Here is a 115,343-nt window from a genome sequence, read left to right on the forward strand (position 1 = left end):
ATTTATGTTTTAATTTTTTTGTTTTAAAAGCATATATACACATCGGTTTTATTTCATTACGAACTCTGAAAAAAATCACAATTCTAAGTATGTCTATAAACTTCTGAGAAGTAGATTGTAATTTTATTCTTCTATATTCGTTGGGATAAAAAATATAATCTGGTTTTAGACTACAATTTATACAACTATCTGTATTTTTTGACTTCCTAACTTCTTTGTTTTTATGATTATTTTTGCTACTTTTGTTGTGTTCGGTTAATCAATAAAAATGATAAAATCAATTATGTACGTAGGGTTAGGCAGTGCCATAGGAGGTATGCTTCGCTTTTTGTGCTATGGACTGATGAGCATACGAATAGTCAAAATGTTTCCTTTTAACACTCTTTTTGTCAACGTATTAGGTAGCTTTTTGATTGGGGCACTGTTTGTATTATTTCAGAAGAAAAACTTTTCTGCGGAATGGTTGTCTTTCTTTATTACAGGAGTATTGGGCGGATTTACTACCTTTTCGGCATTTTCCTTAGAAACCTTCCAACTTATCGAACAGAACCAAATTGGAAAAGCCTTTCTTTACGCTTTGTTGAGTGTGTTTTTAGGCTTGTTGGCTTGTTGGGGAGGGTATGTGGTGACATCTTTATTAAGCAAATGAAATTTTAAATAAAATATTTTAAACAATGATAAGAAAATACATTTCATCATTGGCGCTTTTAGGGCTGATGGTGACTTCGTGCCAAGAAGTAAAACAGCCTACAACAGAGCAAGAAACACAGCAAAAACCACTCACCACGTACGTTGACCCTTTCATCGGTACGGGCGGACACGGACATACCTACCCTGGAGCTACCGTTCCGTTCGGAATGTTGCAAGTGAGTCCTGTGAATGGCATCAGCGGTTGGGATTGGTGTTCGGGCTATCATCACAGTGACACTTTACTAATCGGTTTTGGGCATTTATCGCTCAGCGGAACAGGTATCGGTGATTTGAACGATATTTTGCTGATGCCTGTCAATAAAGAATACGATTTGTCGCAGTTTTCCACTGGAAAAAAAGACCAATATCCGAAGGCTGCTTTGGACTTCCGCAATCAAGTCACGTACAAGTCACGTTACTCGCACCAAAACGAAAAAGCAGAACCTGGCTACTATCAAGTTTTCCTTGAAGACCCCAAAGTAAATGCAGAACTTACAGCAGACCAATACGTTGCTTACCACAAATATACCTATCAAAAAGGCGATACACAATCCGTTATTTTGAATTTAGGATTTGCCATCAATTGGGATAGCCCTACGGAAATGTTTATCCAACAATCCAATCGAAAGTTGGACGGACAAAACGTCGGAAACATCATCACAGGACATCGATTCAGTACGGGATGGGCGAAAAATCAAAAAGTGTTCTTCGCTATTGCATTTTCTAAACCTATTAAAGATTTACAACTTCAAAATAGTGGAAAACAAATCTCATCAGGGCAATTCTTCTTTGATAATTCCACAGGGGAGGAATTGGTGGTGCGCGTGGCGGTTTCTTCTGTAAGTGAAGAGAATGCGTTGGCGAATTTGGATTTGTATGACAAACGCACCTTTGCCGAAGTACGCCAAAAAGCTCACGACACTTGGGAAAAACATCTTTCTTCTATCGAAATTGAAACGCCTGTCGATTCGCTTAAAACGATTTTCTATACGGCTTTGTATCACACGCAGGTAGCTCCCGTGACGTTTTCTGACAAGAACGGACAATTCCGTCAGCAAAACGATGAAATTTATTCCACCAAGGATTTTACAGCCTATTCTACTTTGTCATTGTGGGACACATTCCGTGCTGAAAATCCGCTAATTACTTTGCTTCAACCTAAAAAATCTTCGGATATTATTAGCTCAATGTTAGCGTATTCCGACGTTATCAATAAACTTCCCGTTTGGACGCTCTACGGCAACGAAACCGATTGTATGACCGGCTATCATTCTATCCCTGTGATTGTTGAGGCTTATCTCAAAGGCGTTCGTTCGTTCGATGCCGAAAAAGCCTTCGAAATGATGAAAAAAACGATGATGGGAGACGAACGCGGACTAAAATTCTACAAGCAATATGGCTACATTCCGTACGACAAATGGGACGAATCGGTAACCATTACGTTGGAATATGCTTACGATGATTGGTGTGTAGCACAAATGGCAAAAGCCTTAGGGAAAACCGATGATTACGAGTTCTTTATGAAACGAAGCGAAGCATACAAAAATTTGTTTGACCCCACAACAGGCTTTATGCGAGGCAAATCGGCAAGTGGCAAATGGCGTGAGCCCTTCGACCCGAAACACTCCAACCACCGCGAAGCTACCGATTACACCGAAGGAAATGCTTGGCAACATTCGTGGTTTGTTCCACAAAATCCGCAAGGACTTATTGATGCTTTCGGCGGAAAAGAGAAATTCACAACGCATTTGGAAAAACTCTTTACCGAAAGTTCTGAAATTACGGGCGATAACGTTTCGGCGGACATTACGGGACTCATTGGGCAGTACGCTCACGGCAACGAACCGAGCCATCATATTGCGTATCTGTTCAACAAAGCGGGAGAGCCACATCGCACACAATATTGGGTAAATGAAATTTTGAAAACGCAATACAACACCACGCCGAACGGATATTCAGGAAATGAAGACTGCGGACAAATGTCGGCTTGGTATGTGTGGAGTTCCATTGGTTTGTATCCGATGAATCCTGTTTCGGGTGAGTATGAAATTGGGCGTCCGTTGTTCCCGAAAGCGAAAATCAATCTGCCTAACGGAAAAACTTTTACCATCATTGCTGAAAATGTGTCTGCGGAAAATATGTACATTCAGTCGGCAACACTTAACGGCAAACCACTCGACCGCACTTTTATCACTGATGAAGAACTTAAAAATGGCGGAGAGTTGAAATTTGTAATGGGGTCGGCACCGATAAACAATTAATTGACAATGTAAGGAGGCTGTCCGAAAAGAGTTGTTTTGAGCAAAATATTAAAAATAAAATGCTTTTATTCAATAGATTAAGTTTTATGAAGTTGCTAAAAATTTGACTTTTCGGACAGTCTCTTTCTTATATCTTTCAGGTTATTATATTGAGTTCAATCTCGACTTTTTATTTTGTTTAAAACTTGTACTCTACGTCTGCTAAGCTCCTTTTTCACATAGTTTTGGTAATGTCTAAATGCAGTTTTTAGCATGAAATAGCTTCTGAAAATAAATGTTAAATAAATTTAACAACCTTATTAATAGGTAATTAAAGTTTAAATTCTCTTTTCCTTTTAGGTAAATACGAGATAGTTTTTTATTGGCTACTCTTAAACATTTTGTTAGTTCTGCCCTATCTTTATACAGTATTACAAACAAGGTTTTAGGTTTTTATGCTTTTACCACAAAAATCATAATCCCTTGTTTGTTTTCAAAAATTTACCTTTATCAATTGAATGTAGCTAACTTCTTCCGCGTTCTTCTGCATTTCCTCCCTCTCTTTTTTGTACTGAAATTTTGCTATTTCCAAATTTATAGGTAAGAGAAAGACGTAGGTAACGCGTATCGTAGTATTGACGATAGCTTTCTGTAATGCCTTGTTGTTTAATTTTTCGGGTATAAGTCATTATATTGGTTTTGAAGATGTCGTTTGTGTTGAGAGCAATAGTTAATTTTTTATCGAAAGCTAAATATTTGATACCTAAATCTAAACTTGAAACCTCCGAACTTTTTGATGTGTCATTATCCCACGGAAACTGATATTCATACGATACACTTGCTTGTAAAGTTTTGTTTTCATTCAGCATAAAAGTATTTCCCAAATATTGATAACCTCCCCAACTTTTCATTGGGTCGGGAAATGCAGCAACATAAGGTTTTGCATTTTCGTAAGTTACAATCATATATGCCGAAAATTCCCACCACCAAAACAAACTTTTATTGACATTTACCGAAGCACTCCACTCATTACTATTAGCAAAATTTTCCCATTGCATTTTAGTTTCCTCCAAAGCAGGATTGTGATACGTAATTTGAGTTCGATTATCCTGTATGTTGGAATATGTTAGCTGGAATGTTAACCAATGTTTATAGGAATAGTTCAGCGTTGCTCCTAATAAATAGGTAGGTTGCAAAAATGGGTTGCCCACTACATACGATTTCGGATTCATATATAATCTTCCTGGGTTAAGTGAAAAGAATTGCGGACGATGAATGCGACGGTTTACATTTGCCGAAATGTTGTGGTTCTCATCAATTTTATATTGAACATATAATGTCGGGAAAAGCTTAAAGAAATTTCGTTTGTGTGTTTCATTATTTGCTAAAACGGAAACTCCTTTGGTCTGTGTATTTTCACCTCGAACACCTGCTTTTACGCTCCATTTCTTTCCGAAAGATTTCGCCCAATCGGCATACAGGGCTTGGGTATCTTCTGTATAAAGAAAGTGATCTTTGTGAGCAAGAGTTTGTATTTGATTTTCATCACGAAAATCGGATTCGGCTATATTATCAGTCTGTGTTCGGGAGATTTTCGCTCCGAAAGAAAGATTTCCCCACGAAACGGGTAGCTCCGCATCAGTTTTAAAGGAATAATTGTCTATTTTTTGTATAGAAAGCGAATTTACATACGACTTTGGTTTTGTGTTCAACTGATAATTATGGAAAATAGTGTTTAAGTTGTCATTTCTATCTTTTTTATAATGGAAATAATCGGCATCAAAGGTGAGTTTTGCTCCTTTATCTCCGATTTTTTGTAAGAAATTCACATTGATAGACAAATTTTGAGTGTTTTCAGGTTCAATTTGATAGGTAATATATTCTTTCATCAGTTTTGGATTGTTGTACATATACGCACGATTTGCTGTCAAACCATTATTGATATTATCCGAAAAACTTCCCATAAATTGTACACCAAGCGTACTTTTTTTGGTTACATCGTAGTTCAAATTCACAAGGGGTACCCACGTTTTGCTTTTCCCTTCTATATCCAACCGATTGACCCAATATTCCTGTGGATACCAAAAATGAATGTCGTTTTCGTATTTCGATTTTCCGTCTGTATAGCCCAAATCAGCCAAAGCGGAGAACTTATTTTTTCGATAGGAAAAGTTTATGCCGTTGCGTAATTTCCCAACAATTCCCTGCTGATAGGAAGTTCGAAGTGTAGTGTTCCAATGATCTTCCTTGGCTTTTTTAAGTACGATGTTGATTAGCCCCGCATTGCCTTCGGCGTCGTATTTGGAAGGCGGTGTGGTGATAACTTCAATTTTTTGGATATTGTCGGATGCTATGGATTTCAGGTAGTTAGTGAGTTCTTCGCCCGAAAGTTGTATTATTTTATCGTTGACCATTACGCGTAAACCATTTTTGCCAACAATAGAAATATCCTCGTTACGCACCTGAACTCCGGGGGTAGATTTTAGGGCATCAAGGGCATCTCCACCACTTGCTTGAACAGAATTTTCTACGTTGAAAACAATTCTGTCTACTTTCTGTTCTACAAGTTTTTTACGACCTTCAACAGTTACGGCTTCCATCTGAATAGACTCATCAATTTGTATAACTCCTAAATCAGTATTTTTGGAAAGTGATACGTTTTTGCTGAAAAGTTCAGTTCCGAATTGTTCCAAAATGAGGGTGTAATCACCTTTCGGGATTTTTACAGAAAATTTTCCAAAGGAATTAGTAAGTGTTCCGTGTACGGGTTTTTCTTCTTTCTTTAAGATGACATTCAGAAATTCAGCGGGTTTTTGCTGTTGATTTTTCACTTCTCCCGAAAGGGTGATTTCTTGAGAGTAAAGAACAGTAGCAAAAAGTAAACATAAAAAGGATAACGTGGTTTTCATATGATATTGATTATTGGTTTCTACCCTTAAAGACGCAGAAAAACGGAAAATGTTACAAAAAATCAGAAATTTTATTCAAAAAAAATGTACATTTGCCCAATAACGCATTCTCAAAATCCGTGAAAGAGTTGTTGTTACATATCAAAAAAGTTAAACTCCTTTTTTGGGGAATGTTCATTTTGTTTTCGCTTACGCCCTGTACTGCGAAAGGAATTCTTTTTGATAGTGCTGAAATATCATTTTTTAAACCGCTTCATAAAAATAGAACGACTACCTCCTCATTTCAATGTCAAAATCTCGTCTCTGCGAATAAAAAACTTCGTACGGAATGTGTTCTAAATGTTTTTGATAATCAGGAGAATGATTTGCTTTGTTCTACTGAGATATTTGCTTTTGATGCGAAAATAAAAAAGGAGTATTTTAACCAAAATTCTGCAAATGCTCCTCCTAAATACATTCTTTTCAGGTGTTTAAGAATTCATTTAAGCTAACTTTTGTGAGATGATGTAAAAGTATGATACCTTAAAAAAAGAAGTGTTTTTGTCAGGCTGAGCGTAGTCGAAGCCCTGTAATGATGAGGTGAAGTCGAAGCTCTGTAATTATGAGGCTTCGACTACGCTCAGCCTGACAATCAGAACTACATCATACTTTTTATAACACGACCGTTTTTTGCAATAAAATTTTAATATTAAAAAGAGTTTAAATGAAAAATAATACATATCAGGAGCAATTCTCCTCTTGGGCAGGGTTGTTCGCTTTGTCTTTACGTTTGGTTATCGGTTGGACGTACTTTTCTGCCTTTTGGCGACGCGTGGTTTTAGAAGATAAACTATCTCCAGAAGTGGCAGGTTATGTAGGTGAGAAGTTTAATCATTTTTTACCTAATGCGTTGGGAATAAAACCTTTAATTGAATACTTAGTCTCTAATCCCGATAAGTTAGAATTTGCTATGATAGCCTTTACCATAGTGGAAGCGATTGTGGGCTTGTTCATTATGTTAGGGCTATTCACACGCTTGATGAGCGTTGGAGTTTTTTCTTTAGCAATGGGAATTTTGTTAGGGTCAGGATGGTTGGGAACCACTTGTTTAGACGAATGGCAAATCGGCGTTTTGGGCTTGGCAGGAGGTTTTACCATTTTCTTAACCGGTGGAGGATTCTATTCACTTGATGACTTCTTTATACGAAAAAAATACGACTTTACCTCCAAAAAATGGTTTAACTACTTGGGTTCAGGTGTCTTGCCAACCGAAAAACTGAAGCCTTTTGTGTTGGTATTTTCGCTATTTATCTTCGCTATTACGTTATTCACAAATCAGTATTTTCACGGGGGAGTATTTGGAAAATTACATAATAAATCGGTGAAACCCAAGGTGGAAATCTCAAATGTGATGTTAGCTGATGATCAACTCACTTTTGAAGTATTTCGAGTAGAAGGAGCCGATGTGTATGGTTCTTTTTTAATTGAAGTACAAATTTTAAATGAAAAAGGAGAAGTTTCTAAAAGCTGGAGTATGAATTATTTGTCAAAATTCCCGAAGGATAAGATTAATAATCATTATGTAGCAAAAGTGAAGCCTGGCAAGCATAGTTTGATATTGCCTTTGGGAGCAAAAGCAGATTTGTCAGTTCCGTTAGAAGGATTGCCTAAATCAGAAGTTAAAACGCTGAAACTTATTGATATTAGTGGAGCTGAATGGACTGCTGAAATACATTGATAGCAATGAAATTAACTGTAAGTGATTGACTTTACTTCTGATAATAGAGACAAGCATGTTAAGTGATTCGTGTTTGTCTCTTGTTTTTTTCAAAAGAAATGGTATATTTGCCCTAATCAAAAATATTGACTAACAATGGAAAAAGCGAGATCCAATTTTTTTGACACGCAAGTGCTAGGGCATCCGGCAGGGTTGTTTGTGTTATTTTTCACCGAGATGTGGGAACGTTTTTCGTTCTACGGAATGCGAGTGTTGCTCATTAACTTCCTAACAATGGCAATGATAGGCTATAATCCTGGGTGGCAATGGACAACCGAAAACGCAGGAGCTTTGTTCGGCACGTATGTGATGTTGCTGTATTTGACTCCTATTGTGGGAGGGATCATCGCTGACCGATTTACTGGCTATCGATGGGCTATTGTCATTGGAGCAGTCATTATGACATTAGGACATGCTGCGATGGCGGTGGAAACCGAATTTTGGCTATATGTCGGACTGGGGTTATTGGTCGTTGGAACAGGTTTTTTTAAACCGAATATGACGTCCATTATCTCACACATGTATAAGGATTTACCAGAAAAAAAAGATGGAGCGTATACCATTTTCTATATGGGTGTGAACGCAGGGGCTTTTTTCGGGATGATGCTTTGTGGCTATATTGCTGAAAAAGTGGGCTGGAGTTGGGGATTTGGTTTAGCAGGTGTTTTTATGCTGTTGGGAACCTTGCAGTTTTGGTTGGCTCGTCCGCTATTTGGAACCGTAGGTGATGTGCCTTCGAAAGCTCGAAAGGAAATTTCTGAAAAACAGCATGTTAATAAAGAAATCAATGACCTCGAAAAGCGTAATCCATTTACGATGCTTGATAAAGTTTTGATAGCCATTGCAGCAATTATTGGGTTAGGGTATGCTATTAACGATCCACTATCAAGAATTGGTGGGATCGACTTATTTAAGTTTTTAGAAACTCAAAACATCAAAGGGCAATACATTGCTGTAGTCTTCGGGCTTTTTGTGTTTCTTTTTGTAGTCATCTCTCGTATTTCTCGTTACACGAAAATCGTTCGAAACAGAATGATTACTGTAATTATCTTTGCGTTTTTTACTGTATTTTTTTGGTTGTCGTTTGAGCAAGGAGCTTCATCTTTAATTATTTTTGCTCGTGATAACGTACAGCGTGAGCTGTTGGGTAGTCAGGCAGTTATTTTCAACGTGGTTAATGCGTTACTCACGGTTATTCCGTTGTTGTTAATCACGTATGTGTTGTATCTGTTAGGTAAGAAAACGTTTTCAAAGATATTTGCATCGAATATTGTACTTTTAGTATGCTTCGGTTTGGTGTGGGTAGTTGTTGGTTGGATGCTTAAACGCGATTTTAATACTGTTGCTTATAGCGTGAGTTACGATGCATTTCAGGTGTACGATAGCGATGGTAAGGATTTGAAAATCAATGCAGAAGGTGATTTTATCCTGAAGCATGTCCCTTTAGCGATCGATGATACTAAATTAGCATCGGAGGTGCATATTACTACCAAAACACAGAAAATGTTCAAAATCACCGAAGTTGATGTATCTGGAAAAGCTATCACAAAGTATGTGCCGTTCACGGATAAAAACATCCCAAAAGGGAAATATGAAATTGTAGAAAAAGCAATTCCAACCATTGCAGTTCCACGAGTAAACCCTGAAACGGGAGCCATAGTTATGGATAAAAAAGGGGAAAAACTATATGATTTTTACGCTACTGAAAATAATACATATTCATTGGTAAGTAGAGAAACCATTATTGGTGAGACCGATGCTCGTTTTGAAATGGGGCAGGATATTTTTATGCTACCGCGAAATAATGATTTCTCATCGTTTGGGTATGTAGATGCTGAAAAAATGGCATGGGCAAAAGAACGTGCTGCAAGTCTTCATGCTAACAGTGGAGTGGTCAAGGCTGTGGTTCGCGAGGAAAAATCCAACTGGGTGGAAATCACTACCTCATGGTTTTCTATTCTTAATTCCTTTTTTATAATTGCGTTGGCAAACCTTTTCTCTCGTTGGTGGGATAGCCGTTACAATCCACCTGCGGCTGTGAAATACGGACTTGGACTAATCATCATGGCAATTGGTTTTGGATTGTTAGCCCTTGGAGCTCATGGCGTTACAGAGGGAGTTAAAGTAAGTATGGTTTGGTTGGTATTGGCGTACTTGTTCCATACTATGGGAGAGTTATGTATGTCACCTGTAGGTCTATCCTATGTGTCGAAATTGGTTCCAGCTCGGATGATTGCCTTTATGTTTGGAGTATGGTACTTGGCAATTGCCATAGGCAATAAGGTTGCAGCCATCCTTGGGGGGCAAATTGAGAATATAACGAACCAGTATAGCTTGTCGACTTTCTTTCTTATATTTACCATAGTTCCTGTAGTTGCAGGATTGTTAATAATATCTCTTAACCCATTGATCAAGAAATTGATGCACGGAGTTAAGTAGGTAATAGGCTTACAGCTTACAGCTTATAGCTTACAGCTTATAGCTTATAGCTTATGGTTTGCCATATCAAACTTTAAATTAATTTTTCAATATAAAAAAAGCATGAGAGTAGCAGTTGTAGGCGTTACGGGCATGGTCGGTAACGTGATGTTAGAGGTTTTGGAAGAGCGTAATTTTCCAGTAACAGAATTGATTCCTGTGGCATCAGAGAAATCTGTAGGTAAGAAAATTACCTTTCGAGGTAAAGAATATGCAGTAGTTGGTATGCAACAAGCCGTTTCGTTGAAACCAGACATTGCGTTGTTTTCGGCAGGAGGAGGCACTTCTTTGGAGTGGGCTCCGAAGTTTGCACAGGTTGGTACTACAGTTATCGACAATTCCTCAGCTTGGCGTATGGACGCTACCAAAAAATTAGTTATCCCTGAAATAAATGCGGACGTGCTTACTAAAGAAGATAAAATCATAGCAAATCCCAATTGTTCTACCATTCAGATGTTAGTAGCTTTAGCACCTTTACAGCAAAAGTACGGCATCAAGCGTGTGGTGGTTTCCACCTATCAGTCTATCACAGGAACAGGAGTCAAGGCTGTAAAGCAACTTGAAAATGAATACAATGGAGTAGAAGGGGAGAAAGCATACCACTATCAGATTCACCGGAATGCTATTCCTCAATGTGATGTTTTTGAGGACAATGGCTACACCAAAGAAGAAATGAAATTGGTACGCGAAACGAAAAAGATTATGCGCGATGATTCCATTGCCGTAACGGCCACAGCCGTACGCATCCCAGTGGTTGGAGGGCATAGTGAGTCCTTAAATATTGAATTGCGTGACGATTTCAACCTCGAAGAAGTCAAACAATTACTATCAACATCGGAAGGGATTCAAGTCTTAGATGATACCACTACGAACAGTTACCCTATGCCTCTTTACGCACAAGGTAAGGATGCCGTATTTGTGGGACGCATTCGTCGTGACGAATCACAGAAAAACACTTTGAATATGTGGGTTGTTGCCGATAACCTCCGCAAAGGAGCCGCTACCAACACCATTCAGATTGCTGAAGCCCTCATTCAAAAAGGACTTGTGTAGTATTAATTACAAATTACGAATTACAAAGAAAATTACGAGTTTCAAATTACGAATTACAAAGAAAATTACGAATTTCAAATTTCAAATTACGAAATTATCCAGCCCCGTAATTCGTAATTATTCCCGTAATTCGTAATTTGTAATTTATAATTTATAATTTATAATTTATAATTTTTCATTACCATCGTAATTCGTAATTAATAATTAATCATTCGTAATTTATTTTTCTTACCTTTGCAGAAAACAGAAGTTATGAATACGATCACATTAATTAAAGAGAAATCTTAGTTTTCAAGAGTATCAGCTTTTAACGCAAATATTAGATGAAATGGGAATTGAAATAGAGCGTAAGATAGACTCTTTTGCATTGGATAAACAAGATTTAGAAAATATAGCAAAATCTAATGAAGAGGCTAAACAAGGTCTATTAATTTCAAGTGAAGAAGTTAGAAACAGAGCCTTGAAATTATGTACAAAATAGTTTGGACACCTACCGCAGAAACAGCTTATTTCTCAAATTTAGAATATTGGATAGATAGAAACAAGTCCAATACCTATTCTTTGAAAATAGTTGAGCAAGTGAATTCTATTGAACAATCATTTCTGAAACCCCTTATTTTTTAGCACATTACATAGGCGACCTCAATTTATACAGACGTATTTTTTTCAAAGGAAAATTCTCTTTGTACTATGAGATTTCAGAAGAACAAAAGATAGTTACAATTACGAATTACAAATTTCAAATTACAAATTTCAAATTACGAAATTATCCAGTCCCGTAATTGAAACAATTACGAATTTCAAATTACCAATTACGGAATTATCCACTCCCGTAATTGAAACAATTACGAATTTCAAATTACGAATTACAAAGAAAATTACGAGTTTCAAATTACGAATTACAAAGAAAATTACGAATTTCAAATTTCAAATTACGAAATTATCCAGCCCCGTAATTCGTAATTATTCCCGTAATTCGTAATTTGTAATTTATAATTTATAATTTATAATTTATAATTTTTCATTCCCCATCGTAATTCGTAATTAATCATTCGTAATTTATTTTTCTTACCTTTGCAGAAAACAGAAGTGATGAATACACATACCATACAATTCAAAAAAGCACTCTCTTTTGAACAGTATCAAATGGCAGTGAGAGTTTTAGAAGCCATTGGCTTAGAGGTTTATGATGAAACAAGACTTACTGAAAAACAAAAAGAAAATATTTTGCGAGGAATAAAACAAGCAGAAAAAGGAGAAACCAAATCTTATTTAGAAGTAAGAGAAAAAGCAAGAAAAATATGCGGAGTATAAAGTGGTCTTATGTCGCAGAGCAGGAATATGTAGATGTTTTACAGTTTTGGATAAGCCATAATTCATCAAATACATATTCTCAAAAGATCATGAAAGCTGTAGAGGAAGCCGAAGATATGCTTATGAAAAATCCTTTTATAGCAGAAGAAAAAGAAGATCATAAAGATGGGAATGTGTTAAGGTATAGAAAATTAATTATTCTTCAAAACTTCTCTTTAATCTATATTGTCCGAGATATGATTGAAATTGTATCCTTTTGGGATAATCGACAAAATCCAAAACAATTAAAAAGCATTCTTTAACGCACACGTGGTGAAACAATTACGAATTACAAAGAAAATTACGAATTTCAAATTTCGAAGGTGATGTAAAAAGTATGATGCCCTTAAAAAAAGAAGTGTTTTTGTCAGGCTGAGCGTAGTCGAAGCCTTATCATTACAGGGCTTCGACTACGCTCAGCCTGACAATCAAAACCAGCATCATACTTTTTATAACACAACCCAAATTTCAAATTACGAAATTATCCAGCCCCGTAATTCGTAATTCGTAATTTATAGTTAACTTTAAATCTTTAAATCTTTGAATCTTTGAATCTTTGAATCTTTGAATCTTTGAATCTTTGAATCTTTGAATCTTTGAATCTTTGAATCTTTAAACCTTGAACTCTTGAACCTTTTAACAATTCCAAATCTCTCGCATTGTATTTGTTAATTTTATCCTAAAAAAATGACCGTTCGTGATATGTTTTTGACCGTTCACGCTAATATTGTTATAATTAAGTTAAAAATATCCGAAAAGAGTTTTTTTTGCATATCTTTGCCCCAAATAATAGTTACGTATTAAGAGTTGATAGTTACGAATTGTTATTGTATTAGGTAATTAAATACGAGTAGTGGGTGGTTAGCGATTAAGAAATTTTTTTTAAAACTTTTTTGCGTATAAAGAAAATTTATTTACCTTTGTCCCGTGCAATGAAAGTAGTGGCGTAGCTATTGCGAGTAGTTCAGAACAGTTAAGTAAAATCAAATGGCAGTAGTGCCATAATTTATTATAGTAAACAAATTAATTATTAACTTTAATTTTTTTTTAAGACGATGAAAAAAAGAATTATTATTCCAGCGATTCTTTCAGCGGTGTTAGCTACAGGTTTAACATCGTGCGTGAAAGATAACGAATCAGACTCAGTGAGAGATCTGCGTAACGCAAAGGCGAATGAACTAAACGCTAATGCGGAAAATACAAAAGCGAAAACAGCTCAACAAGTAGCGGTAACGGCTGCTTACGGAGTGGAGGTTAAAATTAGAGAGGCAGTATTAGCCAAGGAGCTTGTTTCTGTTAAGGAAGCAGAGCTTGACCTTGCTATCAAACAGTTGCAACATGCTGTTAACGAGGCTAAGAGTGACAATGACATAGCTAAATTGAAGCTCGATGCTGAAAAAGCAAGACTTGAGTCAGAGCGTGCTTTAGCGAAAGCAAAAGCTGCTGATGATGAGTTGAAAGCTGAACAAGCTAACGCATTGAAAGCATTAGCTGAAGCAGAAGCTAACTTGTTAGACGCTCAAAACGAGTTGTTTAGAAAGAAATTGGAAAAATACACTTCTATTGAGAGTGAGATGAACAAAGCTGCGAAAGAGGTTGTGAAACTTACAGGTAAGATCATCAAAAAAGAAACCGAGATTGCAGGTTTGACACAAAGTGCTACAACACTTGAGGCTGTGAAAGCAAGAGATATCAAAGAGCAACAAGATATTATCGCTAAAAACAAAGCACTTCTTGCAGCATTGGATGGGCTTAAAAATGGTTCAACTGAGGAGTATGCTGCTAAAGTAAAAGAGTATGAAGCAAAAGAGCATGGAGCTGAGTTGGCTTACAATACAGCCTCTTCAACCAACGAATTAGAAGATCTTGAGAAAGCAGCTAAAAAAGTATCTGAGGAAGCAGAAAAGCTTGAGATAGGCAAATTGCTTAGTGATTTCCAAGAAAAAGTAGAAAAAGGAGAGACTTTGTACACTCAGTTTCCTCTTGCTGTGAATGTTACAGAAGTTTTAGAAGTGCAAGATTTAGAAGCTTTGACAGCGTCAGATGTTACTTCTGAATATACTGCTTTGTCTAAAGTAGAGGTGAAAGCAGATAAAGTTAATACTACCTCTATTTTGGCAGATTTGCAAAAAAATATTGAATATCTACCACAGTTAGCTCTTCAATATGACAACGCTATCGCTTTGTATAACGAGCAAGATGAGAATAAACCAGGTACCATAGCTAACTTTGCTAAAAAATTAGCTGACGCAAAAGAGAGCCTTAACCAAGCAATAGAAAACAACTTGGGTGAATCTGTGATAAATACACGCAGACAAGCAGTAGCTAATGCAGCTCACGCTTATGAAGAAGCGATAAGAGATAATAAACAAAAAGCTAAGTTAAGAGCAGAGGTTACAGGAGTTGTTAAGGAATTTACTCGAGTTAAATCTTTCTTTGTAGGTTCATCTACAAATGAAGATAGAAAAGCATTTGATGGGGTTATTACAAAATACAATGACGCAGTTCAAAAAGCAGCAGATCGTTATTTTGTTGAGCAAAGATTGAAAGACCAAAAGGACAATTTCACTAAGATTAAAGGTGTGTTCCAATCTATACTTACAGGGTACGAGACATTTGATAAGCAATACAAAACAGCTTACGAGGAAATTGAAAAAGCAGAGGTTGCTATAGCTAAATACGAAAAAATTGATACTATTCAAGATAAATTGAATCTAGCAAAAGAAGAGTTAGCTGAGTTAAAAAGAGACAAAGCTCACCAAGAGGTATTGTTAGCGGCTTACAAAAAGCAATTGGAAGCTATCAAATTATCTGAGTAATCTCTCAGGCTTTTAAGCACAAAACAAATTAATAACAAGGAAAGGTTGCCTAAGCCCTTTGGGCAACCTTTTTCTAAAATAATTGTTATATGAAAATAAAAAAATTATTATTAATCGCCTTCACCGTTCCTACGCTTTGGATAACAGCGAACGCTCAGGAGGAACAAGCTTCAAAAAGCAATAAGTTCACCTTTGCCGCTACCTTGGGCTACAACAACTATGAAAGCGCTGACGCACCCAATGGATTGGGAAAATCGTTCTCTCCAGTGCAACACGCTACAAGTTGGACAAACAAGGGGTCAATGGTAGGTTTCGAAGCAGGTTGGTTTTTAAATGATGATTGGCGTTTTGTGGGTTCTTTTGGTTTGAGCTATTCGGCATATCCTGGCTACTATGAAGTTCCTGGAGTTACGGGTGATGAGAAGACAGGTGAAAGCTATGAAGTATTTGTTCCTGCGTATGGAACCATCCCTGTACAACATAACTTGTCGTATGCGATGAGCATTGGAGGTGATCGTTACTTCAACATTGAAGGTACAAAACTTTCATGGTTTGCAGGAGGTCGTATGGGATTGGCATACACTCAAAACTCTAAGCGTTACAACGAAGTTGAAAAAATAGAGTTTGGTTCGTCTGTAGCAAGAACATGGAACTACCGCATTGCAGCCGTTGCAGGTGCTGACTATTACTTCAGTGATCGCTTCTTTGTTGGAGCACAAATCGAAGGAATTTCTTACACCTACGCAGTGTCATCAATCAAACCACAACCTGGGTTAGCCAACCGCTCAGCGGATCATTACAACCTGAGTTTCTTTGGTGCACCAACCATTAAAATTGGTTTCGTGTTATTCTAATAAATAACAAAATCTATAAAAATAAAAAGCTGTCTGAAAAGACGGCTTTTTTTGGTTGTGTTATAAAAAGTATGATGGTAGTTTTGATTGTCAGGCTGAGCGTAGTCGAAGCCTCGTAATTACAGGGCTTCGACTACGCTCAGCCTGACAGAAATATCCACTTTATTAAAGGTATCATACTTTTTACAACACTTTCCTTTTTTTTATAATTACGAATTTCAAAGAAAATTACGAATTACGAATTTCCAATTACGAAATTATCCAACTCCGTAATTCGTAATTTATAATTAATCATTAATTCTCGTAATTCGTAATTTATAATTGGTAATTATTCATTAATTCCCGTAATTCGTAATTTATAATTTATAATTAATCATTAATTCTCGTAATTCGTAATTTTCTTTGTAATTTGAAATTCGTAATTTAAAATTATTCTCGTAATTTGTAATTTAAAATTATTCCCGAAATGTTATAACTTTGCGAAATAAAGTTTTTTTAGGGTTTGTGTGTTTAAAAGGTGTTGAATTGTAAAAATAAATATGTTTAAATATGTTTATTTTTACAAAAGTAAAATAAATAAGTGTAAAAATGAAAAAGTCAAGGCTTATTCCTACGCCGAGAATTATAGAGCGGTTGCAGTACGAAAACCCTTGGTGGTCGAGCCAAAGGATTCCCGATTTGTACAAAAATATGTCGAAAAGGTTGTATTTCGATTTGTTTTATCCCTTTGTAACAGAGCAGGATATTCGCCGTGCGGTAGTGCTTATGGGCCCCCGTAGGGTAGGAAAAACCGTGATGATGTACCACGCCATAGACCAACTGATTGAAGAGGGGATAAATCCGCAAAAGATATTTTTTGTTGGAATAGACAATCCTATTTACTTACATTTGGGATTACAAGACATTTTGGAGTTATGCAAAGAGGCTTTAAAAATAGAGTATCTGAGAGGTTGCTATGTGTTTTTCGATGAAATTCAATACCTAAAAGATTGGGAACGCCATCTTAAAGTGTTGGTTGACACTTATCCCGAAACTAAATTTGTCGTTTCTGGTTCGGCGGCAGCAGCACTCCGTTGGCACAGCACAGAGAGTGGAGCAGGAAGATTTACCGATTTTATGTTGCCTCCGCTCACATTTCAAGAGTTTATTCACTTAAAAAATAAGGAAGTGTTGTAAAAAGTATGATATCTTTAATAAAGTGGATATTTCTGTCAGGCTGAGCGTAGTCGAAGCCCTGTAATTACGAGGCTTCGACTACGCTCAGCCTGACAATCAGAACTACCATCATACTTTTTATAACACTACCAAAAATAAAAATCATCTTATCCGAGAAGATGTTATTCAATACGGCGGACAATCAATACCGTATCATCTGCCTTTGGATATAAATGAACTGAATGAAGAATTCCAACAGTATCTCAATTTTGGTGGTTATCCTGAAGTGGTTCTCTCTGAAAAGATTCAGAAAGATATGGGACGGTATGTGAAAAACGATATTGTGGATAAGGTGTTGTTGAGAGACTTGCCGAGTTTGTACGGCATCAAGGATGTTCAGGAGCTGAACCGATTTTTTACCTACATTGCGTACAACACGGGCAACGAATTTTCTTTCGAAAAAATGTCCAAAGAAAGTGGCATACAGAAAGAAACACTCAAAAGATATTTGGAATACCTCGAAGCGGCTTTTCTTATCAAGGTACTTAATAAGGTGGATATCAATGCCAAGAGATTGAAACGGATAACGAGTTTTAAGATTTATCTGACCAATCCGTCGCTTCGTACGGCTCTATTTTCCCCCATAAAAGCCGTGGATGACGAAATGGGAAATATGGTAGAGACTGCTGTTTTGTCACAGTGGATGCACAGAGAAAATTTAGCCCTGACTTATGCTCGTTGGAAAGACGGCAGAAAAGAAGGCGAGGTAGATTTGGTATTGGTAGATGATGTGCGATTCAAACCCATTTGGGGAGTGGAAATCAAATGGAGCAACCGCTATTTCGAGAAACCACAAGAGTTACAAAGTCTAATTCAATTTTGTAAGTCCAACGGGTTTAAAAGTGCTTTGGTTACTTCAATCGACAAAACTGGAACCAAGGAAATAGAAGATTTGTACTTTACTTTTGTACCCGCTTCGGTTTATGTGTACAACATTGGAAACGTTACCCTGAAAATGAAAACAGATTAATTTCAAATTACGATATTTAATTACGAATTTCAAAGAAAATTACGAATTACGAATTTCCAATTACGAAATTATCCAACTCCGTAATTCGTAATTTATAATTTATAATTTATAATTTATAATTTATAATTTATAATTAATCATTAATTCCCGTAATTCGTAATTTATAATTAATTCCCGTAATTCGTAATTATTTTTGTAATTTATTTTTAATCGTAATTTTATGCGAATAGAGAAGTCTTTTCATATCACTGGAAATATAAAACAGCAGATTGTCCATTGGGCAAATAACCAAGGAGAAACCACGATTTGGTTGGATTCCAATGCGTATGCTGATGTTTATCATAAATTCGATGCTGTTTTGGCATTTGCTCCTAATGCAATTCTGAGGCTTGATACTCCTTTGGGAGCTTTTGAAGCTCTACGATCATTCGTGGATAAGACCCGTGATTGGATTTTTGGTTATCTGTCCTATGATCTGAAGAATGATGTAGCATCTTTGAAATCTAATAATTTCGATGGATTACAATTTCCTGAGCTTTACTTTTTTCAACCTCAAAAGTTACTTTTCTTTAGAGAAAATATGGTTATGTTTAGCTATTTGAGCTCGGTTTCATCTGAAATAGAAGCTGATTGGAAAGCCATGCTTACGGCGGAGATGTTTCCTTTTTCAGAGATCTCAGAACCAAATGCGATTACTGCCCGATTGTCCAAAGCGGATTATATGGACAGCGTAAGGAAAATGCAGGAGCATATTGCCCGAGGTGATATCTATGAAGCGAATTTCTGCCAGGAATTTTATGTAGAAGATGTTCAAATAGACCCTATTTCCACCTATTTTCGATTAAATTCTATATCAACGCCTCCCTTTGCGTGTTATTTAAGGTTTGATGATTGTTTTGTAATGTCGGCATCACCAGAACGATATTTACAGCGAACGGGAGAAACGGTCATTTCACAGCCTATCAAGGGTACAGCAAGGCGATCGTCAGATGCTGAAACGGATCGGAAATTGCGTGATGAGTTGGAACAAAATCCAAAAGAACGCTCTGAAAATGTGATGATTGTAGACTTGGTTCGCAATGATTTATCTATGTACGCACAAAAAGGAAGTGTGGAGGTTAGAGAGCTTTGTAAGCCCTACACCTTTAAGCAAGTACATCAACTCATATCCACCATAGCAACGAAGATAAAAGACGGTACACATGCCGTTGATGTGCTGAAGAGTACTTTCCCGATGGGAAGTATGACAGGAGCTCCTAAACTGTCGGCAATGCAAATTATTGAAAAATTAGAGGCTTCAAAACGAGGTATTTACAGTGGAGCAATTGGTTATTTCACCCCTACTGCCGATTTTGATTTTAATGTGGTCATTCGCAGTATTTTTTATAATCAGAAAAAAAAGTATGTGTCTTTTTCTGTGGGGAGTGCTATCACAGCTGTTTCTGACCCTGAAAAAGAATATGAAGAATGCCTTGTTAAGGCTAATGCCATGAAAAAGGTGTTGGAAGAAAGGTGATTTTTTGCATATAAATGCGTATCTTTGCAACAGGAAATCAAACATGCAGTTATTTTATCATACACATAAAGAAGCGGGAACGGATGAAGCAGGTCGAGGGTGTTTGGCGGGGCCTGTGACGGCTGCTGCGGTAATCTTGCCCGAAAATTTTAAGAATGAACTGCTCACGGATTCCAAGCAACTCACGGAAAAACAACGCTTGATTTTGCGAGCTATCATTGAACAACAGGCTGTAGCTTTTGCTGTGGCACATGTTTTTCCCGTTGAAATTGACGAATTGAATATTTTGAGGGCTTCCATTTTGGCAATGCATAGGGCTTTAGAACAGTTATCACAAACTCCTGATTTTATTGCTGTTGATGGGAATAAATTTGTGAAATACGGTACTATTCCTCATGCTTGTATTGTCAAAGGTGATGCCAAAATACAGACCATTGCGGCGGCCTCTGTGTTAGCGAAAACCTATCGAGATGCATATATGGAGCGGATTGCAGATGAATATCCCATGTATCAATGGAAAAAAAATAAAGGTTATCCCACAGTAGAACATCGCAGAGCAATACAAGAGTACGGGATTACTCCCTACCACCGAAAATCGTTTCAGCTATTGCCGGTTCAAATGAAATTGGAGTTTTGACAACGAATAATTAATAATTACGAATTGTGAATTACGAATTACGAATTGTAAATTACGAATTACGAATTGTGAATTACGAATTACGAACTGTGAATTACGAATTACGAATTTCTAATTACGAAATTATCCAATCCCGTAATTCGTAATTTATAATTTATAATTAATCATTAAATAAAATATCCTTTAAATCTCACTTCCATGAAACATAAATATTTTATACTATGGATACTTGTCTTTTGGCAATTATCGTTTTACGCACAAGAAAAGAAATACATGGTCAGAACAATTGCTTTTTACAATGTAGAAAATTTATTTGATACTATCAATGATCCAAGGACTTTTGATGACGATCGAACTCCACAGGGTGCTGACCGCTGGACATCAAAAGTTTACAACGACCATGTGCAGAAGATAGCTAAGGTAATTGCAGACATAGGTAGCGACGTGTCCAAACAAGCACCAGATATTGTTGGGCTTTGTGAAATTGAAAATGAGGATGTTATCGTTGATTTAATCAATACCGATTACCTGAAAAAGTACAATTATGGTATTGTGCATTACGACTCCCCAGATAGTAGAGGCGTTGATGTAGCGTTGATTTATAAAAAAGGGGTGTTTCGTCCCATTTCAACATCCAAACATGTTTTGAAAATTTTCGAACCCAATGGAAAGCGTCGTTACACGCGCGACCAATTATTGGTCAGCGGTATGTTTGATGGTGAAATGATGCATTTTATTGTCAATCACTGGCCTTCGCGTAGTGGAGGTGAGGCAGCAAGTCGTCCAAAACGAGAGGCAGCTGCTGCATTGAATAAAAAAATCATAGATTCGTTACTCGCAAAAGATCCGAAAGCTAAAATTTTTAGTATGGGGGATTTTAATGACGATCCTACTAATGCGAGTTTTAAAAAGATTTTAAAAACCGAAGGTAAAAAGAATAAAGTTAAGGCAGGAGGGTTATACAATCCTATGGAAGAGATGCTCAAAAAAGGTATCGGATCACTTGCTTACCAAGATGCATGGAATTTATTTGACCAGATATATTTTACACAAGAATTATTAGAAGAAGATAAATCAACTTATCGCTACTGGAAAGCGGGAGTTTTTAATAAACCTTATTTGGCCAATCCTAAAGGTAAGTTTAAAGGCTATCCGTTCCGAAGTATGTCCAATGGGAATTATACTTGGGGATATTCAGACCACTTTCCCGTCTATCTTTACTTGATAAAAGAAATGAAATTATGATTGTCCGTAACCGCTAATTCATGTGAAGTGAAGAAAAAAATACAATAATCACGTAAGAGTATCGCTTTTTATATGTTTCCGCATGGGTTGTTTTTAATGCTTTATGTAGCTTTTTCTTATTTTTAGAGAAACGTACAGATTGTAATTGCTTTTATTGTGCAAAACGGATAATCATAAATGAAGTAGAAAGAAACAATAAAAATAAAACGTATGAAAAAATGTCTTTTTTATCTTGCTATTGGAATCGGGTTGGCGTCCTGTTCTGAAAAGAAACAAAAGCCAGTTACAACGAATGTTAAATCGAGCGTTGAAAATATTACACAACAAAACCAAGAAGCCTTGGATGAGGCCTTGCTTACTTCCTTTATAAATGACGTAGGTTTTGATTTTCTTAATAAATGTTACTACGAAAGAAATCTGAATACCTATATTCGAGATGAACATGAGAATCTAAAGGAATTTATGGATCCTGCTATCGGTTTGCGCCGTTATCATTTGCCGGGGGCGATGGTTTATTTGTCAGGGAAAGATGAAAATTATGGATTTATGGATTTCGATGATTTTGAGTTTGAACCGACCAGTCAAGGAGAATCTACACTTTCCGTAATGGATGTTAATCAAGACCCTTGTGAACTTGATTTCAACCAAGGAAGAACAGCTTATCTCCATTTGGTGAAAGAGCTGCCCGAATACTTCAGTCAACAAACAAATGAGGTTGAAAAAGTGGTGCTTCCCTATAAAGATGCTAAGATTATCGTTATGTATGTGATGGACAAATACGAACGACCTAAGGCGTTGTTTTTTATCGACACTCCTAAAGGCATGAAATTAGGTTTTGTTGACGATGCCGTTTGTGGAAATAGGTAGATTCTCAGAGTAAAAATAAGTGTGAAACTTGGCCAAAGTCACCTGTGTATGGGTGGTTTTGGTCAAGTTTTTTTATTAGAGAAAAAAAATAAATCTGTGAAATGTAACAATTCGTTTGTTTTTGCATCTTTGTAAAAAAGGAATTATGAATTAACCATTAAATAATTAATAATTAACAACTAACATATATGAAAATGAACCGATTAACATTTTTGATTTTCTTTCTTTTTACGACAGTTGTTTTTGCTCAGACTGGTACAGTTTCAGGACGAATTGTAGATGCTGAAAGTAAAGAAGTATTGCCATACACAGAAGTTTCGCTTTTCTCCTCCGATAATAAAAACCGAAATTTTGGAGTTATTTCTGATGAAAACGGAAAATTTTTATTAAAAAACATTCCTTTCGGAGAATATACATTGAAAATCAGTTTTGTTGGATATGAAGATGTTACTAAACCTTTGTCAATCAATGCTTCAAAAACAAATTTGGGTGATGTTTTATTGCATCTTTCCGTTCAACAAATTGAAGAAGTGGTGGTAGAAGGTCGAAAAGCAGCTTTCTCGTATCAAGTAGATCGTAAAACTATCAATGCCTCGGCTTTTCCAGAGGCGAATACAGCAATAGATTTGCTTACCAATGTGCCTTCATTGAACGTAAGTGTAGATGGTAGGATTACGTATCGTGAGGGAGGAACTTTTACTGTATATATTAATGGAATCATCGCCAAAGACGGGCAGGAACGCCTACGAACGCTCGACGCCTCACAGATTGAGAAAATAGATATTATTACCAATCCATCTGCTAAATACAGTGCTTCGGGAACGGCAGGAATCATACGTGTTGTGCTGAAAAAGAATAAATTGGAAGGGTATGCTATCAATCTTTCAGCTGAATTTAATACATTGGAAAGAAAAAGCTTTTCTTATTCCATTGATAAAAAGGGCAAAAAAGGAGGTTGGCATGTTTCGGGAAATATTGCCGATCACCATTGGGGAGATTCTCGTTCACAAGGAATAAGCAATGTGTATGCTCCCGATGGGAAGCGTTTTGAAACTTTATTCAATAGTGAATACAAAGCCAATATGAATAATTCTTTCATTGATTTTGGATTTAATTATGACATCACCGATCGCGATTTTATCGATGTTTCAATAGACTATGTTCCTTTTAGAAAGAAAGAAAAAAAGATAGATAAAACACAAATTTCTGAAAATACATTTGATAAAGAGGGTAATTTACTTTCGTCAAAGGATTTTCTTATGGATGTTGATAATCAATTTTTATATCAAAATTGGGGTGCTAATTTAGAATATTCGCATTTTTTTAATAAGGATAAATCCCATTTTTTGAAGTTAAATTCAGGATATAGCTTTTTTATTGGAAGTAGTGATGATTTTACTAAAGGTCATGTCATTAGCCCAAAGGAAAATACGGTTTTTGGAAATAAAAGTTCAGAAAAAAATGAAATTTTCACTAAAAGTATTTTGGAATACGAGCTACCACTAACCGACGCTACAAGTATTGAAGCTGGGGTTGATATCGAAACCGATCATATTCCAGAAATTACTACTGAAAGCGGGTTTTTTAAAGGAGATCGTATAGTAGAAACTTCGAAAGATGTTTCTGAAAACCAAGTTATTAACTACAAGGAGAATATCTATGCAGGGTATTTTAGCTTTAAGAGTTCGTTCGGCAAATTTGAATATAAATTAGGTCTACGTTCGGAACATACAGCTCGAGATATAATATATTCTTTTGATAATCAGCAAGGGGTAAGGAAAAATGATCGTTTTAAAAAGAATTTTACGGATTGGTTTCCATCAGTGCATTTGCTGTATAGTTTTTCTCAGAACAGTCAAATTAGTGGAAATTACAGTCGTAGAATCAGTCGTCCAGAGTATTGGGTATTGGTACCAGCTTTTGTTTGGAATGATAGATATTCGTTCTTAACAGGGAATAGTCGTCTGTTGCCCAGTTACACGGATTCCTATGAATTAGCGTATAAAAATTCATGGGGGAAGGATTTCGTTTCCATAGAAATGTTTGCTCGTAATCAACACGATATAATGAGCCCCTACAGTCGAGTGTATCGAGATAATATGCTGCTCATCACACGAGAGAACGTAGGCTCTTCGTGGGCTACAGGAATAGAGCTTATGGCAGGAGTTGATGTTTTTAAATGGTGGAATGTCAACGCTTCGTTTACCGCCTATCATTACCGCCAAGATCTTGAAGTAGACGCAAACTCGTACCCTATTGAGCAATGGCGATTCAATGCTAAACTCAACCATACGCTGCGGTTACCGCGTAATTTTTTACTCCGTGTGAATATGGGATATCAGTCGCCAACAAAAGACTTGCAAAACAATGTAGAAGCAATATTCCTGACCAATGCCTCCTTTACAAAAACGTGGAAGGACAACCGATGGAGTTTGAGTTTGTTTGGAAGTAATGTCTTTGATTCGTATCGATATACCAAAACTAATGTTGGTGAGAATTTTTCAAAACAAACTAAAATGACATATCGCCCATATGTAGGTTTTTCTCTGAAATATCAGTTTAATAATCAAAAATAGATAATTCCTGTATGCTATTTGTATTCTTCTGTGAAGTATAGAAGATTCCGATAAACAACGAACAGTGAGTAGTCATTCTTGTCCTTTGGAATGATTGCTCACTGTTCTTTTTGATAGTCTTTTAATGTTGTATGTAGTAATTGAAATCGATTGTTAATCTGCGACTTCAACTAAGATAGGGCAGTGGTCACTATGTTTTGCTTCGGGTAGTATGGTAGCCCGCAGCAAACGATTTTCAAGAGGTTGAGCAACTAAATTATAATCAATACGCCACCCTTTGTTATTGTTACGAGCGTTGGCTCGGTACGACCACCACGAATAATTGTGTGGCTCGTTATTAAAATATCGGAAACTATCAATGAACCCACTTTTCATAAATCCATCCAACCATTCCCGCTCTACAGGTAAAAATCCAGATACATTGGCATTTCGGATAGGGTCGTGAATATCAATCGCTTGATGGCAGATATTATAATCTCCGCAGATAATCAAATTAGGGAAAGACACTTTTAGATTGTCTATATATTTCTGAAAATCGGCCATAAAAGTGAGTTTGAAGTCCAAACGATCAATGTTCGTCCCCGAAGGTAAATATAAGCTCATCACCGAAAGACTGCCATAATCAGCACGGAGGATACGCCCTTCTTTGTCCATGTAATCCAAACCACTTCCAATCTCTACATGAGTAGGTTTCGTCTTAGAAAGAATAGCTACGCCACTATATCCCTTTTTTTCGGCACTATGCCAATATTGGTATTTATAACCCAAAGCCTCAAAGGCTTCTTTTTCAATTTGAGACTCTAAAGCTTTGATTTCTTGTAAGCAAAGTACGTCGGGATTTGCACTCTGTAGCCATTCGATAAGACCTTTAGTCATTGCGGCACGTACGCCGTTTACATTGTAAGATATGATTTTCATTTTTTGTTAATTGTCAATTGTTAGTTGTTAATCACTACTCTTTTGGTAAAGCATAAAAAACAAGGACTTGTTAATATCAGTATTAGCAAGTCCTCGTTTTTCTGTAAATCTCCAAAAATATTAATAGAAACTACTTAGATTTTCTTTGATTTCAGCTGCGTTTTTAAGTGCGTTGTACACCTCTTGTGATGCACGACTCACTTTTAGTGTCTCTAAACTTTTGCGTTGTGATTTTAAATCACTTGGAGCTTGAGCAGGAGAGATTGCAGTAACTTCTACTACGTACACAGCATTCTCACCCTCAATAGGTTTGGAGGTTTGTCCTTGTTTCAAAGCAAACACTGTCCCTACTACTTTTGGTTCACGACCTTCACCGATGATAGTTGGATTATTCATTGACAGACCTGTAGCAGTTCTTACTTCAGCATTATTTGCAGAAGCAATTGCATCTAAGGAAGCTCCTTTTGCTTTTTCAGCTAATATTTGAGCTTTTTTCTCACGTATAAGAATTGGTTTTACAAATGGAGCCGCATCTTGTACAGAAGAAACGCCTTTCTCTCCTTTTTTTGTCAATTGAGCTACGATGTAGCTTCCTCCCGCAGTGAATTTACGGATGTCACCCACTTTAGTGTCTTCTTGGAAAAGCCACTGTACAATTTGTCGGTTGTTGCCTAATCCAATGATGTATTCGTCATTTTGTTTTAGGTTGTCAGCACGAAGCACTGTTAAGTCTGATTTTTTAGCTACTTCACCAAAGTTTTTAACATCTGCTAAAGCGTCCATTTCAAACTTAGAAACCTTTGTGAACAAATCGTTTAGTGTTGTTTCTGACGGTTCAATATTTCTTGTGATGGTTGCTATTTGTACGGCATTTGCTTTTTCAGTAACTCGTACAACGTGGAATCCGAAATCTGTTTCAACTACTCCAATGTGTCCAACCTTATTTGTAAATACGAAATCTTCAAAAGGCTTAACCATGCGTCCGCGGGTAAAGAAACCTAAATCACCACCACTGTAATTTGCTCCTGGTTCTTCTGAGTTTTCTCTTGCCAACTCAGCAAAATCAGCTCCTTCCTTCCGAGCCTTTGCTAAAATTTCGTTAGCTTTTGCAAGAGCCTCTTCTTTGGTGCGTGTTGTACTCTCATTTGCTGCACGACTTCCTGCGTAAGCTATCAATATATGACTTGCCTTTACAGCACCGTTGGTTTCTTTGGCAACCATGCGTGATAGTTTCAGCACTCCGTTATCATCGTAAGGTCCAAAAGTTTTTCCTACTGGTAGAGCAAATAAGGTGTCAGCATATACAGTTGGTAATTCTGACTTAGTTACGTATAGCGAGTCATAAGGAGAATCAGAATTTTTCTCAATAAACTCACGGATGTTTTTTACGTTGGCAAATCCTCCAATGGTGTCATTTGAGTTTGTGGTGCTGTTGTATACCACTTGTGGCTCCAATAAACGTAATAAGGATGCTTTGTCAGCTTCAATATCCTCAGCAGAAGCTTTTTCGTTCACTACAATGTACTGGATGTTTCTGAAAGCCTCTTGCTCGAATTGTTTTTTGTTTTTGCTGATGTATGCTTTTATGTCGCTGTCACTCACCGATACAGTGCTGTCAGGGATTGAACTGTACTGCAAGGCTACGAATTTTATGTCGGCTTTGTCTTGTTCTTGGTGATAAGCGATTTCGGCTTCAGCGTTTGTAACTCCTAATCCAGCACGGATTAAGTTAAAGTACATTTGTTGCTTCGCAGTTTCAACAAGTGCATTTTCTTGCATTTTCCATTCTTGGTAAGCTTGCGGGTTACTTGCTTTCAGTGTGGCTAAATAGCTGATAAATTTTGAAGGATCAAATACACCAAGATCATTCGTAAATTCAGGGCTTTGAGCCAAAGGACTCTTAGCTAACACTGACAAAATTTGATCTTTTTCAATGCTTAATCCCAATTTTTCAAATTGTTGTTTTAAAAGGATGCTACGAACGTTTTGTTCCCATACGTATTTTGCAGCTTCAAGGCTACTTGCTTGTCCACCTGCTCCTTGAACAGCGTTTTCCACCTGAAAGCGGAAAGCATCAATGGAAACATCTTCTCCGTTTACAGTTCCAATTTCAGTAGTTTGCCAATTACCGAATCGTCCTGAACCAATGAAGTCAGAGATTACGAAAGCGAAAAGAGCTAACCCTATAATCGCAATAAGAAATACGGTACGGTTTCTAATTTTTTCAAGAATTGCCATTTTTGTTATGTCTAATTTAGTATTAATAATCAATCGGCGAAGTTAATACTTTCTGTGGAATTATAAAAATATCTTACTAAGTTTTTTTTCAAAGCGGATTTAATTCTCAAATGCATCTTTTGTTAAACAAAATTATTACATTATTTTTTGTGTTCTTTAAAGCTCCGTGTAGATACTCTATCGTTTTGAAATGAGGTGTTAGAACTATTTCGTTAGACCTTTGAGTATATGTTCTGTGTTCGTGTGTTTGCTATTAATTTTGAGTGTATTTTTTATTTTTTTAATTATTTTATAACAGGTCTGTTTTTAGAGATGTGCTACAGGTTAATCCATTGATTTTTTTATTCTTATAACAAAAAGGGCAGTCCTAAAAACTTGGACTACCCTTTATTTGTACTAAGAGAACCGAATTATTAACCTTTAATAAAGGTAAAAGTAAAATATCCGTCTTTATCTTTAGTTGTTAAATGACTTGCTTCAGATTCTAAGTCTGCTTTGTTTTGGTAATAACTGTCTATACGAAGTTTTACAAATTTTTCATCATGAGTTCTTATCACAAGAATCTTTCCAGGCGTAGCTTTAATTAAATGTGTAGGATGGCCTGTGTATGTTGCCATATGAAAGTTGCTCCTGTGTTCTGTTTTTTAGAGAAATTTATCGAGGATAGTTAGATTTATTATACGAAACAAAAAGTCGTATTTTTTTATATCTGCTTGTGTGCGAAATGTTTGTTAAATGCTAAATTAAAAAGTATATTTTAGAGATATTAATCTTTGTTTTTCTCATTTATTGAGTTAATAATCAAGGTTAAGTTTCTTTTGATTTTTAGTGAATAATACTGTTATATTCATTTTTTTTCTTCCTTTTTTTGCGTATTTTTGCCCCTAAATTCATTCAATATACAATATGTTAAAGCAAAATTTACAACTGAAACTTTCGCAAAAATTATCACCTCAACAAATTCAATTGATGAAGTTGGTGCAATTGCCTACGTTGGCTTTTGAACAACGCATCAAACAAGAATTGGAAGAAAACCCTGCTTTGGAGTCGGGGCGTGAAGAAAGTGAATATGACGAATTTGCAGATGAATTTGATAACTCTTCAGACGAATATAACGATAGTGAAGTGATTGATATGGAGGATATTAATATTGATGAATACCTCAGTGATGATGAAATTCCCGAATATCGATTGCATACCAATAACTACAGCGATGATGATGATGAAAAAGAAATTCCTTTTAGTGCCGAAGTGTCTTTTCATCAATCACTTTTAAATCAATTGAATACGTTTACTCTTTCCGACGAAGACTATTTCATTGCTGAATTTTTGGTAGGGAGTATTGACGATAGTGGGTATATCCGTCGCTCTATCCAGGATTTAACTGATGACTTGGCTTTTACACAAAATATTTATACAGAAGAAGATAAGGTAAAACAAATCCGTGAACAGATTATCTTTCAGTTAGATCCTGCGGGTGTGGGTGCATTTGACTTACAAGAGTGTCTTTTGATACAACTTCGCCGTAAAAAAACGACTTCATCTGTCGATTTGGCTATAGAAATTATCGAAAAGGCATTTGAGCTATTCACTAAAAAGCATTATGCTAAACTGCAACAAAAGTTTTCTATCTCAGAAGATGAACTCAAAGAAGCCATACAAGAAATTGAACGTTTAAACCCTAAACCAGGAAGTTCTTATTCGGGGAGTAATGTTCAAGTAGAGCAGATTATTCCTGATTTTACCATCCGAGTGAATGATAATGATTTGGAACTCAGTCTTAATGGGCGAAATGCTCCTGAATTGCATGTTTCGCGAGAGTATTCCGAAATGCTTGATACCTACAAAAAAGCCAAAGAAAAGACCTCTTCGCAGAAGGAAGCAGTTTTCTTTATTAAACAGAAGTTAGATTCTGCTAAATGGTTTATTGATGCCATCAAACAGCGTCAGCAAACACTTCTAGTTACCATGGACGCTATCATGCAACACCAACGCGAGTATTTTCTTACAGGAGATGAACTGAAAATAAAACCGTTGATTTTAAAGGATATAGCTGATAAAATAGGAATGGACATCTCTACCGTTTCAAGAGTAGCGAGTAGTAAGTATGTAACCACACCTTATGGTACCAGATTGATTAAAGACTTTTTTTCCGAATCAATGAAAAATGATCAAGGAGAAGACGTTTCTACACATGAAATTAAGCAAATACTACAGCGCATCATCGCTAAAGAGGATAAAAGCAAACCTTATCCTGATGACGATTTGGCACAATTGCTTAAAGAAGAGGGATATCCAATCGCAAGGCGAACAATTGCTAAATACCGTGAACAGCTCGATATCCCGGTTGCAAGACTTCGAAGGGAGTTGTAAAAGCTATTGTTGTAGGATCTTTTTCACGTTACCAGTTGTTATAAACGATTTCAGGTTCAAAAGGTACAGCAATTTTAGACAGTATTCTTATAGCTGTTTACTTCTCTCGTACTCCATTTGCAAATCATTACTTTAGCCATAAAATAAATAAAAAAGACCGACTGGGTTTCCCAATCGGTCTCTTTTATTAGGACTACTAATAAAAAATTAGATTATTTTGTAGCTTTTACTTTAACAACCAATTCGATATCGTCGTTAATGAATTTGTCTTTAAGGTTGTCGAAAATTGATTTTGAAGCGTAATTTACACCGAAATCAGTACGGTTAATTGTAAAAGATTGAGAGTCAATAACTACTTCTGAGTCTGTTACAGAAACTGTTGCAGGGAAAGTTACTTCTTTTGTAATTTCTTTCACTGTAAGATCTCCTGTTACGTTTGTTCCGTCAAATGATTTGAAAACAAATTTAGCAGTAGGGAATTTTTTTACGTTAAAGAAGTGATCTTCAGCATCTTCTTTACCGGTTCCTTTTAAGTGGCCTTCTAAGTCTTCTTTTCCATCTCCAGCAGCTAAGTCTAAAACAACGATAGAGTTCATGTCTAAAACAAACTCTCCTGATACGATTGATTTATTTTCAACGTTTACTGTACCTTCTGAAACGTTCACAGTTCCATTGTGTTTTCCTGCAGGTTTTGATCCAACCCATTCAATTACAGAGCTTGGAGCTACTGTATAAGCCACAGAGCCAACTGGTTTTTCTGTTGAAACAACTTCTGTTTGTTCTGTTTGAGTTTCGCTTTTCTTTGCGTCACTTTTACAGCTTACGGCGATCAATGAAGCAATTACTCCTAATCCTAATACGATTTTTTTCATGTTAAATGTTTGTGTTTAAATTTTAAATTTGTAAATTGGGGCAAAGCTATCAATTATCTCTTTACATGTTGTCTAAAAAAAATGTTAATTAACATATTTTAATATTTTAAAAGTAAATGTAGTGATTTTGTTGTTGTATTTCCCACTGAATTTTAACGTTTTGATATACTTATAATTTTGTCTTTTTCTTTTGTGTTATAAAAAAAATCCTTACTTTTGCCTATGAATTAAGTAAAAAATAAAAGTTATGAGTACAGAATTAAACAACAGTACTATCTCTAAGCAAGAAAATAAGAAAGTACTTGCAGGGGTTTTGGCCTTGGTATTAGGCTCAATAGGAGTTCATAAATTCTTTTTAGGATATACGAAAGAAGGAATTATACAGATTGTATTGACAGTCGTTACTTGTGGGATAGCTTCTTTAGTGCCTCTTATAGAAGGCATCATTTACTTAACTAAGTCTGATGAGGAGTTCTATAAGATTTATCAACAAGGGCGTAAACCTTGGTTTTAAAAAATTAAAAGTTAGCAAACGAAAAAGGCTGTCTCACGACGGCCTTTTTCAATAATTAATTAAAATCTAATATAGCATGAAAAAACTTTTTATGACACGATTTTAGACAAAAAACCACCTTTTTCAGCAGATTTATCGTCTTCAGCTTCCTTACTTACCTCTTTTGAAATAACGCTTTCAATTTCTTCCTTATAGGTTTTTAGTAAGTTTGCTACAAATTCGTAATATGAAACTCCCATATCTTCCAAATACCCCATAAAATATTTCTCGCTAACCTCCAAACCATTAACTTGCTCAATTTTTAGCAAACGTCTGTATAGCGGTTCAATGGACTCTTCAATAATGCTCTTGGGCAATGCTTTGCGATAGGATACAAATCCAATAATTTTATCTTCAGCGTCTTTTTTGATTTCAAAGTTCGTAATCACCCAATAGTATTTCCCACTTTTTGACATGTTTTTGATGATGGCGTGGAAATTTTCACGAGTTTTTAAGTTGTCCCAAAGGATTTTAAATACAACTTTCGGCATGTCTGGGTGACGAATGATGCTATGTGGTTGCGACATCAATTCGTAAGCTTCATAGCCAGAAACATCAATGAAATCATCATTGGCGTACTCAATATTTCCAAATTTATCGGTTCGGCTCATCAAAGTTTTTGATTTATCCCACTGTACCTCTTCATTAATAGGCGTAGGGCGGACAACGCAATTTTTCTTAGCTCCGCCTTCAGTTTCTTTAAGAGAGTTTGTGTTTGTTTTTGTTTCGTCGCTGTTGTTTTTCATCTTTCCGACCTTAATTTTTAAAAGCACATCTGTTGTGAGATTTTCTATTCCTTTTTTTTGACTAAGTTGCCACATTATCCTGTCATAGAAAAACATTGTCATTCTATGTCTATTACATTGCAAATCAGTAATCAAGCCTAAATGAGTTTGATAGAAAAAAACTTTGATGTGGGCAAGTTATAATAAAATGTAAATATTTACAAATTCATTAAATGTTAATTAACTTTTTTTAACTTTTGTGTTTTTGTAATGTTCTGATTTTTAGTTTTTTACTTTTTCAACCAATTCTAATTCTGAAATAGCTACAGTGGTGGTAAACATGCCGTAATTCACAATAGCTTTTCCCTTCTCAATTTTATCGATGACACCAACGCTACGACTATCTTTGATGCGTACTCGGTCATTGATTTTTAACATGCGTTGCATTCGTTCTTTGGCGGCTTCCTCCTGAGTGATTTTTGCCTTTTTTTCAGCTTTTTTCTGAATTCTGATAGCTTTAATTTCTTTATTAACTTCAGTCTCTATGGTCTTTTTTTGCTCTTTTTTTTGTGTTTTTTCAACTTTGGAGAGTTGCTTTCGTTTAGCGTTTTCACCCTCAATAATTCGCAATATGTCAGATACTAATGAACGTCGCTTGCCGTCATAAAAATAACGCTCTGCTACTTCGTCAATTTTATTTCCTAAGTAAATCATTCGTTGATTATGATCGTAAAGCTCTTGATAATTTACCAGTTTAGACTTTATGCGTTCGTTTAACTCCTCCAAGCGTTTGGCTTCTTCACGTGCTTTAGCTTCTTCATCTTTCAGATTTTCAGTGGTTTTTTCCATTTTGCTTCTTTCTTTTTGAAGCTTCGCAATGGTAGCGTCAAAACGAACTTTTCCTTTTTCAATTTTCTTTTTAGCACGGTTTATCAGTCCAAAAGGAATTCCATTTTTTTGAGCGACTTCAAAGGTGAATGAACTTCCCGCTTCTCCTACGATAAGTTTGTAAATAGGTTCTAAGGTTTTATCATTGAACAACATATTAGCGTTGGTAGCATGAGGCAATTCATTGGCTAATATTTTTAAATTAGCATAGTGGGTGGTGATTACTCCAAATGCTTTCCGGTGGTAGAACTCTTCCAAAAAGGTTTCGGCTAACGCGCCTCCAAGCTCGGGATCACTACCAGTTCCAAATTCATCAATTAGGAATAGCGTACGTTCATTGCATTTTCGTAAAAAATAGTTCATATTCTTCAAGCGGTAGCTGTATGTACTCAAATGGTTTTCAATAGATTGGTTGTCGCCTATGTCTGTTAAAATCCGTTCGAATAAACACATTCGACTGCGATGATGTACAGGAACGAGCATACCACTTTGTAGCATCAGTTGTAGTAATCCAATGGTTTTTAATGTGATACTTTTTCCTCCTGCATTAGGGCCTGAAATCACGATGATGCGTGAATCATCTGTGAGTTCAATATTTTGTGGATAGGTTGGTTTACCTTTTTTTTGATTGTTCAAAAACAAGAGTGGGTGATAGGCTTCCTGCAAAAATAGCACCCTTTCTTCTGTGATTTCAGGAAGTAGCCCATTCATGATTAACGCATATTTTGCTTTCGCATAAATGATGTCAATGGCTGTGATGTAGCGTTGGTAATCTTTGAAAAGAACTACATATTGACTCAAATAGGTTGTGAGTTGCTTCAAAATACGTTGAATTTCTTCTTTTTCATCGTATATTAAATTGGTCAATTCTCGTGAGTACATTTCTGTTTGTCTCGGCTCGATATATACGATGCTTCCCGTTTTGGAACTACCCAGCACTGTTCCGAGAACTTTTCTGCGATACATTGCTTTGACAGCAAGTACCCGACGATTATCCACCACGGTCTCTCGGATGTCATCCAAATAGTCCGAAGCATTGTACTCAGCTAAGGTTCGATTAAAACTTTCATTGATTTTTCCTTTTAAAATGCTGATTTCCTTACGTATATTCCCCAAGGTTTGGGAAGCGTCGTTTTTGATTTCGCCAAATTTGTCAACGATTTTATCAATAGCTTCGGTAATATCGGTAGTGTAATGGATGCTTTCTGCTGTTTCGTGTAAAATGGAATATAGTTCTTTAAATTTACGAAAAAACTGAATATGCGTATTCACGGTTTGCGATATCAAATAGAGTTTTCGTATAGCAGAGAGTTCGAGCGTTGTGTTTTCTACTTGTAATAGCCGTATTTCTGAACTAATTTTCTCACAACTATGTCCTGGGATAGTATTGTTATTTTGAAATGAAGCTAAATATTCATTAGTTTGTTGCAATGCAAAGAGTAAAGTTTCCTTATCCTCAAAGGGTTGCAAACGCAAGGCATATTTTTTCCCTAATTCGGTGTGACATATTTCAGAAATATGTGTGAGAACAGTTCCGAATTCTAAATCTTCAAGTGTTTTATTGTGAATCATTTAAGGTACAAATATATATGTTTTTGTGAGGCGTATCGTGTACGTCTTTTCTATATGTTGAGGTTGTTCGAAAGTTTTGTTTTTAACTGCATCTGTTTGAAATTCAGCTTACTTTTAGGTTTCTTATCTGCTATAAATTAGGTATTCACACATATTAAAAGCTATTTTTTTGGATACTTCTCTTGCAAGTGATACTTCTGAATTCTTATTCGGAAAAATTCAAGTTTCAAAATTAATTGTTATTTTTGTTCTTCATTTTGACGTGCAAAAATATTAAAAAAATGGAAGTAAACATTCATTCTTCATGGAAACCTTATTTAATTAGCGAATTTCAACAAGATTATTTTCAGAAATTAGTGAGCTTCATTAAACATGAATATACACAAGGGGTATGTTATCCGAGAGGGCAACAGATATTCGCAGCTTTTGATTATTGCCCGTTTGAAAATGTGAAAGTGGTTATTATAGGTCAGGATCCTTATCATGGTGTAAATCAAGCTAATGGGCTGTGTTTTTCAGTACAAGACGGTGTCGATCATCCTCCATCGTTGATAAATATTTTTAAGGAATTGCAACGGGATTTGGGAGTACCTTATCCTTCAAGTGGTAATTTGGAACGTTGGGCAAAGCAAGGAGTACTGTTGCTCAATGCTACGTTGACAGTTCGAGCTAACCAAGCAGGAAGCCATCAAAACCAAGGATGGGAAACTTTTACAGATGCTGTAATACGTTTGGTCTCTGAACAAAAACAACAGGTGGTGTTTATGCTTTGGGGTGGTTACGCTAAAAAGAAAGCTAGTTTAATAGATGCTTCCAAACATTATATTTTGACTTCTGGGCATCCGTCGCCATTGAGTGCGAATCGAGGGTATTGGTTTGGTAATAAGCACTTTAGTAGGGCAAATCAGTACTTAGTATCTGTTGGAAAAGGAGAGATACAATGGTAAAAAGAGAGGCTGCCTTTCGGGACAGCCTCAGATGTAAGTTATGCTATATTAGATAAATGCTTATTTTGAATATTTATTGACTTGCTCTTTTGCTTTTATTGCTTTGAGATTCAATTTGTTAATTTCTTGTTCTTTTTTCAGAATTCGATTTTTGTATTTCAATTCGTCTGATGAAGAAAGATTTCCTTTTGCTTTTTTACTTTCAAATTTATTCTGCTCTTGAGCCAATTCGTTTTGCTTCATTTTAACTTGAGCTTCAATTTTTAGAACTTGCTGTTGAGCTTTAGCTAAATTTTTTTGTTTTTTCTCAGCTTCTTTTTTGGCACGTTCCTCTGCTTTTTTAGCTTTTTCCTGAGCTTTTTTGGCCTTTTCTTCAGCCCGTTTTACTTTTTCTTCAGCTTTTTTAGCTTGGACTTGAGCTTTTTCCTCTGCTCTTCTTGCTTTTTCTTCTGCTATGAGCACCTCCTTTTGGGCTTTTTGAGCTCTTTGTTCTGCTTTTAAGGCTTCTTTTTCAGTCTTTAGTTCAATGTTTGAGGGGACGGTTTGTGTCGATGTCCCTGTAGTTACTGTAGTTTGAGCGAATGATATTTGTATCAAAAAAAGCCCAACTACTAAAGCGTAAAGTTTTTTCATATTCTAATGTAATTTGTTTTTTTCGATACAAAAGTATGTATTTATATCTGTTAAATAAAATTAATTACAAAATTTTAAGAGTTTCATTAAGAATTAATTAATCGTAGGTTTCAAGTTTTACTTGTTTTAAGGAGCTAACATATAGTTGTTTACCGTATAAAATAGCTCTTGTTGGAATTTGTAGATTTAACAATTTAAAGTGCGTTGTTTTTTCAATTTTTCAATTTTTTTTGTGAATGGACAAGTGAAAAATTCGAAGCATAAACAAATCAAGTGGATGTATTGTAATTATTTGCTTTTTTCCGATAGATTAGACCTCTCGGGTGAATTATGTTAAGCCCGAATCTGCAGAAAAATTTGTACAAAGTTACTTAGGGTTTGCTCTGAATAAGAAAGATAGTTTTTAAACTCATAAATGATTAGCAGTGAGGAAAAATAAGTTTCTTTGGGAGATTATTTTGTATTTATTTCATTTTTTTTGTATTTTTGTGCTATTATTAACCTAATTTTGTAGTTATGAAATACATAAAAAGAACTCTATTTCTTTTGGGGTTGTCCTTTTTTATAGGTTGTTCCTCAAAAACAGAGAAAAAACTACCTCGTATTGCTATTGCAGGTATTGCCATTGAGTCAAGTACGTTTTCACCCGCTGTTTCCGATGAAGACGCTTTTCCGTTGCGTATAGGTGATAGCATTTTCTCGTATTACAATTTTTTTGTTCCCGATTCGTCCGTTGTGCAACGGGCTGAGTGGGTGCCTACTTTGCGTTCACATGCTATGCCTGGAGGTATTGTAAAACGTGAGGTTTATGAAAAAATGGTAAACAAGACACTTGAAATGCTCAAAGAATCCTTGCCTATTGATGGTCTTTTCTTCGATATTCATGGAGCGATGAGCGTTCAAGGATTGGAAGATCCTGAGGGAGATTTAATAGTTCGAATTCGTGAGGTAATTGGTGATAAAGTTCTGGTGTCTTCTTGTATGGATTTACATGGAAGTGTTTCACCTCGTTTGGCACAGCATGTAGATATGATGACTTGTTATCGACTTGCGCCGCATGAAGATGCGATGATTTCTAAAAAACGGGCTTTGGTGAATTTGATTGACCGATTGGAGAGTGGCAAAGGCAAACCAGCCTACAAAGCATGGATTCCTGTGCCAATTTTGCTTCCAGGTGAAAAAACAAGCACACGCATTGAACCTGCCAAAAGTCTTTACGGACAAATTCCGAGTCTCATTGACGGAGATAAGGTCATTGATGCTTCTATTTGGATGTCATATCCATGGGCAGACGAGCCTCGCAATCACGGGGTTGTTTTGACTTATGGTGATGATAAAGAAGCTGTAGGCAAAGCGGCAGAAACCTTGGCGAAACATTTTTGGGATGTACGCGATAAATTTGAGTTTGTAGCACCAACAGCCTATTTGCCCGAGTGTCTTTCACAAGCCTTAGCGAGTACAGAAAAACCGTTCATTATCAGTGATATGGGAGATAACCCGACGGCAGGAGGAGCAGGTGATGTTACATGGACACTTACCGAGCTTTTCAAACGTCCTGAATTTAAATCTGAAAAAGGAAAAAGTGTTATTTACGCCTCTATTCCTGATGCTGAATTTGTAAGACAAGCACAAGCTATTGGAGTAGGAGGTAAAATTGATGCTTTGGCAGGAGCCCGTGTTGACGATCGTTACGCTCCGCCAGTGCGTGTGTCAGGAACCATTACAGCTATTGAAAAAGACGATAAAAACAATACGATTGTAGTAGTTAAAAGTGGAGCTATTTCTGTGATTATCACCGAAAAACGAAAAGCGTATCACTATGAGCGTTACTTTACTGAAATTGGGTTAAACCCTCGAGAAACGGATATTTTAGTGGTAAAAATCGGATATTTGGTACCTGAACTTTACAATATGCGTAAAGGCTGGGTAATGGCTTTAACGCCAGGTGGTGTTGATCAGGATTTATTGCGTTTGCCTTACAAAGGTATCCAACGTCCGATGTATCCATTAGATGCAGATATGCCTACGCCTAATTTAAAGGCTCGTTTTGTGCCGTTGGCAGATGAGCCACCAGTTACGAAACTATGATTTTTTATCACATATAGGAGGCTATTTGGGGAATTTTCCATAGCCTCTTTTTTGTGTGATTGATTGCTATTACTTAAGTCAGACTTCTCAGAAGTATAAAGAAACCTCATCAAAGTTTTCCACTCAGAGCGGTTGAATTTGATGAGGTTTTACAGCATAATTTTGAAAGAGAAAGTCGCTAAAACGATATATTTTCAGATCTTTTGTTTATTTTATAAGTTCCGAAATAGGAATTTTTTGAAAGATTAAATCACCAACTCCTTCGTAAAGTATTCCGATGTATTTGTTATCGATCAGAGACATGCAAGAATATCCGAAATTACCATTGGCATAGAGTTTTATTTGAGGGAGTTTATTCCACGTATTGCCGTCGTCATCACTCGCTTTGATGGTGATGTTAATTCTATTTTTTGCATCGGCAGGGTTCGAGAAAAACAAATATTGTTTACCGTTATTAGCCGAGTAGGAAATGATACTTGCCATACAATTGGGCTCGGTTAGTGCTTTACGTGATGTGCTGTGTTCTGTCCACGTTTTTCCAAAATCGCGAGTAACAGCCACTGAACGTCCGTGAAAGGCATCGGAAAGCGTGTAATTCTGCCGATTTCGGTCGTCACGCATATTAAGCATTATACTTCCGTCAGAAAGCTGAACTACTTGTGCTTCGGTGGTGTGTGATTTTGCTCCCGTGCCACAATGCCACGTTTTTCCGTGGTCGTCGCTGTAAATCAGGGTAGAGTGCGGTACTTGATTTTCGTCTTTGTATTGTGCAGCGAACATTATTTTTCCATCAGCAAGGGTAATTCCGTTACCAGGGCCATTGAAGAAAAGATACCATTTGGGGTCTTTGGTCTGCGGAGTGATGCTGATAGGTTCGCTCCACGTGATACCGTCATCGTCGCTTTTAACGAGCATCAACTGACCGGTTTCGTGTGGCGTCATACCCGGTTTGGAAGCCCACCACGCCATTTTGTCTTTGTCGTGTCCGTGAAGCCAAAGAGCTGCTACCCAAATAGTTCCTGTGTTTTTATCCACCAATACGGCAGGGTCGCCAATTCCGTTGAGTTGGTTGGAGAGTCCGCCCCATTCGCCCAAATCCATAATTTCTTTCATCGGTTCCCACGTTTGTCCGCCATCGGTACTTCGGCTCATTCCCACGTTTACGTCCTCTTGCAGGTCTTTGCAATTGTTGTAACGGTTGTCATACACGGCGATAAGCGTGCCTTTGTTGGTGGTTGCCAACCCTGGAATGCGATAACACTCAACGCCGTCTTGTTTCTTATCGCGAAGCGTTATCCCAAAGCGTTGTGAAGCACTTTTCGGATTTACATATACGTATCGTGACCCGTTTGATAAAAATTCAATTTGAAAAACTTTAATTTTGTTCAGAAGATTCGGCTTTTCGGTGGTTCTTGTTGTTACCCAAACATAAGTGTTTTCAGTTTTTGGTGAGTAATTACCTTTCAGAAGTATTGTCGATTGAATGTTTTTAGTAGAAGCAAATTGTTGTGCTTCTTTAAAGTTTTCATTATCACTTAAATAGATGGCCATTTCACTTAAATCCAAAGATTTTAATTCGGATTTGAGTAAAACTTTTACCTCTGTGATAGCATTCAAATTTTTAGTAGCTAACTTGAAAGAAGCTAATAAATTCTCCTTGCCTGTGACCAAAGGCATTTCGGGTTGTGTAAATTCGCCTCCGCCGATTACGTTTTTTTGGCTTCCACAAGCCGACAAAAGAACAAAAGCGAATAAAAGATAAAAAATTCGATTCATTATGATGCGTTTTATTTATTGATTTTCAATTTTTTCAAAAGTTTTCCAACATTGGAACATAGCTCTCGGCACGTGAAAGCAACCTTTCCATTTTCCGCCTTTAAGAGGGAGCAAAGGTTTTCCTTCACGATTCAGGTAACCGAACCATTCACCGTGCTCAGGGTCAGAGAAATGCGACCAAGCATAGTTGTGTACTTTTTCGTACCACGTCCAAATCTCCGAATTTTTCGTGTGTAAATACGCCTTTGAAAGTGCTACCAAAGTTTCCAAATGTACCCACCAAAGTTTTTGGTCCCATTCCAATTGTTGTGGCGGATTTCCTTTGGAATCCATAAAATACAGAATGCCTCCGTGTTTTTCGTCCCAACTGTAATTGAGGATGTTAAGAATGGTTTGTGTCGCTTTTTCGATAAGCGATTGGTCACCACGACGTACGGCAATATCAATCATAAACCACATTGCTTCGATGCCGTGACCGGGGTTTAGCAATCGACCGTTAAAGCTATCTTCTTTGCTCCCGTCAGGGCGAACATTCTCAAAAATAATACCTGTTTCAGCATCTAAAAACACGTTCATTACTTCATTGATGCTGAAATCTATCGTTTTGTTGATTTCTTCTTCCGAAAGAACGCTTTCCAATTCCAAAACCAAGTTAGAAAGAATCATCGGGAGTGAAAATCCTTTGAGCGGACGCACGTCGGTTGTTTTTTCGTATTTGCCCTTGGGATTGTTTTGTTTTTTTAATATGTTGTGATATGTGCTGATAGCCAGTTTTTTATAAGTTTCATCACCCGAGGCTTTTGCATACTGACTGAAAGCCATTGCTGCAAAACAATCCGAAAAAATGTTGTAAGGTTGAACCAGTGGTTTGCCATCGCGAGTGAGTGCAAAATAGAAATTCCCGTCGCTGTCCATTGCGTGATTTTTCAGAAATTCAACGCCTAATTTTGAGATTTCAAGCCATTTTGGATTTTTCTCTACCTGATTGTAAAGCATCGCAAAAGTCCACGCTTGTCGTCCTTGCAACCAGATGAATTTATCGGTGTCAAAAACGTTTCCTTCACGGTCAAGGCAAGTGAAATATCCGCCAAATTCGTGGTCTAACGAATGTTTTTCCCAGAAGGGAATGACATCTTCTAATAATGTTTTTTTATAAAGTTCGCTGTGTTTCATAAAGATATTTTATGTTATTTTTTCTCTACTTGTTTGTTGTTTATGTAAAAAAGGCGTACCTTAGCAGGGTTTTGTTACTTGACCCGAGAAGTACTTTTCAATTTCCGCAAATGTAGGATTTTTTTTTGAATAAAAGAACATGTTGTGGACGTAAATAATTAAAACAAATGATAGAACTTCAGAAAATAGAACCTTCAGAAAACGTCTCTTTAGTAGATAGAATTGAACAACAAATTATTTTGTATATCAAAGAAAATGATCTTCGTCCTGGAGATTCGCTTCCAAAGGAGATGGAATTGGCTGAACAGTTGGGGGTAAGTCGTACGGCAGTGAGAGAAGCTATGTTACGACTGCGAACCTTAGGACTTATTGAGTCAAAAAGACATAAAGGGATGGTTCTCAAAGAACCCAATTTGATTGAAAATTTGGAGAAAATGCTCGATCCACACATGCTGGATAAAGCTACATTGCATAATTTGTTTGAATTTCGTTTGATGTTTGAAATCGGAATGACTGATTTTGTGTTTGCACGTAAAACTCAAGAGCAAATTCAAACATTGGAACAAATTGTCAATAAAACCAGAGATGTGCAATGTGATAGTAATAGCTTTTCATTGGAAGATGAGGTCTTGTTTCATAAATCACTTTACAAAATAGCTGATAATGAGATGCTTTTGCGATTTCAGAAAATTATCCTTCCAGTATTTGAATATGTTCATCACCTCCAAAGAGAAGAGATGAATGGAGCGTTAGCGAATGGTACTCTGGAAGACGAAATTTCCATAGTAACTCACAGAGATTTGGTGGAGGAATTAAAAAATGGGACTCCGCAATCATTTCGCGAAGCTATGCGACAACATTTGCAACCGCATTTCAGTCGAATTTTGCGAAGTAAATGTTAGTAGTGTTGGGTAGGCAGTTCCAGTGCAATCTGATTTGTTTTGGTAAGTTGTTGTTTTTCAAAAACAACGATGAATCAGGTTGTGGATTGCTAATTATTTTCTATCTTTGTGGCTTGAAAAATATGCATTTATGGAAAAAGTGATAGATGAATCGAAGCAGGGGCAAAGTCTTGTTTTAGAGGTAAATAGAAATAACAGCAAAAAGGTATATATCGAAAGTTATGGCTGTCAGATGAATTTTTCTGATAGTGAGATTGTGGCTTCTATTCTTTCTCAAGAGGGCTACAATACTACGCAAACTTTAGAGGAGGCCGATTTGGTGTTGCTTAATACTTGTTCGATTCGTGAGAAAGCTGAACAAACCATTCGAAAACGGCTGGAGCAATTTAACTCTGTAAAACGCAGTCGTCCGGCTATGAAAGTGGGGGTGTTGGGCTGTATGGCAGAACGTTTGAAACATGCCTTTTTGGAGGAGGAAAAGATAGTAGATATGGTAGTTGGCCCTGATGCCTATAAAGATTTGCCTAACTTATTACAAGAGGTAGACGGAGGACGAGAGGCCGTAAATGTGATTCTTTCCAAGGAAGAAACGTATGCCGATGTTTCTCCTATACGTCTCAATAGCAATGGAGTAACTGCTTTCGTTTCAATTATGCGTGGATGTGATAATATGTGTACATTCTGCATCGTACCTTTTACGCGAGGGCGTGAACGAAGTCGCGATCCATTTTCTATACTTGAAGAAATCAATAGTTTGCAAGTAGCAGGTTTTAAGGAAGTTACTCTATTGGGGCAGAATGTAGATAGCTACCTTTGGTATGGTGGCGGACTTAAGAAGGATTTTGATAAAGCTACTGAAATGGAAAAGGCAACGGCGGTCAATTTTGCCAAATTATTGGATATGGTTGCCACGGCACATCCAAAAATGCGTATTCGTTTTTCAACATCCAATCCTCAAGATATGACTTTGGATGTGATAGATACGATGGCAAAACATCATAATATCTGCAAGTATATTCATTTGCCTGTACAAAGCGGAAGCGATCGCATACTCCAAGCAATGAATAGACTACATACTCGAGCTGAGTATTTTACGTTGATTGACAACATTCGTGAGCGTATGCCTGAATGTGCCATTTCTCAAGATATGATTGCAGGATTTCCAACGGAAACCGAAGAGGATCACCAAGATACGCTTTCTCTCATGGAATATGTGAAATATGATTTTGGATTTATGTTTGCCTATTCAGAACGACCAGGAACATTAGCTGCTCGCAAAATCGCTGATGATGTTCCCGAAGAAACAAAGAAACGTCGTTTAGCAGAAATTATAGACCTACAACAGAAACACAGTCTGTATCGCACACAACAAAAAATCGGACAGATTTGCGAGGTGCTCATAGAGGGGAATTCCAAAAAATCAGATGCTCAGTGGATGGGGCGTAACACTCAAAATACAGTGGTGGTTTTCCCGAAAGAACATTACAAAGTGGGTGATTTTGTGAATGTTAAGATAGAAAGTTGTACTTCAACTACGCTCATAGGAAAAGCGATAGGATATAGCGAAATAATGAAATAGAAGAAATCTGAGTGATGATGCAGATGGAATTTTCTGAGTTGAAAAACAAAAAAATATTAGTAACCGGTGGAGCAGGCTTCATCGGTTCTAATCTTTCTGAAAAGCTCTTGGAATTAGGAGCTATGGTGACCGTTTTGGATAATTTTGCCACAGGACATAGACACAATATAGAGGCTTTCCTATCCAATGAGAATTTTACCTTGATAGAGGGAGACATCCGCGATTTGGAAACTTGTAGAAAAGCTTGTGAAGGACAGGATTTTGTCTTGCATCAGGCGGCTTTAGGTTCTGTACCGCGTTCTATCAATGACCCAATTACCAGTAATGATGTGAATGTAGGTGGTTTCCTTAATATGCTGGTAGCTGCGAGAGATGCGGGAGTAAAACGCTTGGTTTATGCCGCGAGTTCCTCTACTTATGGTGATTCTAAATCGCTACCTAAGGTGGAGGATGTCATCGGAAAGCCCCTTTCTCCGTATGCGATTACCAAATATGTAAATGAACTATATGCCGATGTTTTTAAAAGAACTTATGATTTTGATACTATTGGATTGAGATATTTTAATGCCTTCGGAAGAAGACAAGACCCGAACGGTGCATATGCCGCAGTGATTCCTAAATTTGTGATTCAGCTGATGAATCACCAATCGCCTACCATTAATGGCGATGGAACTTACTCTCGTGATTTTACTTATATTGATAATGTGATTCAAATGAATCTTTTGGCGATGATTTCAGAGAATGAAAATGCAGTTAATCAAGTATATAACACCGCAGTAGGCGACCGAACGACTATCAAAGATATGGCAGAATTATTGCGAAAATTCCTTGCTGAGTACGACCCAAAAATTGCCGAAGTGGAAATTCTAAACGGTCCTAATCGATTGGGCGATGTACCTCATTCTTTGGCTTCCATAGAAAAAGCACAGAAGAATTTGGGCTATCAACCTACGCATACATTCGCCGAAGGATTGAAAGAAGCGGTAGATTGGTATTGGGAAAATTTGAAGTAGTGGATGGTGAATAGTGGGTAGTGAATGGTGGATGGTGAATGGTGAATGGTGGGAGAATTATTAACCATAAATAACCATAAAATATGATGTTGAGTTATAGAGAGTTGGATGTTTGGAAAAATGCAATGAATTTAGTGGACGATGTTTATATATTGACGAAATCGTTTCCGCGAGAGGAGTTATTTGTTTTGACCAGTCAAATGAGAAGGGCATCGATTTCTATTCCATCTAATATCGCCGAAGGTTTTGATAGAAAAAATACTAAGGAATATTTACAATTTTGTTATATTGCTTTAAGCTCACTAAGTGAATTAGATACACAAATTGAGATTGCATTTAGACAAAAATACACTGGAAACACAGAAATATTATCTGAAAAAGTGTTGATTATAAAGAAACAGCTGTTAGCTTTGATAAAAAGTTTGAAATTAAAATTGAAATAAACATGAACAATACGAATACTCCAATCACTAATCTCCAATCACTAACCACGAATCCTAAAATCGCTGTTATCGGATTGGGATATGTAGGGCTGCCATTGGCCAGACTTTTTGCTACAAAATATCCCGTAGTAGGATTTGATATTAATAAAGAACGAGTAGAAAAACTTAACGGAGGACACGATGATACTTTGGAGGTTTCTGATGAGTTATTACAATCCGCTTTAGTGAAAGAGAATCCTTTAAAAACAGGAAATAATGGACTCTTATGTTCGGCAGATTTAAAAGATATTGAGGACGCGAATATTTACATCGTTACCGTTCCTACGCCAGTGGATAAAAACAATCGTCCTGTGCTTACGCCTTTAGTAAAAGCCAGTGAAACGGTGGGAAAAGTGCTGAAAAAAGGAGATATTGTAGTCTATGAATCAACAGTTTACCCAGGGGCTACGGAGGAAGATTGTATCCCTGTGGTAGAGAAAACTTCAGGAATGAAGTACAATGTAGATTTCTTTGCAGGTTATTCCCCAGAGCGTATTAATCCAGGAGACAAGGAACACACGGTAGAGAAAATTTTAAAAGTAACCTCGGGTTCTACACCAGAAATAGGAAAAATCGTAGATGATATTTACCAATCAGTGATTACAGCAGGTACGCATTTGGCTCCGACTATAAAAGTGGCTGAGGCGGCAAAAGTAATTGAAAATTCACAACGAGACATTAACATTGCTTTCGTTAATGAGTTGGCAAAGATTTTCAATTTGATGGATATCGATACCCATGCCGTGTTGGCAGCTGCAGGTACGAAGTGGAATTTCTTACCATTCAAACCAGGTTTAGTGGGCGGACATTGCATCGGTGTTGACCCATTCTACTTGGCTCAAAAAGCGCAAGAATACGGTTATCATCCTGAGATTATTTTGGCAGGAAGAAGATTGAACGATTCGATGGGCAAATATGTAGCAGAGCAAGTGGTAAAGGCAATGATTAAAAAGAACATCAATGTGAATGGAGCAGAAGTATTGATGTTAGGAATTACCTTTAAAGAAAACTGTCCTGATGTTCGCAATACGAAAATTGTGGATGTGATTGCTGCTTTGGAAGATTTTGGCGTAAAAGTAACTATTTTTGACCCATGGGCAAATCCAGAAGAAGTACAACACGAATATGGTGTGGAAAGCACCCAGAAACTATCTTCTACAAAGTTTGATGCCGTAGTTCTTGGTGTGGCTCATAAAGAATTTAAAGAGTTGGATATTCATTCTTTGACCAAAGAAAATGCCGTGGTGTATGATGTAAAGGGAATTTTAGAGGCGGTAGATGGAAGGTTGTAATATAAAAAATAGTCTATGAAAATTACATTAATAGCAGGAGCGAGACCTAATTTTATGAAAATAGCTCCTGTAATCCATGCGATACATAAAGCACAATCAGAGGGAAAAAACATTCACTATCGTTTGGTACATACGGGACAACATTACGATCATGCGATGAGTGAAACTTTTTTCAAGGAACTGAATATACCATCCCCAAATGCAAACTTAGGTTGTGGAGGGGGTACACAGGCGGAGCAAACGGCTGCTATTATGGTAGCTTTTGAGAAAGAATTAATTGAAAACCCTGTGGATTTGGTAGTTGTGGTGGGAGATGTAACTTCTACCATGGCTTGTAGTATTGTTGCTAAAAAGTTAAACACACGCGTAGCACATATTGAGGCAGGTATCCGTAGTGGAGATATGATGATGCCAGAAGAAATTAACCGAATTGTAACCGATTCATTGACAGATTATTTCTTTACTACATCGAAAGTTGCTAATGAAAATTTGATAAAATCAGGTGTAAAAGAAGAACAAATTTTCTTTGTGGGTAATGTGATGATTGATACTTTGCTTACTAATCTTCCAAAATTCGAGAAGCCAAAAATTTTTGATGCTTTGGCATTGGTAGAAAAAGAATATATAGTTTTAACGATGCACCGCCCAGCTAATGTAGACTCAGCTGAGAAGTTAAAGAGTACAATGGGAGAGATTGTAAATAATGTTAGAAATCTGCCAGTCATTTTTCCGATTCACCCACGAACAGCAAAGATTTTTATGGAATTGGGGATTAAAGCAGATAACTTACATATCATTGATCCGTTGGGATATTTGGAATTTAATTATTTGGTGAAAAATTCAAAAGCTGTAGTAACTGATTCGGGAGGTATTACAGAAGAAACTACTGTAATGGGGGTACCTTGTATTACTTTACGCGATAATACCGAAAGACCTGAAACTATAACCATTGGAACCAATGAACTTATAGGTACAGATCCGAATGCTATAAAGCCAGCATTCGAAAAACTATTTTCGGGAAATTGGAAAAAAGGTAGTATTCCCGAATTATGGGATGGAAAAACAGCTGAAAGGATTGTAGAGATAATAAAGGATTTGTAAAAAATAATGATAAATCCAGGATATGAATAATAGTAGATTAAATACCGGTAATACTGTACAGGCATTTTGGGTTGCATTGGGAAGTGTTATCTCATATGGTTTCATACTTTTAACTTCGATTATTCTAAGTCGCTATTTTTCTAAAGGAGATTATGGTACTTATAGGCAGGTGATGTATGTATATAATACTTTACTTGTTGTATTTACATTAGGGCTACCTCGTGCTTATTCTTATTTTTTGCCAAGGATTCCATTATCAGAAGTTAAAGACGTCATAAGGAAAATTACATATTTATTTTTTTTATTAGGATTATTGTTTTCATTGGTATTGTATTTTGGTTCTGGAGTTATTTCCTCATTCTTAAAAAATCCGGATTTAGATTATGCAATCAAACTTTTTTCCATAGTTCCATTGTTAATGTTGCCTACAATGGGAGTAGATGGGATATTAGCTACATTCAAAAAATCTAAGTATATAGCAATTTATAAAGGATTAAGTTCTTTTTTTCAATTGGCTTGTGTATCTATTCCAGTGGTCTTTTTTGAAGGAACTTATAAAGCTGCTATTTTTGGATTTGCATTTTCATCTTTGTTGATATGCTTGGTTGCATTATATTTAAAGAACCTGCCTGTACGTAATGAAATTACATTGAAAAGTGATGTTACATATAAAAAGATTTTTCAATTTTCATTACCTTTACTTTATGCCAGTCTTTGGGCTATATTGATGAATTCTGCAGATCAGTTTTTTATAAGTAGTTATTTTGGAAAAGAAGTTTTTGCGGAATTTTCGAATGGTTGGATAGATCTTCCTTTTGTGAGTATGATTGTAGGAGCTACTTCCGTTGTGTTATTACCTGTTTTTTCCAAAATAATTAATGAAAACGAAGCCGCTTATGTAGAAATCAAACCTATTTGGAAGAGTACTTTCGAGAAAACAGTGAAGTTGGTTTATCCATTACTTATTTATAGTATTGTCTTTTCAGAGGCTATCATGGTTTTTTTGTACGGTGAGCAATACTCAAGTTCTGGAATGTTTTTTAGATTGAGACTTTTAATCAATCTATTTAATTTGATAGCTTTCGCACCTTTATTGTTAGCTTTGGGAGCAACAAAATATTATGCACGTTCAATTGCTTATGGGGCTATTTTTACAATTATTACTGAATTTTTATTTGTAAATATCTTTCACAACTATTATACAATTCCTGTGATTTCAGTTTTGGGGAGTTTTATGGTTGTATTTCTTCAATTTAGATTTGTAGCAAATTTCTTTAAAACATCTATAATAGATTTACTTTCTTTAAAATTAATGACTTCAATTATTTTCGTGTCCTTACCTATTTTATTCATTTTGTACTACTTACTTGTTGTTGTTTTATCGTTAAGTAATTTAGAAGTATTATCCATAAGTTTAGGGATATATATGGTTATATTTCTTATAGTTTCTAAATGGATAAAAATAGATTATATTTCAATGTTTAAAATGATTTTAAAAAGATGATTATGAGAAAAATACTAAAAAAAATATTCTATTCGAAAGGATTTGATTTTGTATTGCCCTTTATTTCCATCATAATTCCGTTCTTAGGTGGTTATGTTGGTTTCCTAAAGTCGAGGATTTTGCCAGCATCCTATTTTGAATATCTCAAATTTAGATTGGGACTTACAAGGAGATATTGGCCAAAAGATAAAACTTGTTTAGTGGCACATCCTCGTAGGATTTTTGTGGGGATAAATTCTAAAGTAGGAAGACCAGGTTCTTATATTCAAGGGGCAGGTAAAGTTTATATAGGCGATTATGTCAGATTTGCTCCTAATGTAGGTATATTAAGCTCAAATCATGATTTGTATAATAGAGATATATATAATAATAAAACTATACGAATTGGTGATTATTGTTGGATAGGAATGAATGCTACAATAATGGCAGGAGTCGAATTAGGGATTAACACGATTGTTGGGGCAGGAGCAGTGGTAACAAAAAGTTTTCCTGAGGGACACTGTGTTATTGCAGGGAATCCTGCACGGGTAATTAAGTATTTAGATAAGGAAAAATTTACCCCTTGGGTTTATCCTTTTGAATACTACGGATACATTCCCAAAAACAAATTCGAAAAAATGAGAAGTAAATATTTAGAAAAAGATTTATAAGGATGAAAAAACTATATAGAAAACTAAGATTGTATGTGGGGATAAGGTTATTTATGATTAGAGAGTTGTTTAGTGAATATTCACGAATCATAAAACACTTTGGAACATCCGGCGATTTATATCAAAATCAAGATAAATTGAAGGCAAGAATTGTCATGAATGCTCATTCAATAGAGAAAGGATTATCTCTTAAAAACATTAAATTAGGCTATGGTAAATCGAAAATTCTTATGGTTATGAGGGATTTAGAATGTTATTATAAGAATTTTAATGATAAAGAATTGGTGCTTTTTTATTTGTCAATTGTAGAAGCTTATCTTGAGTATAATAAATCTAAAAACGTAGAAGATCAAGATATACTTGATGCTTATATGAAAATGAAGCAGGTGTTAGATTCCGATACTAAACATTTGGATCATCTTATAGGGGGATACTTTAAAACATCAAGAGATAAAATACATCTTTACGGAAAGATAGATTATTACAATTTTGTAAGGAATAGACATAGCATTCGAAATTTTACAGGAAATCAAATAGACATAGCATTAGTTAATAAAGCATTGGAAATAGCACAATATACACCCTCTGCTTGCAACAGACAACCTTGGGGAAATCATGTGTTTATTGATAAAGAAAAAATTAATCAAATTTTAGATTTTCAAACCGGAGCTCGTCAATTTAAGGAAGATATTACGTGTGTAATAATGGTAACATCCAAATACTCGAGCTTTTTTGGAGGGGAATACCATCAACCTTATGTCAATGGAGGAATGTATGCTATGAACTTGATATTTGCACTTCATTCATTAGGGTTGGGAACTACCCCTTTGAATATGGGGTTTTCATCTCAAAAATTAAAGGTATTGAAAAATATATGCGATATTAAAGATGACGAAGTGCCGATTGTTTTGATTGGCGTTGGTGAAATAAGTGAAGAATTGTCAATAGCTACGTCAAGTCGATTTAAATTTAAGGAATATACAAAATACTATTAGAATGAAAATAGGAATATTAACATTTCACAGGAGTATAAATAATGGGGCATTTATGCAGGCCTATGCTTTGTCACAACAGATTCAGAGGAGATTTGGAGATATTGTTGAAATTATTGACTTTGAATTAGAGTCAAAACACCATTCATATAAGAAAAATAGCTTGAACAAGCTCATTGTATACGGTGGAAAGTATATGAAAAAGTATAGACAGTTTCAAAATGCTTTAAATTTATTACCTCTGTCTCCTGATACGCTTATCACCAATAACTACGAGAAAGTTAGAGAATATATTCAAAAGCGGTATGATATTGTAATAGTTGGTAGTGATGCAGTTTGGGCGTATTCGAAGGGATTGGGACTTGAGAATCCCTATTGGTTATTTGGAGAAAAGCTTGATTGTGTAAAAATGAGTTATGCAGCCTCTGCGTATAGTTTGGATGTGAAAAATGTCCCTAGTGACCATAAAGAGTATATAGCAGATTGTTTAAATAGTTTCTCGTATATTGGTGTACGAGATGATGAAACGAAGAATTTTGTGCAATCTTTGAATTCATCTCTGAAAATTAATATGAATTGTGATCCAACGGTTCTGTTAGATAAACCTTCAAAAGCAGAGGCTGAAGTTATTCTCAAGAGAAGAGGAATCAGTACAGATAAAAAGATTATTGGAATAATGCTTAGTAATAGTGATTATATTCCAGCGATAATAAAAATGTTGGGTAGAAAAGAATATGAATTTTTGGATGTACACAGGAGAAATTACTCAAAAAATAAACACTATTTTTCAACCAATAAGTCTCTTTTTGATTTGTCTCCTTATGAGTGGTATCAAGTGTATAGTCATTTTTATATGAATTTCACGAATTTTTTCCATGGGACATTGTTGGCATTGAAAAGCAATGTGCCTACGTTTTCGTTTGATAATACGAATTTTGATTATGAGTATCTATCGAAAATAAGACAGCTTCTTATAGATTTAGATTTGCTAGACTATTGGGTAGACAATACCCAATACTCAAGGGAAGAACAAGATAGAGTTTTTGCTCAAATTGAATATACTATTAAAAATTATGAAACTATCAAAGAGAAAATAGATAAAAATATGGAAATGGAAAGCCGTAAGGCTGATTCTTTTTTTGAATATTTATCTAAACTGATACCATGAAAACAAATATATTAATCATATCGTATTGCTATCCTCCGCTAAATGATGCAGGAGCTCAAAGACCTCATGCGATAGCCAAGTATTTGGATAAAACAAAATACAATGTTATAGTACTCACATGTGAAAATCCAAGTACACCCTTGGGAGTAAACAAAGAGTTCGATCCTAGTTTAGATGGAGTAGAGGTTATTAGAATAAAAAGTTTTATAGGAAGTAATACTGATGGACTAAGGGTAAAATCAGGTGAAAAGAAAGGGAAAGTGAAAAAAAATTTATTTTCATTGGCTCAACGATTAATATTTCCAGATAAGGGAATATTTTGGTATCCCAATGTAAAATCTTTTTTGAAGAAACATAATCAACTGATAGAAAAAACTGATATTGTAATTTCAACATCACCAGATACAACAAATCATAAAATAGCACGATATATAAAACGCAAGAATAACCATATACAATGGCTTGCGGATTTTCGTGATTTTTATTACACCAATCATTGGGAGGAAAAATTAGGTTTGAAACCTTTACTGCATAAAATTTTGGAAAGGTCCATTGTCAAAGAAGCATCTACTCTTTCATTCGTTACACAAACGATGAAAAATGCTTACCAACAGGCCTATCCTAAATTTAGAAATAAAATGCACAGTGTTTATAATGGGTTTGATTTAGATACTGTTTCAGATTTAAGCTCTATTAAAAGTGGTAAAATAACATTTTTTTATGCAGGTACTTTTTATAATGGTATCCGTTCTCCTTTACCTCTTTTGCAACTGTTAGATCGAGCTTTTGAGCTAAATGATTTGAAACCTGATGAAGTGGTGATTCAAATAGCAGGAAATATTGATGACCCAATGAAACAGCAGATGACAAAGTTTTTATCTTTTCAGTGTATAGAATTTTTAGGACTTATTCCTAAAAACCAAGTACTGAAATATATGAAGGAATCAACTTTTCTTTGGCTAATAGTAGGTAATATTAAAGCTCATTATCAGACAGTGCCTATTAAACTATTTGAGTATATTGCAACAAAGAAGCCGATTGTTAATTTTGCACCAAGTATTTCGGAATCTACACAAATTATTCAAAGTAATCAACTAGGATATAATTTTAATACATTGGATTTTGAACTATCAAGTGCATATCTTGAGTTTAAAAAGTTGATAGCAGATGCTAAGAATAAAGATTTTGACGCAATTTATCAAAACAGAAAAAGTATTTTTGCTTGGGAGAACCAAATAAAAAAAATAGAATTATTATTTACATAGATGTTTAAAAGGCTATCCAATATAAGTATCCCTCTGTTTATTGTATTACCATTAGCAGGATTTATTACTTCGCTATTTAATGTGCGAAGTAGGAGTAGTGCTGTGGTGTATGTTGCCTTTGCTGCGTTATTTGGATATGCAATTTCTTTTACTAATGAGTCAGCGGATTCGTATCGTTATGCGATAGCATTTAGTGAATTTGATAACACGCTAAACCTTGATAGGATACAACAATTATATAAAAATGGGGAATTAAAAGATGTATATCAATTAATTGTCTTTTATATAACCTCTATTTTCTCCAGTAATCCCAAGGTTATGTATGCCTTGGCAGGTTCCGTATATGGAATTTTTAGTTATCTGATATTGAAAATCTTTGTTGTGCAGAAAGGTCCGCAAAATGATTTATTTAGCTTAGTGTTGGCAATCTGCTTTTTTACATATATCTCGATTTCAAATATCAATGGATTTAAATTTTGGACAGGAGCTATTTTCGTAATTTATGCTATTTATCAGGTGTTTATACAAAGGAAAAAAGTTTGGTTGTTTGGAGTAGCCATAGTTCCTTTATTTCATTATGGGCTGTTGTTACTATTACCTGTATTGCTTCTCTATTTATTGACAGAAAGATACTTTTATGATAATAGTCGTGTGTCCCAGTTACTTTTCTATGGATTCATACTAGCTTTTGTAGTTTCTTGGGGATTGGAAGCAAGTTCTATCAATCTTAGTTTTTTAAGTCAATTCAGTATCCTTTCAGGGGCAATAGGAAATAGAATAGATTATTTGAATGATTCAGAAACTACTGCTATGCTAGAGTTGAGAGCTGAAAATTCTACTTTTTTAAGTGTTCGAAAGTATTTTAATATTTTGATAAAAATCTATGTTTTTGTTGTTATTGTATTCATGAACAATTTAGTAAAAAGAATGCAAGGGATAAATAAAATAGAATATACAAGATTCTTTGCTTTTGTATTGTATTTTTATTCATTTGCTTTTATTGCTACTTCTTTCCCCTCAGGAGGAAGATTTATGAATATGGCACATGTGTTCTTTTTCATTTTTATGGCCAAATTGTATGCTGTCTATAAAAAGAAGAAAATACAAAAATTAATAATACTATCTTTAATTCCATTTTCATTTTCAATAGCTTTTACAAATGGTATGCTATCATTGATGATACTATCACCCACATTTTGGTATGGTAATGTTTTTTGGATAATTTATGAGGGGATAAATTTTAAATAAATTTTTATTATGAGCGGAATCAAGGGATTAATATATAAAAAAGCAGATTTGTTGTCTAAACAGCATTCGGAAGAGATGAATTTGAAAATTATTCATCCAAAACATGACGAGCATAGAATTTTCGTAGAGGAAAAAGAAAAACATACATATCCTGTTCATCTAGAAGAGCAGTCTAAAGTTCTTACTTTTGATGGGAGAATTTATAATTATTCTTCACTCAGAAAAAAATTAGAAAACCAAGGTTACCGTTTTAAAAATAAATCTGATACAGAATTAATACTTTATTTATATCAAGAATATGGAAATCAGTGCTTTAAAATGCTTGATGGTATGTTTGCTATTGCTCTATATGATAAAAATAATGATAAAGTATTTATCGCTAGAGATTTCTTTGGAAATAAGTCATTATATTATACTCAAACACAAAATGGATTCGTTTGGTCATTAGAGTTGAAAGAAACTATTTCAACTTTGTCTCAAAAACCAAAAATTGATAAAATAGGACTGAATCTTTATTTTCAGTTGACTTATATTCCAGCACCTTTTACAATATATGAGGGGGTAAAGAAATTAGAAGCCAATAGCTTGCTGATCTATGATTTAAAAGCAGATACTTATTATATAGAACCTATTCATACAGATAAAGTTCAAAAACAAAATATAGACTTTTATTCCGCAAAAAAGAAAGTCAAGGATTTGGTTACTGAGAGTGTATTAGCCATGAGCGTTTCTGATGTGCCTTTGGGTACATTCCTTTCAGGAGGGGTAGATTCTTCTATTGTCAATTTATGTTTGGCACAAAATACTGACCAGAAAATCAATACTTTTTCAATAGGTTTTGATAAAAAATCTTTTGACGAAACTGAAAAATCTAGAATGGTAGCTCAGTTGATAGGAAGCGAACATAATGAATTTGTTATTTCTCAGAAGGATTTAACACAACATTTAGATGCTATTTTATTGAATTTTGATCAGCCTTTTGCAGATTCTTCAGCTTTGCCAAGCTATATGGTAGCCAAAAAAACAAGTGACTTTGTAAAAGTGGCACTCACAGGAGATGGAGGTGATGAGGTTTTCGGAGGATATAACAAATATCGAATAGGAGCGATTAACCATAAGTACACTTCCATTGTACCTCAGTTTTTTCATAATGGCATTGTAAATATTTCGAATGTTTTTACTAAACAAAGGGAAGATCATAGAGGCTTGAAATTTAAAATAAGAAAAGCATTACAATCTATTAATTATGATGGTGAATTTTTTTATAATATCATTAAATTAGGTTTTCCAGAACATGAGTTAGATAGATATATGTTATCATCTTATTTTACGGAAAATCCTTTGAAATATTACAAGAGTCAGCTTCCTAAACCACAATCATTGTCTGATTTTAGACAGGTGGACAAAATGCTCAGTCTTGAAGGAGATATGATTGTTAAAGTGGATAGGACTAGCATGCTTGCTTCATTGGAGTGTCGTGCTCCTTTATTGACTCATGCTCTTTGGAATTATACACATTCATTGCCAGATCACTTTCTTCTCAAAGGAAATGATAAAAAAAGAATTTTGAAAAAGGCTTTTGAAGACCAATTTCCTGAAGGATTTTTAGAAAAATCAAAGCAAGGATTCGGTGTACCTGTGGGGGATTGGCTGAAACAAGGTCTGAAAGATGAGCTACTTAGTTATATAGAAGATGGATTTCTTGAAAAACAAAATATTTTTAATGTTACAGAGATAAAAAGAATAGTGCTCAATCATGTGCAGAGTAAAGAAGATAATTCATTTCGAGTATGGACCTTCTATTGTTTTCAAAAATGGTATAAAAATATATATGATTTGTAATAAATATAGCTGATGAATCGAATTAAACTCTTCCGTATAACCACCGTCCCTATTTCTTTGAAGACCTTACTGAAAGGACAGCATCGTTTCATGTCTGATAACGGATTTGAAGTGGTGGGAGTGTCTTCTTTTGGAAAAGAATTAGGTGAGGTTTCAGAAGATGAGGGCATTCGTACCGTGGCTATTGAAATGTCGAGGCAAATCACTCCTTTACAAGATTTGAAGTCGCTTTGGAAAATGTGGAATTTTTTAAGAAAAGAAAAACCCGAAATTGTTCATACACATACCCCTAAGGCAGGTACTATAGGAATGTTGGCAGCAAAGTTAGCAGGGGTTCCTCATCGTTTGCATACCGTAGCCGGATTGCCATTGATGGAAGCCAAAGGAAATAAAAGAAAAATACTCAATTTTGTAGAAAAAATCACCTATTCCTGTGCTACAAAGGTTTATCCAAATTCTAAAGGCTTATACCATATTATTTTAGAAAATAATTTTACCACCAAAAACAAGCTGAAAGTAATTGCCAATGGTTCTTCCAACGGAATAAATACTGAGTACTTCTCTCCTGAGAGCATTTCTGACCAAGAAAAACAAGAGTTAAAAAAGACATTGAATATACAACCTGATGATTTTGTTTTTATTTTTGTGGGTAGATTGGTATGTGACAAGGGAATTAATGAACTCATAACCGCTTTTTCAGAACTCAGATTACCTGATACCAAGCTTCTCTTGGTAGGAGGAGAGGAAAAGGATTTAGATCCCCTTCAAACTAAGACTATTCAGGAAATAGAGAGGAATAAAAATATCATAGCGGTTGGTTTTCAAAAGGATGTGCGTCCGTATTTTGCTATTTCGGATTGCTTAGCTTTCCCAAGTTACCGCGAAGGGTTCCCTAATGTGGTGATGCAAGCAGGGGCGATGGGATTGCCAAGTATTGTTTCCGATATCAATGGTTGTAATGAAATTATAGCGGAAGGAGAAAATGGATGCATTATCCCTTCCAAATCTGTAGAAGAACTGAAACTAGCAATGAAGAAAATGAGAGAGGATAAATCATTGTATCATTCGTTGCAACAAAACAGTCGTAGAATGATTGTGGAAAGGTACCAACAAGAAGCAGTTTGGAAGGCTCTTTTAGAGGAGTATAACTTTTTAATAGCAGGGAGAAATGTATAAAACTTTCATAAAACCCTTTTTGGATTTCATTTTGGCACTCATTGGATTTTTACTGTTGAGTCCTGTGTTTATTATAGTTACGATAGGCTTGTTTTTTGCCAATCAAGGAAAGCCATTTTTCTTTCAGCTGAGACCCGGGAAAGATGGGAAGATTTTCAAAATCATCAAGTTCAAAACGATGAATGATAAAAAAGATGAACACGGAAATTTGCTTCCCGATGCGGATCGATTAACAAAAGTTGGTAGCTTTGTACGCAAGACCTCTTTAGATGAAATTCCGCAACTACTGAATGTCATCAAAGGCGATATGAGTTTGATAGGGCCAAGACCACTCCTACCGTCTTATTTGGCATTGTACAATGATTTTCAGCGCAGAAGAAATGAGGTAAAACCAGGAATTACGGGTTGGGCACAGGTCAATGGAAGAAACAGTATCAGTTGGGAGAAAAAATTTGAATACGATGTTTGGTATGTGGATCATATCAGTTTCGCATTAGATTTTAAAATATTATGGCTTACAGTTCTTAAAGTTCTCAAATCTGAGGGCATCAATGAACAGGGACAAGCCACATCAGAAGAATTTAAAGGAAATGATTGAAAAAATGGACAAAAACAGTGTCATAAATATTTTACGGAATAATTTTATTAGAAGTACAAAAGCATATTCTATTTACTTGAGGGGGAAAACATATTATAATGCCAAGCATATATATAATGCAAATGAAATTGTATATCATAGTTTGAATCAATTACTTCAGTACGATTTGACTGATAATGAGTTAGGCGAAATTATTAATTACCAATTTCATTTGGAAAATTGGTTCATTCAATTCCAAAATAAAGAAAAAAAGATACTTAGTATAGAAGAAGAGTTTGTGTTTGAACCTTTTGAAGATAATATACCTTTTCCTAAAAATTTTTTAGAAATATTTGATATATGAGATACGGATTCGCAGGTGATAGGCAGATAGCAGCTGATATCTTACAGTTGCTAATTAATTTAGAATATAAGCCTAGTTTTTTAATGATAAATAGTAATGATACAGCAACACATAATGAAGAACTTGTAAGAATTTCAGGATTGGATAGTAAAAATATATTTACCAATAAAAATTTAAAGACTTCTAGTTTTTATGATACAATTAAAAATTATGAGGTAGATTATATTTTTGGTATACATTATCCTTTTATTATAGACGAATCATTAATTAATATGCCTAAAATAGGGTTTTTAAATCTTCATCCTGCTTATTTACCATTTAATAGAGGGTGGCATACGCCTTCTTGGGCTATTTATGAGAATACGAAATATGGGGCTACTCTACATTTTATGTCCAAAGATCTTGATAAGGGAGATATTATTCATCAAAAAGAAATAGAAATAGGTAAGGAGGATACAGCTAATACTTTATACAAAAAAGTCTTGGATTTGGAGTTTTTAACTTTTAAAGAAGCACTACCTGAGCTTATAGCATTAAAACCTAATAGAATTAAACAAAATAATGATGAAGGTACAGAACATAAAAGATCTGATTTAGAATTGATTAGAGAAATTTCTTTGAATGAAAAGATTTATCCTCTAGATTTGATAAAAAAAATTAGAGCTTTGACGACCAATAATATTGATGAGGCTGCTTATTTTAAAATAGATGGAAAAAAGTATCGGATTAGAGTAGAGATTGTCAAAGAATAGTAGTTGCTTTTTTATAAATGCACTGCTATAGTGCAAAAATCATCAAAAATTGCACTATCATAGTGCAAAACACTTATCTTTGCAACAAAAATCAAGTATGGAAAGTTTATTTCAATATTCCAATCATTTGATATCCAATATGGATACAAGATTTACCCGTTATCTTTACCAAAAGATGAATTGGGAAAATCGTTTGATTGGTATTGTGGGAGCAAGAGGGGTAGGAAAAACCACTTTGGTATTGCAATATATTAAAAATGAGTTAGATACTAATAAAACACTTTATGTAACAGCAGAAGATTTTTATTTTGGTTCCAATAAATTGATTGATTTGGCAGATGTTTTTGTAAAATTTGGAGGAAAACATTTGTTTATAGATGAAATTCATAAATATCCTCAGTGGGCGAAAGAGCTTAAACTGATTTATGATTATTACCTTGATTTGAAAATTGTTTTTACAGGGTCGTCTGTTCTTGATATTAAAAAAGGAAGTGCAGATTTAAGCCGTAGAGCAGTGCTTTATACGATGCAAGGACTTTCTTTTCGTGAATACTTGAACCTGTTTCATCAAATCGAACTTCCCCAATATACTTTGGAGCAAATTTTGGCTCATCAAGTAACATTTCCGAAAGAGATAAAGCCTTTACTTTTGTTTGCACAGTATTTAAAAAATGGCTATTATCCTTTTGCAAGAGAGGAAGATTTTAGTATCAAACTCCATCAAGTTATCAATCAGACTTTGGAAGTGGATATTCCTCTTTATGCAGATATGAATGTTTCTACGGGAAGAAAATTAAAACATTTACTGATGATTGTGGCTCAAAGTGTACCTTTTAAACCCAATATGAGTAAAATTGCAGAAATGATAGGAGCGAGCCGCAATAATGTAGCCGATTATTTACTTTTTTTAGAAGAAGCAGGGCTCATCACACAGTTAAGAACGCCTACTCAAGGTATTAGAGCATTAGGAAAAGTGGATAAGATTTATTTGGAAAATACCAATTTGAATTATAATTTGGCTAAAGAAAGTCAAGAAATAGGAAATGTTAGGGAGACATTTTTCTTCAATCAGTTGAAATTAAATCATAGTTTAACAAGCTCATCTTCTGTTGATTTTATGGTAGATGAAACAATGAGTTTTGAAATAGGAGGAAAAAACAAAGGCTCAAAACAACTACAAAACTTACAAAATAGTTTTTTGGTAAAAGATGATATAGAACACGGATTTTTAAATACCATTCCTTTGTGGAATTTTGGTTTAATGTATTAAAATAGGAGTTGATTTTTTATTTTTTTGAATTAAAACACGCTACAATAGTGCAAAATTGCGAAAAACAAAATAAGATGAACACAAAAATATGGCTTTCCTCTCCGCATATGGGAGGTAATGAACTCAAATACATACACGAGGCTTTTGATGAAAATTGGGTAGCACCTCTAGGGCCGAATGTCAATAATTTTGAGCTAGATTTAGAGAAATTTATTGGAGAAAATACTAAGATTGCTGCTCTCTCGGCAGGTACGGTTGCTTTACATTTGGCATTGATTATTCTTGGAGTAAAGGCAGGAGATGAGGTGATTTGCCAAAGTATGACTTTCTCGGCATCGGCAAATCCTATTGCCTATCAAGGGGCAACACCCGTATTCATCGATAGCGAACCCGAGACTTGGAATATGTGTCCACAGGCTTTGGAAGAGGCTATTCAAGACCGCGTTGCCAAAGGGAAAAAGCCCAAAGCGATTATCGTGGTGCATCTCTATGGAATGCCAGCAAAATTGGACGAGATTTTAAGCATTGCCAAAAAGTACGAAATTCCAGTAGTGGAAGATGCAGCAGAGGCACTTGGAAGTACTTATAAAGGGCAAAAATGCGGTTCGTTTGGAGAAATGTCTATTTTGAGTTTCAATGGAAATAAAATCATAACCACTTCGGGCGGAGGTGCTTTGGTGTGCAAAACGCAGGAACAGAAAGACCAAGCTGTATTTCTTTCCACTCAGGCAAGGGATAATGCTCCGCACTATCAGCATTCGCATATTGGGTACAACTATAGAATGAGTAATATTTCGGCGGGAATCGGTCGAGGGCAAATGGAAGTTTTGGAGGAAAGGATTGCCCAAAGAAGAGCCAATCACGATTTTTACAAAGAGCTTTTCAAAGATATAGAAGGCGTAACTTTGTTTACGGAGCCGTCTTCGGATTTTTATTCCAACCATTGGCTTTCGGCGATTGTCATTGATGAGGACAAAGCAGGATTCCATCGTGAAGACTTGCGTTTGAAGTTTTTAGAGGAAAATATCGAGTCGCGTCCGTTGTGGAAGCCGATGCACTTACAACCCATCTTTGCCGATGCCCCTTACTACGGTGGAAAAGTATCCGAAACCCTTTTCGATAACGGACTTTGCTTACCATCAGGCTCCAATATGACCGATGAAGAAAGAGAAAGGATAGCCAAGGTTATTCTTAAATTCCATTGGTAAGTGCAATTTTTTGGAATCGTTTTTCTCTCTTTTTTCTTTGGGCTAGCCCAAAGAAAAAAGAGAGAAAGTAAAAAAACTTTCTCCCTTCAAAAAAATGTTATTTCTTTGTCAAATAACCACATAAGACAATGAAGTATAAACATTTAACTTTGGAGCAAAGGTACGCGAAATAAAAGTATATTAAATGCAATAAATCACAAAAATTGGTATAATGGACAAAAATTAGGCTGTTTTTTAGTCTTAATTCACCACATTGCCGATATTAAAAACTGATTTTCAGCTTCTTTTACCGAGTTTTGGGATTGCTTGTGGTAGATATAGGGTATTAACTGATGTACAATATGTTATTAGTTTCACTTAACGTGTCGATTTAGGAAACCACAAATAAAAAGGCAATCCGATACCCTTTAGAAAGACTTAGGTAGCTTATCGTTCCCCTTCAGTTTCTTTTTGTTCAGTTACTTGCTGTTCTTCAGGAATTTCCATTTGAATATGATCATATTCTTCCAACTCTTCTTCGCTGAGAAGCGGAGCTATCAGTTGACGAAGTAAGGCTTGTTGCTCTTTGTAGAACGTAGGGTCAACTTCCTCCATCTCAACTAGAAGAATCATATACAAACGAATTGTTCTGTCGACATTTGCATAATTTTCATACAATTCATTGGCGGACAGATTTAAATAGTAAGTCAATTCTTCTTGATATTTTTTCACTACTTTTTCTGCTAATGCACGCCCTTTTTCAGCTTCACCTACTTTGTAATAACTTGTTATATAAGGATTTAAATAAAAATAATTATCATAATATTCCATAGGTAGGTTTTTCATAACTAAATCCAGTACATTTTTTGCCTTTTCGATTTTATCTTGTTCAATTAGTTTTTCAATCAAACGTGCTAAATGTCCACGGAAAACATTACTATTTCGGCGAGTTTCAATATCATGATATATTTCTGAACTTCCCATATTACCCCATTTCCATTTCATGACAATGTCATACATCAATTCAGTGTCAATACGCCCGATATCGTACGGATTTTCTTTATCGATTGCTGTTTTTATTGGCACTAGTTTGTACACAAAACCATCTAATTGCAAATAATCCTTCAACCATATATATTCCTGATCTTCAGAACTTCCACCTGTGAAATAAATTGGACGTTTCCAATCGTTATTTGCTAAAATATCCAATTTTACCAAGCGAGCTTTATCCAAATATGGAGGTAAAGTGAGATCAATATAATCTACAATTAAATCCGCATCTTCAGGTTTTACTAAACCGCTTTTCAGAACATTTTCTTTGTTAACAGGAATACGAATTTTATTTGTTGGGTAATATTTTATTGTTCTTCCATTGGTAAGTTCTTGCTTGGTTTTAGGGTCTTCACTCGTTATCCAATTCATAAAATCCTTAATGTTCCAAATATTTTCAGTTCGTGGAATGTGGTGTACAACCTCGTTTATTCCGTGAGCATACTGACTGTGAACTAATTGAGATGGAATAGCATCACTTTCGTAAGCCTTGCGTTTCATCTGGTCGATGTACCAGTCCGTTTGTAAGAGACTAGTGTTGATGGTACGAACATCGGTGCGATAACCTTCTATTTCTTGTGCATACCACAACAAGAAAGTATCAATATCTCCAATGGTAAAAATCATTGCCCCTACATCTTCTTGGATTGAATCTAAATAAGCGTGAGCTATTGCTTGTGCTGAGTATTTTCCAGAGCGATCATGGTCGTCCCAATTTTGGTACGCCATCAATGTTGGTACCGATAAGAAGGTTAGAACTATTACCAAAGGTGCTGATAATTTAGGGTTTACATGTCTTCTAATCATATCAAATAAAGCATACACACCTACTCCAATCCATATTGCGAAAGCGAAAAAGGAACCTACTAACGCATAGTCACGCTCTCGCGGTTCGAAAGGTTTTTCGTTAAGATACACCTTCAGTGCTAATCCAGTAAACATAAATAATACGAATATTACCCATGTTTTTCGCTCACTACGGGTATACATAAACCATAGTCCCACAAGTCCCAGAATTAATGGTAGGAAAAAATAGGTGTTTCGTGCTTTGTTATTCAGCACATCGGAAGGCAAGTTATCCTGTGAGCCTAAACGTATTTCATCGATAAATTTAATACCACTGAGCCAACGTCCATGGTTATCTTGCTTACCTTGGATATCATCCTGACGTCCAACAAAATTCCACATAAAGTAACGCCAGTACATATATCCCATTTGATAGCTCAACATATAGTACATATTATCAGTAAAGCTAGGCTTTTCGATATCTAAATATTCTCGAAAACGAGTCAAAAAACGGTCATATTCTGCTGTACTGATTCTACCTCTCTCCACATCTTTTTTGAATTTATCCACTGCTTGATATAATTCTTTATGCGAAAAATATTCAGGTTTTATGTTGAATTTTAAATAGTTAGTGATTTGCATGTAGTTGTCGGCATGTGATGGATGCCACATACGAGGCAGAAGCCCAACGTGTTTAGAGTTAGGGGATTGCACGGTGTTTTTATAGTCGTTTACAATCACATACTCATTTTTCACGTAATCTCTTTCATATTTTGGTTGTCCGTCTTCATATGGATTTTCTTCATCCAAATCAGCGTATTTGTCAGAATACATAGGCCCATAAAATAGGTGGGTTTTAGGATATTGTTCCAATCTGTAGTAAGCTAATAACAAACGAGCATCGGTAGGGCTATTTTCATTAATTACCACATCCGCATTGGCACGAATCGGGATCATTAACCACGATGAAAATCCAATCAACACAAACAAAATACATAACGTAATGGTTTGCAAATACACCTTTTTGTGTTTATAAGTATAGCGTAGTACTAAGAAAAATGCTAAAGCTATCGACAATCCTGCGATGATTGTTCCGGAGTTAAAAGGCAGACCAAATGAGTTGACAAAAAATACTTCTAAATATCCAAAATAAGCCAAGGTGTAAGGAAGTATTAATTTGAAAATTAACAACAAAACAGCAATTGAAACCACATTGGCAATCACGAAGTTTTTGAACGTTTTTTTAAAGTTACTATTAAAGAAATACAACATCCCGATAGCAGGAATGGTAAGTAAAGCCATGAAATGTACTCCAAAAGACAAGCCAATCACAAATGAAATCAAAATCAGCCATTTATCACCACGTTCACTATGAAGGTTATCTGTCCATTTGATCCCTAACCAAAACATAGCTGCCATAAAAAGCATCGCCATAGCATACACTTCAGCCTCCACAGCATTGTACCAAAAACTGTCAGAAAAAGTATAGGCCAATGCTCCAACAAAACCACTTCCTAAAATTGCAATTCCCTGAGCTGTGGATATAGCCTCTCCGTTCTTAGTAACAATTTTCCTAGTGAGGTTAGTGATAATAAAATATAAAAACAATATAGTAAATGCACTGGAAAAAACAGACATATAGTTCACAAACAAAGCCACACTATCTGCATTAGGAGCGAAGAAAGCGAAGAAAGCCCCCATCATCTGGAAAAAGGGTGCTCCAGGTGGATGCCCTACCTGTAATTTCGCAGCAGTGGAAATATACTCCCCACAATCCCAAAAACTAACAGTTGGCTCAACAGTTAACCCATATACTATCAACGAGATAGAAAATGTAATCCATCCTGTAATTAGGTCGTATTTTTTAAAAACTTTATCTGTAAACATATTGATTTCTATATTTTTTGTATTATCTGTTTCAAGATTGCGAAGGTACAAATATTTTTTTTAAAAAATCTAGAAATAACAGATTTCTATCAAACAATCTTTATGTATAATAAAAAAACAAGGCTACCCCTAAGAGTAGCCTTGTTTTTTGTGATTAAGGATTATTTGGAGCCATCGTAGGAGTAGATTCCATTTCCCTTTGTGGTAATTGAATTAACAGTTTCGCGTCATTAGCAGGAATATTAAATTTACCAAAACTTCCATGATTAGAATCTGTATAATTTCTTTCAACCCCTTTGTTTAAGCGTTTTAAATCAAAGAAAGCATAGCCCTCTCCCCACATTTCGATACGTTTTTGTAAAACAATTTCATCTATTAAATCAACACCTGTTTTAGTAGAACGTATGTACCCTGAATCCCTGTTTGAAGTAATTTCAAATAAAACATCTTTTGCTTTTTCTTCATCGCCACTTCTCGCAAGGCCCTCTGCTTCAATGTAATACATCAAGGAAGAACGAAGATAAATATAATCTCCTTCAGTTCTGTTCGGGGTTAAATCTCTAAATTTGAGACTTGTATATGCGGGATATTCAACTCCATCAAATTCACCTCCTTTTTCAGAAACAAAAACTGTCTTTCTGTAATCTGTATTAGGGATAGATTCATACAATCGTTTGTCAATTGCAATATTACCTCCTTCGGAGTATCCACTGTTTGTGTTATCAAAATGAGAGAAGAAGTTAGCAACAAAAGTTGTTAATTCAGAATTCAAATCAGCTCCCCACATCGTCTCTTTTTGATTGATGTCGTAGAAACCATTTTTCCATTCAGCTTCCGAAAGTAGTTGATACCCTTGCCTTGCCTTATTAGCCATGTCAGCCGCATCAGCATATCTTCCCATCTCAAGGTATGTTTCAGCTAAAAAAGCCTGAGCAACACTTTGATTAACAAGTTCTTTTGATGTTCTTTGAAAGCCACTTAATTCAGTAACAGCTTCCTCTAAATCTGCAACTATTTGAGCATACACCTCTTGATTTGTATTTCTCACTTTGGAGACTTCTCCCGTATTGATCGGTATGCAATGAACTGATTCATTTCCTAAATATGTAGGAGCATAAAAACGAGCTAACATTAGATGAAAATACCCTCTTAGAGCAAGAGCCTGTGCACGATTATATTTCACTTCCGTAGAAGCTGTTGCTACATCTACACTATTAATGATAGAATTCACATTTTTAATTTGAATGTAATATGTAAACCAAGGAAGATGAGAACGAGAGTGAGTGGTTACACGCCCTGTGTAATTGTAATAAAACCCGTTCCAGGAAAGAGAGTTCATAACAACATCATTTCCTAGTAGGTCAGATATGGACAACATTGATTTATGTCCATAGTCTTCGTGTCCTCCATAACCTGCTATCCCATAAGAACGTAATCCCGCATAGACTCCTTTCAACAAACCTGCTCCTGCAACTGCAGAACTTCCAACTTGCTCATCTGAGATGTAGGATTCTGGTTCTTTATCCATAAAGTCCTTAGAACAAGAACTTAAAGCTAATAATGCAACGCTTATATATGTAAATGCTATTTTTCTCATATACTTATTTTTTTATAAAATTTATTAAAATTTAGCTGTAAGTCCGAAAGAAATGGTTCTGTACAAACTATATATATTGGTAGTATTCCCAGTTCCTAAAGATACCATTCGTGGGTCTAGACCTTGTCTTTTTGACCAAACCCATAAGTTACTTCCTGTTGCAGTCAAAGTAACACTTTCTAAACCAATAGACTGTATCTCTTTTATAGCCAATTTATAAGATAAACTTATATCTTCCCAACTCAAATAATCTGCTTTTGTTAAAAATAAATCTGAAACACCAAATTGTTGACTATCAGCTGTTGTCATCCTTGGGAATTGGGCATTTCTATTATTAAAATTCCACGTTTTGTAAGCATCTTTATGGAAGTTATGTCCGCTATTTCCAAATCCTTCATTCTGTACAAATAGTCCATTATACACAGAATCATATATATATCCCCCTATTTGGTAGGCAAATCCTGTGGAGAAAGACCAATTTTTGTAACTAAAACTAAGACCAAAACCTCCATAAAGATCGGGGTGAGCCGTTTTGTCAGAAAGATATTGAGTTGCTTGTGAGTGAACTTTCACAGTTGTCTTCTCGCCTGTCGCAATTCCGTTAGTATCAACATCTCCTTTATTCCACAAGCCTGTACCATCAGCTTCATCTACTCCTACAAATTCTCTAACGTAGTAAGTGTAAGCACTTTTTCCTTCCACATAGCGATAATAACCATCTGTAAATGGAGCAGGTAGTCTTGTTATTTTATTTTTATAATGGGTTGCATTTGCCCAAAGATTCAAATTGCTATTTTGTGTTTTTATCACATCTACGTCTAATGACACCTCAAAACCTCGATTCTCCATATCTCCTATGTTTCTGGAAATAGTAGGATTTCCTGATGATGGTTGCTGAGGTTCGTTGTACAACATATCAGAAACTTTTCTTACAAAATACTCAGCTTCAAGATTAACTCTATTAAATAGCTTAGTTTCAAAACCTACATTAAAGTTTTTAGACACTTCCCAACGTAAATCTTTGTTACCTAAATACGCCTCACGCACAGAAGCATTTCCTTCTGCATCAGGAGTTATGTCATATTGAGTTAAATAAGGTTTATAGTTTCTTCGGAACGAAAAATGCGTTCTATGATCAAAGGATACATAGTCCGGATAAAGAATATTATCATTTCCTTGCTCTCCATAACTTGCTTTAAGTTTCAAGTTGTTTAGTGTGTTGCTATGTGGAAAAAAACTTTCTTTAGTCACGTTCCAAGCTACTCCAAAGCCATAGAAATCTCCCCATCTGTTATCAGGATGAAATACACTTGAAGCGTCTCTTCTGTAACTTGCATTTACGAAATACTTATCTGCATAGCCATAATTCAATTTTGATAAATATCCTTCCGTTTGGTAAGTATCATTATATCCATTCAAAGAACCAAATTTAGTAGCATTTGAGATAAATACCTTGTCGGAAACTACTACATTCGTTTTATTTCCTGCTAACATTTTTGATTGAAAATCAGAACTTTCGTGTCCTACCATAAGGTCTATGCTATGTGCTCCAAATTCTTTCTTCCAAGATAGCAACTGTTGATTTGTCAAAGTTGATTGAAAACGAACTCCATTCGTGATCGAACCTCCATAAGGTGCCGAATCACCACCTACTTCCCAACCATAACGCAATCTATTATCAGCAAATAAATCATATGCTATGTTGTATGTGAAATTAAAATCTTTTAAAAAGTCAATTGATGCAAAAGCTCTTGCCCCTAATGAATGTCTTTCATTGGTTTGAGTGTTTTTCAAAGTAGTTGCATATGGGTTCATATTCTCAATATAAACTCTTTTGGTTGCACTTCCATCAAAATTTTGAGTTTGTCCTTTACCAAAATCATAAATAATATTTCCTTTGGCATCATATCTCATATTACCATATCTATCTCTTGCATATATAGGGAATATTGGTGCTGCATTCCTTGTCCAAGAAAATAAATTAGAAAAAGTTGTTGAATTTTTACCCTCTTGTGGACTTTTTTGGAATGTATAAGCATAATTCAAATTTGTCCCAACTTTAATATTGTCCGTCAGCTTGTAATCTACATTCGTTCTTACAGCCACTCTATCAAAACCAGAATTCAATACATATCCATCTTCATTTAAATAGCCCAAAGAAAGGTAGGTATTTGTTTTTTCACCTCCTCTGGTTAAGTTTACAAAATGTTCCGTTTTGAACCCCGTTCCGAACAATGCTTTATACCAATCATCTTGATAAAGGATTTGTGCATTGGGATTTACCAAGCCTGTTGCTGGGTCAATAACCTGATTATTAGGAACATTAAATATGTTATATCCTATACTTGGCACCAAAGAAGTTGCCGCATTTTGTGCTGCTTGTACTTCTGTCAAACTATTATTCTTAACCCAAGATCCTAATTTTCTTCGTTGGAATTCTAATTGATAATATTCTCTCGGATCTGTAATTACATCATAATCAGGTACAGCACGAGTGTTTACACCTACTTTTGTTTCATAGGTAACTCTTACTTTGTTTCCACTACCTTTTTTAGTTGTTACCACAATCACCCCATTAGCACCTCTACTTCCGTACAAAGCGTTAGCTGAAGCGTCCTTTAAAAACGTAATAGATTCAATATCCTGTGCTGATATCGAAGCTATATCACCGTGAAAAGGAATCCCATCAACCACGTAAAGTGGACTATTAGACGCTGATATAGAACCAATTCCTCTAAAACGAACTTCAGAACCTGCTCCTGGTTGCCCAGATGTATTTTTAATTTGAACACCTGCTGCTTTACCCGCCAAAGACTGCATCACATTTGCGGATTGAACCTTAGAAAGTTGTTCAGCCTTAATGGTTTGAACAGAACCTGCAATGGAAGATTTGTTTTGTGTACCATAAGCCGTAACCACTACCTCTTCCAATTGCTCTACTTCTTCTTCCATCACAACATCGATTTTAGTTGTTGATGCTTGAACTGATTTATCCACCGATCTTAATCCCAACCCAATGAAGTGAAGAATATCTCCTACTTTCGCTTTGATTGAATAATTCCCATCAAAATCAGTTGCGACTCCTTTAGTGGTACCTTTCACTGTAACAGTTACTCCTAACAAAGGGTGACCTGACTCATCCTTTACTGTACCGGTAATTGTTTTTTCTTGTGCAAATGTGAATTGCAAAGCGAAGAAAAACAACGACATCGTCCAAATTAATTTTTGCTTCATATCTATATTTCTTTTACGTTAGTGATGCAAAGGTTTATTTTTTTTATGTAAAAAACAAATTTGACAATAAAAATTCATAAAAAAAGAGCTAAATAGTGAATTAAATCTGTGAAAAAGGTATTTTATTGATGAATGTTTATTTTTTTATTTAATAAAATGATAAATATCAATTTTTGTTCATCTTATATTGTGATATATCTAATTATTTTAAAAAGTAATTAAAAATATCACCTCATTTTTTTTGTTTAATTAATATTTTGATATTCAGTTTGTTAAGTTTGTATGTGTTAAGTGTAATTACAAAATGAATATGGAATAAAATATAAAAATTAACTATTTTTAATAACTTAAACAGCTGTGAGAGAAGTTAAAAGTGTATAAAAAATATAGTTTCGATAAAAGAAATGGCATCTTACCTAGTTTATATAGCATAAGAAGAATATGATTTCCAAAGCGTAGATAGGTTTAAAGTTCCTAATCCTATGAAAGACGGGATGAATCTCACAGAAAATTGCTGTTCTACAAAGTAATTTATAAGTTCAAAAATCTTTGTATTACCGAAATAAACTTTTAAGACAAACCTTTATTTTTCAGATTTTTGCCGAATTTTAAGAATAGTTTGTAGTAAATGCACAGGGTGTTTTGCTGATATAGAATACTTTATAGAGTATTCTAATGTTTTTTTAGAAGAAATAAGGAAAGTAAATAATTGCCAAAACGATAGTTACTGAACCAACCATAAAACCCACTGCTCCCGCTGCAATGTCCTTAATATCACCTATTTTTTTATGGTAATCAGGATGAATGAAGTTACAAATTTCCTCAATAGCTGTATTTAGACTCTCAACCGTTAGCACCAAACCGCAACCGATGATTTGTACAATCCATTCGGAAGGTGTAATGCCTACATAAAACCCTAAAAAAGTAAGAAACAGCGTAATAGTAACATGCACAATTATGGGAGATTCCTTACGGATTAATCGCCACATGCCTACAAAAACATAGTATAAACTCCTGATTCTATTTCGAATAAACGCTATTATCACTTCAATAATTTTAGTCTCTCTGCAAAGTTAGAAAATATTTCGTAATTTCATAGCTATAACTCCCCAAATAGCTTCCTTGATAATATTTCCATTCATTTTAGATTTTCCTCTCACACGATCAGTAAAAATAATCGGAACTTCAGAAATTTTAAATTTTTTAATGTAAGTTTTATATTTCATTTCAATTTGAAATGCATAGCCTACAAATTCGATTCCATCCAAGTCAATAGATTCTATTACCTTTCGGGAATAGCAAACAAACCCTGCAGTTGGGTCATGAATTTTCATTCCAGTGATAATTTTCACATATAAGGATGCCCCGTAAGATAACAAAATCCTCGAAAGAGGCCAATTCACCACATTGACTCCCTTCACATAGCGTGAGCCTATAGCAACATCACTCCCATTTTGGGTACATTCTGTATATAATCGCAATAAATCGGCGGGATTATGTGAAAAATCAGCATCCATTTCAAAAATATAGTCATAATTACGCCTCAAAGCCCATTTGAATCCATGAATATAGGCTGTTCCTAAGCCTTTTTTCTCTGTTCTAACCTCCAAAAAAAGTCTTTCTGAGAATATTTGTTGAAGTTCACGAACCTTTTGACTTGTTCCGTCGGGAGAATTATCATCTACAATCAGAATATGAAATTTTTCCGATTGGTCAAAAACTGCCTTAATGATAGCTTCAATATTTTCAATTTCGTTATATGTAGGAATGATTACAAGCATTTAAAAATGTTGGGACGAACTAAATTCGTCCCATATAGAAATTCGTATTAAACAGTTCGCTGTATAAATAAATACTCTCGTGAATTTTTGAGAATATTGACAACTCAAAATCCGAGAAATGAATTATATGTAGTAAAAGTTTACTATCGGAAGAAATTACATATGTCCCATTTGTTCGGCTAGTTCTGCATTTTGTTTACGATATTGACCGCTTTGCAATTTTTCACGAATAGCCGAAAAAGCTTCTAATGTTTCTTCAATATCTTTCATGGTATGTGATGCGGTTGGAATCATACGTAACAAAATCATTCCTTTCGGAATCACTGGATATACCACAATGGAAAGGAAAATACGGTAGTTTTCACGCAAATCATTGACCATTGCCATTGCCTCTGGAATACTGCCCTCTAGGAATACGGGTGTAACACAAGTATTCGTATCTCCAATATTGAATCCTCTAGCTTTCAAACCATTTTGTAATGCATTCACATTTTCCCAAAGTTTTTGCTTTAACTCAGGCATGGTTCGTAGCATCTCTAAGCGTTTTAATGACCCCTTCACGAAAATCATCGGCAAGGCTTTGGCAAACATCTGTGAACGTAGGTTGTACTTCAAATAATCGATAATCTGTTGATCTCCAGATACAAATGCTCCAATTCCAGCCATTGACTTAGCAAAAGTTGAGAAATATAAATCAATTTTATCTTGAACGCCTTGTTCCTCACCAGCTCCAGCTCCCGTTTTTCCAAGTGTGCCAAATCCGTGAGCATCATCTACTAAAATACGGAAACCATATTTTTCTTTGTGAGCCAAAATTTCTTTCAAAATTCCTTGTTGCCCGCGCATTCCAAATACACCTTCGGTGATAACTAAAATACCCCCTCCTGTAGTGTCCGCAATTTTCTTTGCTCGTTCAATGTTTTTCAAGAAACTTTGTTCATCGTTGTGTTTGTAGGTAAATCGCTTTCCAAAATGCAATCGCACTCCATCTATAATACATCCGTGAGAATCAACATCGTACACGATTACGTCATTTTTAGTTACAAGAGCATCAATAATAGAAACCATACCTTGATACCCAAAATTGAGTAAATAAGCAGCTTCTTTCTGTGTGAATTCTGCTAATTGACGCTCTAACTCCTCGTGCATCGAAGTATGTCCACTCATCATTCTCGCTCCCATTGGATATGCAGCTCCATATTCGGCCGCTGCCTCAGCATCTACCTTACGAATTTCAGGATGATTCGCCAAACCTAAATAATCATTAATACTCCAATTCAGGATTTCTTTACCCTGAAATTTCATTCTTGGACCCAGTTCACCCTCTAATTTTGGGAATACGTAGTACCCCTCGGCGTGAGAAGCCCAACGCCCAATATTTCCTTTATTGTCTTTAATTCTCTCAAATAAATCCTTCATCGTATAGTTATATTTTAATGTAATTTTGTTGTATCTTCCTGGCAGAAAATGTTTGTTTTACACTCTTAAAAATTTTTGTTCCTACAGGGGTTTCATCTTTTCTTCTGCCCAATAGATTGCCTCTTCAGCGGCTTTACGTGCTTGAGGACTGTTTTTATAGCAACTACTTTTGGTAATTTGTGAACCTGCTAACAGAATAAAATCGACCGATGCTTCTGCAAGTTTGTCTACTGAATCAAATCCCATTTGCTCCAAACGGTTTACAAAAGTATCTCCTATTCCTTTGATTGCGGTAAGTTCTTTTCGTTCTTGTGCTGTGAAAGACATATGTCTAAATTATTTTTGTTTTATGGAATCACAAAATCCGCAATCCTTGTTTTTATGGTAAAATATGTACTCGAAAAGTACTAATAGCAATGCTGTAATTCATTCACTTCACAGAAATCCTTGTTGTTTCATCCATTCGTTATTGTAAATCTTGCTCATATAACGAGATCCATGATCTGGAAATAGTACCACTACCACACTATTTTCATCAAATTTACCCATTTCGGCATATTGTTTCACCGCCTGCATAGCCGCTCCACAAGTGTATCCCATGAAAAGACCTTCACTTCGAGCCATCTCACGAGCCATCAAAGCACTTTCTTTGTCAGTTACTTTGACAAATTCATCAATAACATCAAAATCGGTTGCGGTTGGAATGAGGTTTTTACCCAAACCTTCAATTTTGTATGGATATATTTCAGCGGGGTCAAATTCACGTGTTTCATGATATTTTTTGATGGCAGAACCATAAGCATCTACTCCCAATATCTTTACATTCGGATTTTGTTCTTTCAGGTAGCGTCCAATACCTGATATTGTACCTCCTGTACCACTACAAACTACCACGTGGGTCACCCTACCTTGTGTTTGTTCCCAGATTTCCCGTCCTGTGGAATGGTAATGTGCTTGTATGTTTAACTCATTGAAATACTGATTTATATAAACAGAATTAGGTGTATTCTCATGGATTTGTTTAGCCACTTGATAGTAGGAACGTGGATCATCAGGAGCTACATTGGACGGACATAGATGTACCTCTGCACCCAAAGCCTCAAGCATTTCAACCTTATCCATAGATGATTTATCACTGATAGCGATAATACAACGATATCCTTTTATTGCACCTATCATCGAAAGACTAAACCCTGTATTTCCTGAACTGGTCTCCACGATAGTGCTACCAGCTTTGAGCAATCCATTTTTTTCGGCTTGGTCGATGATATAGGCAGCAATACGATCCTTAGATGATTGCCCAGCATTAAAAGCTTCAATTTTAGCAAAAAATTGTCCTTTGAGGTCTTTGGTTATTTTATGAAGTCTTACAAGAGGAGTATCGCCTATCAAATCAAGTAGGCTATCGTAAACACGCAATGATTTATCTGCTTGCATCTTTAGTATATTAAAAATTAATGCAAAGATACGAAATCAATTACGAATTAGCAACCTCGTTTTGCGAAATTCGTTGCAAAAATGTGCTTTATTCTCAAAAAAAATAATCATCATACGGAGGCGAAAAGCTACATTCTAAAATAAGGTATTTCACTCTTTGGTTTGGCACATAGGTCAGCCTCTCCATTAAAAGTAAATATTTTAGTACTATGTATTGCATAGTATTATTTTTTGTTATATATTTGCCACAACAAAGTACTAAAAAATGAAAATATGTAATGATAAAGCAGAAAAAAGCATAAATAGTATTATTTACAAGGAGTAAAACACAAGCAAAAACCTTTAATCTTCGAATTTTTAATTTTTAAATCTTTAAATTTCTTATGGAAGTAAACACAGAAAAAACAAAAACTCAAATGCGTAAAGGCATTTTGGAGATGTGTATTCTTTCCATCATCAGCAAGCAGAATGAAGCGTATGTTTCAGACATTATTGAAAACCTTAAAGCAGCTGATATGATTGTAGTTGAAGGTACGTTATATCCACTTTTAACGCGACTGAAAAACGAAAAACTATTGGACTACAATTGGAAAGAATCGACTTCGGGACCTCCCCGAAAGTATTACGAACTGACCGATAATGGGAAAATCTTTCTCCAAGAAATCGTCAAAACGTGGCACGAATTACAAACAATGGTAAACAAAATTATTTAAGTTATGGACAAAACACACAATATTAGTTTAGGCGGATTTGCTTTTTTGATAGAAGATAGAGCCTATCAACAGCTTTTAAAATATTTGAATGACGTACGCAAATCTTTAGGTAACACATCTGATACTGAAGAAATTATATACGACGTGGAACAACGTATGGCGGAATTACTAAAAACTCAAATGAAAGGCAGAGAGGTAATTGTCAGTCAAGATGTCGTCTATTTGATAGATGTTTTGGGAACACCCGAGCAATACATTGATGAGGAAGCATCACACGACTATTCTTTTGAAGAAATGGATAGAGATACTAAAAATCAATACAATACATCCGATCTGAAAGGAGCAATGAATAAGATCCCTAACTTTTTCAGACATAAGAAACTCTTCCGTGATTTGGAAAACAAACGTTTGGCTGGTGTTTTCTCCGGATTGTCGCATTATTTAGACATGGAAGCTGTTTGGCTGAGGATTCTCTTTTTAAGTGTATATTTGTTAATGCTGGTAATTCCAAAACTGTACTACTTATACCCATTTTACGCAATGATTTGGACTTCGGTTTATCTCTTGTTTGCTTCGATTATTCCGATCGCTAAAACCACAGCCGATAAATTGGCAATGCGAGGCAAAGAAGTGAACATTGACACGCTTTCATCCGCAAAAGAAAGCTATGATTCGGACAAAATTCGTATGCGATTAAACAAACAGAAAGGCAAATTTTTAGGAGTTTTTGCAGGGATGAGTGAATATTACAACTGGGACGTAACGTGGTTGCGAATTGGTTATGCTTTGTTAGTTTTATTAAGTCTACCATTTGAAGAAGCCTTATTTTCTTTATTTTGTGTTATTTTGTATGTAATGTTATGGTTATCAATGAATAACCCTAAAAATAATTTTTTAAAAGCAGACGCAGAAGCCTCCGAAAATTCAGAAAGAGCTGAGTTTAAATTTGTGCCAAAAAGCAACAATTTTAGTTTTTGGGGAATCGTCAGAGGTTTTTTTAAAGGGATTTTCTATTTCATTACAGCGATTATTTTGAGTATTTTGCTAGTGCTATTTGTTGGTTTATCTTTAGCATTTTTCGGAATAAATATATTCTTTTTAGGAACGATGGGAGGGACAATGCTGGTATATGACTACCTACCGTTTTTGATTGAAACAAAATGGGAATTAGTATTGCTTTATGTGTCAATATCTATGTTGTCATTTGTAGCATTATTCGTCCCTATAAAACTGTTAATCAATCTATTCTCCTCTAAAAAAGCCACATTTCCAAAGAAATGGATTGTTACAAACGTAATCCTGTTTTTTGTAGGAATTATTGGAATGAGCATTGTTGCAGGTAGCACAATCCGTAGTTTTAAAGCCTATACATTTGACACTCAAAAATATAGTTTACAAAATTCGGACAACACCTTAGTTGTGCAAAATGCTCGTAGCCAGTTTATGCTGTTAGATGATGTTTTTTCCTCAAACTATGTAGATCATGACGGGAGTATGTTTATGTATCACAACGAGAATATTGAAATTTACGTAACTGATAAACAGCCCTATTTGGAGGTTATGAGAACTACCAGAGGAGGAAACATTCCAAAAGCTAAACTCAATATTGATAAGACTTTATACCCGTTGGAAATCAAAAACGACACTATTTTGTTACCTAATCATTATAAAATTGAAAAAGGAGGACTTTTCAGAGGACAGGAAATACGCATAAAGTTATATCTTCCTGAAAAGAAGAAAATTACATTTGATAGATATTCTAAAACAGTTGTGTGGTTCAACAAAAAGTTTACAAGGGTAATGGGCAATAAAGAATATATTGTAACCAAAGAAGGATTACAAGAGGAGCCTACACTTCTTAATTAAAAACTTAAGGAAATAGTACTTTTTAACATATTCCGATTCGCGTAATCGTGTCTTAAATATAGTTAAAATTGTTTTTTAACAATATTTACTCGATATTATTACAAAATAAACGAACTTAAAAATAAAATATTGATAATCAGTGTTTTATTTTTATAAAAACAACACATTGGATTATTTTACAGCAAAATATATTTTTAATCAAAATCAGCAGAAATAATTTTATTTTACGTATAATATTAATTAAATGACAAACAATTAAATAAAAATCTGAATATTTTTCACTATTATTTTATTTTTATCTATTTTTTTAGATAAGTTCACTTGCAAGGTTTCAACAGATTAAAAAATTTGTATTTACTAAAAAAAAAATAAATCTTTGCGGACTAATTTAAAAAGGATAAAAAATGAGAGGAAAATTAATTTCGACACTGTCATTGTTTTTCTTCGCGTTGCAATTTGTGTTTGCACAAGAAAAAACAATCACGGGTATGGTAAAGGATGAGTCTGGTCAACCTTTATTAGGTGTTACAGTTACGATCAAAGGAACCACACGTGGCGTAGCGACCGACTTTGATGGAAATTATTCTATCAAAGCGAAGGCAGGAGAAGTGCTTCATTTTGTCGCTTTAGGAATGAAGCCTATTGATAGACCAGTTTCGGCATCTACTACCAAAATAGACGTAATCATGGAAGAAGAAGCTCACGAACTGGAAGAGGTGGTTGTTGTTGCTTATGGAACTGCTAAGAAACAGTCCCTAGTAGGTTCACAAGCTATGGTTTCGGCTAAACAATTAGAAACAAGACCAATCACTAACCTTACAACAGCCTTGTCAGGTATAGCACCTGGAGTTCAATCAACCCTTTCAAGTGGACAGCCTGGTTCCTCAAGTTCTATTCGTATTAGAGGATTTGGTTCCATAAATGCGGGTAGCGACCCTATTTATGTACTTGACGGCTCTATTTATAATGGACGAATTTCAGATATCGTGATGCAAGATGTTGAAAGCATTTCTGTGTTGAAAGACGCTGCCTCTACTTCCTTGTATGGTTCAAGTGCAGGAAATGGAGTTGTGTTGATTACTACCAAAAGTGGTTCAAGAGGAAAAAAAGGAAAACCTTCGTTTACATACTCAAATAACATAGGCTTTTCAACAAGAGGACAAGAAGATTACGAGAAAGTGGGGGCTATGGATCATTTACCACTTCGTTTTCAACAATGGTTCAACCATTATAAGTACAACAGGAAACTTACCGATGAACAAGCAGCTGCTTGGGCAAATTATGATATGATTCAACAATATACACCAGAATACATTCCCTATGCTGGAATTAATTCGTATTATCAATTTGCAGGAGGTAAATGGAATTATCATGAAACAAAACCATCAGGAAGATTCGTTTATCCTGCAGTTATGATGATGGATGGAACGTTAAATCCAAGTATTACAGGACTTTTATGGGCTGAAGATTTAGATTGGGAAAAAGCTCTGTTTAGAACAGGAGTCAGAAATGAACACAGCATTAATGTTAGTCACAATACGGAAAATCTTAAATCTTACTTTTCTTTGAATTACTTGAAAGAAGATGGATATCAGGTTGCATCCGATTACGAACGTTTCGCAGGAAGAGCAAATCTTAGCTATGATGTTAACAAATGGTTAACCGTAGGAACCAACATTGGGTATAGTACCATGGTAAACCATTCCCCAACACTCACAGGGAATCAGACCGCCAATACGTTTCGTTACATAAGAAATATTGCTCCAATTTATCCAATTCATAAGCATAACCCTGATGGGAGTTATGTATATGATGACAAAGGGAATAAAGTGTACGACTACAGCCAATCACGTCTCTTTGCTGGTAATTATAATCCCATCTATTTGACTGAAGTAGATCTTTTAACAACGGATAATAACTCGGCTAACACAAGAAGTTTTGCAGAACTACGTTTCTTACCAGAGTTGAAGTTGAAATTAAGCTATGCACATGATGTATTACGCTATACAACGAAACGCCGTTATAATAACATTTTTGGAGACCAACCCGAGGGATTATTACGAATCAGTCATTACAAAAATGCAACAACAACTTTCAATCAAGTATTCGATTACAACAAAACTTTTGGAAAGCACAACATAAATGCTCTCTTAGGACATGAAAGTTATAAATATCAAGTAATTGAAAGTGAAACCAGTAAAAAAGGAATGGCTTTCTTGGGAATTGACGAAATGGGCAATTTTATAGAACTCTCAAGTGCTAGCTCCAGTACGGACGAATACACCAAAGAGGGGTATTTCGGAAGATTTAACTACGGTTTTGATAGTAAATATGATTTTTCATTCTCTTTCCGTCGTGATGGCTCTTCCCGTTTCCATAAAAACCACCGTTGGGGTAACTTTTGGTCAGTGGGAGCAGGCTGGCATCTTAAAAAAGAAGCGTTTTTGGCAAATGTTTCTTGGATTGATCAGCTAAAATTAAGAGCTTCTTACGGAACTACAGGGAACGATGCAACTTCTGGCTTCTACCCATATCAAACAGCGTATTCATTTAGTAATAATAACACAAATGCAGGATTGAGAATAGCAACCTATGGGTATCCTAATTTACTGTGGGAAAAACAAGTAAGTACTGATATTGCATTGGAATTTGATATACTAAAACGCTTGAAAGGTACCGTTGAATTATTCAACAAAGAGTCCGATGATCTTATCTTTGCCTTTCCTTTACCAACTTCAACTGGTATCGGAAGCATCAATAAAAACATTGGAAAAGTTCAAAATAGAGGGATTGAAATTGAGTTAACAGTAGATTTGGTAGAAAAACCTGATTTCAAATGGAGCTTTACCGCTAATGGAACCATTTTGAAAAACAAGGTATTACGTTTACCTGATCATAGCAGAAAATTAGGGCAGGCTAATGGAAACTATCGTTACATGGAGGGATACAGCGTTTACGACTACTACCTCCCTCAATGGGCAGGAGTAAATCCTGATACGGGACATGCTATGTATGTGATTGACGCAGAACAATATCCAAGCTATGCAGATGTAAACCACGCTCAATTTAAAGGAGTTGATAAAGACAAATACTCCGCTTATACGTATGATTATAACGTTGCAAAACACGATTTTTCAGGTTCGGCGATTCCTGATTTACAAGGAGGTTTTGGAACAAATGTGAATTGGAAAGGTTTTGAATTCGGGGTTCAGTTTACTTATATGTTAGGAGGTAAAGCGTACGATGCTCCTTACCAAGGACTTATGAGTAGAGATAAGAATTCGGGAACAGCAGCTCACGTTGATTTGTGGAACGCGTGGAAAAAGCCAGGTGATATAACCGATGTTCCTCGTTTAGATGATTCAACAGCGGGAGAACATGCTTCAAAGAGCTCTAATAGATTCTTGATTTCAAGAACCTCATTGATGTTAAGAAATTTGTCCGTTGGATATTCGTTGCCGAAAGAAGTTTTGACTCCTTACGGGATCACCAACTTACGGATAGGAATTTCAGCTGAAAACCTATTCTTATGGTCAAAGCGAAAAGGGATGAATCCAATGAATAGTTTCTCAGGAACTGCAAGTAACATAGGATATGACTATGCAAAAGTGGTATCTTGTGGTCTGTCCGTTTCATTTTAATAATAACTTTAAAACATTGAAAAATGAATAGATTTTACAAAACAATATTAATTTTCTCATTGATTTTAGCCGTAGGATGTTCAAAAGATTTTTTAGAAACAAAACCTTCTAATCGAATGGGACAAACTGATGCTGAAACTACTGTTGAGGGATTGGAGGCTATCGCCAATGGTATCCATAACATGATGTATATGTACAATCATGGAGGACAAGTAGGAGGATTAGGACAACAAGGGATTGCTGCTCAATTGGATATGTTGGGAGATGATATGATTAACACAAAACCAGCGTATCATATGCCAGTATATCGTTACCAAGACCATCACAAGGTTCATGCTGATGGATTCATTAACTATAAAACTTGGGACTACTACTATACAATAATTCAGCATGCAAATAAGGTTTTTCTAGGAGTAGAACAGGTTGATATGCTTCCAGAGCAGAGACAATTTATTTTGGGACAGGCTCATGCCTTAAGAGCATTCGCCTACCATAATTTGGTACAGTTATTTGCAAAACGATATGAGGCAGGAGGAACTAACAGTCAATTAGGGGTAATTATTCGTACACCAGATAAATTAGAAGACAACCTACCACGTTCAACCGTAGCAGAAGTATATGCCTTTATTGATGCAGATATGGAAAAAGCATTGGAATTTTTAAAAAATGCTCCAGACAAAAAGTTCAAGAATGTTATTCGTTATTCTACGGCTTGTGGTATAGCAGCACGTATTGCATTGACAAAATCAGAATGGGCTAAGGCTGAAAAATATGCTAAGTTAGCTATTGATAAGTCAGGAGCTACACTTCAGGTAGGAAATGCACTGATTGATGGGTTTAATAATTATAGTGCTACTGAATGGATGTGGGGATATACTCAAAATGCAGAACAACAAGGGTATTTTTCTCATTTTAATTCCTCTTATTCATATAATTTTAGAGGGCATAATAAATCATTACGCTATGCAGTTAATAGAGATATCTATGATCAAATGGGCGAAAAGGACGTAAGACGCAAATGGTGGGTATGCCTTGATAGAGGAGATAAAATTCCAGCAGATGCAGATGCAGAATATTTTTCAGGAGGGGAGAAAGATCCTAAATGGGAAGTAACTGGTCAATCCATTAAATATAAGGCTTTATCTAACTCTGATAGTAGAGGAGATGCTGTTTTGATGCGTTTGGCAGAAATGTACTACATCTTAGCTGAGGCACAAGCTCGACAAGGTAAAGATTCAGATGCACAGGCTACGCTTAACGAAATTATGAAAACCCGCGATGTAGATTACAATACGGTTGCTACAGGTGATGCATTGAAAGAGGAGATTATGAGAAACAAACGTATTGATCTTTGGATGGAAGGACAACGATTTTTTGACATGAAACGCTTAGGAGTAATTCCAAATCGTCTAAAGTCAAAAAATATTCAGGTTTACTTGACTGGACCGGAGAAGCAGACTGCAATTGACCGTAATTCTGGCATAAACGCAGTAAATTTACCAAAAACAATGGACAGTAAATTTTGGCAGTTTGCTATTCCTTACGGTGAAATTATAGGTAATCCTCTTTGCAAACAAAACGAGCTATAAGTAATACTCCTTATTAGAAGTAAGTGCGTACAGTAAAAAAGGAAGTTGCCCGAAAAGGGCAACTTCTTTTTTATTTTAAAACGCTGTATGTTGCTTAGGATATCAAAAACATCTAAACCATACTAATTTTGAAAACTCTGATTTTCATCAAAAACAAACCTAAAAGACTTTTATTCAACATAAATTAATAACGGAAAGAAAATGTTAAAATAAAACTGTTAAAATACATTTTTATCACGCTTAATTTTAAAATAAAAATTAAAAAACAAAACTTTGGCACTATTGTTGTATTTTATTTATCGTATAACATAAAACTATAACAAAATGAAAAAACTAATTACATTTTTAGGTATGATTTGCCTATCGGCAGTATTGTTTTCTTGCAGTAAGAGTGATGACCCTGCTGACAATGACATCTTTGTTGGTACATACAAAGGTAGTATCAGTTATAAGAGTAGCGATGGAGAACAGAACTCTGACAATGGCTCTGTAACAGTCGGCAAAGTAGGAGATAACTACTATTTCAGATTTTCTGACGGGATTGAAGACCTTTCGGGCGTAAAGATGCAGAAAGGAAACAACAATCTAATAAACATTGATTTAGAGGAGGGATTAAAAGTCATTCGCATTACGGCTTCAACTCTGATAATCAAATACTCGAAAGACGGAAAAACTTGGACAGCAAACGCAAGTAGATAGTATTTAATCCCCCTAAAAAGGTCATAAAATCTTTTTTAGGGGGATTATTTATATTGCCAGAAGCAAATGGACTCATTACAAAGGTAATATAAATATGATTTCTATTTGGGGTTGAGCTGTAGTTACTAGTAATATATTGATGGCATCGCCCAGAACGCAACTTTTACAAGGGCGTAATAGGCGATGATTTTGTTATAGGAGCCTTGTAGTGTTTTTGAGTACAGTAATAAAAACTCTGCAGGGTTTTGAGCATAAATACATAAACCTTTGTCTATTTTAAGCAAAACCTAATTAATTGTAAATTAGTTGATTACACCTTTTAAGGATGGTTGTTTATCCTTTATCAGTACTGAAAAAACATAGTTCAATTATTTTCAGATAACGCCTATGAGAATTCGAATTCCTTTTCTTCATCACTTTCAATACCCAGAGCTTCATATATGTATTTGAAGGTAGAAAGTAACTTTGGTTTTCCGTTTACGATGGCAACATTATGTTCGAAATGAGCCGATGGTTGTCCGTCAGCGGTTAGGATCGTCCATTTATCTCTAAGTTGCTTTACTTTGTGTGTTCCCATGTTTACCATGGGTTCAATAGCCACAACCATTCCATCTCGGAATCGTTTTCCATTTCCGCGTTTTCCATAGTTGGGCATTTCCGGATCTTCGTGCATTTTTTTGCCAACACCATGTCCCACGAGCTCTCGGACGATGCCATATCCGTGTCTCTCGCAATGGTTCTGAATAGCAAAGCCTACATCTCCCACGCGATTTCCAGTTTTGAACTCTCGTATACCTACGTAAAGAGATTCTTTAGTAACTTGCAAGAGTTTTTTTACCTCATCAGATATTTCGCCAACGGCAAAAGTATAGGCGTGGTCTCCATAAAAACCGTTTTTTAATGCTCCACAATCAATCGAAACGATGTCACCCTCTTGCAAAGGTATGTTGTTTGGGATACCGTGAACTACTTGAGCGTTTGGACTGACGCATAAGGTGTTAGGGAATCCATAGAGCCCCAAAAAACCAGGAACTGCTCCTTGGCTTCGGATATATTCCTCTGCGATTTTATCTAATTGCAGGGTCGTAATACCTGGTTTGATTTCTTTTGCTAAAACGCCCAAAGTTCGTGAAACCACCTGAGCACTTTCTCTCATTATCTCAATCTCTTCTAAAGTTTTGATGTATATCATGTCACCAATAATATATTTATGTAAAAAATAGTTTAAAAATTTGTGTAAATTCAAAATATGTTTATGATTTAAATGTATTTACAGGCTTCTCTGACACTCAATTTTGTCATTTTAGATTCGTGTCTTTTAATGAAATCGCGTACCCACTCTGGATTAGTTTTGCTGTAATCCCGAAGAGACCATCCAATGGCTTTATTAATAAAAAATTCCGTTTGTTCGAGGTTATTTACTATGATTTTCTCTAATAAATCTGTATTAGTTTTTTCCTTTCGGAGCAGTTGATGGTCAATTGCAATACGTCTTAGCCAAAAGTTATCGTCAACGCTCCATACGAGAAGAGTATGATTTAACTCAGGGAACCGCAGTGCGATACCTCCGATAATTCTATCCAGTTGGTCAATCGAGTCCCACCAAGATTTACGCAGTGCCAAATCCTTAAGTTTTGGAATGTCCGCGAGAGTAAGGAACTCTTTTTTCAAACCCAAATAATCCAAAGCGAAGTACTGTAGTTCTCGATATGGATTCTGCCAACATTGTTCAATAAGTTCCCAAGCAATAGCATTATCTTTTTTAAGTGTAGCGAGAAAAGGCTTTGTAATTTTCTTGCGAATAGGAGATTGTACCCCTAAGAAAAGAAAATTATTTTTCATATACCGACTCATTTCCTTGGCTTTCTGTTCGTTGGAGTAAGTTTTGAGTGTTTCGAATATCGTATTAAATAACATATTATCTTGCTTGTGAGATAATAAACTTTGTCAAATCTTAATTACAGAGGATTTGACAAAGTTTGTTGAATTTTTCTAAAAAGATAATAAAGCGAAATTGTTTATCCTTTCATGTAAGTAGTTCCTTTATAGCTAATTCTTGAACCAGACTCCCAAGTAAATACATATTCTGTATTCTTTCCTTGGGCATCTGTCAACGTAATCGTGTAATGCTTTTTGTTTTCAGATGTTTGTTTCGTAACTCGAATTGCTTTAGAGTCTATTTTTCCTTTGTAGCAATCATCTGCTTTTTCGTTTTCTTTAAAGCAAAAATCATTCGTTTTAAACATAATTCTTTTTTTTCCATCAAAAGTATACCATTCCCCTTGTATCCAATCTGGTGGAGCTATCGCAACGGTACTATCCGTGTCTTTTCCACAAGCAACAAAAAAAGTTGCTATCATGAATAAGAATAAAAAATTTTTCATACTATATAATTTGTTAAAATTAATACGATATAAGTGGTATTGAAACGTTAAAAATTATTTTTTAAACGCTTGTAGCAGAGCTTCTGTAGAGCTGTCATGTTGTGAAATGTTCACAGTTTCAATGTCTTTTAAGATAGTGTTTGCTAACTGTTTACCAAGCTCTACGCCCCATTGATCATAGCTGTAGATATTCCAAATAATTCCCTCTACAAAAATTTTATGTTCGTACATAGCGATCAAAGCTCCTAAACTTTCAGGAGTTAATTTCTCAATTAAAAAGGTGGTAGTAGGCTTATTTCCTTCAAAAACTTTGAAAGGTACAAGACTTTCGTTCACGTTGTTACCCATTTCAGAACGTACTTCGGCTTCTATTTTGCCTTTGAGCAACGCTTCGGTTTGAGCAAAAAAGTTGGCCATAAGTTTGTTGTGATGGTCTGTGTTTCCATAAAGCGATTCTTTAAATCCGATGAAATCCGTAGGGATTAATTTTGTACCTTGGTGAATAAGTTGAAAGAAAGCATGTTGTGAATTCGTTCCGGGTTCGCCCCAAATGATAGTTCCTGTTTGGTAATTAACCGCTTTGCCGTCACGTCCTATGTATTTTCCGTTACTTTCCATGATGCCTTGTTGCAAATATGCAGGGAAACGGTGTAGATATTGTGAGTAAGGAATAATCGCTTGACTTTCTGCGTGATAGAAATTGTTATACCATACACTCAAAAGGGCAGTAATCACAGGGATGTTATTTTTAAATTCTGCAGTTCTGAAATGCTTGTCCATTTTGTTAGCTCCTTGTAGTAGTTTCTCAAAATTGTCATAACCTACTGAAAGAGCTATTGTTAAACCTACCGCACTCCATAGAGAAAAACGTCCTCCAACCCAGTCCCACATGGGGAATACATTTTCCGAAGCAATACCAAACTCTGCAATTTTCGGCAAATTCGTCGATACAGCCACAAAGTGTTTTGCAACATCTTCCTGTTTTGCTGATTTCAGGAACCATGCTTTAGCGGTAGTTGCGTTACTAAGAGTTTCTTGTGTTGTAAAGGTTTTTGAAACAATCACAAAAAGTGTTGTTTCAGGGTTAAGATGTTTGATAACCTCCATCACGTGGTCACCGTCTACATTGCTGATAAAGTGTATGTTCAGCTGATTTTTGTAGTATTTCAATGCTTCACAAACCATTACAGGCCCTAAGTCAGAACCTCCAATACCGATATTAACCACATCGGTGAAGGCTTTACCCGTGAATCCTTTGCGTTTTCCGGAAATCACATCCTCTGAAAACTGTTTCATTTGTTTTTTGACAGAAATTACTTCTGGTAGAACATTTACTCCATCTACTTGAATGTTGCTATTCTCATCAGCACGTAACGCTGTGTGTAGTACAGCTCTTTTTTCGGTAGCGTTAATAAGATCTCCTTCAAAATACTTGTTTATAGCGTCCTTCAGTTCGCATTCCTCAGCCAGTTGTAGTAATAGCTCAAGAGTTTTCTCATCAATTCGGTTTTTGGAATAATCTACCAGAAAATCGTTCCAGTTTATTGAAAATTTGAAAGCTCGTTGAGCATCTTTTTCGAAAAGAGTTTTGATGTGAATGTCTTTTACTTCTTCAAAATGAGCTTGTAATGATTTCCAAGCCTTTGTTTGCGTAGGGTTTATATTTTTTAACATATCTATTATAATTGTGTAACCTGATTTTGTTCTTCCAATGAAATTTCTAATTTTTCTTCTTCGACCTTGGTTGCTGTCAAAGCATCTAATTGTTGTTTTAATGTACTGATATCTTGCAGATATTTTTCTTTCAAACGTTCATCCATAGGGATTGCTTCTGGCATTTTTTCTTTTAGAGGATCAACTTGTTTTCCGTTTTTCCAGAAGCGGTAGCACACATGAGGCCCTGTCGCCAGTCCTGTACTTCCTACATTTCCAATAACATGTCCCTGTGGCACGTGTTGTCCTTTTTTCACTAAAATTTTTGACATGTGCAAATATTGTGTAGTATAGGTGTTATTGTGCTTGATTTTTACGTAGTTACCATTTCCTCCGTTATATCCTGCTTCGATAACCGTTCCAGCAGCTGTAGCTCGGATAGGAGTTCCGTGAGGTGCAGCATAGTCCGTACCGAAGTGATTTTTCATCCTATGCAAAACAGGGTGGAAACGCATTCCAAAACGAGAGGTGATTCTAAAAATTTCTAAAGGAGCTTTTAAAAACATACGTTTCATTGTATTCCCTTTTTCATCATAGAAATCTCTTTTTCCAGAAACTGAATCCGTTACGTAGTTAAAAGCGTAGTAAGGAGTTCCTTTGTGTTCAAAGTATGCTGCCTTGATGTTTGCTACTCCTGCATAGATGGAATCTTCAACATAGCGCTCTTCGTAGATGATTTTGAAGTTATCCCCTTGTTGCAAATGGAAAAAGTCGATGGTATAATCAAAGATTTGCGACAAATTAAAGGCTACGTTGTAAGTCATTCCTACATCCAAAGCGGACTCAATCAAACTACTTTTGATATAACCAGCTTTTTCTTTTTCAACAAGCGTAATAGCTCTTTTTTCATTTCGAACCGAAACTGAATCGGCCATTTGAATTACATAGTATTCCGTTATGGAAGGTTCGTAAACGAAACTGTGTAGCTTTTCAGGGTTTTTCTTGTCGAAAAGTAAGGCGTACATTTTACCAACACGTAGCGTTCGAGGGTCAAAAGTCTCTTTGATTTTATTGGAAATGTTATGAATTTCAACGGATTGAATGTTGTGACTTTGTAGAATCTTCCCAAAGGTGTCGCCAGATTTTAGAGTGTCTTTAACGATAGTGTAGTCGTCCAGATTGAATCCATATTCAATAACAGGTAGCTTTTCAACAATTTCCTCAACAGGTGTTGGAGCAGGAGTAGAGGAGTCATCACAACCCCAAGCCAGTACAACGGTTAGAAGTAAAAATATATTTCGCTTTAAAATCTTTTTTCGTGCCATTAGAATTAATATTTTTTTAAAAAAACAAACCAAAGTCCGTATCATTCCTATTATTTTTAATTTGGAATAATCGGAATGGTCAAAGGTGGAAAAAAAAAACGAAGTAAGCAAACCTTTTGTGAGTTTTTTAGGAAAATAGTTTTTGTGACAGACATGCGTAATCTGTAGATATATCTGACATTTGCAAAACACATCCAAAGAATATGTTGTATATCAATGTTTTGAGGCTGAAACTTAAAAAAAACGCTCAAAAAACATCTTTATTTCAAAAAAATGTAGTACTTTGGGCGGGCAAAATCATGTAACATGAGAAGATTTATATACTTATTTTTGTTTCCTGCATTGGGATATGCCCAAACTTTATGGACGTTGGAAGATTGCATTAACCACGCTTTGGAGAAAAACATTTCTATCAAACAATCCGAGATAGACCTCAGTGCTTCAGATGTGGATAAGTTACAAGCTCGTGGGGCATTTGTACCTTCTTTAAATTCAAATATGACCTACAGTTTGAATGAGGGAAAGAATATCAATCCTGTGACCAACCAATTTGAAAATACGTTTTTTCAATCGGCATCAGGAGGAGTAAGTATGGATATGACTCTTTTTGCTGGTTTGCGAAATTGGCGACAGCTCAAACGGGCTGAACTTGGCAGAATGGCGGCTCAGTACAACCTCGAAAAGATGAAAGATGATATTGTTTTGATGGTTATCAATGCTTATTTGGACGTACTTTCAAACAAAGAGCAATTGAAAAACCTAAAGATACAGTCCAAAATATCAAAACAGCAGTTGGAACGTACAAAGGATTTGATTGAGGCAGGTTCTTTACCAAAGGGAGATGTGTACGAAGCTGAATCACAGGTGTTTGCACAGGAACAGCAAATCATTGCTACCGAGAATATGTTGTTCATATCCAAAATGGGATTAGCTCAACTGTTGCTTTTGAAGGATTATCAAAATTTTGAAATCGCAGATACTTCGTTTGATGTGCCTATTACGGACGTTCTGTCAAAGAATCCTAATGAGATTTTTCAACGAGCTAAAGAGGTAGTGCAGGATATTAAAATCGCTCAAGCCAATGTGGAGTTAGCAGAAAATAGCCTAAGATTATCAAAATCAGCTTATTCGCCTCGTTTGGCTGCTCAATGGGGATACAACACTCGTTGGTCAAAAAGCCAAGCTCAGAATTTTTTGGATCAACTGGATGCTAACAAGGGTATGTACGCGGGTTTAGGACTCTCTATTCCAATTTTAAATGGTTTTTCAACCAAAAGCAATATCAAAAGGCAACAACTTAACTTGCTCAAAGCCGAATGGAATAAAGAACAGGCAGTATTGAATTTGGAAAGAACAGTCTATCAAGCATATACAGATGCGTCGAATGCGAGAAAATTATTCGAAGCCTCCGAAAAAACAATGCAAGCAAAAGAACAATCCTATCTCTATTCAAAAGAACGACACGATGTAGGGTTGATGACTACCTTTGATTTTAACCAAGCAAAAACACAATATGAAAATGCTGAAAATGAATACATTAGAGCGAAGTATAAATATATTTTCAAGATAAAAGTGTTGCAGTACTATTTTGGCGAAAAATAAAGTATGGATGATTTGGCTTAAATCTGAGAGATGTATAATTTCTCGGATTTCCCTAATTTACATACCTTAAATAAAAAAAGAAACTATATGAGCAAAAAAACGATTATTATTGGGGCAGTTGTTTTAGGAATTATACTCCTTATTGTAGGAAAAAAAGCAGGTTGGTTTGGTGGTGAACCTAATGGAAAAGAAGTAGAGATTCAAAAAATAGCTTTAGCAACCCTGACACAAAAAGTGGCGGCTACAGGGAAAATACAACCCGAATTGGAAATAAAAATCTCGTCAGAGGTGTCGGGAGAAATTATTGATTTACCTGTGCTTGAGGGGCAAAGTGTGAAGAAAGGCGACTTGTTGGTGCGTATCAATCCGGATATTTACCAATCGGTGGTAAACCGAAGCGTTGCAGGATTGGAGAACGTACGAGCTTCGTTACAACAGGCTGAGGCGGGATTGAGAGAGAGCGAAGAAAGCTACAAGCGTAGTAAAACGTTGTTCGACAAAGGTGTAATCTCAAAATCCGATTGGGATAAGGCAGTGTCATCTTACGAGATAGCTAAGGCTAATCGTGAGTCCGCACGATTTAGTGTACAAAGTGCAATGGCAAGTGTCTCCGAAGCTCAAGATAATCTAAAGCGTACGGCTATTTTTTCTCCCGCCGATGGAACTATCTCCAAATTGAACGTGGAATTAGGCGAACGAGTGGTAGGAACCGTACAGATGACGGGAACCGAAATTATGCGTGTTGCTAACCTCCGAAGTATGGAAGTAGAGGTGGATGTGAATGAGAATGATATCATTAAAGTAAACGAGAAGGATAGCGTAAACGTTGAGGTTGATGCTTATCTGAAACGTACGTTCAAAGGCGTAGTAACCAACATAGCTAATAGTGCAAATTCGGTAGCGAGTGTTGATCAAGTAACCAATTTCAAAGTGAGAATACATATCGAAGAAAGTTCTTATGAGGATTTGTTACAAGGAAAACCCTCGACCTATTCCCCTTTCCGCCCGGGAATGACTGCCACGGTGGATATCATCACAATGAAGAAAAAGGATGTGGTAGCCGTACCCATCAGTGCTATTGTAATAAAAAAAATGTCTGAAATTGATCCAGAAACACCTGAAGAAGATGCTGACAAACGCCAAGAAGCCGTTTTCGTAATGAAAGATGGAAAAGCAGAACTTCGAGCAGTACAAACTGGTATTCAGGATAATACAAATATTGAGATTATTTCTGGGGTTGAAAAAGAGGATGAAATCATCACAGGCCCGTACACTCTGGTAAGTAAAAATTTGAAAAAAGGAGATAAAGTAGTTGTAAAACCAAAATAATAACTCATTTTTTTATTTTAAAAAAAAGTTGTATGTTTGCCCTATTGTTAACATTTTAAAAATTAAATAGCATGAAGAAATTTTTATTTAGTGTAGCATTTGCTTTCGTAAGTGCATTAGGTTTGGCTCAAGAGGGCGGATTGGCTGTTAAAGCAGGAGTGAATCTCAACAAAATGTCAGGAGAAGGGAGATCAACTGATAATGCTTTTGGTTTTCATGTAGGAGTTACTTATGACCACTATTTTAATGAGGTTTTTGGAATTGAAACTGGTTTATTAGTAGATACAAAAGGGTCTAAATATGCAGAATCTACGGGGAATGTTTTAGGATTGACGATTCCAGTATTAGCGAAAACTAAAATCAACGTGGAAACTTTTGATGTTTTTTTAGTTGCGGGACCATTTGCTAACATCGGTTTGATGGGTATGCAAGATGCTAAAGACGTAAAGTTTGGAAATGAAGGGATAAATCGTTTTACTTTTGGACTTAACTTCGGTGGCGGTGTTGAATTTGGAAAATTTATCGTTGGAGCGGGTTATGATTTAGGACTTTCGGAAGTTGCTAAAGATTCTGAAATAAAATACCACAGCATCAAAATTGGAGTAGGCTACAGATTTTAGGCAATTTTTCCTACCATGAAAATAAAGTTAAACAAGAAAGGCTCCTTATAGGAGCTTTTCTTGTTTCTAACAATTTATTATGCTTTGAAAATCCTTTTCTTTTACCTTGTCATCCCGTTAGTTAGAGTTACCATAGAGTGCCTTTGAGAGCGTCGGATGTATATTTTGTAATCAAGTACACTGAATAGAAACTCCTTAGTACAGTTATTTTATCGACATTCAAAAATATATGTTCATAAAATGGGTTATGTCAAATAAATTTAATTATTTTGCATAAAAATACCTTTAGTGATGAGCATTCACAATTCATTACAGACGAAATTACCTATCATTACCCCACATTCCACTGTAAAAGAGGTGGTTGCGGTAATGGACTCTTTTCAGGTTTCACACGTTCCTATTCTGAACGCTTCTCATTTCATTGGAATGTTACCTTTGGAGGCTATAGAAATTGCTTCTCACGACGAACAAATAAGTGATTTTTTGTACGACTTAGATACTTTCTTCATAAAAGAAACTGCAAAATGGGAGGAAGCAATGGAGCTTTTTGCAAAATATGACACCAACATTCTTCCTGTTTTGGACGGACAAAATCAATACATAGGTTACTACCTTTTGCAGGATTTGATGGGATTTTTCTCCGAAATGCCTTTTTTGAAAGAAAAGGGTAGTTTTGTTGTTTTGGAAAAAGATCAAGAAAGATATTCGTTCAGTGAAATTGCTCAGATTGTAGAGTCTCATCAAGGGCGAATGTTAGGTATCTTAATTTCAAATACTTATAACAATCGTGTTCAGATTACTTTAAAAATTATAAGTGATTCTATTTCAGAGATTTTGCAGACATTTCGCAGGTATGAATATGCCATTCTGCTGGAAAAAGAAGATGATTTATATTTGCAAGAATTGAAAGGCAAGACGGATTATTTTGAAAAATATTTGAATATCTAAATTATGAAAATAGCAATTTACGCACAGCTGTACGCTCCTGAATACAAGGCTGTTTTCTCTGATTTATTAATCCATTTTGAACCGACAGATGTAGTTTATGTGGAACATCATCTTTTCAATAGTTTGGTTTGTGACATTCCTGCATATGAAGGGTTTAGAACTTTTTCTGCTTTTTCAGATTTGGATACTTCTTTCGATATGATGCTTACTATTGGTGGAGACGGAACCATTCTAAGGGCTATCACGTTTATCCAAAACTGGAATATACCTATTTTGGGAATCAATGTTGGGCGGTTAGGTTTTTTGGCTACAGCTCAAAAAGATGAGATTACGGAGGTTTTCACCGCTTTGCGTAATAAAAAATACACCACCGTGGAGCGTACGCTCATTGAGGTACTTAATGCAAATGGCGATCCAATACATCCGATGAACTTTGCATTGAATGAAATGACCGTGACCCGTAAAAATACGGCTTCAATGATTACAATTAATACGGAACTCAATGGCGAATTTTTAACATCGTACTGGGCAGATGGGTTGATCATCTCAACACCTACTGGGTCAACAGGCTATTCGTTAAGTTGTGGTGGACCTGTTATTATGCCTACTGCCAAAAGTTTTGTCATAACCCCTATAGCTCCTCATAACTTAAATGCTCGTCCGTTAGTAATTCCAGATAATACAGAAATAAAATTAAGTATTTCGGGTAGAGAAAGTGAGTTTTTGGTGTCTCTTGACTCTCGTATCGAAACCCTTTCCAATGAAATCAGTATACACATCAAAAAGGCTGATTTTTCGATTAAACTGATTCGTTTAGAAAGAGAGAGTTTTATTAAAACCTTGAGAAATAAACTTTTATGGGGCGAAGATAGTCGGAATAAATCAATGTGGTAGAAAATATTTTACTTGTGGTTAGGATTCCCTATTTCATTTCAGAGATGTCGTACTGTGAAAATTCATCAATTATACAAACCTTAATGTACTTTGTAAACAGCAATTCAATCTGTAAATGCAGTTTTTTGCGACATTTTAAAAGTGAAACTTTGGTTCTTGAGAATATGTCTTTTTATAGTTTTTAAGGCTAAAATATTGGTGATGTGCTTCGCAGTTCATGGTTCTCAATTAATTTTACTAATGCCAAATTTTATTTACTGTTGTTTATTTTTTTAAGGAGGTCACGGATACTTAGCATTCCCAACCTATTGTAAGTTAAACACATCAATAACATTTTTGGAGCTATCACAATTTGAATCACATAGAAATATAGAATAACTCTACATTTCTATGTGATTTAGAGTTTATCTTACCAGAGTTTTAAGTTTTTATTAACATTTGAATATAAAATAGGTTCGAATAAACGAATTAGAGATTGATAATTTTCGAGTGCTTAGCTTAAACCCCGATGATTAAATCTACCTCAAAATATCCAAATTCTTCATTGTTTAGAGCAATTTGAAGTCATAAACTGATTCGTTTTTTCTCACCCCAAGAGACTTCCTAAAATTATCGGATAGTTTCTCTCTCTTTTCTTATTATATAAACATCTCTATTAATGAGGGAGTTTCTCTCGTAAGAATCCGTAGACCCAAGTACCAGCGATAGCACTCAATAGCGTGACTATGATAACAGTAGCTCCCATTCCTATTTGTGCAAATAAAGGCCCCGGACAAGCTCCTGTGATTGCCCATCCAAAACCAAATAACAATCCGCCATAAATCTGTCCTTTGTTGAACTGCTTTGGAGCTATTCGGATAGGTTCTCCATAGATGGTTTTAATATTGAATTTTTTAATAAGAAATACGGAAATTACTCCTACGGTAACGGCACTACCGATAATTCCGTACATATGAAACGATTGCAAGCGGAACATTTCTTGAATTCTAAACCAACTAATCACTTCCGCCTTTACAAATAGAATTCCAAATAGTATACCAACGATAAGATATTTGATATTGTGATACCATTTGTGTTCTAATTTGCTTTCATTGACGCACATAGCATCTTTTTCACGCATTTGTAAATCGTCTATTTTGTCTGTATTTTGATATTGCATAAATTATTTCTATTTTAAAGTGAAAGAATGAAAGGTAAGATGAGATTTGCCATAATAAATCCTCCTACCATAAAGCAAATAGTTGCAATGAGCGATGGTAATTGCAGGTTTGACAACCCCATAATGGAATGACCACTGGTACACCCTCCTGCATATCGAGTTCCGAAACCTACCAAAAATCCACCGACAACCATTGTTACAACTCCACGGAGAGAGAAAAGCGATTGCCAATTGAATAGATCCTGAGGAACAGGATTATCATAATTCGTTATTCCATAACCTGCTAATTCTGACGCTAATGCAGGATGAACCTCAATAGGTTCAGGATTAGATAGTAAATTTATAGCGATTACGCCTCCTAAAAAAATCCCAAATACGAAAAACAAATTCCAAACTTCTTTCTTCCAATCATATTTGAAAAAAGAAATATTTGCAGGAATACAAGAAGCACAAATGTGTCTCAATGAAGAACTAATTCCAAAGGTTTTGTTTCCTAAAATAAGTAAGGCTGGTACGGTTAGACCAATTAATGGCCCTGCCACATACCAAGGCCAAGGTTGTTTCAAAAATTCTAACATATGATTGTTTATTTATCTTGATTTATTAATCCCTCCAATTGATTTGCCTGAGCTACTCCTGATTGTCTCCAAAGAACTTCTCCTTTTCTAAACAAAATCAATGTAGGTACGCTACGTACCTGATATGTCGCAGCTACCTGTGGATTTTTGTCCACATCTATTTTTATGATAGTTGCACGATCTCCTACACGGATTTTCAGCTCCGTAAGAATAGGCGCCATCATTTTACAAGGTCCACACCATTCGGCAAAAAAATCTACCAATACAGGTTTGTCCTGATTAATTATTTCCTGAAATGTCATCTGTTCTATTTTTTTCTTTTTTAAACATCGAAAACAAGAGCCCACCCATAACTGAACCGTAAAGAGTACTGTTTACCGGACTTGATGTTATAGCGCAAGTTCCTGAATTACAGCCTATTTGTTGCCAGTAAAAGTATCCCGCCAATGCCCCAACGGCTATACCTATCAATGTGAGCAAATGTTTTTTAACGAATTTCTTCATACTCTATTTCTTCTTGTTTTTTATTGGTCTTGGAAGTCGGTGTGCTACATCCTGAAGTTGTACAACAGCCTATGTTTAGCAAAGGCATTAGTGAGAATAAACACCCTAACAGTATAAACACCCATTGACCTGTATGAACTCCTTGCACAATAATCAAAACACCCAAAACCAGGCGAAACAGACGCATAAAGTTCCAATTTTTTAAATAATTTTTCATTAGTCACTTATTTTTCCCATGGCACAGCTCACATAGGATTTTGCTTTCTGGATAAAATTATTATTTCCTTTTTCTGAATAACCTAATTTTGAAAGAGCCTTTACCAAAATAGTTTTATCTACTGTACCTTCTACGCTTACGGTTTCTGTTTCCTTATCTACATGTACCTCCTGTACTCCTTCTATTTTGAGCAAGGCGGTTTTGATACTGTTGATGCAACCTCCACACTTAATGTTTTCTACTACTATTTCATGTTTCATTTTTTCTTATTTCTACAAGTGTTGATTCCCAGAGGTAAATATAGAGGGCAAAAACCTATAAACGAGGTAAGTACAAACACCCCTGCTAAAATACCTAATACGATTGCCAATGTTCCAGAAATAACATTAGTGAAATATAAAATACCGATAGCTACCGCGATCAATAAGCGGATGATTCGGTCTGTTGCTCCCATATTCGTTCTCATATTTTCTTTTTTTATCGCGTTTACATTATTGTTATTTCTCCGTCACTCCACTTACTACCTCTTTCACATTTTGCCAAGTTTTACCGTTGATTACATTCTGAAAGCCGTTTTGTTCCAAAATACTTTTTGCCTGACTGCTACGTGCTCCACTACGACAAAAAACTACAATGTTTTTTTTGTTTTTGAATTTAGACAAATTACTCGCAATTCTATCCAGTGGGATATTTACCGCTCCTTGTACGCTACCTGCCGAAAACTCGGCAGGTGTGCGAACATCTACTAAAAATACCCCTTCTTTTATAGCCTCTTTTAGTTGACTATTATTCGCTGATCCAAATATGTTTCTAAAAAATCCAAACATTACGATTCTTATTAAGATAATAAAAATTAATTGAATACTTTACTTTGACATACAAAATCGGTTTTTGGAACATTCGTCTTTGCTATAGCATTGAAACCACCTGCCACTTCCGTAAAATTTCTGTAACCTCTTGCTTGTAGGATACTTGCCGCAATCATACTGCGATATCCTCCGGCACAATGCAAATAGAAGTGTTGCTTTGGATCAATACCGCTTATCCAATCATTAATATATGCCAGTGGTTTACTAAACGCATCTTCAATATGTTCCGCTGCGTATTCGCTTTCTTTTCGGACATCAATCACTTGGTTTTCTCCTATTCTTACCTCATTAGCAAACTCTTCAGCACTGATGCGATTTATTGAGTCGATGTCTTTTCCAGACTTTTCCCAAGTTTCAAAACCTCCTGACAAATATCCCAACACGTTGTCAAATCCAACACGGCTCAACCTTGTCACAGCTTCTTCCTCTTTATCTCTATCAGTAACCAGCAAAATAGGTTGATTTACATCCACAATTAGTGTTCCTACCCAAGGAGCAAAATCGCCATTCAAACCAATATTGATAGATTGTGGTATGAATCCTTTTGCAAAATCTTGATTGCTTCGAGTGTCTAAAATCAACGCACCTGTATTTTCTGCCGTTGTTTCTAACTCATCAGCGGTAAGAGGATTCATTCCTTGATTAAGCACTTCATCAAAGTTACTGTATCCTTTTTTATTCATAGCTACATTCATCCCAAAATAAGCAGGAGGAGGTAAAAGCCCTTCTGTAACAGCCTTGATAAATGCCTCCTTGTTAGGTTGATTCAATGCGTAATTCATTTTCTTTTGATTTCCGAGGCTGTCTACAGTTTCTTTCATCATGTTTTTCCCACAGGCGGAACCTGCTCCGTGTGCTGGATAGACCGTTACCTCATCTGGTAGTGGTAATATTTTGTTATACAGGCTCTCGTAGAGTAATCCAGCTAATTCTTCTTGGGTCATATTGGCAGCTTTTTGAGCCAAATCAGGTCGTCCAACATCACCTAAAAATAAAGTATCTCCGCTAAATAAGGCAGTTTCTTTACCGTTTTCATCAAGCAGTAAAAAACAAGTGCTTTCCATAGTATGCCCAGGAGTGTGCAATACTTTAATTTTCACACTTCCCAATTCAAAAATTTGATTGTCTTCCGCAACAATCGCCTCAAATTCAGGATTTGCCGTAGCTCCATAAACAATGGGGGCTCCTGTTTTTTTACTCAAATCCAAATGTCCACTCACAAAATCAGCGTGAAAATGTGTTTCAAAGATATATTTGAGAGCCACGCCATCCTGAGCTAAACGGTCTAAATAAGGTTTCGTTTCTCGCAAAGGATCTATGATAGCAGCTTCTCCATTGGAAGTGATGTAATACGCCCCTTGAGCTAAACATCCTGTGTAAATTTGTTCTATTTTCATTGTTTTCTATTTTTTAAGTGCAAAATTATGAATACGTGTTTAATATACAGTTACTTTGGTTACATAAGTCCATTTTTTATTGTAAAATAGTTTCTTTGATGATAATGTAAATCCCCATAATCAAAACGAACCACCCGAAGATAGGCTTCAGTTTAGCACCATCAATCTTTTTAGACAGAGCCATACCTATGAAAATCCCAAATATGGCAAATGCAGTAACCTTTGCAAGGAAAAGATAATCCATTGGGATTTCGCTATTTTCTCCTAAAAAACCTATCAAAGACTTTGCTGCAATGATAACTAATGAGGTTCCCACAGCCTCTTTCATTGGTAATTTACTCAAAATCACTAATGCAGGGATAATTAAGAAACCGCCTCCCGCTCCTACAAGTCCTGTCAAAATACCTACAACGATTCCTTCAATCAAAATCAAAGGATAGTTAAACTGTTGTTTTTTAGCAACTTTCTCTTGATGGTGCTTAGTTTTCTTTATCATGCTGTAAGACGCTACAATCATCAACACAGCGAAAAGTAGCATTAGCAATATATTTTTAGTAATTACAAATTCTCCAACAGCCAATATTTCGTGTGGAATTGCAGGAACGATATAGGCTCGTGTGAAATAAACCGCAACAATGGATGGAATCCCAAAAATAACAGCCGTTTTGACGTTCACCAAATCTTTAATAAAATAGGAGAAAGACCCCACAACGCTTGTTGCTCCTACAATAAAAAGAGAATATGCTGTTGCTAATACAGCATCTATCCGAAAAAGATATACCAACATAGGAACCGTAAGAATACTACCACCTCCTCCGATTAGTCCAAGGGCGATTCCTATAAAAATTGAAGCTACATACCCCGCTATTTCCATATTCATTATCAAATTAACGAGGACAAAAATGCGGAGATTATTTGAGATCTACAGTTACTTTGGTTACATAAGGATAATCTTGTTTCTGCCGAGTTTCAGTACTTTGTTGTCTTCCAACTGTTTTAGTAAACGAGACACCACTACTCTGGCAGTTCCTAATTCATTAGATAGTTGCTCGTGGGTGATATTTATAACAGAATTTTTGGTAAGTTCTTGTTTTTTTTGTAGTAAAGCTAAAAGTCGCTCGTCCATCTTTTTGAAAGAGATGGCATTGATGATTTCCAATAGTTCCTCAAATCGTCTATGATATAATCTGAAAATATAATCCAACCACTCAGGATGCTCTTTTATGAACAGAGAGGCTTTATCCATCGGCAGGAACAATATTTCAGCATCTTCCTCCACCTCAGCCCTCACTTTACTGGTGTCATTATGCATTCCTCCTAAAAAGGACATCACGCAACTCTCTCCGGCTTTGATATAATAGAGTAGCAACTCCCTTCCATCATCTTCGGTTCGGATGACTTTTATCATCCCTTTGGTGACAATGGGAATGGAGTTAATGTAGGCATTTTCATTTACGATAATCCTTCCTGCCTCAAAACTTTTTTGTATGCTGTATTGATACAGTTTTTCAACCAACTCAGGCGAGGTTCTAAACTCTGTAATTTGTTGTAAATCTTCCATAGGCAACGTTTGTATTTGACGAAAATTGTCATAGCTGATTTGTTCTCTCCTCTTGTGTGGCTCTTTTCACAACAAAATTACGAAGAAGTCTGAATTTGCTGGTAATAAATTGTTTTGATAATTCCGTCAGCCAAACCGATGCGTGGTACATGAATGAGTTTCGCACCACTCCATTTCATTGTGTTGATATAGATAGACATCGCGTGAAGGATAACGTCCGCACGATCTGGATTAAATTCTAACACCCGAATTCGCTCTTCGTAGTTGAAAGAAGATACATATTTGGCATAATCTTTTAAGTATTTCAAAGACAAAGGTTGTCTTTCTCGTTTTCCTGAGTTTTTGAATATTTTATTGATATTTCCTCCTGAACCAACGGCTTCAATTTTATCGTATTTTTTTGTGTTCTCTTGAATCCATCCCTTGACTTCGTTCCACATTTTGGAGCTGACCATATCGTCCAAAAGTCGTACGGTTCCAATAGGGAACGAACGCGAGTTCTGAACTTCGCCGTTCGCAAAGACGGTAAATTCAGTACTTCCTCCTCCAACATCAATGTACAGATATGATTTTCCGTCCTTTATCAATGAATGTATGTCAGTTGAAGCAATGATTTTGGCCTCTTCACTTCCATCTATAATATTGATTTTCACACCTGTACGCTTAAAAACTTCGTCAGAAACAGCTGCCCCATTAATTGCTTCACGCATTGCTGAGGTAGCACATGCCATATATTTTTCTACCTTATTAACTTTCATCAACAAACGGAAAGCTTCCATGGATTCGGCAAGTCGGTCGATGTTTTCTTCCGAGATTTTTTTATCAAGGAAAACATCAGCCCCCAAACGTATTGGCACCCGTACTAAACTGTTTTTTCGGAAAAGAGGTTGCTCATATTCTGCTTCTAATACGTTCATAATCAATAAACGAACTCCGTTTGAACCAATGTCAATTGCGCCTAATTTTCGTATGTTCATAGCAATATATTTTTGAGAAATAGTGGTATGCAAATATACATTTTTTTTTGTGAATTATCTACTTCCATTTCTCAACTGTATTTTTACGGCTTCGTAATTTCGGTGGATTGCTTCATTATCCATTCCAAGTTGCATTGCCTTTTCAAAAAGAGTTTTAGCTTGTTGATAATCCGATTGTTCGCTACGAAGTAATGCCAAAAAGTAGTAAATCTGAGGGTTATTTGGTTCGTGGGTTAAAGCATCATTGAGTTGCTGAGCTGCCTGGTCGTTTTGTCCAACGCCATTGTAGAGCATCGCTAAGTTCAACCGTATGTGGTTGAGTGATTTATCCTTGCTAACAGCCCGTTCATAGAATAAAATTGCCTTTGCATTATCGCCCAACAAGGTGAAATAATCTCCTGCAGTAGCACTTCCTAACGGAAAATCGGCTTGTGAAAGTACAAAGGTTTCATATTCTTGCAATGCTGGTTCGAAAGCAGGGAGATGCATCTTTGCCCATTGTCCTCCTTTTTGTGCTAACACCAAATATGCTGTTGCCAATCGTACTGACTTTACTTCATCAGAAAGCAAAGGAAATAATTCGTTTTCATAGGACTGTATTGGAAAATTTCCCAAAGCAAGTACAGCCCGATAACGCGTCTGAGGATCAGCACTGTACAATTCTTTTTTGATAAGCTCAAAACTCTGCTGTGTGTGTATGCCACTAAGATAATGAACGGCTGTTGCTCGGATAATGTTAGGTGTACTGCTATTATTCAATAAAGCCTCTAAATGTTGTAGGCTATACGTTTTTTGATCACTCCCTCGTACTAAATCTTCTGCAAAATGGGGTTTTCGTTCCTTGCCATACCACTGTTGAACGGCTGTTGCTGCCCACTTTGCTGTTTTGTCCGTATGGCAATCGTTACATGCATTGGGAACGTCATATTTTGCAGATAAATCGGGTCGTGGCACTGAAAAGTTGTGGTCATGGCGAACATCATTGCCCATATACGTACGCGTTGGCATGTGGCATACCCGGCAATCAGAGGCTTCCGAATTAGTCGGATGAAACGTATGTTTTGACGTTCCGTAATCTGTTGTATGACATTGCAGACAAAGCTGATTGCCAACTGCCCTTATTTTGCCAGAATGAGGAAAATGACAATTGGAACACCTAATCCCATAGTGAAACATTTTACTTTGCAAAAATGAACCATATTTATAAACCTCATCAAAAGCCTGTCCGTCAGCATAATAAATGTTTTTTGTAGGGATTTCTGGAATATATTCATCCATAATTTCGGTTGAAAAGGAATGAAACTGACTTGTTTCGCCTCTACGGGAATGACAAGGCATACAACTGTTTAATTCAGCTATTTGGTCTGTGTTTTTTCCTAAACGAATGAACAGTTCCTTGGATTTTTCAGCTTGGTAGTTAGCACTTTTTACAAAGTCAATGTGTTGTTTTCCCGCTCCATGGCAACTTTCACAACCCACAGTAAGTTCGCTGTAGGATGTTTGATACGTATCAGAAAAAGCATCGTAATTCTTCTCTAAATTAGTGCTATGGCACGAGGCACACATCAAATTCCAATTCTGGGAAGCGTTCGTCCAATGGAGATAATCATCATGAGGAATTTTTTGTCCTGCATACTGATGAAACCACTGATTTTTTTGACTATCCCAACTCTGCCGAAAAACTTGCATTTTGCCTCCTTCGAATTTCGTAATATACTGTTGAAGTGGATAATAACCAAAAGTGAAAACTATTTCAAAATCTTGATAAATGCCATTTTTCCCTTCGGTATGGATATAAAACTTACCGTCTTTTTTGAAGAATCGAGAAGTGATGCCATCAGCGGTATAGTTCACATCATTGAAATTACCCAAAACAGTGGAGTCCGTAGCGTGTTGCATCGCTTTGAAATGGTCGGACATTTTCCAATCAGCAAAGGCCTGTGGATGACAATCCCTACAATTTTCAGAACCTACATACAATGATTTATAATCAGTTATGTTATTTTCAACAGAAATGTACTCTTTTTTATCATTCCCCAAAAAAACATATCCCAAGAGAGTTAATACCACTAAGGAAATGAAAAGATATATGACGTGCTTTCGATTCATCGACTTGATTGCGTTACTTTTGTTTTTAAACTCAAGGTATTACATTCTTATGCTGAATTTCTACTTGCGTTGATATTTCCGAACAGTGAGCGAATAACCATTTTCTCATAGAGTTCCGTACTTCCTTCACCATTTTCTATTTTCATAAGTGCGTACTGTTGAATACTTAATAACGGCAACACTATTTTTTCACGAATTTCTACTGAACGACGACTTAGCGGTTCTTGTTCTTGCAGGATTTTTTGCTCCGTGAGTTCCAATGTTAGCTGTTTTGACAATAAAAACTCCTCATGTAGTTGATTCCAAAAATCACCAAATTTCGGATGGTTTTTCATGTAATAGGTCAACGGAAAGTAACTCTTGTTCATACTCATCATGGAGTTAAGAATCAATGTTTTAAAGAAATCTGAGCTTTTGTATAAATTTTTTATACTTTCGAATTTTCCTTGTTTTTTTAGTTCGGATAAAGCATACCCTAATCCAAAAAAGCCTGGAATATTCTGTTTAAGTTGAGCCCATGAGCCTACAAATGGAATAGCACGTAAATCTTCGAATTTCATTTCTCCATCACTACCTCTTTTTGATGGACGACTTCCAATGTTAGTGCGTCCGTAGTACTGTAACGTACTCATTTTCTGAAGATATGGCACAAACATAGAATCAGATTTAAGCTGTGAATATCGCTTAAAACTCAAATCTGCTAATGCTTTCATGTAGAGGCGTTCCTGCTGATTGATGTCCTTTTTATCATTTTTAAACACTTCATTATCAATACCTGCTGTTAGCAATTGTTCGAAATTGTAACGTGCTTGATCCTTATTTCCGAACACACTCGTAATGGTTTGTCCTTGAATGGTGATTTCTATTTTATGATTAGCTATAGAGCTTCCTTGCGAAGCATAAAAATCGTGCGTTTTTCCGCCTCCTCGGGCTGGTGGGCCTCCGCGTCCGTCAAAAAAAATCGGTTTAATGTCAAAATTTTTGGAAATAGCTGTAAGTCGCTCTTTAGTCTCGTAGATTTCCCAATTTGCTTTTAAGTAACCTCCGTCTTTTGTACCATCGGAAAATCCTAACATAATAGTTTGTGATTTACTTCGATGTACTAAATGCTCTTGATAAACAGGATGTTGATAGAGTTTTTCCATTACCTTCTCTGAAAGATCTAATCCATCTATAGTTTCAAATAGTGGAATAATATCGACATTGATTTCATCAGGTTGGTATCCACAAATTTTGAAAAGAGCATACACATTCAACACATCTTTAATATGTTCCGAATTCGAAATGATATAACGATGGAGCCCCTTTTCACCATTTCGTTGTTGGATTTCTTTTATGCCGATAATGGAAAGTAAGGTCTCTTTGGTAATTCCCTCAAAATCATGGATTGATAATTTAATGTTGTTACTCAAAAGCCAATTGAATTTTTCTTCAAAAGTCATTTTTTGAGCTTTTTCTCCTGCATATTTTTCCGTGATTTCATCAATGACTTGCTGGTGGATACGACTGTCCTGTCGGATGTCCAACGAAGCAAAATGCGTTCCGAAAATTTTCACTCGATCGCTAAATTCCAAAAGCAGATTCAAGAAAACACTATTGTGTTCTTCTTTTAATATGGTCTCTGCCTTTGAAAGTCTCTCTAAAATGTGTTCTACGGAAATGATTTTTTTCTCGTGAATGGCAGTGTAAATAGAAAGACTTAATTCGGTAAGAATTTCAGCAATCCCTCTGAAACTGAGTCTCCTTCTAAGTTTTTTTAGATGCTCATAGTAGCATTTTAAAATATTGATACGCAATTCTTCAGCAACCTGTAGCGTTATTTCTGCTGTAACGAATGGATTTCCGTCACGGTCGCCACCTGGCCAAAATCCTAATTGAACAATATTTGGATTAATGGTTCCGAAATAGGTTTTCAGATTGGAGTAGAGTTCTCCGATGGCATCGTAATAGACATACCGTAGGTAGTAGATGATGCTGGTAGCTTCATCCAGAGGGGTAGGACGATCTTTATTCACAAAAGGGGTTTTTCCTAATTGTTGTAACAGCATATCTATCTCATTAGTAGAGTCTTGCAAAATAGCAGAACGCAAATCGTGCAAAATACGTTGCACAGAACTGGGGTAGAACTGAGTTGGGTGTGCCGTAAAAACCACTCTCACCGCGAAATCTTCCATTTTTTTTCTAACTTCTTCCAATTTTTGTGATTGGACACTTTTTTCATAGAGATGTAGAATGGTTCCTAAGTCCTTATCCGAATGCAGTTGAGTAAAAGCTGCATCTTCTACACTATCGAAAAGAACTACCTGTCTTTCAATATATTGTATGATAGTAAACAGCAAATCTGCCTTTTGTTTTTCAGTTTGAAGGTTGGTATGATTCCTGAAAAAGGTTTCGATGATTTCCTCAGGAGTTTTACCTTGCTCGTATCCGATTTTGCTTTCTTCATATAAAAAAGGCAAAAGCATACCTATGTTCGTCATCTTGTCATACGGTAAACTCATAAACAATGAGTTGTAGATTTGATATTTATTTTCAACAAGTTGTCTAAATTTTTCGGTCAATTGTTCGTTTCGCATTATTTTCTGTAATGTAGTGTTTTTAGAAGATGAGTGTTGTTAAATACGTTGCAAAGATACGATATTTTTATACTTTTAGCTCATCCAATAGGCAAACATTTCAGAGAATATCATTTATGTTAAGATAAAGAATATCGTCTGAAAGAGAGAAAAGAAAAACAGTACAGATTTCGGCTCTGTACTGTTTTTTGATGATTAAACTTTTTATTATAATGATTCTTCAATCAATTCTTTAATTTTAGGAGCTGATGGTTCAGGTGCACTCGGGGAAATTACCTTTCCTTTTTTGTCAATCAATATAAAACGAGGAATTGAATTTATAAAATACGTGTCATAGAAATCAGATTTATTTCCTCCCCACAATTGAATTCCTTTCAATTGATGTTTTTCTAAGGCTTGTTGCCAATGCTCTTTCTTTATGTCTTTTGAAATACTAACAAAAACCACTTCTTTACCTTTAAAGTCAGCCTCCAATTTCTTTAAGTATGGAATTTCTGAAATACAAGGTCCACACCACGAAGCCCATACGTCAATATAAACCAATTTTCCTCTAAAATCTTCGAGCGATACTTTTTCTCCTTTTTCATTTTCAAATGAAAACGATGGTGATTTACTTCCTTTTTTGATACTTTTTTCGGTATTTAGAAAAATGTATTCGCATTCTTTACGAAGCTTCTCACTTGCCGAATTCTTCATTATATAATTATAAATGAGCTCGTTATTAGGATTTCCGTGATCAATAAGGTCTGAAATAGCTTCTTGATAAGCAGCTTTTATGTTCTGCGAACGAACTTTTTCGGTCTTATCAATAAGTTGTTGAACTTGTTTGGTGTCATTAGGGTTGGTTAGCAAACTTAATAGCTTACTCATAACCAATTTTCGGTATGTATTTACTTTTTCAAATTCATCAGCATTGTCGTAATCAATACTTTTTTCTTCTTCAAAGAAATCTGCTGGAACTTTGGTCTCTTTAAATGATTTTCGATGCATTTGATTAGCTCTGGGGTAGTGCACAAGCATTTGTACAAATGCATATTTACTCCACTTTTCCTCATTTTTACGGATAGGTTCAAAAGAATGTGATTTCCACTGTTTTTCCCAATTTGCAAACAGTTCTTTAAGTTTGTTTTTAAATACATCAGGTTTTTCTTTATAGATATTTCCATCGTAGTGCGTATTAAAGAATTTTTCTTTGTCGATATAGAAATGCGATATAAAAGCATCATTCCCTGATATAATTTCCTTTACATTCTCGGTGGGTTCAGTCAAATCAAGAACGATATCAGAATTTTCACGAAGTGCAACGTTAAAGCCTTTTGAAAATTTGACTTCGTACATTTCATATGTTTCACTTTTGATATGGAGCGTATCGCGAAATTCAGCATTTTCATTAGGTTTGATAATTTTTCGTACTTTACTTCCGTCTTCTACGAGTATCAAACTATTATCTTTACCAGCAGTTTTGCCAGAAATCGTAGCAACTTTTGTTTGTGAGTGAACGGTTCCAATAGTGGCTAATAATGAACAAATTAAAAAAGTATAGACTTTAAACGTTCCGACAAAACTTTTTGTTTCTCGTAACTTTGAATTCTCAGTAAATTGCAAATTGTTTGTAATGCCCATATACTCTATTTTTTGTAAATGATTATTAAATATTTTTTCAATCGCTTAAAAAGTGGATTTATAAAAAATGAAATATACGCTTTATGCTCAAAGCAACAGTCCGCAATTTATAATTTTTTTTTTGATTGTCAAACAAAAATTAAACCTTTGAGTCCTTTGCAAGATCCTCTATTTCCTTTTCTTAACTGGTTTTAAATAATTTTTGAACCGATTTTTTAGAAAATCACATATTTAAAAACATAAAAATAGATGATTTTCATCATTTTTTGTCCCTTTTTTGGGACTATTTTAAGCAAAATCTCTCATTTTTGAGCTTTTTTTCATTAAAAGGCAGGAAGTATCTCCATCTTCGGACTTCGCTTCAGATTGTAGGCAATAGCTTCCAAAATATGTTGTGTGTGTACTTTTGCTAAGCCTTTGAGCCGTATGCCACCCACGCCAAACCATTACTGTCCACCGCAATTTGTTTTTTGTATCCGAAATAAGTCTTTGTGCCTTTTTTGAGCCATTTCGCTTCCTTATCTACCCCATCTTCAGCTACTTCCTTGAAAAAATGGTCTTGTTTCTCAACTTCCGCCTCGGGCAATTCACCCGAGGCGGAAAGCCCTTTTTGATAATGTTCATCGATGATAGCGGAAATGGGTTTCCAATTGATGATGGTATCGACTTATGCGTAAAAATAGCCTTTTCGGGTACGTCTTTCTACATCGTAAGCAGCAAAGGACAGCGGATAAGGTTTTGGTGTGTTTCATAAAGTAAATATACGAAATAACCATCTAATATTCAAATGATTAACAATTTATTTTAGGGAAATTTGCCTTGCAAAGGTCTCAAAATATACTGACATGTGCTTTTTGAGGAAGAAATAAAAGCTATAAACTATGATATTTGTACGTAATTGCTATACTAAATCATTGAATATTTTTTTAAAAATAATAAGTTGTTTATCTTTGTCCTCTTTCATAGTTGTTTATCAATGAAGGAAGATATATTATGGCATATAAAAAGTAAATTATGAAAAACATGAAGATACTTTTAGTTGATGACGAACCCGATATTTTGGAAATTGTGGGCTACAATTTGGAGAAAGAAGGGTTTCAGTTGTTTTCAGCAAAAAATGGAATTGAAGCTATCAAAATTGCTGAAAGAGAGCAGCCTCATTTAATTCTGATGGATGTAATGATGCCCGACATGGATGGTATTGAGGCTTGTGAGCGCATCCGTAGAAACACAAATTTGTCAAGAACGGTCATCGCGTTTTTAACAGCTCGAGGTGAAGATTATTCTCAATTAGCAGGTTTCGAGGCAGGAGCCGATGATTACATTACAAAGCCTATCAAACCCAAAGTGCTGGTTAGTAAGGTGAAGGCTTTATTGCGTCGTTTTAGTGTAGAAGAAGAAAAAGTAACTTCACTTACTATTGATAACTTGGTTATTGACCGCGATGAATACAAAGTAATCCGTAATAATGAAGAGATTATTTTACCTCGTAAAGAGTTTGAATTATTGTGGTTATTAGCTTCACAACCCAATAAAGTTTTCAAACGCGATGACATTTTGGATAAAGTTTGGGGAAGTGAAGTGGTTGTTGGTGATCGTACGATTGATGTACACATACGTAAATTGCGTGAGAAAATCGGTGAGAATTATTTCAAAACCATCAAAGGTGTAGGGTACAAATTGGTAGTTAAGGAATAATATTGACGTGCGAAAACTAAAAAAATCATATCGTTTTGCTCTAAAATCATCCGTGATGATAACAACTCTTTCGAGTGTTTTGCTTGGAATTGTCATTTTCTTTTTTGATAATATTCCGTTCTTAGGGCTAATCCCATTTGCTACACTACTCTTTGCAATATGTTTCTTCACCTTGCAATATCGCGTTGAGAAATTCATTTACAAACGTATCAAAAAAATATATCAAGATGTCTCTCTTTTAGAAAGTACGAGTTTTAAAGATCAAGTCATTACCACGGACATAACTACGTTAAGTCAAGAAATCAATCGGTTTGCACATACCAAAAAGATGGAAATTGAAGATTTGAAAGATCGTGAAAATTATCGAAAGGAATACATAGGCAATATTTCTCATGAATTGAACACCCCGCTTTTTACCGTTCAAAGTTATATTCTTACCCTCTTAGATGGAGCAGCCGAAAACAAAAACATACGCAAGAAATATCTCTCACAAGCAGCCAAAGGAGTTGAACGTCTGATTTATATAGTCAAAGACCTTGAAATGATTTCAAAATTAGAAACAGGAGAACTCAATCTTCACTATGAAAAAATTAATATCGTAGAGTTGATACAAAATGTGTTTGATATGTTTGAAATGCAGGCTGCTGAGCGAGATATCTCCCTTATCTTTGACCAGAAATACGAAAAACCTCTTTATGTATATGCTGATAAAGAACGAATTCAGCAAGTACTCACTAATTTGGTTGTCAATTCAATAAAATACGGAAGACACAATGGAACTACGGAGGTGAGTATTGAAGATATTTCTAAGAAAAAAATTATTATTCGCGTAACAGACAATGGAGAAGGGGTAATTAAAGAAAATATTCCGCGTTTGTTTGAGCGATTCTACAGAGTCAAGAAAAGTGGCAATCGCCGAGAAAGTGGCTCAGGATTAGGGCTTTCCATTGTAAAACATATTATTGAAGCACATAAGCAAAAAATTTATGTCGACAGTGTGTTTGGAGTAGGTTCTGAATTTTCATTTACGTTAGATAAAGTGATCTTTCAATCTGCAGAGAAAGATACTTAAAAAGGTTGTCTAAAAATTCAGACAACCTTTTTACGAAAGATAAATACTAATAACTATAGAATGTTCTGCAAATCTTTATTCACTTCTTTAACCGCAGCAGCACTTTCATTGAATTTTGCTTTTTCAGCGTCGTTCAATTTTACTTCAACGATTTTTTCAACACCATCTTTACCGATGATTACAGGAACTCCCAAGCAAATATCTGACTGGCCATATTCTCCATTAAGCATTACCGAACAAGGGAACATTTTCTTTTGGTCACAAGCAATCGCTTGAACCAAAGCCGAAACTGCAGCACCTGGGGCATACCAAGCGGACGTTCCTAACAATTTGGTTAAGGTAGCACCACCTACTTTAGTTTCTTGAGCTACACTTTCTAACTGATTTTCAGTTAAAAATTCAGAAACAGGTACACCGTTGCGAGTTGCCAAGCGAGTAAGTGGAAGCATTCCTGTGTCGCTATGAGCTGCGATTACCATTCCGTCTACGTCCGAAAGTGGACATTCCAAAGCTTCAGCCAAGCGATATTTGAAACGAGCACTGTCCAAAGCTCCTCCCATTCCGATAATTCGGTTTTTAGGTAAGTTAGTAGCTTTATGAACTAAATAAGTCATAGTGTCCATAGGATTACTCACCACAATCACAATCACGTTTGGTGAGTGTTTTACCAATTGTTCTACTACTGATTTTACGATGTTTGCGTTGGTTCCGATAAGCTCCTCACGAGTCATTCCTGGTTTGCGAGGAATGCCAGAGGTGATCACGGCTACGTCACTTCCTGCTGTTTTTGAATAATCATTGGTAGCTCCTACAATGCGTGTGTCAAATCCGTTTAGAGGAGCGGTTTGCATCAAATCCATAGCCTTACCTTCAGCAAAACCTTCTTTGATGTCTACTAAAACTACTTCTGAAGCAAAGTTTTTAATTGCAATGTACTCAGCACAGCTTGCTCCAACAGCTCCTGCACCTACAACTGTTACTTTCATATTGTGTATATTTTTTTAAATTGTTACGTTACTAATTTCAACAGAGACCAAAGATACGAAAAAAAATTACAGCAAACAATTTTTAAAGCAGTTTTATCTAAGGGCATTCCATCCTTTTGCTATAATTTCTATCGGTTCGCCCATTCGGGTAATTAGATTCTTTCCTGTATCTTTATGAGTGATATATCCAATTACGCTCAAATTTGGATTTCCTTTGATTTTGTCGTAATCCTTTTGTGAAATAGTGAATAGTAATTCATAGTCTTCACCTCCGCTCAAAGCAATGGTCGTACTATCCAAATTGAACTCCTCGCACGTACTGATAACTTGCGGGTCTAACGGAATTTTATCCTCGTACAAGCGACAACCAACATTTGATTGTTTACAAATGTGTAATATTTCGGAGGATAATCCATCACTAATGTCCATCATGGCAGTAGGTCTTACGCCCAACTCTTTCAGCAACAGGGGGATATCTTTCCTTGCTTCAGGTTTCAACTGACGTTCAATGATGTAGGAATACATATCCAAATCAGGTTGTGAATTTGGGTTTACCTGAAAAACAGCCTTTTCTCTTTCCAGCACTTGTAGTCCGAGGTAAGCACCGCCTAAATCTCCTGTAACCACTATTAAATCATTTTCCTTAGCACCATTTCGATAAACAATATCACCTTCATCAGCCTCGCCTATGGCTGTTATCGAGATGATTAACCCTCGGGTGGAAGAAGTTGTATCGCCTCCAATCAAATCCACATCGTAAAGTTTACATGCCAATCGGACACCCTCGTACAATTCTTCCAGTGCTTCCAACGGAAATCGATTGGATACTGCAATAGATACAGTGATTTGCGTGGCACGGGCGTTCATTGCGTAAATATCTGACAAATTGACCATGACCGATTTGTATCCCAAATGTTTCAGCGGGACGTAACTTAGGTCAAAATGCACTCCTTCAATAAGTAAATCGGTGGAAATAACAGCTTTTTTTTGCTTAAAATCAATAACAGCTGCATCATCGCCAATTCCTTTTAGGGTCGAAGGCTGTTTCAGTTCAAAATTCTTTGTCAAGTGAGAAATTAATCCAAATTCTCCCAAGTCAGACAAAGTGGTGCGTTGCGGAGTTTTATCTTCAATCATATGGCAAAGATACTAACTTTTGAAATAAATATGAAAGAAAACAGCAGTGAATTAAAAATTTTCATACCTTTGCAAAGAAATTTATTAAAAATAATTCTAAATAAAAACAAAATGAAAAAAATATTGTTATCACTTACTTTTGTAGTAAGTTCTTTCGTAGTTTTGGCTCAAGAAACGCCTATTAAAGAAGCCTCAGTGGGGGTGGAATATGGAGCGGGAGTTGTTGATGAAAACTCAGTAGAGCGAGTGTATGACGCTGAGATGTTGGCAAGTCAGTTGAATGAATCTAATCGAGAGATGAATGACTTGATAATCAGAGCTAAAGTAACGAATGTATGCCCTAAGAGAGGTTGTTGGGTTACGTTGGAAAACGAAGCTAATATGCTTATGTTTGTAAAGATGAAAGACTACGCATTCTTTTTGCCGAATTCAATCGTAGGAAAAACGATTTTGTTGGATGCAAAAGCGACCTACAAAACAACTTCTGTAGAAAAATTGAAAGCCAATGCTAAAAAAGCAAAAAAATCGCGTAAAGAGATACGAGCCATCACTGAACCTCGTAAAGAGATTCATTTGTTGGCAACAGGCATCCGCGTTGTAGAATGAGGTAACCTTTCCTAAAAAATATCGGATACTCCCGAAGAATTTGAAAATGAACGATTAAATTTTTTACAAGCTCAACAAAATTTAGAAAATATTAGACTTTCTATTTCTAAATTGGAAGATGAAGCTATGATTCTTAATAAGAATAAAAAAAATATTGATCTAAATTTTATAAAAGATAAAGTAAATTACTCCTCTCAAACTTTACTTTCATTTGAACAATTGCGGAAATCCGTTATTCAATGGGAACAAAATTATTTAATAACTTCATCTATAGATGGAACTGTCAGTTTTCAAAACTTCATAGAAACTAATCAATATATTGCCTCAGGTGATGTTGTTTTATCCATCATCCCTAATGAAAAGAAAGGACTTGTTGGAATAATGAATATCCCCTCTGCCAATTCAGGAAAAATACAAAAAAATAGTAAAGTTCTGATAAAACTTGATAACTATCGCTACCAAGAATTTGGAATTATAGAAGGAAAAGTTGAATATATTTCTCTTACTCCAAGTAAAGAAGGAAATTATTACGTGTATATTACTCTTCCAAAAGGACTAAAAACATCTTATGGTAAAGATATAATATTCAATAAGGAAATGACAGGTAGAGCAGACATCATAACAGAAGATATGAGGTTAATAGAACGGTTTTTCTATCAAATACGAAAACTATTAGGTTATCAGCTTTAAACTCAAAATCAGCGCTATTGCATTATTGATACTATGAGTTAAAATGCTATATATAATTCCAAAATTCATCCGTATATATCCGAAAAAAAAACCTGATATCATTTGTGGTAAGGTAATTAAAGGAATGAAAAGTAAATCTTTTCCTTCCAATGAATAATTTTGAAAGTGTAAAAGTCCAAAGCTAAATGCACTCAAATAGAAGATATATTTAAAATTTTTTTCGTAAAAATTCAGTATATTTTTATAATATTTTTGAATTACCAAGATTGATACCAACCCTACCCCTACAGGAATCGTAATTCGGATGAATAACATATCATTAAAATTCATATTTCTTATCCCTAAAATTACATTCAAAATAAAAAAAGATAATACGATAATGGGAATAAATATCCAGCGATTAAAAATTAAAATTCCTCTGAAAGCAATTTCTTCAAGTATAGGACCCAAAAAAGCTCCTATAAAAAGTATGTACAAAAAAGAATGGTTTTCAAAAAATGAGTGAGCAGCTCCATTTTTGGGTAAGGAAACGAAAATCCTTACTCCTAAATTCAAAACTGCTTCCATTGCTATAAAAAATAATAACAGCCCTATACAATGGCTTATATTTTTAATAATACCCCAATTTTTTTTCTCTCCGTAATAAACAGGATTAGAAATATATCTGAAAAACTCAATCATTATATAAATTTTTTATACACAAAAATATAGTAAAAAAGGAAGCAAAATTAATTTTACTTCTTTTTTATTTATCATTTAATCTTTTATATGAAGCATCAAATCTTTGTTTTTTTGCCTCTTGTTCCCAATATGTATTAAGCTCTATTTTCTT

97 protein-coding genes are annotated in these 115,343 nt (G+C 35.6%); 55 read left to right on the top strand and 42 right to left on the bottom strand.

Features of this window, described 5'->3' with window-relative positions; genetic code table 11:
• Window positions 1-268: 268 nt before the first annotated feature.
• On the top strand, window positions 269-649 hold the full coding sequence (gene crcB / locus ACF3OB_RS07250) for a fluoride efflux transporter CrcB (RefSeq protein ID WP_392447257.1): 381 nt from the start codon (window positions 269-271) through the stop codon (window positions 647-649).
• A 25-nt stretch (window positions 650-674) separates the two neighbouring features.
• A complete protein-coding gene (locus tag ACF3OB_RS07255) occupies window positions 675-2,951 on the top strand; it encodes a GH92 family glycosyl hydrolase (protein WP_392447258.1) in 2,277 nt (758 codons plus the stop codon).
• 503 nt (window positions 2,952-3,454) lie between these two features.
• Here the strand turns inward: ACF3OB_RS07255 and ACF3OB_RS07260 are convergent.
• Complete coding sequence (locus ACF3OB_RS07260; RefSeq protein ID WP_392447260.1) at window positions 3,455-5,839, bottom strand: TonB-dependent receptor domain-containing protein; 2,385 nt, start codon at window positions 5,837-5,839, stop codon at window positions 3,455-3,457.
• A gap of 703 nt (window positions 5,840-6,542) precedes the next feature.
• On the opposite strand from ACF3OB_RS07260, the gene ACF3OB_RS07265 reads away from it, so the two are divergent.
• The 16 genes from ACF3OB_RS07265 to ACF3OB_RS07340 all read left to right on the top strand — a co-directional run bounded on the left by ACF3OB_RS07265 (window position 6,543) and on the right by ACF3OB_RS07340 (window position 25,178).
• A complete protein-coding gene (locus ACF3OB_RS07265; protein WP_392447262.1) occupies window positions 6,543-7,556 on the top strand; it encodes a TQO small subunit DoxD in 1,014 nt (337 codons plus the stop codon).
• Window positions 7,557-7,691: 135 nt separating this feature from the next.
• Entirely contained in the window at window positions 7,692-10,034 is a 2,343-nt protein-coding gene (locus ACF3OB_RS07270; RefSeq protein WP_392447264.1) for an oligopeptide:H+ symporter, read from the top strand.
• A 102-nt stretch (window positions 10,035-10,136) separates the two neighbouring features.
• On the top strand, window positions 10,137-11,126 hold the full coding sequence (locus tag ACF3OB_RS07275) for an aspartate-semialdehyde dehydrogenase (RefSeq protein WP_172918261.1): 990 nt from the start codon (window positions 10,137-10,139) through the stop codon (window positions 11,124-11,126).
• Window positions 11,127-11,454: 328 nt separating this feature from the next.
• Window positions 11,455-11,607 (top strand): hypothetical protein, encoded by a 153-nt coding sequence (locus ACF3OB_RS07280; protein WP_392447266.1) that lies wholly within the window; start codon window positions 11,455-11,457, stop codon window positions 11,605-11,607.
• Window positions 11,595-11,750: a hypothetical protein gene (locus tag ACF3OB_RS07285; RefSeq protein WP_392447267.1), complete on the top strand. Its 156-nt coding sequence runs from the start codon at window positions 11,595-11,597 to the stop codon at window positions 11,748-11,750. Before ACF3OB_RS07280 ends, ACF3OB_RS07285 begins: the two co-directional genes overlap by 13 nt.
• 468 nt (window positions 11,751-12,218) lie before the next feature.
• Window positions 12,219-12,440, top strand: a complete 222-nt coding sequence (locus tag ACF3OB_RS07290) for a hypothetical protein (protein ID WP_042006326.1) — start codon at window positions 12,219-12,221, stop codon at window positions 12,438-12,440.
• Complete coding sequence (locus ACF3OB_RS07295; RefSeq protein WP_042006324.1) at window positions 12,428-12,742, top strand: type II toxin-antitoxin system RelE/ParE family toxin; 315 nt, start codon at window positions 12,428-12,430, stop codon at window positions 12,740-12,742. Before ACF3OB_RS07290 ends, ACF3OB_RS07295 begins: the two co-directional genes overlap by 13 nt.
• Window positions 12,743-13,534: 792 nt before the next feature.
• Window positions 13,535-15,298, top strand: a complete 1,764-nt coding sequence (locus ACF3OB_RS07300; protein ID WP_392447269.1) for a hypothetical protein — start codon at window positions 13,535-13,537, stop codon at window positions 15,296-15,298.
• Between the two features lie 89 nt (window positions 15,299-15,387).
• Window positions 15,388-16,152, top strand: a complete 765-nt coding sequence (locus ACF3OB_RS07305) for a BT1926 family outer membrane beta-barrel protein (protein WP_392447271.1) — start codon at window positions 15,388-15,390, stop codon at window positions 16,150-16,152.
• 588 nt (window positions 16,153-16,740) lie between these two features.
• Complete coding sequence (locus ACF3OB_RS07310; RefSeq protein WP_392447273.1) at window positions 16,741-17,328, top strand: AAA family ATPase; 588 nt, start codon at window positions 16,741-16,743, stop codon at window positions 17,326-17,328.
• A 202-nt stretch (window positions 17,329-17,530) separates the two neighbouring features.
• Window positions 17,531-18,337 carry an ATP-binding protein gene (locus tag ACF3OB_RS07315; protein ID WP_232745202.1) on the top strand — a complete coding sequence of 269 codons (807 nt, stop codon included), beginning with the start codon at window positions 17,531-17,533 and terminating at the stop codon, window positions 18,335-18,337.
• 220 nt (window positions 18,338-18,557) lie between these two features.
• The gene (locus ACF3OB_RS07320; RefSeq protein ID WP_095893586.1) at window positions 18,558-19,853 is read left to right on the top strand and encodes an anthranilate synthase component I family protein; all 1,296 of its coding nucleotides are present in this window, start codon (window positions 18,558-18,560) and stop codon (window positions 19,851-19,853) included.
• Window positions 19,854-19,896: 43 nt separating this feature from the next.
• Entirely contained in the window at window positions 19,897-20,490 is a 594-nt protein-coding gene (locus ACF3OB_RS07325; protein WP_392447276.1) for a ribonuclease HII, read from the top strand.
• Between the two features lie 198 nt (window positions 20,491-20,688).
• Window positions 20,689-21,735, top strand: a complete 1,047-nt coding sequence (locus ACF3OB_RS07330) for an endonuclease/exonuclease/phosphatase family protein (RefSeq protein ID WP_042008949.1) — start codon at window positions 20,689-20,691, stop codon at window positions 21,733-21,735.
• A gap of 210 nt (window positions 21,736-21,945) precedes the next feature.
• A complete protein-coding gene (locus ACF3OB_RS07335; RefSeq protein WP_095911998.1) occupies window positions 21,946-22,602 on the top strand; it encodes a hypothetical protein in 657 nt (218 codons plus the stop codon).
• A gap of 194 nt (window positions 22,603-22,796) precedes the next feature.
• Complete coding sequence (locus tag ACF3OB_RS07340) at window positions 22,797-25,178, top strand: outer membrane beta-barrel family protein (protein WP_095912694.1); 2,382 nt, start codon at window positions 22,797-22,799, stop codon at window positions 25,176-25,178.
• Window positions 25,179-25,331: 153 nt separating this feature from the next.
• Here the strand turns inward: ACF3OB_RS07340 and ACF3OB_RS07345 are convergent, their stop codons facing one another.
• From ACF3OB_RS07345 to ACF3OB_RS07355, 3 genes are all read right to left on the bottom strand, one after another.
• Window positions 25,332-26,096: an exodeoxyribonuclease III gene (locus ACF3OB_RS07345; RefSeq protein WP_042008946.1), complete on the bottom strand. Its 765-nt coding sequence runs from the start codon at window positions 26,094-26,096 to the stop codon at window positions 25,332-25,334.
• A gap of 120 nt (window positions 26,097-26,216) precedes the next feature.
• Complete coding sequence (locus ACF3OB_RS07350) at window positions 26,217-28,334, bottom strand: peptidylprolyl isomerase (protein ID WP_212895581.1); 2,118 nt, start codon at window positions 28,332-28,334, stop codon at window positions 26,217-26,219.
• Window positions 28,335-28,747: 413 nt separating this feature from the next.
• Window positions 28,748-28,951 carry a hypothetical protein gene (locus ACF3OB_RS07355; RefSeq protein ID WP_095893582.1) on the bottom strand — a complete coding sequence of 68 codons (204 nt, stop codon included), beginning with the start codon at window positions 28,949-28,951 and terminating at the stop codon, window positions 28,748-28,750.
• A 289-nt stretch (window positions 28,952-29,240) separates the two neighbouring features.
• Here ACF3OB_RS07355 and rpoN point away from each other — a divergent pair, with 289 nt between their 5' ends.
• Window positions 29,241-30,707, top strand: coding sequence for an RNA polymerase factor sigma-54 (gene rpoN / locus ACF3OB_RS07360; RefSeq protein ID WP_172914423.1), 1,467 nt, complete (start codon window positions 29,241-29,243; stop codon window positions 30,705-30,707).
• 212 nt (window positions 30,708-30,919) lie between these two features.
• Here the strand turns inward: rpoN and ACF3OB_RS07365 are convergent, their stop codons facing one another.
• Complete coding sequence (locus ACF3OB_RS07365) at window positions 30,920-31,579, bottom strand: YceI family protein (RefSeq protein ID WP_042008932.1); 660 nt, start codon at window positions 31,577-31,579, stop codon at window positions 30,920-30,922.
• 247 nt (window positions 31,580-31,826) lie between these two features.
• On the opposite strand from ACF3OB_RS07365, the gene ACF3OB_RS07370 reads away from it, so the two are divergent.
• Entirely contained in the window at window positions 31,827-32,093 is a 267-nt protein-coding gene (locus ACF3OB_RS07370) for a TM2 domain-containing protein (RefSeq protein ID WP_042008976.1), read from the top strand.
• Window positions 32,094-32,182: 89 nt separating this feature from the next.
• Here ACF3OB_RS07370 and ACF3OB_RS07375 read toward each other — a convergent pair whose 3' ends face one another.
• Together ACF3OB_RS07375 and ACF3OB_RS07380 are read right to left on the bottom strand one after the other, a co-directional pair.
• Window positions 32,183-32,878, bottom strand: a complete 696-nt coding sequence (locus ACF3OB_RS07375) for a PAS domain-containing protein (protein ID WP_082021476.1) — start codon at window positions 32,876-32,878, stop codon at window positions 32,183-32,185.
• 261 nt (window positions 32,879-33,139) lie between these two features.
• Complete coding sequence (locus ACF3OB_RS07380) at window positions 33,140-35,317, bottom strand: endonuclease MutS2 (protein ID WP_194295675.1); 2,178 nt, start codon at window positions 35,315-35,317, stop codon at window positions 33,140-33,142.
• Between the two features lie 281 nt (window positions 35,318-35,598).
• On the opposite strand from ACF3OB_RS07380, the gene ACF3OB_RS07385 reads away from it, so the two are divergent.
• The gene (locus ACF3OB_RS07385; RefSeq protein WP_042347834.1) at window positions 35,599-36,264 is read left to right on the top strand and encodes a uracil-DNA glycosylase; all 666 of its coding nucleotides are present in this window, start codon (window positions 35,599-35,601) and stop codon (window positions 36,262-36,264) included.
• 60 nt (window positions 36,265-36,324) lie between these two features.
• Here the strand turns inward: ACF3OB_RS07385 and ACF3OB_RS07390 are convergent, their stop codons facing one another.
• On the bottom strand, window positions 36,325-36,897 hold the full coding sequence (locus ACF3OB_RS07390) for a hypothetical protein (protein WP_172914424.1): 573 nt from the start codon (window positions 36,895-36,897) through the stop codon (window positions 36,325-36,327).
• A gap of 516 nt (window positions 36,898-37,413) precedes the next feature.
• Here ACF3OB_RS07390 and ACF3OB_RS07395 point away from each other — a divergent pair.
• Window positions 37,414-38,985, top strand: coding sequence for a M81 family metallopeptidase (locus tag ACF3OB_RS07395; protein WP_172914425.1), 1,572 nt, complete (start codon window positions 37,414-37,416; stop codon window positions 38,983-38,985).
• A 207-nt stretch (window positions 38,986-39,192) separates the two neighbouring features.
• On the opposite strand, the gene ACF3OB_RS07400 is transcribed toward ACF3OB_RS07395, so the two are convergent.
• Both ACF3OB_RS07400 and ACF3OB_RS07405 read right to left on the bottom strand, forming a co-directional pair.
• Window positions 39,193-40,761: an exo-alpha-sialidase gene (locus ACF3OB_RS07400; RefSeq protein ID WP_095911996.1), complete on the bottom strand. Its 1,569-nt coding sequence runs from the start codon at window positions 40,759-40,761 to the stop codon at window positions 39,193-39,195.
• Between the two features lie 15 nt (window positions 40,762-40,776).
• Complete coding sequence (locus ACF3OB_RS07405; protein WP_095911995.1) at window positions 40,777-41,934, bottom strand: AGE family epimerase/isomerase; 1,158 nt, start codon at window positions 41,932-41,934, stop codon at window positions 40,777-40,779.
• Between the two features lie 167 nt (window positions 41,935-42,101).
• Here ACF3OB_RS07405 and ACF3OB_RS07410 point away from each other — a divergent pair, with 167 nt between their 5' ends.
• From ACF3OB_RS07410 to ACF3OB_RS07500, 19 genes are all read left to right on the top strand, one after another.
• On the top strand, window positions 42,102-42,836 hold the full coding sequence (locus ACF3OB_RS07410; protein ID WP_042345034.1) for a FadR/GntR family transcriptional regulator: 735 nt from the start codon (window positions 42,102-42,104) through the stop codon (window positions 42,834-42,836).
• A 130-nt stretch (window positions 42,837-42,966) separates the two neighbouring features.
• Window positions 42,967-44,415, top strand: coding sequence for a tRNA (N6-isopentenyl adenosine(37)-C2)-methylthiotransferase MiaB (gene miaB, locus ACF3OB_RS07415; RefSeq protein ID WP_042008915.1), 1,449 nt, complete (start codon window positions 42,967-42,969; stop codon window positions 44,413-44,415).
• Between the two features lie 23 nt (window positions 44,416-44,438).
• A complete protein-coding gene (locus tag ACF3OB_RS07420) occupies window positions 44,439-45,428 on the top strand; it encodes an SDR family oxidoreductase (RefSeq protein ID WP_392448772.1) in 990 nt (329 codons plus the stop codon).
• A gap of 83 nt (window positions 45,429-45,511) precedes the next feature.
• Window positions 45,512-45,871: a four helix bundle protein gene (locus ACF3OB_RS07425; protein ID WP_198540573.1), complete on the top strand. Its 360-nt coding sequence runs from the start codon at window positions 45,512-45,514 to the stop codon at window positions 45,869-45,871.
• A 2-nt stretch (window positions 45,872-45,873) separates the two neighbouring features.
• The gene (locus ACF3OB_RS07430) at window positions 45,874-47,202 is read left to right on the top strand and encodes a nucleotide sugar dehydrogenase (RefSeq protein ID WP_095893574.1); all 1,329 of its coding nucleotides are present in this window, start codon (window positions 45,874-45,876) and stop codon (window positions 47,200-47,202) included.
• 15 nt (window positions 47,203-47,217) lie between these two features.
• On the top strand, window positions 47,218-48,303 hold the full coding sequence (gene wecB / locus ACF3OB_RS07435) for a non-hydrolyzing UDP-N-acetylglucosamine 2-epimerase (RefSeq protein ID WP_392447281.1): 1,086 nt from the start codon (window positions 47,218-47,220) through the stop codon (window positions 48,301-48,303).
• Window positions 48,304-48,325: 22 nt separating this feature from the next.
• Window positions 48,326-49,807, top strand: a complete 1,482-nt coding sequence (locus ACF3OB_RS07440; protein ID WP_392447283.1) for an oligosaccharide flippase family protein — start codon at window positions 48,326-48,328, stop codon at window positions 49,805-49,807.
• Window positions 49,808-49,809: 2 nt separating this feature from the next.
• Complete coding sequence (locus ACF3OB_RS07445; RefSeq protein WP_392447285.1) at window positions 49,810-50,457, top strand: acyltransferase; 648 nt, start codon at window positions 49,810-49,812, stop codon at window positions 50,455-50,457.
• A 35-nt stretch (window positions 50,458-50,492) separates the two neighbouring features.
• A complete protein-coding gene (locus ACF3OB_RS07450) occupies window positions 50,493-51,452 on the top strand; it encodes a nitroreductase family protein (protein WP_392447287.1) in 960 nt (319 codons plus the stop codon).
• Window position 51,453: 1 nt separating this feature from the next.
• The gene (locus ACF3OB_RS07455; protein WP_392447289.1) at window positions 51,454-52,617 is read left to right on the top strand and encodes a polysaccharide pyruvyl transferase family protein; all 1,164 of its coding nucleotides are present in this window, start codon (window positions 51,454-51,456) and stop codon (window positions 52,615-52,617) included.
• Window positions 52,614-53,882, top strand: coding sequence for a hypothetical protein (locus tag ACF3OB_RS07460; RefSeq protein WP_392447291.1), 1,269 nt, complete (start codon window positions 52,614-52,616; stop codon window positions 53,880-53,882). Before ACF3OB_RS07455 ends, ACF3OB_RS07460 begins: the two co-directional genes overlap by 4 nt.
• Complete coding sequence (locus tag ACF3OB_RS07465) at window positions 53,883-55,130, top strand: hypothetical protein (RefSeq protein ID WP_392447292.1); 1,248 nt, start codon at window positions 53,883-53,885, stop codon at window positions 55,128-55,130.
• Window positions 55,131-55,139: 9 nt separating this feature from the next.
• Window positions 55,140-56,972, top strand: coding sequence for an asparagine synthase (glutamine-hydrolyzing) (asnB, locus tag ACF3OB_RS07470; protein ID WP_392447294.1), 1,833 nt, complete (start codon window positions 55,140-55,142; stop codon window positions 56,970-56,972).
• Between the two features lie 12 nt (window positions 56,973-56,984).
• Entirely contained in the window at window positions 56,985-58,148 is a 1,164-nt protein-coding gene (locus ACF3OB_RS07475; protein WP_392447296.1) for a glycosyltransferase family 4 protein, read from the top strand.
• Window positions 58,141-58,746 carry a sugar transferase gene (locus ACF3OB_RS07480; RefSeq protein ID WP_002664151.1) on the top strand — a complete coding sequence of 202 codons (606 nt, stop codon included), beginning with the start codon at window positions 58,141-58,143 and terminating at the stop codon, window positions 58,744-58,746. Before ACF3OB_RS07475 ends, ACF3OB_RS07480 begins: the two co-directional genes overlap by 8 nt.
• A 4-nt stretch (window positions 58,747-58,750) precedes the next feature.
• A complete protein-coding gene (locus ACF3OB_RS07485) occupies window positions 58,751-59,089 on the top strand; it encodes a hypothetical protein (RefSeq protein WP_172914437.1) in 339 nt (112 codons plus the stop codon).
• Window positions 59,086-59,841 carry a formyltransferase family protein gene (locus ACF3OB_RS07490; RefSeq protein ID WP_392447300.1) on the top strand — a complete coding sequence of 252 codons (756 nt, stop codon included), beginning with the start codon at window positions 59,086-59,088 and terminating at the stop codon, window positions 59,839-59,841. The genes ACF3OB_RS07485 and ACF3OB_RS07490 overlap by 4 nt, the downstream gene beginning before the upstream one ends.
• 97 nt (window positions 59,842-59,938) lie before the next feature.
• On the top strand, window positions 59,939-61,111 hold the full coding sequence (locus ACF3OB_RS07495; protein WP_392447302.1) for an ATP-binding protein: 1,173 nt from the start codon (window positions 59,939-59,941) through the stop codon (window positions 61,109-61,111).
• 74 nt (window positions 61,112-61,185) lie between these two features.
• Complete coding sequence (locus ACF3OB_RS07500; protein WP_392447305.1) at window positions 61,186-62,319, top strand: DegT/DnrJ/EryC1/StrS family aminotransferase; 1,134 nt, start codon at window positions 61,186-61,188, stop codon at window positions 62,317-62,319.
• Between the two features lie 426 nt (window positions 62,320-62,745).
• On the opposite strand, the gene ACF3OB_RS07505 is transcribed toward ACF3OB_RS07500, so the two are convergent.
• From ACF3OB_RS07505 to ACF3OB_RS07540, 8 genes are all read right to left on the bottom strand, one after another.
• Complete coding sequence (locus ACF3OB_RS07505; RefSeq protein WP_119652775.1) at window positions 62,746-66,021, bottom strand: DUF2723 domain-containing protein; 3,276 nt, start codon at window positions 66,019-66,021, stop codon at window positions 62,746-62,748.
• Window positions 66,022-66,175: 154 nt separating this feature from the next.
• A complete protein-coding gene (locus tag ACF3OB_RS07510) occupies window positions 66,176-67,618 on the bottom strand; it encodes a RagB/SusD family nutrient uptake outer membrane protein (protein WP_042343864.1) in 1,443 nt (480 codons plus the stop codon).
• Between the two features lie 24 nt (window positions 67,619-67,642).
• Complete coding sequence (locus ACF3OB_RS07515) at window positions 67,643-70,852, bottom strand: SusC/RagA family TonB-linked outer membrane protein (RefSeq protein ID WP_392447307.1); 3,210 nt, start codon at window positions 70,850-70,852, stop codon at window positions 67,643-67,645.
• Between the two features lie 683 nt (window positions 70,853-71,535).
• On the bottom strand, window positions 71,536-71,895 hold the full coding sequence (locus ACF3OB_RS07520) for a diacylglycerol kinase (RefSeq protein ID WP_369800750.1): 360 nt from the start codon (window positions 71,893-71,895) through the stop codon (window positions 71,536-71,538).
• Between the two features lie 30 nt (window positions 71,896-71,925).
• Window positions 71,926-72,633, bottom strand: coding sequence for a polyprenol monophosphomannose synthase (locus tag ACF3OB_RS07525; protein WP_095893568.1), 708 nt, complete (start codon window positions 72,631-72,633; stop codon window positions 71,926-71,928).
• Window positions 72,634-72,789: 156 nt separating this feature from the next.
• Window positions 72,790-74,052 carry an aminotransferase class I/II-fold pyridoxal phosphate-dependent enzyme gene (locus tag ACF3OB_RS07530; protein WP_042007676.1) on the bottom strand — a complete coding sequence of 421 codons (1,263 nt, stop codon included), beginning with the start codon at window positions 74,050-74,052 and terminating at the stop codon, window positions 72,790-72,792.
• 81 nt (window positions 74,053-74,133) lie between these two features.
• Window positions 74,134-74,379 (bottom strand): recombinase RecA, encoded by a 246-nt coding sequence (locus tag ACF3OB_RS07535; protein WP_095911969.1) that lies wholly within the window; start codon window positions 74,377-74,379, stop codon window positions 74,134-74,136.
• 108 nt (window positions 74,380-74,487) lie between these two features.
• Window positions 74,488-75,489, bottom strand: coding sequence for a PLP-dependent cysteine synthase family protein (locus ACF3OB_RS07540; RefSeq protein ID WP_042007680.1), 1,002 nt, complete (start codon window positions 75,487-75,489; stop codon window positions 74,488-74,490).
• A gap of 383 nt (window positions 75,490-75,872) precedes the next feature.
• Here ACF3OB_RS07540 and ACF3OB_RS07545 point away from each other — a divergent pair, with 383 nt between their 5' ends.
• From ACF3OB_RS07545 to ACF3OB_RS07565, 5 genes are all read left to right on the top strand, one after another.
• Entirely contained in the window at window positions 75,873-76,202 is a 330-nt protein-coding gene (locus ACF3OB_RS07545; protein WP_042007682.1) for a PadR family transcriptional regulator, read from the top strand.
• Window positions 76,203-76,205: 3 nt separating this feature from the next.
• Window positions 76,206-78,068 carry a PspC domain-containing protein gene (locus ACF3OB_RS07550; protein WP_392447309.1) on the top strand — a complete coding sequence of 621 codons (1,863 nt, stop codon included), beginning with the start codon at window positions 76,206-76,208 and terminating at the stop codon, window positions 78,066-78,068.
• 404 nt (window positions 78,069-78,472) lie between these two features.
• Entirely contained in the window at window positions 78,473-81,709 is a 3,237-nt protein-coding gene (locus ACF3OB_RS07555) for a SusC/RagA family TonB-linked outer membrane protein (RefSeq protein ID WP_392447311.1), read from the top strand.
• Window positions 81,710-81,732: 23 nt separating this feature from the next.
• On the top strand, window positions 81,733-83,298 hold the full coding sequence (locus tag ACF3OB_RS07560) for a RagB/SusD family nutrient uptake outer membrane protein (protein WP_172915034.1): 1,566 nt from the start codon (window positions 81,733-81,735) through the stop codon (window positions 83,296-83,298).
• Between the two features lie 324 nt (window positions 83,299-83,622).
• A complete protein-coding gene (locus ACF3OB_RS07565) occupies window positions 83,623-83,997 on the top strand; it encodes a hypothetical protein (RefSeq protein ID WP_172917812.1) in 375 nt (124 codons plus the stop codon).
• Window positions 83,998-84,382: 385 nt separating this feature from the next.
• Here the strand turns inward: ACF3OB_RS07565 and map are convergent, their stop codons facing one another.
• From map to ACF3OB_RS07590, 5 genes are all read right to left on the bottom strand, one after another.
• Complete coding sequence (gene map / locus ACF3OB_RS07570) at window positions 84,383-85,189, bottom strand: type I methionyl aminopeptidase (RefSeq protein WP_042343858.1); 807 nt, start codon at window positions 85,187-85,189, stop codon at window positions 84,383-84,385.
• 68 nt (window positions 85,190-85,257) lie between these two features.
• Window positions 85,258-85,914, bottom strand: a complete 657-nt coding sequence (locus ACF3OB_RS07575) for a DNA alkylation repair protein (protein WP_172919123.1) — start codon at window positions 85,912-85,914, stop codon at window positions 85,258-85,260.
• Between the two features lie 101 nt (window positions 85,915-86,015).
• Window positions 86,016-86,381: a hypothetical protein gene (locus ACF3OB_RS07580; protein ID WP_172919124.1), complete on the bottom strand. Its 366-nt coding sequence runs from the start codon at window positions 86,379-86,381 to the stop codon at window positions 86,016-86,018.
• Window positions 86,382-86,435: 54 nt separating this feature from the next.
• The gene (pgi, locus tag ACF3OB_RS07585) at window positions 86,436-88,055 is read right to left on the bottom strand and encodes a glucose-6-phosphate isomerase (RefSeq protein ID WP_392447315.1); all 1,620 of its coding nucleotides are present in this window, start codon (window positions 88,053-88,055) and stop codon (window positions 86,436-86,438) included.
• A gap of 5 nt (window positions 88,056-88,060) precedes the next feature.
• Entirely contained in the window at window positions 88,061-89,359 is a 1,299-nt protein-coding gene (locus ACF3OB_RS07590) for a M23 family metallopeptidase (protein WP_042343855.1), read from the bottom strand.
• 306 nt (window positions 89,360-89,665) lie between these two features.
• Here ACF3OB_RS07590 and ACF3OB_RS07595 point away from each other — a divergent pair, with 306 nt between their 5' ends.
• From ACF3OB_RS07595 to ACF3OB_RS07615, 5 genes are all read left to right on the top strand, one after another.
• A complete protein-coding gene (locus ACF3OB_RS07595) occupies window positions 89,666-90,961 on the top strand; it encodes a TolC family protein (protein WP_042343854.1) in 1,296 nt (431 codons plus the stop codon).
• An 87-nt stretch (window positions 90,962-91,048) separates the two neighbouring features.
• The gene (locus ACF3OB_RS07600; RefSeq protein WP_095894449.1) at window positions 91,049-92,290 is read left to right on the top strand and encodes an efflux RND transporter periplasmic adaptor subunit; all 1,242 of its coding nucleotides are present in this window, start codon (window positions 91,049-91,051) and stop codon (window positions 92,288-92,290) included.
• A gap of 71 nt (window positions 92,291-92,361) precedes the next feature.
• Window positions 92,362-92,910, top strand: coding sequence for a porin family protein (locus ACF3OB_RS07605; RefSeq protein WP_172917816.1), 549 nt, complete (start codon window positions 92,362-92,364; stop codon window positions 92,908-92,910).
• A gap of 291 nt (window positions 92,911-93,201) precedes the next feature.
• Window positions 93,202-93,858: a CBS domain-containing protein gene (locus ACF3OB_RS07610; RefSeq protein WP_392447318.1), complete on the top strand. Its 657-nt coding sequence runs from the start codon at window positions 93,202-93,204 to the stop codon at window positions 93,856-93,858.
• A 3-nt stretch (window positions 93,859-93,861) separates the two neighbouring features.
• Complete coding sequence (locus tag ACF3OB_RS07615) at window positions 93,862-94,752, top strand: NAD kinase (RefSeq protein WP_042344606.1); 891 nt, start codon at window positions 93,862-93,864, stop codon at window positions 94,750-94,752.
• Between the two features lie 655 nt (window positions 94,753-95,407).
• Here the strand turns inward: ACF3OB_RS07615 and ACF3OB_RS07620 are convergent.
• From ACF3OB_RS07620 to ACF3OB_RS07695, 16 genes are all read right to left on the bottom strand, one after another.
• Window positions 95,408-95,872 carry a DUF6691 family protein gene (locus ACF3OB_RS07620; RefSeq protein WP_231550011.1) on the bottom strand — a complete coding sequence of 155 codons (465 nt, stop codon included), beginning with the start codon at window positions 95,870-95,872 and terminating at the stop codon, window positions 95,408-95,410.
• Window positions 95,873-95,925: 53 nt separating this feature from the next.
• Entirely contained in the window at window positions 95,926-96,489 is a 564-nt protein-coding gene (locus ACF3OB_RS07625; protein WP_042344605.1) for a YeeE/YedE family protein, read from the bottom strand.
• 8 nt (window positions 96,490-96,497) lie between these two features.
• Window positions 96,498-96,791, bottom strand: coding sequence for a thioredoxin (trxA, locus tag ACF3OB_RS07630; protein ID WP_392447319.1), 294 nt, complete (start codon window positions 96,789-96,791; stop codon window positions 96,498-96,500).
• Complete coding sequence (locus ACF3OB_RS07635) at window positions 96,769-96,993, bottom strand: DUF6132 family protein (RefSeq protein WP_095893554.1); 225 nt, start codon at window positions 96,991-96,993, stop codon at window positions 96,769-96,771. Before ACF3OB_RS07635 ends, trxA begins: the two co-directional genes overlap by 23 nt.
• The gene (locus ACF3OB_RS07640; RefSeq protein ID WP_392447322.1) at window positions 96,977-97,210 is read right to left on the bottom strand and encodes a hypothetical protein; all 234 of its coding nucleotides are present in this window, start codon (window positions 97,208-97,210) and stop codon (window positions 96,977-96,979) included. Before ACF3OB_RS07640 ends, ACF3OB_RS07635 begins: the two co-directional genes overlap by 17 nt.
• On the bottom strand, window positions 97,210-97,470 hold the full coding sequence (locus ACF3OB_RS07645; protein ID WP_042009765.1) for a heavy-metal-associated domain-containing protein: 261 nt from the start codon (window positions 97,468-97,470) through the stop codon (window positions 97,210-97,212). The genes ACF3OB_RS07640 and ACF3OB_RS07645 overlap by 1 nt, the downstream gene beginning before the upstream one ends.
• Window positions 97,467-97,676 (bottom strand): DUF2892 domain-containing protein, encoded by a 210-nt coding sequence (locus ACF3OB_RS07650; RefSeq protein ID WP_042344600.1) that lies wholly within the window; start codon window positions 97,674-97,676, stop codon window positions 97,467-97,469. The genes ACF3OB_RS07645 and ACF3OB_RS07650 overlap by 4 nt, the downstream gene beginning before the upstream one ends.
• 31 nt (window positions 97,677-97,707) lie before the next feature.
• Window positions 97,708-98,037 (bottom strand): rhodanese-like domain-containing protein, encoded by a 330-nt coding sequence (locus ACF3OB_RS07655; RefSeq protein ID WP_212896070.1) that lies wholly within the window; start codon window positions 98,035-98,037, stop codon window positions 97,708-97,710.
• A gap of 26 nt (window positions 98,038-98,063) precedes the next feature.
• Window positions 98,064-99,476: an MBL fold metallo-hydrolase gene (locus ACF3OB_RS07660; RefSeq protein WP_042005895.1), complete on the bottom strand. Its 1,413-nt coding sequence runs from the start codon at window positions 99,474-99,476 to the stop codon at window positions 98,064-98,066.
• A 76-nt stretch (window positions 99,477-99,552) separates the two neighbouring features.
• Complete coding sequence (locus ACF3OB_RS07665) at window positions 99,553-100,350, bottom strand: sulfite exporter TauE/SafE family protein (RefSeq protein ID WP_172914672.1); 798 nt, start codon at window positions 100,348-100,350, stop codon at window positions 99,553-99,555.
• A 63-nt stretch (window positions 100,351-100,413) separates the two neighbouring features.
• Entirely contained in the window at window positions 100,414-101,037 is a 624-nt protein-coding gene (locus ACF3OB_RS07670) for a Crp/Fnr family transcriptional regulator (protein WP_042005374.1), read from the bottom strand.
• 77 nt (window positions 101,038-101,114) lie between these two features.
• The gene (locus ACF3OB_RS07675; RefSeq protein ID WP_392447324.1) at window positions 101,115-102,014 is read right to left on the bottom strand and encodes a Ppx/GppA phosphatase family protein; all 900 of its coding nucleotides are present in this window, start codon (window positions 102,012-102,014) and stop codon (window positions 101,115-101,117) included.
• 54 nt (window positions 102,015-102,068) lie between these two features.
• Window positions 102,069-104,123: a multiheme c-type cytochrome gene (locus tag ACF3OB_RS07680; RefSeq protein WP_042347168.1), complete on the bottom strand. Its 2,055-nt coding sequence runs from the start codon at window positions 104,121-104,123 to the stop codon at window positions 102,069-102,071.
• A 47-nt stretch (window positions 104,124-104,170) separates the two neighbouring features.
• Window positions 104,171-106,699, bottom strand: coding sequence for a phosphoenolpyruvate carboxylase (locus ACF3OB_RS07685; protein WP_392447326.1), 2,529 nt, complete (start codon window positions 106,697-106,699; stop codon window positions 104,171-104,173).
• A gap of 207 nt (window positions 106,700-106,906) precedes the next feature.
• Entirely contained in the window at window positions 106,907-108,322 is a 1,416-nt protein-coding gene (locus ACF3OB_RS07690; protein WP_095911956.1) for a TlpA family protein disulfide reductase, read from the bottom strand.
• A gap of 409 nt (window positions 108,323-108,731) precedes the next feature.
• A complete protein-coding gene (locus ACF3OB_RS07695) occupies window positions 108,732-108,908 on the bottom strand; it encodes a hypothetical protein (protein ID WP_172914665.1) in 177 nt (58 codons plus the stop codon).
• Between the two features lie 428 nt (window positions 108,909-109,336).
• On the opposite strand from ACF3OB_RS07695, the gene ACF3OB_RS07700 reads away from it, so the two are divergent.
• Together ACF3OB_RS07700 and ACF3OB_RS07705 are read left to right on the top strand one after the other, a co-directional pair.
• Window positions 109,337-110,020, top strand: a complete 684-nt coding sequence (locus tag ACF3OB_RS07700) for a response regulator transcription factor (RefSeq protein ID WP_095893545.1) — start codon at window positions 109,337-109,339, stop codon at window positions 110,018-110,020.
• 55 nt (window positions 110,021-110,075) lie between these two features.
• Entirely contained in the window at window positions 110,076-111,092 is a 1,017-nt protein-coding gene (locus tag ACF3OB_RS07705; protein WP_042005381.1) for a sensor histidine kinase, read from the top strand.
• Between the two features lie 53 nt (window positions 111,093-111,145).
• Here ACF3OB_RS07705 and mdh read toward each other — a convergent pair whose 3' ends face one another.
• Window positions 111,146-112,078: a malate dehydrogenase gene (mdh, locus tag ACF3OB_RS07710; RefSeq protein WP_042005382.1), complete on the bottom strand. Its 933-nt coding sequence runs from the start codon at window positions 112,076-112,078 to the stop codon at window positions 111,146-111,148.
• 93 nt (window positions 112,079-112,171) lie between these two features.
• Entirely contained in the window at window positions 112,172-113,215 is a 1,044-nt protein-coding gene (gene thiL / locus ACF3OB_RS07715; RefSeq protein ID WP_095893543.1) for a thiamine-phosphate kinase, read from the bottom strand.
• Between the two features lie 111 nt (window positions 113,216-113,326).
• On the opposite strand from thiL, the gene ACF3OB_RS07720 reads away from it, so the two are divergent.
• Window positions 113,327-113,821, top strand: coding sequence for a DUF4920 domain-containing protein (locus ACF3OB_RS07720; RefSeq protein ID WP_095912687.1), 495 nt, complete (start codon window positions 113,327-113,329; stop codon window positions 113,819-113,821).
• Between the two features lie 111 nt (window positions 113,822-113,932).
• Window positions 113,933-114,511 carry an HlyD family secretion protein gene (locus ACF3OB_RS07725; RefSeq protein ID WP_232745200.1) on the top strand — a complete coding sequence of 193 codons (579 nt, stop codon included), beginning with the start codon at window positions 113,933-113,935 and terminating at the stop codon, window positions 114,509-114,511.
• Here the strand turns inward: ACF3OB_RS07725 and ACF3OB_RS07730 are convergent.
• The gene (locus ACF3OB_RS07730; protein ID WP_172917824.1) at window positions 114,494-115,192 is read right to left on the bottom strand and encodes a type II CAAX prenyl endopeptidase Rce1 family protein; all 699 of its coding nucleotides are present in this window, start codon (window positions 115,190-115,192) and stop codon (window positions 114,494-114,496) included. The two genes, ACF3OB_RS07725 and ACF3OB_RS07730, sit on opposite strands and share 18 nt — an antisense overlap.
• Window positions 115,193-115,343 lie beyond the last annotated feature (151 nt).

Source organism: Capnocytophaga canis, from assembly GCF_043187445.1.
GTDB lineage: Bacteria > Bacteroidota > Bacteroidia > Flavobacteriales > Flavobacteriaceae > Capnocytophaga > Capnocytophaga canis.

Bases quoted from the DNA above. Each gene is read 5' to 3' on its own strand.
- crcB (WP_392447257.1), top strand. From the start codon at position 269: ATGATAAAATCAATTATGTACGTAGGGTTAGGCAGTGCCATAGGAGGT.
- ACF3OB_RS07255 (WP_392447258.1), top strand. From the start codon at position 675: ATGATAAGAAAATACATTTCATCATTGGCGCTTTTAGGGCTGATGGTG.
- ACF3OB_RS07260 (WP_392447260.1), bottom strand. From the start codon at position 5,839: ATGAAAACCACGTTATCCTTTTTATGTTTACTTTTTGCTACTGTTCTT.
- ACF3OB_RS07265 (WP_392447262.1), top strand. From the start codon at position 6,543: ATGAAAAATAATACATATCAGGAGCAATTCTCCTCTTGGGCAGGGTTG.
- ACF3OB_RS07270 (WP_392447264.1), top strand. From the start codon at position 7,692: ATGGAAAAAGCGAGATCCAATTTTTTTGACACGCAAGTGCTAGGGCAT.
- ACF3OB_RS07275 (WP_172918261.1), top strand. From the start codon at position 10,137: ATGAGAGTAGCAGTTGTAGGCGTTACGGGCATGGTCGGTAACGTGATG.
- ACF3OB_RS07280 (WP_392447266.1), top strand. From the start codon at position 11,455: ATGGGAATTGAAATAGAGCGTAAGATAGACTCTTTTGCATTGGATAAA.
- ACF3OB_RS07285 (WP_392447267.1), top strand. From the start codon at position 11,595: ATGTACAAAATAGTTTGGACACCTACCGCAGAAACAGCTTATTTCTCA.
- ACF3OB_RS07290 (WP_042006326.1), top strand. From the start codon at position 12,219: ATGAATACACATACCATACAATTCAAAAAAGCACTCTCTTTTGAACAG.
- ACF3OB_RS07295 (WP_042006324.1), top strand. From the start codon at position 12,428: ATGCGGAGTATAAAGTGGTCTTATGTCGCAGAGCAGGAATATGTAGAT.
- ACF3OB_RS07300 (WP_392447269.1), top strand. From the start codon at position 13,535: ATGAAAAAAAGAATTATTATTCCAGCGATTCTTTCAGCGGTGTTAGCT.
- ACF3OB_RS07305 (WP_392447271.1), top strand. From the start codon at position 15,388: ATGAAAATAAAAAAATTATTATTAATCGCCTTCACCGTTCCTACGCTT.
- ACF3OB_RS07310 (WP_392447273.1), top strand. From the start codon at position 16,741: ATGAAAAAGTCAAGGCTTATTCCTACGCCGAGAATTATAGAGCGGTTG.
- ACF3OB_RS07320 (WP_095893586.1), top strand. From the start codon at position 18,558: ATGCGAATAGAGAAGTCTTTTCATATCACTGGAAATATAAAACAGCAG.
- ACF3OB_RS07325 (WP_392447276.1), top strand. From the start codon at position 19,897: ATGCAGTTATTTTATCATACACATAAAGAAGCGGGAACGGATGAAGCA.
- ACF3OB_RS07330 (WP_042008949.1), top strand. From the start codon at position 20,689: ATGAAACATAAATATTTTATACTATGGATACTTGTCTTTTGGCAATTA.
- ACF3OB_RS07335 (WP_095911998.1), top strand. From the start codon at position 21,946: ATGAAAAAATGTCTTTTTTATCTTGCTATTGGAATCGGGTTGGCGTCC.
- ACF3OB_RS07340 (WP_095912694.1), top strand. From the start codon at position 22,797: ATGAACCGATTAACATTTTTGATTTTCTTTCTTTTTACGACAGTTGTT.
- ACF3OB_RS07345 (WP_042008946.1), bottom strand. From the start codon at position 26,096: ATGAAAATCATATCTTACAATGTAAACGGCGTACGTGCCGCAATGACT.
- ACF3OB_RS07350 (WP_212895581.1), bottom strand. From the start codon at position 28,334: ATGGCAATTCTTGAAAAAATTAGAAACCGTACCGTATTTCTTATTGCG.
- ACF3OB_RS07355 (WP_095893582.1), bottom strand. From the start codon at position 28,951: ATGGCAACATACACAGGCCATCCTACACATTTAATTAAAGCTACGCCT.
- rpoN (WP_172914423.1), top strand. From the start codon at position 29,241: ATGTTAAAGCAAAATTTACAACTGAAACTTTCGCAAAAATTATCACCT.
- ACF3OB_RS07365 (WP_042008932.1), bottom strand. From the start codon at position 31,579: ATGAAAAAAATCGTATTAGGATTAGGAGTAATTGCTTCATTGATCGCC.
- ACF3OB_RS07370 (WP_042008976.1), top strand. From the start codon at position 31,827: ATGAGTACAGAATTAAACAACAGTACTATCTCTAAGCAAGAAAATAAG.
- ACF3OB_RS07375 (WP_082021476.1), bottom strand. From the start codon at position 32,878: ATGAAAAACAACAGCGACGAAACAAAAACAAACACAAACTCTCTTAAA.
- ACF3OB_RS07380 (WP_194295675.1), bottom strand. From the start codon at position 35,317: ATGATTCACAATAAAACACTTGAAGATTTAGAATTCGGAACTGTTCTC.
- ACF3OB_RS07385 (WP_042347834.1), top strand. From the start codon at position 35,599: ATGGAAGTAAACATTCATTCTTCATGGAAACCTTATTTAATTAGCGAA.
- ACF3OB_RS07390 (WP_172914424.1), bottom strand. From the start codon at position 36,897: ATGAAAAAACTTTACGCTTTAGTAGTTGGGCTTTTTTTGATACAAATA.
- ACF3OB_RS07395 (WP_172914425.1), top strand. From the start codon at position 37,414: ATGAAATACATAAAAAGAACTCTATTTCTTTTGGGGTTGTCCTTTTTT.
- ACF3OB_RS07400 (WP_095911996.1), bottom strand. From the start codon at position 40,761: ATGAATCGAATTTTTTATCTTTTATTCGCTTTTGTTCTTTTGTCGGCT.
- ACF3OB_RS07405 (WP_095911995.1), bottom strand. From the start codon at position 41,934: ATGAAACACAGCGAACTTTATAAAAAAACATTATTAGAAGATGTCATT.
- ACF3OB_RS07410 (WP_042345034.1), top strand. From the start codon at position 42,102: ATGATAGAACTTCAGAAAATAGAACCTTCAGAAAACGTCTCTTTAGTA.
- miaB (WP_042008915.1), top strand. From the start codon at position 42,967: ATGGAAAAAGTGATAGATGAATCGAAGCAGGGGCAAAGTCTTGTTTTA.
- ACF3OB_RS07420 (WP_392448772.1), top strand. From the start codon at position 44,439: ATGGAATTTTCTGAGTTGAAAAACAAAAAAATATTAGTAACCGGTGGA.
- ACF3OB_RS07425 (WP_198540573.1), top strand. From the start codon at position 45,512: ATGATGTTGAGTTATAGAGAGTTGGATGTTTGGAAAAATGCAATGAAT.
- ACF3OB_RS07430 (WP_095893574.1), top strand. From the start codon at position 45,874: ATGAACAATACGAATACTCCAATCACTAATCTCCAATCACTAACCACG.
- wecB (WP_392447281.1), top strand. From the start codon at position 47,218: ATGAAAATTACATTAATAGCAGGAGCGAGACCTAATTTTATGAAAATA.
- ACF3OB_RS07440 (WP_392447283.1), top strand. From the start codon at position 48,326: ATGAATAATAGTAGATTAAATACCGGTAATACTGTACAGGCATTTTGG.
- ACF3OB_RS07445 (WP_392447285.1), top strand. From the start codon at position 49,810: ATGAGAAAAATACTAAAAAAAATATTCTATTCGAAAGGATTTGATTTT.
- ACF3OB_RS07455 (WP_392447289.1), top strand. From the start codon at position 51,454: ATGAAAATAGGAATATTAACATTTCACAGGAGTATAAATAATGGGGCA.
- ACF3OB_RS07460 (WP_392447291.1), top strand. From the start codon at position 52,614: ATGAAAACAAATATATTAATCATATCGTATTGCTATCCTCCGCTAAAT.
- ACF3OB_RS07465 (WP_392447292.1), top strand. From the start codon at position 53,883: ATGTTTAAAAGGCTATCCAATATAAGTATCCCTCTGTTTATTGTATTA.
- asnB (WP_392447294.1), top strand. From the start codon at position 55,140: ATGAGCGGAATCAAGGGATTAATATATAAAAAAGCAGATTTGTTGTCT.
- ACF3OB_RS07475 (WP_392447296.1), top strand. From the start codon at position 56,985: ATGAATCGAATTAAACTCTTCCGTATAACCACCGTCCCTATTTCTTTG.
- ACF3OB_RS07480 (WP_002664151.1), top strand. From the start codon at position 58,141: ATGTATAAAACTTTCATAAAACCCTTTTTGGATTTCATTTTGGCACTC.
- ACF3OB_RS07485 (WP_172914437.1), top strand. From the start codon at position 58,751: ATGGACAAAAACAGTGTCATAAATATTTTACGGAATAATTTTATTAGA.
- ACF3OB_RS07490 (WP_392447300.1), top strand. From the start codon at position 59,086: ATGAGATACGGATTCGCAGGTGATAGGCAGATAGCAGCTGATATCTTA.
- ACF3OB_RS07495 (WP_392447302.1), top strand. From the start codon at position 59,939: ATGGAAAGTTTATTTCAATATTCCAATCATTTGATATCCAATATGGAT.
- ACF3OB_RS07500 (WP_392447305.1), top strand. From the start codon at position 61,186: ATGAACACAAAAATATGGCTTTCCTCTCCGCATATGGGAGGTAATGAA.
- ACF3OB_RS07505 (WP_119652775.1), bottom strand. From the start codon at position 66,021: ATGTTTACAGATAAAGTTTTTAAAAAATACGACCTAATTACAGGATGG.
- ACF3OB_RS07510 (WP_042343864.1), bottom strand. From the start codon at position 67,618: ATGAGAAAAATAGCATTTACATATATAAGCGTTGCATTATTAGCTTTA.
- ACF3OB_RS07515 (WP_392447307.1), bottom strand. From the start codon at position 70,852: ATGAAGCAAAAATTAATTTGGACGATGTCGTTGTTTTTCTTCGCTTTG.
- ACF3OB_RS07525 (WP_095893568.1), bottom strand. From the start codon at position 72,633: ATGCTTGTAATCATTCCTACATATAACGAAATTGAAAATATTGAAGCT.
- ACF3OB_RS07530 (WP_042007676.1), bottom strand. From the start codon at position 74,052: ATGAAGGATTTATTTGAGAGAATTAAAGACAATAAAGGAAATATTGGG.
- ACF3OB_RS07535 (WP_095911969.1), bottom strand. From the start codon at position 74,379: ATGTCTTTCACAGCACAAGAACGAAAAGAACTTACCGCAATCAAAGGA.
- ACF3OB_RS07540 (WP_042007680.1), bottom strand. From the start codon at position 75,489: ATGCAAGCAGATAAATCATTGCGTGTTTACGATAGCCTACTTGATTTG.
- ACF3OB_RS07545 (WP_042007682.1), top strand. From the start codon at position 75,873: ATGGAAGTAAACACAGAAAAAACAAAAACTCAAATGCGTAAAGGCATT.
- ACF3OB_RS07550 (WP_392447309.1), top strand. From the start codon at position 76,206: ATGGACAAAACACACAATATTAGTTTAGGCGGATTTGCTTTTTTGATA.
- ACF3OB_RS07555 (WP_392447311.1), top strand. From the start codon at position 78,473: ATGAGAGGAAAATTAATTTCGACACTGTCATTGTTTTTCTTCGCGTTG.
- ACF3OB_RS07560 (WP_172915034.1), top strand. From the start codon at position 81,733: ATGAATAGATTTTACAAAACAATATTAATTTTCTCATTGATTTTAGCC.
- ACF3OB_RS07565 (WP_172917812.1), top strand. From the start codon at position 83,623: ATGAAAAAACTAATTACATTTTTAGGTATGATTTGCCTATCGGCAGTA.
- map (WP_042343858.1), bottom strand. From the start codon at position 85,189: ATGATATACATCAAAACTTTAGAAGAGATTGAGATAATGAGAGAAAGT.
- ACF3OB_RS07575 (WP_172919123.1), bottom strand. From the start codon at position 85,914: ATGTTATTTAATACGATATTCGAAACACTCAAAACTTACTCCAACGAA.
- ACF3OB_RS07580 (WP_172919124.1), bottom strand. From the start codon at position 86,381: ATGAAAAATTTTTTATTCTTATTCATGATAGCAACTTTTTTTGTTGCT.
- pgi (WP_392447315.1), bottom strand. From the start codon at position 88,055: ATGTTAAAAAATATAAACCCTACGCAAACAAAGGCTTGGAAATCATTA.
- ACF3OB_RS07590 (WP_042343855.1), bottom strand. From the start codon at position 89,359: ATGGCACGAAAAAAGATTTTAAAGCGAAATATATTTTTACTTCTAACC.
- ACF3OB_RS07595 (WP_042343854.1), top strand. From the start codon at position 89,666: ATGAGAAGATTTATATACTTATTTTTGTTTCCTGCATTGGGATATGCC.
- ACF3OB_RS07600 (WP_095894449.1), top strand. From the start codon at position 91,049: ATGAGCAAAAAAACGATTATTATTGGGGCAGTTGTTTTAGGAATTATA.
- ACF3OB_RS07605 (WP_172917816.1), top strand. From the start codon at position 92,362: ATGAAGAAATTTTTATTTAGTGTAGCATTTGCTTTCGTAAGTGCATTA.
- ACF3OB_RS07610 (WP_392447318.1), top strand. From the start codon at position 93,202: ATGAGCATTCACAATTCATTACAGACGAAATTACCTATCATTACCCCA.
- ACF3OB_RS07615 (WP_042344606.1), top strand. From the start codon at position 93,862: ATGAAAATAGCAATTTACGCACAGCTGTACGCTCCTGAATACAAGGCT.
- ACF3OB_RS07620 (WP_231550011.1), bottom strand. From the start codon at position 95,872: ATGCGTGAAAAAGATGCTATGTGCGTCAATGAAAGCAAATTAGAACAC.
- ACF3OB_RS07625 (WP_042344605.1), bottom strand. From the start codon at position 96,489: ATGTTAGAATTTTTGAAACAACCTTGGCCTTGGTATGTGGCAGGGCCA.
- trxA (WP_392447319.1), bottom strand. From the start codon at position 96,791: ATGACATTTCAGGAAATAATTAATCAGGACAAACCTGTATTGGTAGAT.
- ACF3OB_RS07635 (WP_095893554.1), bottom strand. From the start codon at position 96,993: ATGAAGAAATTCGTTAAAAAACATTTGCTCACATTGATAGGTATAGCC.
- ACF3OB_RS07640 (WP_392447322.1), bottom strand. From the start codon at position 97,210: ATGAAAAATTATTTAAAAAATTGGAACTTTATGCGTCTGTTTCGCCTG.
- ACF3OB_RS07645 (WP_042009765.1), bottom strand. From the start codon at position 97,470: ATGAAACATGAAATAGTAGTAGAAAACATTAAGTGTGGAGGTTGCATC.
- ACF3OB_RS07650 (WP_042344600.1), bottom strand. From the start codon at position 97,676: ATGAGAACGAATATGGGAGCAACAGACCGAATCATCCGCTTATTGATC.
- ACF3OB_RS07655 (WP_212896070.1), bottom strand. From the start codon at position 98,037: ATGTTTGGATTTTTTAGAAACATATTTGGATCAGCGAATAATAGTCAA.
- ACF3OB_RS07660 (WP_042005895.1), bottom strand. From the start codon at position 99,476: ATGAAAATAGAACAAATTTACACAGGATGTTTAGCTCAAGGGGCGTAT.
- ACF3OB_RS07665 (WP_172914672.1), bottom strand. From the start codon at position 100,350: ATGGAAATAGCGGGGTATGTAGCTTCAATTTTTATAGGAATCGCCCTT.
- ACF3OB_RS07670 (WP_042005374.1), bottom strand. From the start codon at position 101,037: ATGGAAGATTTACAACAAATTACAGAGTTTAGAACCTCGCCTGAGTTG.
- ACF3OB_RS07675 (WP_392447324.1), bottom strand. From the start codon at position 102,014: ATGAACATACGAAAATTAGGCGCAATTGACATTGGTTCAAACGGAGTT.
- ACF3OB_RS07680 (WP_042347168.1), bottom strand. From the start codon at position 104,123: ATGAATCGAAAGCACGTCATATATCTTTTCATTTCCTTAGTGGTATTA.
- ACF3OB_RS07685 (WP_392447326.1), bottom strand. From the start codon at position 106,699: ATGCGAAACGAACAATTGACCGAAAAATTTAGACAACTTGTTGAAAAT.
- ACF3OB_RS07690 (WP_095911956.1), bottom strand. From the start codon at position 108,322: ATGGGCATTACAAACAATTTGCAATTTACTGAGAATTCAAAGTTACGA.
- ACF3OB_RS07700 (WP_095893545.1), top strand. From the start codon at position 109,337: ATGAAAAACATGAAGATACTTTTAGTTGATGACGAACCCGATATTTTG.
- ACF3OB_RS07705 (WP_042005381.1), top strand. From the start codon at position 110,076: ATGATAACAACTCTTTCGAGTGTTTTGCTTGGAATTGTCATTTTCTTT.
- mdh (WP_042005382.1), bottom strand. From the start codon at position 112,078: ATGAAAGTAACAGTTGTAGGTGCAGGAGCTGTTGGAGCAAGCTGTGCT.
- thiL (WP_095893543.1), bottom strand. From the start codon at position 113,215: ATGATTGAAGATAAAACTCCGCAACGCACCACTTTGTCTGACTTGGGA.
- ACF3OB_RS07720 (WP_095912687.1), top strand. From the start codon at position 113,327: ATGAAAAAAATATTGTTATCACTTACTTTTGTAGTAAGTTCTTTCGTA.
- ACF3OB_RS07730 (WP_172917824.1), bottom strand. From the start codon at position 115,192: ATGATTGAGTTTTTCAGATATATTTCTAATCCTGTTTATTACGGAGAG.